90 protein-coding genes, 3 pseudogenes and 1 riboswitch (2 of these 94 running past the window's edge) are annotated in these 115,343 nt (G+C 60.8%); of the genes and pseudogenes, 43 read left to right on the top strand and 50 right to left on the bottom strand.

Annotated elements, in window-relative coordinates:
- The 5 genes from parE to AAEZ09_RS03115 form a co-directional block, all read right to left on the bottom strand.
- On the bottom strand, positions 1–757 hold the start of the coding sequence (gene parE, locus AAEZ09_RS03135) for a DNA topoisomerase IV subunit B (protein ID WP_045061860.1). It extends 1,148 nt beyond the left edge of the window; only the first 757 of its 1,905 coding nucleotides appear in the window; the start codon lies at positions 755–757; its stop codon lies off the left edge, out of view.
- 48 nt (positions 758–805) lie between these two features.
- Positions 806–1,414, bottom strand: a complete 609-nt coding sequence (locus tag AAEZ09_RS03130; RefSeq protein WP_045061861.1) for a YqiA/YcfP family alpha/beta fold hydrolase — start codon at positions 1,412–1,414, stop codon at positions 806–808.
- A 175-nt stretch (positions 1,415–1,589) separates the two neighbouring features.
- Positions 1,590–2,405 (bottom strand): 3',5'-cyclic-AMP phosphodiesterase, encoded by an 816-nt coding sequence (gene cpdA / locus AAEZ09_RS03125; protein ID WP_350598098.1) that lies wholly within the window; start codon positions 2,403–2,405, stop codon positions 1,590–1,592.
- A 99-nt stretch (positions 2,406–2,504) separates the two neighbouring features.
- Positions 2,505–2,957, bottom strand: coding sequence for a DUF1249 domain-containing protein (locus tag AAEZ09_RS03120; RefSeq protein ID WP_045061863.1), 453 nt, complete (start codon positions 2,955–2,957; stop codon positions 2,505–2,507).
- A complete protein-coding gene (locus AAEZ09_RS03115) occupies positions 2,948–3,565 on the bottom strand; it encodes an NUDIX domain-containing protein (RefSeq protein WP_045061864.1) in 618 nt (205 codons plus the stop codon). The genes AAEZ09_RS03120 and AAEZ09_RS03115 overlap by 10 nt, the downstream gene beginning before the upstream one ends.
- Positions 3,566–3,770: 205 nt before the next feature.
- Between AAEZ09_RS03115 and AAEZ09_RS03110 the strand changes: the two genes are divergently transcribed.
- A complete protein-coding gene (locus AAEZ09_RS03110) occupies positions 3,771–4,517 on the top strand; it encodes an RsiV family protein (RefSeq protein ID WP_045061866.1) in 747 nt (248 codons plus the stop codon).
- Here the strand turns inward: AAEZ09_RS03110 and cytX are convergent.
- On the bottom strand, positions 4,486–5,778 hold the full coding sequence (gene cytX / locus AAEZ09_RS03105; protein WP_045061867.1) for a putative hydroxymethylpyrimidine transporter CytX: 1,293 nt from the start codon (positions 5,776–5,778) through the stop codon (positions 4,486–4,488). The genes AAEZ09_RS03110 and cytX overlap by 32 nt on opposite strands.
- Positions 5,779–5,929: 151 nt before the next feature.
- Positions 5,930–7,819, bottom strand: coding sequence for a phosphomethylpyrimidine synthase ThiC (gene thiC / locus AAEZ09_RS03100; protein WP_350598095.1), 1,890 nt, complete (start codon positions 7,817–7,819; stop codon positions 5,930–5,932).
- Positions 7,820–7,987: 168 nt separating this feature from the next.
- A riboswitch (TPP riboswitch) is annotated at positions 7,988–8,093 on the bottom strand.
- Between the two features lie 202 nt (positions 8,094–8,295).
- On the opposite strand from thiC, the gene AAEZ09_RS03095 reads away from it, so the two are divergent.
- The gene (locus AAEZ09_RS03095; protein ID WP_045061869.1) at positions 8,296–9,729 is read left to right on the top strand and encodes a TolC family outer membrane protein; all 1,434 of its coding nucleotides are present in this window, start codon (positions 8,296–8,298) and stop codon (positions 9,727–9,729) included.
- A 64-nt stretch (positions 9,730–9,793) separates the two neighbouring features.
- Here AAEZ09_RS03095 and waaA read toward each other — a convergent pair whose 3' ends face one another.
- Both waaA and AAEZ09_RS03085 read right to left on the bottom strand, forming a co-directional pair.
- The gene (gene waaA / locus AAEZ09_RS03090; RefSeq protein WP_350598093.1) at positions 9,794–11,071 is read right to left on the bottom strand and encodes a lipid IV(A) 3-deoxy-D-manno-octulosonic acid transferase; all 1,278 of its coding nucleotides are present in this window, start codon (positions 11,069–11,071) and stop codon (positions 9,794–9,796) included.
- Positions 11,072–11,082: 11 nt separating this feature from the next.
- The gene (locus tag AAEZ09_RS03085; RefSeq protein WP_205892023.1) at positions 11,083–11,985 is read right to left on the bottom strand and encodes a LysR family transcriptional regulator; all 903 of its coding nucleotides are present in this window, start codon (positions 11,983–11,985) and stop codon (positions 11,083–11,085) included.
- A gap of 102 nt (positions 11,986–12,087) precedes the next feature.
- On the opposite strand from AAEZ09_RS03085, the gene AAEZ09_RS03080 reads away from it, so the two are divergent.
- The 4 genes from AAEZ09_RS03080 (at position 12,088) to AAEZ09_RS03065 (ending at position 15,583) form a co-directional block, all read left to right on the top strand.
- A complete protein-coding gene (locus AAEZ09_RS03080) occupies positions 12,088–12,420 on the top strand; it encodes a DMT family transporter (RefSeq protein ID WP_045061872.1) in 333 nt (110 codons plus the stop codon).
- A 177-nt stretch (positions 12,421–12,597) separates the two neighbouring features.
- Entirely contained in the window at positions 12,598–13,773 is a 1,176-nt protein-coding gene (locus tag AAEZ09_RS03075; protein ID WP_045061873.1) for an NAD(P)/FAD-dependent oxidoreductase, read from the top strand.
- Positions 13,770–14,582 (top strand): aldo/keto reductase, encoded by an 813-nt coding sequence (locus tag AAEZ09_RS03070; RefSeq protein WP_350598091.1) that lies wholly within the window; start codon positions 13,770–13,772, stop codon positions 14,580–14,582. The genes AAEZ09_RS03075 and AAEZ09_RS03070 overlap by 4 nt, the downstream gene beginning before the upstream one ends.
- Positions 14,583–14,614: 32 nt before the next feature.
- Positions 14,615–15,583 carry a hypothetical protein gene (locus AAEZ09_RS03065; protein WP_045061875.1) on the top strand — a complete coding sequence of 323 codons (969 nt, stop codon included), beginning with the start codon at positions 14,615–14,617 and terminating at the stop codon, positions 15,581–15,583.
- A gap of 97 nt (positions 15,584–15,680) precedes the next feature.
- Here the strand turns inward: AAEZ09_RS03065 and hldE are convergent, their stop codons facing one another.
- From hldE to AAEZ09_RS03050, 3 genes are all read right to left on the bottom strand, one after another.
- The gene (gene hldE, locus AAEZ09_RS03060) at positions 15,681–17,102 is read right to left on the bottom strand and encodes a bifunctional D-glycero-beta-D-manno-heptose-7-phosphate kinase/D-glycero-beta-D-manno-heptose 1-phosphate adenylyltransferase HldE (protein WP_045061876.1); all 1,422 of its coding nucleotides are present in this window, start codon (positions 17,100–17,102) and stop codon (positions 15,681–15,683) included.
- Between the two features lie 112 nt (positions 17,103–17,214).
- Positions 17,215–19,020, bottom strand: coding sequence for a lipid A export permease/ATP-binding protein MsbA (gene msbA / locus AAEZ09_RS03055; RefSeq protein WP_045061877.1), 1,806 nt, complete (start codon positions 19,018–19,020; stop codon positions 17,215–17,217).
- A 15-nt stretch (positions 19,021–19,035) separates the two neighbouring features.
- The gene (locus AAEZ09_RS03050) at positions 19,036–20,208 is read right to left on the bottom strand and encodes an O-antigen ligase family protein (RefSeq protein WP_045061878.1); all 1,173 of its coding nucleotides are present in this window, start codon (positions 20,206–20,208) and stop codon (positions 19,036–19,038) included.
- 111 nt (positions 20,209–20,319) lie between these two features.
- On the opposite strand from AAEZ09_RS03050, the gene AAEZ09_RS03045 reads away from it, so the two are divergent.
- Positions 20,320–20,925: a lipopolysaccharide kinase InaA family protein gene (locus AAEZ09_RS03045; RefSeq protein ID WP_045061879.1), complete on the top strand. Its 606-nt coding sequence runs from the start codon at positions 20,320–20,322 to the stop codon at positions 20,923–20,925.
- On the opposite strand, the gene AAEZ09_RS03040 is transcribed toward AAEZ09_RS03045, so the two are convergent.
- The 15 genes from AAEZ09_RS03040 to glnE form a co-directional block, all read right to left on the bottom strand.
- Positions 20,920–22,014 carry a glycosyltransferase gene (locus AAEZ09_RS03040; protein ID WP_045062025.1) on the bottom strand — a complete coding sequence of 365 codons (1,095 nt, stop codon included), beginning with the start codon at positions 22,012–22,014 and terminating at the stop codon, positions 20,920–20,922. The genes AAEZ09_RS03045 and AAEZ09_RS03040 overlap by 6 nt on opposite strands.
- Before the next feature lie 48 nt (positions 22,015–22,062).
- Complete coding sequence (locus AAEZ09_RS03035; RefSeq protein WP_045061880.1) at positions 22,063–22,824, bottom strand: hypothetical protein; 762 nt, start codon at positions 22,822–22,824, stop codon at positions 22,063–22,065.
- Positions 22,825–22,879: 55 nt separating this feature from the next.
- Complete coding sequence (locus AAEZ09_RS03030) at positions 22,880–23,836, bottom strand: glycosyltransferase family protein (RefSeq protein ID WP_350598088.1); 957 nt, start codon at positions 23,834–23,836, stop codon at positions 22,880–22,882.
- Positions 23,833–25,263, bottom strand: coding sequence for a PIG-L deacetylase family protein (locus AAEZ09_RS03025; protein ID WP_350598120.1), 1,431 nt, complete (start codon positions 25,261–25,263; stop codon positions 23,833–23,835). Before AAEZ09_RS03025 ends, AAEZ09_RS03030 begins: the two co-directional genes overlap by 4 nt.
- 8 nt (positions 25,264–25,271) lie before the next feature.
- Complete coding sequence (locus AAEZ09_RS03020) at positions 25,272–26,168, bottom strand: antimicrobial resistance protein Mig-14 (protein ID WP_045061882.1); 897 nt, start codon at positions 26,166–26,168, stop codon at positions 25,272–25,274.
- Positions 26,168–27,298: a glycosyltransferase gene (locus AAEZ09_RS03015; protein ID WP_045061883.1), complete on the bottom strand. Its 1,131-nt coding sequence runs from the start codon at positions 27,296–27,298 to the stop codon at positions 26,168–26,170. Before AAEZ09_RS03015 ends, AAEZ09_RS03020 begins: the two co-directional genes overlap by 1 nt.
- Positions 27,282–29,039 (bottom strand): carbamoyltransferase family protein, encoded by a 1,758-nt coding sequence (locus tag AAEZ09_RS03010; RefSeq protein ID WP_045061884.1) that lies wholly within the window; start codon positions 29,037–29,039, stop codon positions 27,282–27,284. Before AAEZ09_RS03010 ends, AAEZ09_RS03015 begins: the two co-directional genes overlap by 17 nt.
- 252 nt (positions 29,040–29,291) lie before the next feature.
- Positions 29,292–30,740 carry a lipopolysaccharide kinase InaA family protein gene (locus AAEZ09_RS03005; RefSeq protein WP_350598086.1) on the bottom strand — a complete coding sequence of 483 codons (1,449 nt, stop codon included), beginning with the start codon at positions 30,738–30,740 and terminating at the stop codon, positions 29,292–29,294.
- Positions 30,740–31,492, bottom strand: a complete 753-nt coding sequence (locus AAEZ09_RS03000; protein ID WP_045061886.1) for a lipopolysaccharide kinase InaA family protein — start codon at positions 31,490–31,492, stop codon at positions 30,740–30,742. Before AAEZ09_RS03000 ends, AAEZ09_RS03005 begins: the two co-directional genes overlap by 1 nt.
- A complete protein-coding gene (locus tag AAEZ09_RS02995; RefSeq protein WP_045061887.1) occupies positions 31,489–32,223 on the bottom strand; it encodes a lipopolysaccharide kinase InaA family protein in 735 nt (244 codons plus the stop codon). The genes AAEZ09_RS03000 and AAEZ09_RS02995 overlap by 4 nt, the downstream gene beginning before the upstream one ends.
- Positions 32,223–33,029 carry a lipopolysaccharide core heptose(I) kinase RfaP gene (rfaP, locus tag AAEZ09_RS02990; RefSeq protein WP_205892028.1) on the bottom strand — a complete coding sequence of 269 codons (807 nt, stop codon included), beginning with the start codon at positions 33,027–33,029 and terminating at the stop codon, positions 32,223–32,225. Before rfaP ends, AAEZ09_RS02995 begins: the two co-directional genes overlap by 1 nt.
- A complete protein-coding gene (locus AAEZ09_RS02985) occupies positions 33,026–34,150 on the bottom strand; it encodes a glycosyltransferase family 4 protein (RefSeq protein ID WP_350598083.1) in 1,125 nt (374 codons plus the stop codon). Before AAEZ09_RS02985 ends, rfaP begins: the two co-directional genes overlap by 4 nt.
- A complete protein-coding gene (gene waaC, locus AAEZ09_RS02980; RefSeq protein WP_350598081.1) occupies positions 34,150–35,211 on the bottom strand; it encodes a lipopolysaccharide heptosyltransferase I in 1,062 nt (353 codons plus the stop codon). Before waaC ends, AAEZ09_RS02985 begins: the two co-directional genes overlap by 1 nt.
- 1 nt (position 35,212) lies before the next feature.
- A complete protein-coding gene (gene waaF / locus AAEZ09_RS02975) occupies positions 35,213–36,247 on the bottom strand; it encodes a lipopolysaccharide heptosyltransferase II (RefSeq protein WP_045061891.1) in 1,035 nt (344 codons plus the stop codon).
- A gap of 50 nt (positions 36,248–36,297) precedes the next feature.
- Positions 36,298–39,237, bottom strand: a complete 2,940-nt coding sequence (glnE, locus tag AAEZ09_RS02970) for a bifunctional [glutamate--ammonia ligase]-adenylyl-L-tyrosine phosphorylase/[glutamate--ammonia-ligase] adenylyltransferase (RefSeq protein ID WP_205892030.1) — start codon at positions 39,235–39,237, stop codon at positions 36,298–36,300.
- Positions 39,238–39,621: 384 nt separating this feature from the next.
- Between glnE and aceE the strand changes: the two genes are divergently transcribed.
- The 4 genes from aceE (at position 39,622) to msrA (ending at position 48,162) form a co-directional block, all read left to right on the top strand.
- Positions 39,622–42,267: a pyruvate dehydrogenase (acetyl-transferring), homodimeric type gene (gene aceE, locus AAEZ09_RS02965; protein ID WP_350598079.1), complete on the top strand. Its 2,646-nt coding sequence runs from the start codon at positions 39,622–39,624 to the stop codon at positions 42,265–42,267.
- Between the two features lie 11 nt (positions 42,268–42,278).
- Complete coding sequence (gene aceF, locus AAEZ09_RS02960) at positions 42,279–44,246, top strand: dihydrolipoyllysine-residue acetyltransferase (RefSeq protein ID WP_350598077.1); 1,968 nt, start codon at positions 42,279–42,281, stop codon at positions 44,244–44,246.
- Positions 44,247–44,645: 399 nt separating this feature from the next.
- Positions 44,646–47,339, top strand: coding sequence for a sensor domain-containing phosphodiesterase (locus tag AAEZ09_RS02955; RefSeq protein ID WP_045061895.1), 2,694 nt, complete (start codon positions 44,646–44,648; stop codon positions 47,337–47,339).
- Between the two features lie 175 nt (positions 47,340–47,514).
- Positions 47,515–48,162 carry a peptide-methionine (S)-S-oxide reductase MsrA gene (gene msrA, locus AAEZ09_RS02950; protein ID WP_045061896.1) on the top strand — a complete coding sequence of 216 codons (648 nt, stop codon included), beginning with the start codon at positions 47,515–47,517 and terminating at the stop codon, positions 48,160–48,162.
- A gap of 138 nt (positions 48,163–48,300) precedes the next feature.
- Here the strand turns inward: msrA and AAEZ09_RS02945 are convergent, their stop codons facing one another.
- A complete protein-coding gene (locus tag AAEZ09_RS02945; RefSeq protein ID WP_045061897.1) occupies positions 48,301–49,137 on the bottom strand; it encodes a 23S rRNA (adenine(2030)-N(6))-methyltransferase RlmJ in 837 nt (278 codons plus the stop codon).
- 179 nt (positions 49,138–49,316) lie between these two features.
- The gene (gene putP, locus AAEZ09_RS02940) at positions 49,317–50,801 is read right to left on the bottom strand and encodes a sodium/proline symporter PutP (protein ID WP_045061898.1); all 1,485 of its coding nucleotides are present in this window, start codon (positions 50,799–50,801) and stop codon (positions 49,317–49,319) included.
- Between the two features lie 463 nt (positions 50,802–51,264).
- On the opposite strand from putP, the gene putA reads away from it, so the two are divergent.
- Positions 51,265–55,215, top strand: a complete 3,951-nt coding sequence (gene putA / locus AAEZ09_RS02935; protein ID WP_350598073.1) for a trifunctional transcriptional regulator/proline dehydrogenase/L-glutamate gamma-semialdehyde dehydrogenase — start codon at positions 51,265–51,267, stop codon at positions 55,213–55,215.
- A 213-nt stretch (positions 55,216–55,428) separates the two neighbouring features.
- Positions 55,429–57,231, top strand: coding sequence for an acyl-CoA dehydrogenase (locus AAEZ09_RS02930; RefSeq protein WP_045061900.1), 1,803 nt, complete (start codon positions 55,429–55,431; stop codon positions 57,229–57,231).
- 147 nt (positions 57,232–57,378) lie between these two features.
- Here the strand turns inward: AAEZ09_RS02930 and AAEZ09_RS29375 are convergent, their stop codons facing one another.
- The 4 genes and pseudogenes from AAEZ09_RS29375 to AAEZ09_RS02915 form a co-directional block, all read right to left on the bottom strand.
- Positions 57,379–58,110: a methyl-accepting chemotaxis protein gene (locus tag AAEZ09_RS29375; protein WP_412548481.1), complete on the bottom strand. Its 732-nt coding sequence runs from the start codon at positions 58,108–58,110 to the stop codon at positions 57,379–57,381.
- Between the two features lie 132 nt (positions 58,111–58,242).
- Positions 58,243–59,154: pseudogene (locus AAEZ09_RS29370) on the bottom strand (HAMP domain-containing protein); the annotation flags it as partial.
- A gap of 262 nt (positions 59,155–59,416) precedes the next feature.
- Positions 59,417–59,719 (bottom strand): cell division protein ZapA, encoded by a 303-nt coding sequence (locus tag AAEZ09_RS02920; RefSeq protein ID WP_045061902.1) that lies wholly within the window; start codon positions 59,717–59,719, stop codon positions 59,417–59,419.
- Complete coding sequence (locus AAEZ09_RS02915) at positions 59,716–59,946, bottom strand: hypothetical protein (RefSeq protein WP_045061903.1); 231 nt, start codon at positions 59,944–59,946, stop codon at positions 59,716–59,718. The genes AAEZ09_RS02920 and AAEZ09_RS02915 overlap by 4 nt, the downstream gene beginning before the upstream one ends.
- A gap of 324 nt (positions 59,947–60,270) precedes the next feature.
- Here AAEZ09_RS02915 and AAEZ09_RS29365 point away from each other — a divergent pair.
- From AAEZ09_RS29365 to selO, 5 genes and pseudogenes are all read left to right on the top strand, one after another.
- Positions 60,271–61,107, top strand: a pseudogene (locus tag AAEZ09_RS29365) (MCP four helix bundle domain-containing protein); the annotation flags it as partial.
- Positions 61,090–61,962 (top strand): methyl-accepting chemotaxis protein, encoded by an 873-nt coding sequence (locus AAEZ09_RS29360; RefSeq protein ID WP_502947560.1) that lies wholly within the window; start codon positions 61,090–61,092, stop codon positions 61,960–61,962. The pseudogene AAEZ09_RS29365 and the gene AAEZ09_RS29360, both read left to right, overlap by 18 nt.
- A 193-nt stretch (positions 61,963–62,155) precedes the next feature.
- Positions 62,156–63,898, top strand: coding sequence for a potassium/proton antiporter (locus AAEZ09_RS02905; RefSeq protein WP_045061905.1), 1,743 nt, complete (start codon positions 62,156–62,158; stop codon positions 63,896–63,898).
- A gap of 33 nt (positions 63,899–63,931) precedes the next feature.
- Positions 63,932–67,282, top strand: a complete 3,351-nt coding sequence (gene mscK / locus AAEZ09_RS02900) for a mechanosensitive channel MscK (protein ID WP_205893429.1) — start codon at positions 63,932–63,934, stop codon at positions 67,280–67,282.
- A 48-nt stretch (positions 67,283–67,330) separates the two neighbouring features.
- On the top strand, positions 67,331–68,794 hold the full coding sequence (selO, locus tag AAEZ09_RS02895) for a protein adenylyltransferase SelO (protein ID WP_350598069.1): 1,464 nt from the start codon (positions 67,331–67,333) through the stop codon (positions 68,792–68,794).
- Between the two features lie 6 nt (positions 68,795–68,800).
- Here selO and AAEZ09_RS02890 read toward each other — a convergent pair.
- Positions 68,801–68,959 (bottom strand): annotated as a pseudogene (locus tag AAEZ09_RS02890) (helix-turn-helix domain-containing protein); the annotation flags it as partial.
- Positions 68,960–69,071: 112 nt separating this feature from the next.
- Between AAEZ09_RS02890 and trxC the strand changes: the two are divergent.
- Positions 69,072–69,506: a thioredoxin TrxC gene (gene trxC, locus AAEZ09_RS02885; protein WP_045061908.1), complete on the top strand. Its 435-nt coding sequence runs from the start codon at positions 69,072–69,074 to the stop codon at positions 69,504–69,506.
- 97 nt (positions 69,507–69,603) lie between these two features.
- Here the strand turns inward: trxC and AAEZ09_RS02880 are convergent, their stop codons facing one another.
- Positions 69,604–70,374 carry a ParA family protein gene (locus AAEZ09_RS02880; protein WP_045061909.1) on the bottom strand — a complete coding sequence of 257 codons (771 nt, stop codon included), beginning with the start codon at positions 70,372–70,374 and terminating at the stop codon, positions 69,604–69,606.
- Positions 70,375–70,727: 353 nt separating this feature from the next.
- Here AAEZ09_RS02880 and AAEZ09_RS02875 point away from each other — a divergent pair, with 353 nt between their 5' ends.
- From AAEZ09_RS02875 to AAEZ09_RS02780, 20 genes are read left to right on the top strand one after another with little or no spacing between them, the layout of a single operon-like run.
- Positions 70,728–71,453, top strand: a complete 726-nt coding sequence (locus AAEZ09_RS02875; protein ID WP_045061910.1) for a beta-ketoacyl synthase chain length factor — start codon at positions 70,728–70,730, stop codon at positions 71,451–71,453.
- On the top strand, positions 71,429–72,238 hold the full coding sequence (locus AAEZ09_RS02870; RefSeq protein ID WP_350598067.1) for a lysophospholipid acyltransferase family protein: 810 nt from the start codon (positions 71,429–71,431) through the stop codon (positions 72,236–72,238). The genes AAEZ09_RS02875 and AAEZ09_RS02870 overlap by 25 nt, the downstream gene beginning before the upstream one ends.
- The gene (locus AAEZ09_RS02865) at positions 72,219–72,479 is read left to right on the top strand and encodes a phosphopantetheine-binding protein (RefSeq protein WP_045061912.1); all 261 of its coding nucleotides are present in this window, start codon (positions 72,219–72,221) and stop codon (positions 72,477–72,479) included. Before AAEZ09_RS02870 ends, AAEZ09_RS02865 begins: the two co-directional genes overlap by 20 nt.
- 9 nt (positions 72,480–72,488) lie before the next feature.
- Positions 72,489–72,743 (top strand): acyl carrier protein, encoded by a 255-nt coding sequence (locus tag AAEZ09_RS02860; RefSeq protein WP_045061913.1) that lies wholly within the window; start codon positions 72,489–72,491, stop codon positions 72,741–72,743.
- Positions 72,740–73,285: a COG4648 family protein gene (locus tag AAEZ09_RS02855; RefSeq protein ID WP_350598064.1), complete on the top strand. Its 546-nt coding sequence runs from the start codon at positions 72,740–72,742 to the stop codon at positions 73,283–73,285. The genes AAEZ09_RS02860 and AAEZ09_RS02855 overlap by 4 nt, the downstream gene beginning before the upstream one ends.
- Positions 73,282–74,964 (top strand): ApeI family dehydratase, encoded by a 1,683-nt coding sequence (locus AAEZ09_RS02850; protein ID WP_350598062.1) that lies wholly within the window; start codon positions 73,282–73,284, stop codon positions 74,962–74,964. Before AAEZ09_RS02855 ends, AAEZ09_RS02850 begins: the two co-directional genes overlap by 4 nt.
- Positions 74,965–75,008: 44 nt before the next feature.
- Positions 75,009–75,743 (top strand): glycosyltransferase family 2 protein, encoded by a 735-nt coding sequence (locus tag AAEZ09_RS02845; protein ID WP_350598060.1) that lies wholly within the window; start codon positions 75,009–75,011, stop codon positions 75,741–75,743.
- On the top strand, positions 75,740–76,687 hold the full coding sequence (locus AAEZ09_RS02840) for a lysophospholipid acyltransferase family protein (protein WP_350598058.1): 948 nt from the start codon (positions 75,740–75,742) through the stop codon (positions 76,685–76,687). Before AAEZ09_RS02845 ends, AAEZ09_RS02840 begins: the two co-directional genes overlap by 4 nt.
- Positions 76,668–78,212 (top strand): HAL/PAL/TAL family ammonia-lyase, encoded by a 1,545-nt coding sequence (locus AAEZ09_RS02835; RefSeq protein WP_045061918.1) that lies wholly within the window; start codon positions 76,668–76,670, stop codon positions 78,210–78,212. The genes AAEZ09_RS02840 and AAEZ09_RS02835 overlap by 20 nt, the downstream gene beginning before the upstream one ends.
- Positions 78,205–78,630, top strand: coding sequence for an acyl-CoA thioesterase (locus AAEZ09_RS02830; RefSeq protein WP_045061919.1), 426 nt, complete (start codon positions 78,205–78,207; stop codon positions 78,628–78,630). Before AAEZ09_RS02835 ends, AAEZ09_RS02830 begins: the two co-directional genes overlap by 8 nt.
- Positions 78,627–79,238 (top strand): outer membrane lipoprotein carrier protein LolA, encoded by a 612-nt coding sequence (locus tag AAEZ09_RS02825; protein WP_045061920.1) that lies wholly within the window; start codon positions 78,627–78,629, stop codon positions 79,236–79,238. The genes AAEZ09_RS02830 and AAEZ09_RS02825 overlap by 4 nt, the downstream gene beginning before the upstream one ends.
- Positions 79,222–81,564: an MMPL family transporter gene (locus AAEZ09_RS02820; protein WP_350598055.1), complete on the top strand. Its 2,343-nt coding sequence runs from the start codon at positions 79,222–79,224 to the stop codon at positions 81,562–81,564. Before AAEZ09_RS02825 ends, AAEZ09_RS02820 begins: the two co-directional genes overlap by 17 nt.
- A complete protein-coding gene (locus AAEZ09_RS02815) occupies positions 81,561–82,721 on the top strand; it encodes a cation:proton antiporter (protein WP_350598053.1) in 1,161 nt (386 codons plus the stop codon). The genes AAEZ09_RS02820 and AAEZ09_RS02815 overlap by 4 nt, the downstream gene beginning before the upstream one ends.
- Entirely contained in the window at positions 82,708–83,955 is a 1,248-nt protein-coding gene (locus AAEZ09_RS02810) for an NAD(P)/FAD-dependent oxidoreductase (RefSeq protein WP_205893436.1), read from the top strand. The genes AAEZ09_RS02815 and AAEZ09_RS02810 overlap by 14 nt, the downstream gene beginning before the upstream one ends.
- The gene (locus tag AAEZ09_RS02805) at positions 83,952–84,677 is read left to right on the top strand and encodes a class I SAM-dependent methyltransferase (RefSeq protein WP_122841498.1); all 726 of its coding nucleotides are present in this window, start codon (positions 83,952–83,954) and stop codon (positions 84,675–84,677) included. Before AAEZ09_RS02810 ends, AAEZ09_RS02805 begins: the two co-directional genes overlap by 4 nt.
- Entirely contained in the window at positions 84,677–85,264 is a 588-nt protein-coding gene (locus tag AAEZ09_RS02800; protein ID WP_082069244.1) for a hypothetical protein, read from the top strand. Before AAEZ09_RS02805 ends, AAEZ09_RS02800 begins: the two co-directional genes overlap by 1 nt.
- Positions 85,261–86,457: a beta-ketoacyl-[acyl-carrier-protein] synthase family protein gene (locus tag AAEZ09_RS02795; RefSeq protein WP_045061925.1), complete on the top strand. Its 1,197-nt coding sequence runs from the start codon at positions 85,261–85,263 to the stop codon at positions 86,455–86,457. Before AAEZ09_RS02800 ends, AAEZ09_RS02795 begins: the two co-directional genes overlap by 4 nt.
- The gene (locus AAEZ09_RS02790; RefSeq protein WP_045061926.1) at positions 86,454–86,918 is read left to right on the top strand and encodes a hotdog family protein; all 465 of its coding nucleotides are present in this window, start codon (positions 86,454–86,456) and stop codon (positions 86,916–86,918) included. The genes AAEZ09_RS02795 and AAEZ09_RS02790 overlap by 4 nt, the downstream gene beginning before the upstream one ends.
- Positions 86,911–87,639, top strand: a complete 729-nt coding sequence (fabG, locus tag AAEZ09_RS02785; protein WP_045061927.1) for a 3-oxoacyl-ACP reductase FabG — start codon at positions 86,911–86,913, stop codon at positions 87,637–87,639. The genes AAEZ09_RS02790 and fabG overlap by 8 nt, the downstream gene beginning before the upstream one ends.
- On the top strand, positions 87,639–88,865 hold the full coding sequence (locus AAEZ09_RS02780; RefSeq protein ID WP_350598048.1) for a beta-ketoacyl-ACP synthase: 1,227 nt from the start codon (positions 87,639–87,641) through the stop codon (positions 88,863–88,865). Before fabG ends, AAEZ09_RS02780 begins: the two co-directional genes overlap by 1 nt.
- Positions 88,866–88,931: 66 nt before the next feature.
- Here the strand turns inward: AAEZ09_RS02780 and AAEZ09_RS02775 are convergent, their stop codons facing one another.
- Positions 88,932–89,834: a LysR family transcriptional regulator gene (locus AAEZ09_RS02775; protein ID WP_201149584.1), complete on the bottom strand. Its 903-nt coding sequence runs from the start codon at positions 89,832–89,834 to the stop codon at positions 88,932–88,934.
- A 119-nt stretch (positions 89,835–89,953) separates the two neighbouring features.
- Between AAEZ09_RS02775 and AAEZ09_RS02770 the strand changes: the two genes are divergently transcribed.
- A complete protein-coding gene (locus AAEZ09_RS02770) occupies positions 89,954–91,228 on the top strand; it encodes an MFS transporter (protein WP_045061930.1) in 1,275 nt (424 codons plus the stop codon).
- Between the two features lie 123 nt (positions 91,229–91,351).
- On the opposite strand, the gene hemE is transcribed toward AAEZ09_RS02770, so the two are convergent.
- The 11 genes from hemE to AAEZ09_RS02715 form a co-directional block, all read right to left on the bottom strand.
- Positions 91,352–92,419, bottom strand: a complete 1,068-nt coding sequence (hemE, locus tag AAEZ09_RS02765; protein WP_045061931.1) for a uroporphyrinogen decarboxylase — start codon at positions 92,417–92,419, stop codon at positions 91,352–91,354.
- A gap of 251 nt (positions 92,420–92,670) precedes the next feature.
- Entirely contained in the window at positions 92,671–94,089 is a 1,419-nt protein-coding gene (locus AAEZ09_RS02760; RefSeq protein ID WP_045061932.1) for a glutamate synthase small subunit GltD family protein, read from the bottom strand.
- A gap of 33 nt (positions 94,090–94,122) precedes the next feature.
- The gene (gene gltB / locus AAEZ09_RS02755) at positions 94,123–98,571 is read right to left on the bottom strand and encodes a glutamate synthase large subunit (RefSeq protein WP_045061933.1); all 4,449 of its coding nucleotides are present in this window, start codon (positions 98,569–98,571) and stop codon (positions 94,123–94,125) included.
- 351 nt (positions 98,572–98,922) lie between these two features.
- Positions 98,923–100,518, bottom strand: a complete 1,596-nt coding sequence (locus AAEZ09_RS02750; protein WP_350598044.1) for an AAA family ATPase — start codon at positions 100,516–100,518, stop codon at positions 98,923–98,925.
- A 10-nt stretch (positions 100,519–100,528) separates the two neighbouring features.
- Entirely contained in the window at positions 100,529–101,629 is a 1,101-nt protein-coding gene (gene aroB, locus AAEZ09_RS02745; protein ID WP_350598042.1) for a 3-dehydroquinate synthase, read from the bottom strand.
- Between the two features lie 150 nt (positions 101,630–101,779).
- Positions 101,780–102,298, bottom strand: a complete 519-nt coding sequence (aroK, locus tag AAEZ09_RS02740) for a shikimate kinase AroK (RefSeq protein WP_045061936.1) — start codon at positions 102,296–102,298, stop codon at positions 101,780–101,782.
- 4 nt (positions 102,299–102,302) lie between these two features.
- Positions 102,303–104,375, bottom strand: a complete 2,073-nt coding sequence (locus AAEZ09_RS02735; protein WP_205893439.1) for a type IV pilus secretin PilQ — start codon at positions 104,373–104,375, stop codon at positions 102,303–102,305.
- A gap of 13 nt (positions 104,376–104,388) precedes the next feature.
- Positions 104,389–104,916, bottom strand: coding sequence for a pilus assembly protein PilP (locus tag AAEZ09_RS02730; RefSeq protein ID WP_045061938.1), 528 nt, complete (start codon positions 104,914–104,916; stop codon positions 104,389–104,391).
- Complete coding sequence (gene pilO / locus AAEZ09_RS02725) at positions 104,913–105,536, bottom strand: type 4a pilus biogenesis protein PilO (protein WP_045061939.1); 624 nt, start codon at positions 105,534–105,536, stop codon at positions 104,913–104,915. The genes AAEZ09_RS02730 and pilO overlap by 4 nt, the downstream gene beginning before the upstream one ends.
- Positions 105,533–106,099, bottom strand: a complete 567-nt coding sequence (locus AAEZ09_RS02720; RefSeq protein WP_045061940.1) for a PilN domain-containing protein — start codon at positions 106,097–106,099, stop codon at positions 105,533–105,535. Before AAEZ09_RS02720 ends, pilO begins: the two co-directional genes overlap by 4 nt.
- Complete coding sequence (locus tag AAEZ09_RS02715) at positions 106,099–107,163, bottom strand: pilus assembly protein PilM (RefSeq protein WP_045061941.1); 1,065 nt, start codon at positions 107,161–107,163, stop codon at positions 106,099–106,101. Before AAEZ09_RS02715 ends, AAEZ09_RS02720 begins: the two co-directional genes overlap by 1 nt.
- A gap of 219 nt (positions 107,164–107,382) precedes the next feature.
- Between AAEZ09_RS02715 and AAEZ09_RS02710 the strand changes: the two genes are divergently transcribed.
- Positions 107,383–109,818, top strand: coding sequence for a penicillin-binding protein 1A (locus AAEZ09_RS02710; protein WP_414704659.1), 2,436 nt, complete (start codon positions 107,383–107,385; stop codon positions 109,816–109,818).
- A 198-nt stretch (positions 109,819–110,016) separates the two neighbouring features.
- Here the strand turns inward: AAEZ09_RS02710 and AAEZ09_RS02705 are convergent, their stop codons facing one another.
- The 3 genes from AAEZ09_RS02705 to rpmE form a co-directional block, all read right to left on the bottom strand.
- The gene (locus AAEZ09_RS02705; RefSeq protein ID WP_045061943.1) at positions 110,017–111,285 is read right to left on the bottom strand and encodes a malic enzyme-like NAD(P)-binding protein; all 1,269 of its coding nucleotides are present in this window, start codon (positions 111,283–111,285) and stop codon (positions 110,017–110,019) included.
- Positions 111,286–111,467: 182 nt separating this feature from the next.
- Positions 111,468–112,256: a thermonuclease family protein gene (locus AAEZ09_RS02700; protein WP_350598118.1), complete on the bottom strand. Its 789-nt coding sequence runs from the start codon at positions 112,254–112,256 to the stop codon at positions 111,468–111,470.
- A gap of 26 nt (positions 112,257–112,282) precedes the next feature.
- Positions 112,283–112,513, bottom strand: coding sequence for a 50S ribosomal protein L31 (rpmE, locus tag AAEZ09_RS02695; RefSeq protein WP_045061944.1), 231 nt, complete (start codon positions 112,511–112,513; stop codon positions 112,283–112,285).
- Between the two features lie 289 nt (positions 112,514–112,802).
- On the opposite strand from rpmE, the gene AAEZ09_RS02690 reads away from it, so the two are divergent.
- Both AAEZ09_RS02690 and argS read left to right on the top strand, forming a co-directional pair.
- Complete coding sequence (locus tag AAEZ09_RS02690; RefSeq protein ID WP_045061945.1) at positions 112,803–115,022, top strand: primosomal protein N'; 2,220 nt, start codon at positions 112,803–112,805, stop codon at positions 115,020–115,022.
- 223 nt (positions 115,023–115,245) lie between these two features.
- Positions 115,246–115,343, top strand: the 5' portion of a protein-coding gene (argS, locus tag AAEZ09_RS02685) for an arginine--tRNA ligase (protein WP_045061947.1). It continues 1,639 nt past the right edge of the window; 98 of the gene's 1,737 nt are visible here — the first part of the coding sequence; its start codon is at positions 115,246–115,248; the stop codon falls past the right edge of the window.

Below are 115,343 nucleotides of genomic sequence, written 5' to 3'. Positions count from 1 at the left end.
CCGCTTCCTTGTTACCGGCCAGGCTTCCGCAGAACGGCTCGTCCGGCAGGCGTTCGAACTCGGTGACCGCATCGACCAGGTAGGAACGCAGGCCGTCTTCGTAATGCCATTCGACTTTCTCGCCGGAGGCCTTGTCTTCAAAACTGACCAGCAAGCCGGGGCACAGCACGGCCTTGGCTTTGAGTACGTGCTTGAGGCGGCTGACGGAAAATTTCGGCGAATCAAAGTATTTCGGATCCGGGGCGAAGAAAACACTGGTGCCTGTGTTGCGCTTGCCGACGGTACCCACGACTTCCAGCTCGGTTTTCTTGTAGCCATCGGCGAAAGTCATCTGGTATTCGTTGCCGTCACGCTTGACGCGCACCCGGACTTCGGTCGACAGGGCGTTGACCACGGAGATACCCACGCCGTGCAGACCGCCGGAAAACTGGTAGTTCTTGTTGGAGAACTTGCCACCCGCATGGAGCTTGGTGAGGATCAGCTCGACGCCTGAAACGCCCTCTTCCGGATGGATGTCCACCGGCATGCCACGGCCGTCATCGCTGACTTCCAGGGAGTGATCGGCGTGCAGGATGACCTGCACCGAGGTCGCGTGACCGGCCAGGGCTTCGTCGACGCTATTGTCGATGACTTCCTGGGCGAGGTGGTTCGGCCGACTGGTGTCAGTGTACATGCCAGGGCGTTTGCGCACCGGGTCGAGGCCCGAGAGGACTTCGATGGCGTCTGCGTTATAAGAGCTAGCGCCGGGAGTGGCCATGGGGTCTCGTCGTCCTTTGAAAAAAGTGTTCTGTAGAAAAGGGACCGGTCACAGTGCTTTGAAATCAATCGCTTGATACAAATCTGCGCCAATGCCGGCAAAACTCAACATGGCCGGCAGGTGCGCGGCAAAGCCCTGAAAGCTGTGATCGCCGCCGGCCTGGATGCGCAAGGCACAGGCCCGGTAGTAGTGCTGGGCGTGGCGATAGTCCAGGGTTTCATCACCGGTCTGCAACCACACCTGATAACGCTGGGGGTCCTGCGGTGCCGGCACTTCCAGCTCGGCCAGGGCCGTTACATGGTCGTGGGTCAGTTCCCAGGCCTCATCGGTGTACAGGTTTTTCTGCGTCCCCAGGTGCCCGTCGAACATCCGGTGCGGGCTTACGGCCGGGTTGACCAGCAGGGCCTTCAGGCCATGGCGCTCGGCCAGGTGAGTCGCATAGTAGCCGCCGAGTGAGCTGCCGACCAGCAGTGGCCGCCCCAGCTCGGCAATCGCCTGTTCAAGCTGACCGATGGCTTCGCGCGGATGATGATGCAGGGCGGGTACCCGCAGCTGATCGCTCAAACCCAGGCGGCCCATCACCGTCATCAGCTGCGTGGCCTTTTTCGAGGAGGGCGCGCTGTTGAAACCGTGGATATAGAGGATCGAGCCGGACATTTGAGCTCCCTGTTCGTCGGGTAAAGAAGGCGGAGTTTACAGGGTGTCAGGGGAAGCGGGGATATCCGTGGATATTTGGAGCGTCTGTGCGAACGCCTTCGCGGGCAAGCCCGCTCCCACAGGATATGCGCTGCGGGCTTGCCCGCGAAGGCCATCACGCGGTCCTCAGGAATGACTAATAACCGTCAGCGTCGTAATCGACCTTGAATTCGAACCCCGTAACCCGCTCAACGCCCGTCTCAATCCGCCCATCCGGCAGCAACCGCAACCATCGATACCCCGGCGCTTGATCCCCCACCTTGAAATCATCGCTCCCCGGTTCAAACTGGATGCAGGTCGAAGGCGAAGCGATCAACCGAACACCGTTGCGCTCACGGTCAATTTCCTGATGCACATGCCCCCAGAGCACCGCCCGCACTTGGGGAAAGCGATCCAGCACGGCAAACAGCGCCTCTGGATTGCGCAAGCCGATCGGCTCCATCCAGGCACACCCGATAGATACCGGATGATGATGGAAACACACCAGGTGATGGCGCTCCGGCGCTTCGCTCAGCGAACACGCAAGCAATTGCAGCTGTTCATCCTGCAAATAACCGGGCACCGAGCCCGGCACCGCCGAATCCAGCAGCGTCACTCGCCAGTTGCCGATATCCACCACCGGCTCCAGCAAAGCGCTTTGCACCGCCGCCTCGGCCATGATCTGCGGCTCATCGTGGTTACCGGGAATCCAGCGCGCCGGGGCATCGAGCTGGCGGGTCAGGTCGCGAAACAGCTGGTAAGACTCCAGTGTTCCGTCCTGGGACAGATCTCCACTGGCAATCACCAGGTCAATCAGGGGCTGCTGCAGGCGCACCAGCTCGAGGACTTTCACGAGGCTGTCCCGGGTATTCATGCCCAGCAACGTGCCATCCGCGGCAGCGAACAAGTGGCTGTCAGACAGCTGCACCAGCAACGCCGAATCGGCGGTGGTCAATGTGGATACGCTCGGCAAGGCGTTCTCCCAGGGCGAAAGCACGGGTATTGATGAGTGCCGCAATTATGCTGGGGGACAAGCGAAAGAGGAAAGTGGTGAACGCAACGCAGTTCACAACTAACGAACGACTTCGTATTCATGCCCCAACGCCAGGCAATGGCTCAACCACTCTCCCAGGAACATGTTCAGCTGGGCTTTTTCATCCGGTTGATGCATCGAGGCATTCGGATAAGGATAGATGCCGCGAAAGCGTCGTGCATGTTCGGCACTGACGACTTCAGCCATGCAGGCGTCGTGATACACCTGGACTTCCAATTGCGGCACCGGCAGCCAAGGCAGGCTGTGCTCCTGGCGCACTTGCAGGGTAGTGGTGTACGGGCAGACCTGCAGCACCTCGAGCGCCAGTACGCCGAGCATCTGGTCGCCATGAGTCACGGCAATGCGTCGCGCCGCCGGCTCGCTGCGCATGTCCGGCAACAGTCGCATAAGGCGCGCATAGTTGGCCTCACAGGAAGCTTGCAGCCCCGCAAGGTCGACTCGATAGCGATCGCGCAACTTGTTTACGACCATAACCCCCTCACTTCAGCGCGGTTTAAAGCTAGCCATTGCAAGGCAATGATGCTGGCCGCGTTGGCAATTCGTCCGTCGCGCACGGCTTGCAGGGCATCTTCGAACGCCCAGACCGTAACGCGGATATCTTCTGCTTCTTCTTCCAGCCCATGCAGACCACCGGCCCCGGTGGTCTCGCAACGTCCCAGGTACAAATGCACAAACTCATTGCTGCCGCCCGGCGATGGAAAATACTTGGTCATCGGCCAGAGCGCCCCAAACACAAGCCCAGCTTCCTCCTGCGCTTCGCGGTGAGCAACTTCTTCCGGCACTTCATCCTTGTCGATCAGACCGGCGACCAGTTCAATTAGCCACGGGTTGTCGGTCTTGCCCATGGCGCCGACGCGAAACTGCTCGATCAGTACCACTTCGTCACGCTGCGGGTCGTACGGCAGGACGCAGACGGCATCATGGCGAACGAACAGTTCTCGATTGATTTCGCGACTCATGCCGCCGGCGAACAATTCGTGGCGCAGGTGCACACGATCAAGCTTGTAAAAGCCCTCGTAGCACTTTTCGCGCCGAACGATCTCAACGGCGGTCGGAATGGCGTTGGCAAAATCAGTCATGACAATCCTCGTAGTTGCTCCGAGGCTCCAGCCTCGACTTCGCGCCATCCTAACGCGCCCGCGACCTTTGATGCAGCCCCTTTCCAGACAGCGGGATAGACGGTGAGGGCGAAACCAACTCTAATTAGCTTAGTGGCGAACTGATTACCGCGCTGGCAGTCGAAGCGGGTAACTTTCGCCTTTCCCTGTTTCATGAAGGACGCCCATGTCGCTTTTCAAAATCGCCTCCGTGGCCGCAATCGCGTTGACCCTGGCCGCTTGCCAGAGTCTGTTCCAGCCCAACTACCGGACGCCGCTGGAAACCACCCGTGACGCCTCCGAACAGCTGAAGCCGGGCTGCACGACGCCTGATTGCCCGCTGGTCAATATCGACACCCTGCACTTCCCTGCCGAGCCTGCGCTCGACGGCATCATCGAAAAGCGCTTGCTGCAAATGACCCGCACCTCGCCCGACGCCCCGGTGGCGCCGACGCTGGCGGCCTATCGCGATGAGTTTTTGCGCACCGCCGGCCCGCGCTACAGCAGCTACTTGCAGGCCAAGGTACGGGAGCAGCATGACGGCTTGGTGATCATCGAGTTTTCCAGTTACCTGGACACTGGCGGCGCCCATGGCACGCCGGGCCGCAGCTTCATCAACTATTCCCGCCAGCAACACAAGGTGCTGACGTTGTCTGACATGTTGCTGCCAGGCCAGGAAGACGCATTCTGGAAAGCCGCGCAGGTGGCCCACAACAGCTGGCTGATCAGCACCAAGCTCGATCAGGAGGCGGAGTTCGTGAAGAGCTGGCCCTTCCAGAAGACCCAGAACGTGGCGCTGACCTATGGCGGGGTGATCCTCAAGTACGAAACCAGCACCATCGCCCCCTACGCGCTGGGCCATGTCGAACTGAAGATCCCCTACCCACGCCTGAACGGCATTCTCAGACCCGAGCTGTTTCCTGGCCGTAACTGAAGGCTCGGCCCAGCACCAACTGCAGCAACCCTGCCAGAATCAGTGACGGCAGGGTTGCGCCGATGTCCGGGTACAGATTGGCCAGCAAATGATAAGTGCTCACCCCGCCCAACCAGGCGAGCAACGCCGGCCAGCGCAATGCGGCTGATGCGACTCGGGCACTGCGCTTGCGCAGGATGAAGTGATCCACCAGCACCACGCCGAACAGCGGCGCAAACACCGAGCCGATCAACAGCAGGAAGTTCTGGTACTGCGCCAAAGGCGCCAGCAAGGCGATCAGCGTGCAGACCAGGCCGATGGCCAACGCCAGGTACTCGACTTTGAAGCGCACCAGCACCGCGCTGGACACTGCCGCCGAGTGAATGTCGGCAAAGGCGTTCTCTGACTCGTCCAGCAGGATCAGCAGCAGCGGAATCCCCAGGCCAGCGCCAGCCAACGCCAACAGCAAGGCATTCACTTCACCGCTCGGGGCGAACGCCAGGGTGTAGGCCACGCCAAGGCTCATCAGCCAGAAGTTACCGATAAAAAAGCCCAGCGCGGTTCCGCCGAAGACGTTTTTCGCACGCTTGCCGAATCGCGAGTAGTCGGCAATCAGCGGCAGCCAGGACAATGGCATCGCAATGGCGATGTCGAAGCCCACGGCGAACGGCATCGAACCGTCGCCCGCCTGCGCCCACAGTGCGGCTAGGTCGGCTTTGGCGAACAGGTTCCAGGTCAGCCAGATGCACGCGGCCAGCAATAGCCAGATACCCCACTTGCGCAGGATCTGGCGCACGAACGTCAGTGGGCCGCTGACCGCCAGCAAAGTGGCCAGGCCACCGAAGAACAGGGTCCATAGCAGTGGGCTCGACAGCAGACTGCCTTCGCTGAAGGCGCGTGCGCCCAGCAGACTGGCGGCGTCGCGCATGACGATGATTTCGAACGAACCCCAACCGATCAGTTGCAGCAGGTTCAGCACCGCCGGCAGGCTTGCGCCCTTGATGCCGAGGCTCAGCTTGAGTGCGGCCATCGACGACAGGCCGGTGTCGCTGCCGATCACGCCGACGGCCGCCAGCAGCAGGACGCCGACCAAGGTGCCGAGGAAGATTGCCAGCAGTGAACCGGACAGGCCGAGGCCAGGCGCGAGCAAAGCGCCGGTCTGCAGCACCATCAGGCCGATGCCGAGGGAGAACCATAGGGAAAACAGATCGCGACCACCGAAGACACGCTTTTCAGCGGGCACCGCAATGTCGGGGGAGTAAGTGCTGGGTTGAATGCTCACGGGTGTTATCTCAGAGGGACATTTGTTGTTGTATTGATCGCTATCGCCAGCAGGCTGGCTCCCACAGGGGACTTGTGAACGCTACAGATCCAATGTGGGAGCCAGCCTGCTGGCGATGGGGCCTGTGCAGGCCCCACCTTTTCAGGTCAGATCAAACCTTCTTGTACAGCTGACTGCCTTCCTGCCTGAACCGCTCAGCCTGCTCCGCCAGTCCCTGGGCCACTTCGGCATCAATGGTTTCGATCCTCTGGTTGGCCGCATATTCACGGACTTCCTGAGTGATCTTCATCGAGCAGAATTTCGGTCCGCACATGGAGCAGAAATGCGCGACCTTGGCCGAATCCTTCGGCAACGTCTCATCGTGATACGAACGGGCGGTGTCCGGGTCAAGGCCCAGGTTAAACTGGTCTTCCCAACGGAATTCAAAACGCGCCTTGCTCAGGGCATTGTCGCGAATCTGTGCACCCGGATGGCCTTTCGCGAGATCGGCAGCATGCGCGGCGATCTTGTAAGTGATGATCCCGGTTTTCACGTCATCCTTGTTCGGCAGGCCCAGGTGCTCCTTGGGCGTCACGTAGCAGAGCATGGCGCAACCGAACCAGCCGATCATCGCCGCACCGATACCGGACGTGATGTGATCGTAGCCCGGCGCAATGTCGGTGGTCAGCGGGCCGAGGGTGTAGAACGGCGCCTCGTCGCAGCACTCGAGCTGCTTGTCCATGTTCTCCTTGATCAGCTGCATCGGCACATGGCCCGGGCCTTCGATCATGCACTGCACGTCGTGCTTCCAGGCAATTTTGGTCAGCTCGCCAAGGGTTTCCAGTTCACCGAACTGCGCGGCGTCGTTGGCGTCGGCAATCGAACCTGGGCGCAGGCCGTCACCCAGCGAGAAGCTGACGTCGTAGGCCTTCATGATTTCGCAGATGTCTTCGAAATGCGTGTAGAGGAAGTTTTCCTTGTGATGCGCCAGGCACCACTTGGCCATGATCGAACCGCCACGGGAAACGATGCCCGTCACGCGCTTGGCGGTCAGCGGCACGTAGCGCAGCAGCACACCGGCGTGGATGGTGAAGTAGTCCACGCCCTGCTCGGCCTGTTCGATCAGGGTGTCGCGGAACAGCTCCCAGGTCAGGTCCTCGGCCGCACCGCCGACTTTTTCCAGGGCCTGATAAATCGGCACTGTACCAATCGGCACTGGCGAGTTGCGGATGATCCACTCACGGGTTTCGTGAATGTGCTTGCCGGTGGACAGGTCCATGACCGTGTCCGAACCCCAGCGAATGCCCCAGGTCAGTTTCGCCACTTCTTCTTCGATGGACGAACCCAGGGCGCTGTTGCCGATGTTGCCGTTGATCTTCACCAGGAAGTTACGGCCGATGATCATCGGTTCCAGTTCGGTGTGGTTGATGTTGGCCGGAATGATCGCGCGGCCACGGGCGATCTCGTCACGGACGAATTCAGGGGTGATGATCTTCGGCACGCTGGCGCCGAAGCTGTGGCCGGCGTGTTGCTGGTCCAGCAGGCCGGCGGCACGGGCCACTTCGAGCTTCATGTTCTCGCGGATGGCAACGTATTCCATCTCGGCGGTGATGATGCCTTTGCGCGCGTAGTGCATCTGGCTGACGTTGGCCCCGGCCTTGGCGCGGCGCGGGTTGTTCACGTGGGCGAAGCGCAGCTTGGTCAGTTCGGCATCGGCCAGGCGTTCCTGGCCGAAATTGGAGCTCAGGCCGCTCAGGCGCTCGGTGTCGCCACGGGCTTCGATCCACGGCGAACGCACATCGCCCAGGCCTTTGCGCACGTCGATGATGACGTTGGGGTCGGTGTACGGGCCCGAGGTGTCGTACACAACGACAGGCGCGTTGATCTCACCGCCGAAATCGGTCGGGGTCACGTCTAGGCTGATTTCGCGCATCGGCACGAGGATGTCCGGGCGAGAACCCTGGACGTAGACTTTTTGCGAGCGGGTAAAGGGCTGAACCGACTGTTGATCGACTTGGGCCGAATCACTCAGGTTCGTCGTATTTTTTAGTTTTATCGTCATCACGGGCTCTCCAGACAGCATCCAGGCAGTGGATTTTTGTCGGAGCGAACCTGTAACGAATGGACGCGACCAATCAGCGATGACACTGCTGCTGGTGCTGTGCTCAGTGCTCGAGGGGTGTTCGATTGTCGAACAACATCCCGGACGAAGCACAAGAGGACTCGCCGGGTGACGAGAAATCTTGTTCCCTACGCAGGCGCTAACCTGATCAGGTTCAACGGGATCCGAAATTATTCGATCTCAGCCTCATAGCAAGGCACCCCGACAAGAACCCGGCCAGTCTAGACACAACTGACACGGAACGCCAACCCCGCAGTAAACACCTTGATGAATGGCGTAATTACAGGATTGTTGCCGAACGTGTGCGCAACTACACTCGCTACGCCGCATCGCGTCATGACGTTGTGCGTTGACGATCTACAACATCGCGCCGTACCTTGGCGCAAATTATCAGCGTAATTTTTAGGGATGGCCGCATGCTGCGCAAACTTTCACTGGCCCTTGCCGTGTCTTGTGCTTCGAATGGAATGGCCTGGGCAGCGGAAGCGCCCTTATCGACCAGGACTGACCTGGTGAGCGTCTATCAGGAAGCCGTGGATAACAACGCCGACCTGGCTGCTGCTCGCGCCCAATATGGCGCGCAGAAAGAGGTAGTGCCCCAGGCACGGGCCGGGTTGTTGCCGAATCTGTCCGGCGGAGCCCAGGTCGCCAATGTGCGCACCGACATCAATCAGCCGTCCGCCGTGGCCTCCCGCAGCGCCAACTCCTATCAGGCGACGCTGGCACAGCCACTGTTCCGCGCCGATCGCTGGTTCCAGTACCAGGCGGCCAAGGACGTCAACGAACAGGCGGCGCTGCAACTGTCCGCGACAGAGCAGAACCTGATCCTGCAGACCGCCGAAAACTATTTCAATGTGCTGCGCAGCCAGGACAACCTGGCCTCGACCAAGGCTGAGGAAGCGGCATTCAAACGCCAGCTGGACCAGTCCAACGAACGCTTCGATGTCGGCCTCTCGGACAAGACCGACGTGCTGCAATCGCAAGCCAGCTACGACACTGCACGGGCCAACCGCATCGTTGCGCAGCGCCAGGTGGATGATGCGTTCGAAGCGCTGATCACCCTGACCAACCGTCAGTACAACTCGATCCAGGGCATCGTCCATACCCTGCCGATCCTCCCGCCGGCACCGAATGACGCGAAGTCCTGGGTCGACACGGCCGCCCGGCAGAACCTCAATCTGCTGGCCAGCAACTACGCGGTCAGCGCGGCTGAAGAAACGCTCAAACAGCGCAAGGCCGGCCACGCTCCGACGGTGGATGCGGTGGCGAAGTATGAAAAAGGTGACAACGACGCTTTTGGCTTCAGTAATCCGAATGCTTTCAACCAGGCCTATGGCGGGCCGGTCGAACAACGCACCCTGGCCCTGCAGTTGAACATCCCGATCTACAGCGGCGGGCTGACCAGTTCCCAGGTCAGGGAGTCCTACTCGCGCCTGGACCAGACCGAACAACAGCGTGAAGGCCTGCGCCGGCAAGTCGTGGAGAACACGCGCAATCTGCACCGTGCGGTGAATACCGACGTCGAGCAGGTGCAGGCGCGCAAGCAGTCGATCATTTCCAACCAGAGCGCGGTGGAAGCGACTGAAATCGGCTATCAGGTTGGAACGCGCAACATCGTCGACGTGCTCGATGCCCAGCGCCAGCTGTACACCTCGGTGCGCAACTACAACAACACCCGGTACGACTACATCCTCGACAACCTGCGCCTGAAACAGGCAGCGGGCACGTTGAACCCGGGCGACCTGGAAGACCTCAAGCGCTACCTCAAGCCCGACTACAACCCCGACAAGGACTTCCTGCCGCCGGATTTGGCCAAGGCTGCGGCTGAGCAATTGAAAGCCCGGCCGTAAAAGCAAAAGATCGTCCGAAGGCTCGGGCCGCGTTCGGGCGATCTTTTATTTCAGGCGACGCAGTCTAACGGTCGATCAACCGCCCCAACCCATCCAGCAATCGTTGCAACGCGCCCTGATTGGCGCGCATCACGTTCAATCCGGCCTGGGCCATGCGCTGTGCGTCCCGGGGCAATTCGAACAATCGTCGCACCTCTACCGCCAACCCTTCGGCATCTTCCACCTCCTGCAGCGCGCCGGCATTGCGCAGTTGCGCGGCTATCTCGAGGAAGTTGAACAAGTGCGGGCCGCTCAGTACCGGCTTGGCCAGTGCTGCCGGCTCCAGCAGGTTGTGCCCGCCGTTCGGTACAAGGCTGCCACCGACGAATGCGGTATCAGCCAGGGCGTAAAGGAACAGCAATTCGCCCATGGTGTCGCCCAGCAGTACTGAAGTACCGGCGCTGACCGTTTCGCCGGTGGAGCGTCGAACCGTGGCGAAGTCCTGCCGGGCGCACAGCTCGAACACCGAATTGAACCGCTCCGGATGGCGCGGTACCAGGATCAGCAGCGCATCGGGATGATTGGCGAGCAACTGACGGTGAGCCGCCAGCACCACGTCGTCTTCGCCTTCATGGGTACTGGCGGCAATCCACACCGGACGCTCCTGTGCTTGCCATTGGCCGCGTAACTCGGTGGCACGCTGCAGCAGCTGCGGGTCGATGGTCAGATCGAATTTGATCGAGCCGGTGACTTCGACGGTTTCCGGGCGCGCACCCAGGTCGCGAAAGCGCGAGGCCTCGGCCTCGGTCTGCACTGCAAACAGGCTCATTTCGGCGAGCATCGGCTGGGTCAGTTTGGGCAAACGGCCGTAACCCCTGGCCGAGCGCTCGGACAGTCGGGCATTGGCCAGCGCCACGGGAATACCCCGTTTTGCACACTGGTGGATATGGTTGGGCCAAAGCTCGGTTTCCATGATCACTGCCAGTTTCGGCCGCACGCGATCCAGGAATCGCTTTGCCGCACAGGGCAGGTCATAGGGCAGGTAGCAGTGTTGAATTCGCGGTTCATTGGCGAACAGGGCCCGAATGCGCTCGGATCCGGTCGGGGTCATGCAGGTCACGGTGATCGGCAACTGTGGATAACGTTGCAACAGAGCGCGGATCATTGGCGCCGCCGCGATGCTCTCGCCAACTGACACCGCGTGTACCCAGATTCCGCCGGGCTGCAACACCGGCAGGCCATAGGAAAATCGCTCGCCGATGCGTTTGGCATACGCCGGCGCCTTGCGCGCCCGCAGCCAAAGCCGAATCGCTACCAATGGCAGCCCCAGGTAAAACAGCACGGTGTAGAGAGTTCTATTCATGGCGGCGGAGTTTATCGGCTTTTGTCGCCGATCGCCCGCAAGTGCACGGCAAAACGTTCCGCCAGCCAGCGCGCGGCGGGGCCCAGTGGCTCGTCGCGACGCCACACCAGCTCCACGACAAGGGCCGGAGGCGTCCATTCGCTGACCAGTTCGACCATCTGCCCCTGATAAGCAGGGTACTGCACCACGTGCCGGGGCAACCAGGCCCAGCCGAGGCCACGTACCAGCCATTCGGCCATTACGTAGAAACTGTCGGCCCGCCAGACCTGCGGACTGGCGGGTTCGCTACCGGGGTAGACACTGGATTGAGTGGACATGAGTAACTGGCGATGCTGCGCCAACTGCTGGCAATCAACTTCGTTTTTGCCGGCCAAGGGGTGGCCGGTGCCACACACTGTCACCATTTCGACGCTGCCCAATACCCGGCGCTCAAGGGATTCGGGAATCTGGTCGTGATAAAACAGCAGGCCGAGGTCGGCCCGGCGCTCCACCAATTTACGCGCCACATCGCCCTGGGCAGCACTGGTCAGTTGCACCTCAAGGCTGGGAAATTGTTGCGCCAGGGCTTCAAAGCTATCCACAACTGCCTGGTAGGGCATGGCCTCGTCCTGGGCCACCCGCAGACGGGCTTCCTGCCCGCGCATCATCGCCAATGCCCGGCCGTTCAAACGCTCGCACTGACGCAGGACTTCCCTTGCTTCTTCGAGCAAGGCATCGCCGGCTTCAGTCAATTTCGGCTGGCGCCCGCTACTGCGATCAAACAGGCTGACGCCGAGGTCTTCTTCCAACAGCGCAATCGAACTGCTCACGGCCGACTGGGCCTTGCGCTGAGCGCGCGCCACCGCCGAGAACGAGCGTTGTTCCGCTACGCTGACAAACAGACGAAGCTGTTCCAGACTCCATTGCATGCTCATGTGCAACCCATCTCCGTAACAGATAGGTAATGACTTTACCGCATCTGGCGAATCTCTAAAATGCAGGCTTGATAAAGCAACACATCACTTGAGGATGCACCCATGACCGCTTACTACTACCTGGCCATTGCCATCTGCGCCGAAGTGATCGCGACCGTTTCAATGAAAGCCGTCAAAGGTTTCAGCACGCCCCTGCCGTTGGTGCTGGTGATCGTCGGCTACGGCATCGCCTTCTGGATGCTGACGCTGGTGGTGCGCAGCGTACCGGTAGGCGTGGCTTATGCGGTATGGGCCGGCCTGGGCATCGTGCTGGTCAGTGTCGCCGCGCTGTTTATCTATGGGCAGAAGCTGGATGTGCCGGCGATGCTGGGCATGGCGCTGATTGTGCTGGGGGTGGTGGTTATCCAGTTGTTCTCCAAAACTGCAGGCCACTAACGCCTGCAATGCTGTCTAGTGTGGGAGTGAGCCTGCTCGCGATAGCGGTGCGCCAATCGACGCGTCGGTTGCCAGGTAAACCGCTATCGCGAGCAGGCTCACTCCCTCGGGTCTGTCGGCCGCTGCAATGTTTGAGTCTGTATACTGCGCCCTCGTCTTGAACACTGAGGTCGCTGCATGCCATCCGTTATTTCCACCGACGTTTTGATTGTCGGCGCTGGTGTCGCCGGCCTCTGGCTGAACGCGCGCCTGCGCCGCCAGGGTTTTTCGACCGTGCTGGTGGAAAGCGCCACCCTCGGTGGCGGGCAGAGCCTGAAGTCCCAAGGCATCATCCACGGCGGCGCCAAGTATGCGCTGCACGGTGCACTGACCGGCGCCTCGGAAGCCATCGCCGATATGCCACGACGCTGGCGTGAAGCGCTGGCCGGCGACGGCGAACTGGATCTGAGCGGCGTACGCCTGCTGTCCGAAGCCCACTATCTCTGGTCCCCCGGCACCATCGCTGGCAACCTCACCAGTTTCTTCGCCAGCAAAGCCGTGCGTGGCCGGGTCGACCAGGTCAAGGGCGAGCAACTGCCACCTGCCCTGCAAGACAAGCGTTTCAAGGGCAAGGTCTATCGCCTGGCCGAGCTGGTGATCGATGTACCGAGCCTGATCCAGCGCTTGGCCGACCTCGCGGGCGACGGCCTGCTGGCCGGGCATGAGATCGAACCGTTTCTGGAGGCTGGCCTGCTGGTCGGCCTTAGAGTCGACGGGCGCGATATTCGGGCGCAACGCATCGTTCTCAGCGCCGGGGCGGGTACCGCAGCGCTGCTCGAAGCACTGGGGTTGAGCCAGCCGGCCATGCAACGTCGACCGCTGCACATGATCATCGCCAAGGGCCCCGGCCTGAAGCCGTTGTACGCCCACTGCCTGGGTGGCGGGACCAAGCCGCGCATCACTGTCACCACGCACCCGGCGGCCGATGGCCAGTGGGTCTGGTACCTGGGTGGCGATATTGCCGAAGCCGAAGGCGTCGCCCGCGAGCCGGCCGAGCAGATTGCCACTGCGCAGAAAGAACTCGGCCAGCTCCTGCCCTGGATCGACCTCAGTACCGCCCGGTGGGCCACTTTGCGAGTGGATCGTGCAGAGCCTTTGCAGTCCGGCCTGACACGCCCGGACAATGCCTTCCTGGCTGAACAGGGCCGGCTGCTGGTCGGTTGGCCGACCAAGCTGGCACTGGCGCCGGACTTCGCTGACCGGGTCATCGCCTCTCTACAACGCGATGGCATCCAGCCCAGCCACAACGCTACGTTGCCTGAACTACCGAAACCACCCATGGGCATTCCTGCCTGGGAGCAACTGCTACCATGAGCCAACCAACCCTGCACGAACTGAACCGCCCGCTGGGCAGCACAGGCCTGATGGTTTCGCCACTTGGCCTGGGCACCGTGAAACTGGGCCGCGACCAGGGCGTCAAGTACCCGAACGGTTTCCAGATTCCGGGCGATGATGAAGCGCGCATGTTGCTCAAGCTCGCACGGGATATGGGGATCAACCTGATCGACACCGCCCCGGCGTATGGCCACAGCGAAGAGCGCCTCGGCCCGTTGCTGCGTGACCAGCGCCAGGAGTGGGTGATCGTCAGCAAGGTGGGCGAAGAGTTTGCCAATGGCCAGTCCAGTCACGACTTCAGCGCCGCCCACACCCGGTTGTCAGTGGAACGCAGCCTGAAACGTCTGGAAACTGATTTTATCGACCTGGTGCTGGTGCACTCCGACGGCAATGACCTGGCGATTCTCAACGACAGCGAGGTCTACGCAACCCTCGCCGAACTCAAGCAAGAGGGCAAGATCCGCGGATTCGGCTTCTCCGGAAAAACCGTCGAAGGTGGCTTGAAGGCTCTGGAACAGGGTGATTGCGCGATGGTCACCTACAATCTGAACGAATTGAATGAAAAAGCCGTCATTGACTATGCTGCTGCTCACGGCAAAGCCATTCTCGTCAAGAAAGCCCTGGCCAGCGGCCATGTGTGCCTGAGCCCTGGCGTCGATCCGGTGCGCGCCAGCTTCGAGTTGTTGTTTGAACATCCGGGCGTTGCCAGTGCTATTGTCGGGACCATCAATCCGCTGCACCTCGCCCACAATGTCGCGACCGTTGCCAAGGTCCTTCGTAGAAACTGACGCCGCCGACGCGGCCTTAAGCAGGAGCCGACATGCCGCGTACGCTCATAAGAAAGAACCCCAGCAACTTCAAGACCCTGCCGTTATTCGTCGAAGCGACTCCCGAAGGCCTGAGTTACCAGAGCGTCGGAATGCCGCTCAATTTCTCGCAAACCCTGCAGCGTCGCCGCCCCGTGGCCGTGGCCGATGCAGAGCGCTTCGCCGTGGAGCTGGCCAATCTCGGGGTTTCGGTGCGCCTTACATTGCACTGGCAGAACCGCGATTACTGGGTCTTGGTGCGCCAGCGCCGACAGGATCGCGGCGACGTGGTGCTCAAGCTGATCTCCGGTTATGTGCCGGCCCACGAGCTCAACCTGCCGCTGCACACGGCCATTCAGGAAATCGCCGAAGAATGCCTGCTGGAAACGCCCGAAGGCTGGCTTGGCGGACGCTTCAATGACACCTGGCTGCCTGCGCCCTACTCGTCCGCCCTGCATTATCGGGAAGCCTTGCCGTTTCGATTGACGCCCCTGTCGGGGTCGGCTCGACCGGTGCGCTGCGCGAACATGCAACTGATCGAACGTCCACGCGCTTACGTGCACCTGCCCACCGCCTCGTTGCAGCTGATCTACGACTTGCGCCTCGAGGTCCCCAAGGAAGCCAAGTCGCTCAGCCTGTTTCATGTCGACGAACGCCTGGAAGGCGACCAACTGGTGGCTAGGCTCGATCGCAAGCGGCCCGATCTGTACCTGATGCCTTTGCAGGACGGCCAGCCGATGGCTGAGCTCTACACCTTGAAGAAAGACCACCTGTATCCGGCGAGCACTCGCGGGTTGTACCTGGCAGAGAGTTTTGCCCAGCAGGAAGGCTGGCTGGTGCGCGATGAGCGGATCAAGTGGAAGGATTGGGTGAAGCAGCAGGGACTGAGCCTCCCGGGGAAGGACTCGGGTTTAGCGCGGTTGCGGGGCAAGGCCAAGCAATTGCTGAAGAGAATCGTGCCACGCAAGAAGCTCAGTTCCTGAACCAAAAGATCGCAGCGCCTACAGGGCAGGAGCTGCCGCTGGCTGCGATCTTTTAACGTTGCGATCAAAGAAATCTTCAAGGATCGCAGGCCAGCTCTTACGACTTGCGGATCTTCTCCACAATCGCCGTAGTCGAGCTGTTTTCCACCAGCCCCAGGACCTTCACCGTGCCGCCGTAGGCTGCCACGATGTCAGCACCCACCACCTGCTCAATGCCGTAATCGCCACCCTTGACCAGAACGTCGGGCTTGACTTCGCGCAGCAGGTTTTCCGGGGTCCCCTCCGAGAAGCTGATAACCCAGTCCACAGCGCCCAGGCCGGCCAGGACGGCCATGCGCCGGTCAACACTGTTGATCGGACGCCCAGGACCTTTCAGTCGGCTCACTGACGCATCGTCGTTGACTGCAACGATCAGACGATCGCCTTGGGCCCGCGCCTGCTCGAGGTAAGTCACGTGACCGGCATGCAATATGTCGAAGCAGCCGTTGGTGAACACGATCTTCTCTTTGTGCGCACGGGCATCGTCAACCGCCAGCAGCAGTTGCTCGAGCCCCAGCACACCGCGCTCGGAGCCTTCTTCGCGCTGAATGGCGCGCCGCAGTTCCGGTGCACTGATGGCAGCAGTACCCAGCTTGCCGACCACGATACCCGCAGCCAGGTTGGCCAGGGCCACTGCATGGGGCAATTCTTCACCGGCAGCAATCGCTGCTGCCAGGGTCGAAATCACCGTATCACCGGCACCCGTGACGTCGAACACTTCACGCGCCCGCGCGGGAAGGTGCAGCGCGGGATGACCGGGGCGCAACAAGGTCATGCCGTGCTCACCGCGAGTCACCAGCAAGGCGCCGAGGTCGAGCTCCTGCATCAGGGTCGCGCCCTTGGTCACCAGCTCGTGCTCATCGCTGCATTTACCGACGATGGTTTCGAACTCGCTGAGGTTCGGCGTGATCAGGCTTGCACCACGATAGATGGAGAAATCCTTGCCCTTGGGATCGGCCAATACCGGAATACCACGGGCGCGAGCAGCCTGGATCAGCACCTGATGGTTCTTCAGCGCGCCTTTGCCGTAGTCGGACAACACCAGCACCTTGATGCCTTCGAGCAATTCGTCGACTTGCTCGCCCAAGGCGAGGGCATCGGTAGCGAAAGGTTCTTCGAAGTCGATACGCAGCAATTGCTGGTGACGACTCATGACCCGCAACTTGACGATGGTCGGCTGGTGCGCAATGCGCTGGAACAATGCCCGCACGCCGGCGCCCTTGAGGCTGTTGGCGAGGCTGTCGGCGGCTTCATCGTCGCCGGTGACGCCAACCAGGGAAGCCGGCGCACCCAGAGCGGCAATGTTCAACGCAACGTTGGCGGCACCGCCTGGGCGGTCCTCGATTTGCTCGACCTTGACGACTGGTACCGGCGCCTCCGGGGAGATCCGTGAGGTACCACCATGCCAATAACGGTCGAGCATGACATCGCCGACCACCAAGACAGGGGCTTGATCGAATCGCGGCATGGACAACTTCATGGAGCAACCCACATACAAAATGAACAGGGGCGCGATATTAACACAGGGTTGCCGTGGGCTTGCGCCACGGCTGCAACCGAATGAAACATCGTTCTTCGCCCCCGGGCCTGGATCAGGCGATATTTTCCGTCGGTGCGTCGAGCCCCATGGCGTGCAGGCGCGAGTAGTAGCCATTTTGCGCCAGCAACTGCGCGTGGGTGCCACGCTCGACAATTTCACCATGGTCCATGACCAGAATGAGGTCGGCCTTTTCGATGGTCGACAAGCGGTGAGCGATCACCAGCGTGGTGCGGCCCTTCATGACCTGGTCCAGTGCCGCCTGGATATGGCGCTCGGATTCGGTGTCGAGTGCCGAAGTCGCCTCATCCAGGATCAGCAACGGAGCGTTCTTCAACAGGGCCCGGGCAATCGCCAGGCGCTGGCGTTGACCACCGGACAACAGCACGCCGTTTTCACCGACCTGGGTATCCAGGCCATCGGGCATCTGGGAAATGAAGTCCATCGCATAAGCATCGGTGGCGGCCTTCTCGATGTCGGCCCGCGGGGCGCCAGCCAGGTCGCCGTAGGCGATATTGTTGGCGATGGTGTCATTGAACAGCGTCACATGCTGGGTGACCTGTGCCACGTGCCGACGCAGGTTACGCAGGCGATAGTCTTCGATTTCGACATCATCGAGCAGGATCTCGCCGGTCTCGTGATGGTAGAAACGAGGGATCAGGCTGGCCAGGGTCGACTTGCCACTGCCTGAGCGACCCACCAGCGCGATCATCTGGCCGGGTGCCGCGGTGAAGCTGATGTTTTTCAACACTTCACGATCGGTGTCCGGGTAGGTGAAGCTCAGGTTGCGCACTTCCAGGTAACCGCTGACGCGATCACGCTCGACCGTGCCGCTATCAACCTCAGGCTCAACGTCCAGCTGTTCGAAAATGCTTTCGGCACCGGCCACGCCTTTCTGGATGGTCGAGCTGACTTCCGACAATTGACGGATTGGCTTGGGCAGCAGGCCCGCCGCCGTGATGTAGGCCACCAGGTCGCCCGCCGTAGCGTCGCCCCGCAGGAACAGTACCAGGAACATCAACACGGCCATGGCGGTATAGATGACCAGCTGCAACATCGGCGTATACACCGCGCCGGTCTTGGTCATGCGCAGCTGCTTGTCCGTGTTGCCCTGGCTGGCTTCGGCAAAGCGGCGCTCTTCATAGCTCTCGCCGCCGAAGCTGCGCACCACGCGATAACCCTGGATGGTTTCGGAGGCGACGTGGGTCACATCCCCCATCGCCACCTGGATTTTCTTGCTCTGCTTGCGGAATTTCTTGCTGGTGTTACCCACCATGAAGGCAATCACCGGCAGAATCGCCAGCATCACGATCGTCAACTGCCAGTTCATCCACAACAGATAGGCAAACAGGAACACCACGGTCAGGCCTTCACGAATCACGACCTTGATCGCGTCCGTGGCGGCGCCGGTGACCATTGTCACGTTGAAGGTGATGCGCGAAATCAGATGCCCCGAGTTATGGGTATCGAAGTAGCGGTTGGGCAATACCAGCAGCTTGTTGAACAGCTCGACGCGCAGGTCATGCACCAGCCCCAGCGAAACCTTCGCCAGGTAGTAGTTACCCAGGAACGAGCCCAAGCCCTGCCAAGCCGCGATCAGGATGATCAGCAGTGGCACCGCCATCAGCAACTGCAGGTCCTTGAGATAGGGAACATTGGGAAAGAGCACGGCTTCAGGGTTGCTCAGGCCGTCGACGAAATATTTGAGGATCCCCGCCAGCATTGGCTGGGTGGAAGCAAAGATCACGAAGCCCACGATACTCAGCAGGAAAAGGCCAACATAGGGTTTTACATACCCCAACAGCCGAAGATAGATTTTCAGGCTGGAGTCCTGTCCCGCTTTGGGCGGTGCGTCACTCATCGTAGAGCTCACTTGTTAGGAAGAACGCGAAATTTTATCACAGGCACCGGGGTTGGCCCGCGCCCATACCAAAACACTGGCCAATCCGATCGGTAGCCAGCTGATGAACCACTCAGCCCTGGGCGTGCCGGTCAGGCTGGCCGCATCAAATTGCATGGCCAGGGTGGAAAACAGCCAGATGCCGATAATGCCCCGGCCGTACAGCGACGTCCTGGCTTTCCAGGCCTCAAGCAGCACGCCAAACCAGACTGCACACCACAGCAGCAGGCCTGGCAGACCCAACTCGATTGCCACATGGCTGAACAGATTATGGGCATGGTCGAAATACATGTCTGCGGCGAACACCTTGTAGTCGCCGCCCAGCCCGAGGCCGCGCCATGGATGCTCGGCGATCATGTTGAGGCTGGCAACCAGGATCTCCGGGCGATAGGAGGCACCGCGGGCCAGCACCAGTGGTTCGAGCAACCAGAACGCCAGCAGCGCCACCGCCAGGGCACCGATTGCGACAACGCAGCTGCGCCGGTCCCGGCACCAGATGGGCATTGCGAGCAACGTGAAGAACAACGCCAGGGCCGCGCCCCGGCTTTGGCTCATCACCACGAACGCGCCAAGCAAGCCCAAGGCCACAGCCCAGAGGGCCTGCATCCAGCGCTCGCTGGGCACCCAAAGCACGAGCCACACGGCCGCGAGCCCGATGACGTAGCCGCCAAGGATCGGGTGAGACAGCTCCCCCAGGCCTTCAAGACGTGCAACCCAGGCATTGCCATTAACACCATAGAATTTTATGACAGCGGCCAGGGCTGTCAGCGCCAGGCCGAAACCTCCCCACTGCATGAGGCGAATCACGCGCTCCGGCCGACCGTTGGCCAATATCGGAAAAAACAGCAGGAACACGACTATGTACAACAGGCGCTTGGCCTCGCGAGCGGGTTCCTCGACGTTGGTCCACGACAGGCTGATCAAAGACCAGACCAGCAAACCAAGCAGCGGCAGGTAGATCCAGCGCTGTTCGTACAACAGCTCTTTGAGTCGAACCCGCGCAGGCCAGGCGAACACCAGGGCCGGGAGCCAGAGCAAAGCGACCAGGCCCTGTTGATAGGCTTTGTTGGTAGGCGCTACGGCAATGGCCAGTAAAAACCAGATCAGCCCTGCGGCCATCCATAGTTGCGCCCAGCGTGTTTCCTGCATCGATTTGCTCCTTGGATAGTTCACCCTGCCTCACCCGGCATGGTTAAAACTGAAACTTTTCGGCATCATTGCCCGCCACGGTGCTCCGCAATTCCGACAAGGCTTTCTACGATGCAATGTTCCCGACTTCCGCAAGACGCTTTAAATCAAATGATTGAAGGCGCCAGAGTATTGGAGGCTGATAGCTACGGTCCGAAAGTCTACCTGTTGCAGGATGGGAATATCCTCAAACTGTTCAGGCGCAAGCGACTATTTTCTTCCGCAATATTTCGCCCGTACTCGAAACGGTTCATCGATAACACCCTGGAGCTGCAAAAGCGCGGCGTGCCCACCCTTCAGGTGCTGCAGTTCTACTGCCTGCAAGGTCCAGGCATGACCGCCGTACTGTATGAGCCATTGCCGGGTGAAACCCTGCGCCAGGTTGCGGCAAAAGACGGCTTTGACTGGCAGCAGAACCTGCCGGCGCTCGCAGAATTGATCCGCAGCCTGCACAAATCGGGAATTTATTTTCGCTCGTTGCACCTGGGCAACATCGTGGTGACGCCAGATAACCGCATGGGTTTGATTGATGTCGCAGACATGCGCTTTGTGCGTGCCCCACTGCCGAAGCACCTGATCAAGCGCAACCTGCAACACTTCGCGCGCTATATTGCACGCGAGAACCTGAACGGCAGCTTTCCAATGCAAGCATTGGAGCAGGCCGTCATGGCGTCATGACAACAGTTCGCGGACCGCTTGGCTGAAGTCGAGCCAGGCCTGGTCAGGTGCCAGCTTGCGGTACTGGCCCGCTGCAATCGTTGATGCGCAGTCATTGAATGCACTCAGAATGGCCGCGCTCCAGGCGTTGACGTCGGCAGCGGCGACATACACACCCTTGTCATCCAGCTGTTCGCGAAACACCGGAAGTTCGCTGGACATCACCGGCACGTCCGCCATCACGGCCTCCTGCATGATCAGCCCCAGGCCCTCGCTCAACGAGGGGATCGCAACCCAGTCGAAAGCGCGGTAGAGTTGCGCGGCGTCGTTCAAATGCCCCGGCAACGAGACATTGCCGCCGAGCCCCAGGCTATCAATACGCGCCTGCAGCGCGGCACGATTCGAGCCCTCGCCGATAATGACCAGACGCAGATCTGCGCGCTGTTTCAGTGCTACCGCGAAGGCGTCGAGCAGGCACGCAAATCCTTTCTTGTCTTCCAGTCGACCGACCGCACCCAGCACCGGCGTCTCGTCGAGCGGCAGCCCCAGGCGAGCACGGGCATCCTCTCGCGAGAGCACCTCGGCGCGAAAGGCAACAGGGTCATATGCACTGCGCAGCGCCTGGATCGGGAGTTGAAGGTCCTGGCCCAGCTTGGTCGCCAGCGTGCCTGACACTGCGACCAGCGTCAGTTGGGTTGGCTTGAAGTGCTGGAACAGCACCCGGTCTTCGGGACGAAGTCGAGTGGACCCGTGGAAAATCACAATGGCACGCACGTGAGGCAGTTTCTTCAGCAGGGGCAACAAGGTGCGGGCAACGCCCAGGCCGTCGAGCAGCAAAAGATCTGCCTGGCTTTCCAGGAGCGCTTTCTTGAAACCGGCCTGCATCCAGGGCTTGGTCAGCCGCCAGAAATGCCGCCCTTTCAACTGCGCGGAGGACAGGTTCCACTCCCTGGCGCCAGCCACGTTCACGCCACAATCAGTTGCGCAGCCCTGTAACAGCCAGGTCTTGACCGGTGATGTCGAGGCCGCCTGGGACAGAATCTGTTGGTGAACCTTGTGTATCGACGCAAAAGGCGCACCGCCGGACCACATCACATTGAGAATGCTCATGGCGCCACGTGCCGCTTCAGGCATCTGCCGGGTTCTCTCCTGGTGCACTTAATTGATGAACCAGCCAATGCATACTCCCACCAGTAGAGACAATGCGAACTTGATCTGTTCGCGCCGACTGCGCCGCGCCTTGCGCTCACGCTCGACAGAAGTCTGGACGTGCAAACCAAACCCCGTATGCCGCACCGCATCACCCTCAAGCGTCACTGCAGTGAGGTTCAGCTGCGCGTAACGCTTGGACAGCGCCTTCTCCCCGTCGTGCGAGGCATAAGGGGCACACAGCCGATATTCCTTGATCCTGCGCAGCCCGGGGTTCAGCGAGAAACTCTGCCACTCGGGCTTGTCCGAGATCAGTGGATAGCAGGCCACACCACCAATGAACTCCCGAGCACCCAGGCGAATGTAAGGGCTGTGCACACTCAGATCGTAAATATAGCTGCGCATCCAGACCTGGAGGATTTCCGGACGCAATTCGAGGATTTTCAGCGAGTCTTCCACGAATCCTGGGCGATAGAATTCCCAGTCGTCTTCGCAATGAAAAATGTACGGAGTGCTGACATGTTCGTAAGCCAGGTCGATGGATGCCAACTGACCGAGCTTCGGGCGATTGACGAACACTGTGCAATGATCTTTCCAGCCCGCAGGGATGGCCGAATGCACAGCCTCGTCCCCGGCATCTTCAGTAATGAAGACTTCGCGGATGGGCGCTGTGTTGAACCGGTCAAAACTCTCGAGAGTGGTTTTGAGCAGGTCCAGGCGGCCACAGCTGGTGACCACCAAGGTGATGTTACTTTCGGTTGAAAACTGCACTTGATTCTCGTTTAAAGTCAAAGTGCCAGCAATATCAATGGCTGACCGGCCCTTGTCAAACGCCCAGTTTCAGGCGCACTTTTTCCAGCAGACTAAGTGGTGCACGGGTGCGCAGCGCCGGCTTGAGCGCCTCGACGATGCGTTCGCCGATACGCGCAAAGCTCAATTGCGCCACTACCAGTTCCCGGCCGTTATCGGCAATGCGCCGTGCCAGCTCAGGGTCGGCCCGCAGTTGCGCGAGTTTTTCCTGCAACTGGGCGATGGTCTGGTAGAACACGATGTTATGCATGTCCTGCAGACCCAACGCGCGGCTCTCGGCCTCGCCCTGGTCATACGCCAGCAACACGCAACCGCAGGCCATGGCTTCGAAGTTCTTGATCATGAACTCGCCCATGCCGACATCGGCACTGACGAAAAAACGGATACGGTTGAGGGTATCGCAGTATTCCTCGCCGGACTTGGTCCGGGTCACGACCAGCGGCTCAACGCGCCCCAGCTCATCGAGCAAGGCTTTGCGACCGCTGTAGGCAACGCTGTTGGTGCTGCCGACAAATGCCAACTCGATATCACGTTCGCGACCCTGGTCCTGCAGCAGGGTCTGGTCGTAGCCCTTGGGCACGAACACCGCATCAAACCCTTCCTCGCGCAGACGCTCGGCCACCACATATCCCGAGCTGATCACCCGCACCCACGGCAGCTTGCGGTAATGGGCGCTGAACTTGCCGGTGTACTTGCACGGGATGTAATTCTGGTAGGCATCGTGCTCCAGAAACACCAGGTTGGGCACGGTCTGGATAAAGCGAACCTGCCTGATTTCCTTCTTGAAGCGCAGGAAGAACACAATGCGGTCGTAGCGAGTTACATCGACGTGCTTGCGGAAATAGCCGCGCAGGTCGTCCTGCTCCTCGCTGGTCAACTCGCGCTTGTCGCAATCGCAATGGGCGGCGATTCCGTCGTAGAGGCGATCAAGGATCGCTCGCTGCTCTTTCTGCACCAGGAACAGAACTTTCAATTGGTTTCTCTCTTTCCAGACAGATCTTGCACCCAGAACAATTCATGGCGCCGGACGGTTTTGCGGAAAAACTCGTTTTCCCCGTAAGCCGGCCAGCGTCGAGCCGCCAGGCACCTCTGTATTGCCCGCCGCAGCAGGCGCTTCAATGGCAGCCTCGGTTGGAGGTCATGCATCATGCCCAGGGCCATTGCCTTGTGGCATTGTTGTTTGTCGGACAGGCCGAGCGCCCAGGGACGCATGGGCTCGTCGGCCGTCAGTTGCGGCGGCAACGCCACGCCAGTGCCTGCCTCACCCATGGGCCAGCGATCGTTATCGTGGAGGTGATTGGCGTAATACAACAAGGTTTCAGGCTGCCAGGCAGTGGCGCCCAGCGCCTGCATGACGGCTTGCTGCGAACACTGGTGGTCCGGATGGGGATCGAAGCGCGGATGCGGCAACACGATGACCTGGGGCTGAATGCGCTCGATCAGCTCATGCAGATCCCCCAGCAAGTTGTTCCAGGTAGGGGCACCGTCAGCATCACTGCGTAGGGCAAACGGGTTGAAGCGGCGGAAGTAGCGAGTATCGCCAAGCTGCGCTTCGCGGGAGGCCGCCGGACAGTCCGGTGCATCCTGCATCGCCGGCAATTGCAGACAGAAATACCCCAGCTGGATGCAGCGTTCCTGCGCGACACCGCCCCACAACGGCACGCCAATGCTGTCCCACGCACGCAGCGAGCCTTTGAGGCGCGCCGCCTCGACGCTATCAAGGCCCATTTGCTGGTAGTGCTCGGCTTCTATTTCACCGGCTGTCACGGTCACGATCCAGCTTTGCTCGGCGCTGCTGTACAAGCCGAACGCCGCCAGCTCGGCGTCGTCGGCGTGGGGGGCGATGACCAGCACCCGCTTGTCACGGTAGTCGGGGTATTCGAAGGCCCACAGCACGGGTTCGCCGAGCAACCGGCAGAACCGTCCGCGCAAGCGCAGTTGCCCCTGGGACAGCACCGACGCCTGCCCGGTCAGGTTGAGGTAGCGCAACCCGTCGACACCCCGCTCGAAAGCCTGACGGTCGGGATTACTGCCCCCCGTTAACTCGACCACGGGATCGAAAAAGCGCCCCAGCCAGGTGCTTTGTATGCGCAGCGCCAACACCAGCGTGGCGTCGTCGACCAGCATGACGCCCTCGTCCAGGCGCAACCGCTCGCCGTCCAGATGGACTTTGGGTTGCTGAGTGTAGGGTGGAAAGCTGTATTGGTAATCATCGCCAGGGGAATAGAACAGATGGTCAGCGAACCAGGCTTCATGGGCTACCCAGCCCAGCACCGCAATGACCAGCGGCAACCACCAGGTCACCAGCCAACCAACGACCACTAACACCAGCAACGCGATAAGCAGGCTCAAACGCTTGTTGCGTCGATGGCGCTTTAGCAGCAACTGTTTACGGCTGATGGGTTGATTCATACAGTGAATACCGGGACAGGGTTACACCAGCGATCCTTGTATTCCCGATCGGCTCGCCCGAAAGAGAATCGCAAGGGCTTGTCCAGCGCCCGGGCATGCTCCCAGGCACTTTGCGTATTGAGGAAACTCAGCACGCTGCCGGGACTGAATTCGCGGGTTTCAGGATCGACGCCACCGTTGATGTACTCGACGCTGATCCATTGCGGCGCTTCAACCCGGTAGACCAGTTGAATCGCGATCGGCGCATCATTGAGGAAAATGACCGAGCCAATCAGCAACTCACGCAACAGCTCGATGACCTCTGCCATGCGTTCGGCACCTGTGGCCGGGAAACCCCATCTGCGCTGGAACAGATCGCAGTAGATCGCTGCCAGTTCGCCGCTGGAAAACTCGGTGACTGGTCGCACGACGCCGCCGGCCTCTTCCAGAAGACGCAATTCACGGCGCTGGTTATAGCGGAACTTCTTCGACAATTCTTCAGGGGTGCGGGCCATGGCCAATTGCTCGGCTTGCAGCCTGATACCGGTGAACCTTCCTTCGCTCATCGCGCACAGGTAGCGTGCACGATGGCGCAGCGGCGCCTGGGCATCGGCGGCGGCCGGCAGGATCAGTTCTGCATTGCCCAGGTCGAACAGGCCTTTTTTACCCCGTCGCTTGAGCACATCCTTGGACAGCGCCAGGTCGCGACCCCAGGTCGGGATAGCAGCCTTGATTTCACCTTGCTGTTCCCATGCCAGATAACGCACCGGGATATCGGCCATGTGTGCCAGGCGTTCAACGACCATCGGATGGGTGGCGACACTGCCGCCATAACGGTGCCAGGCATCGGCATAGGTCGCGGCATCGATTACTGCCCAGCCACGTTCGCGCCAGCCTTGAAGTCGGTTGAGCATCAGCCCCTCTTTGCCAGTTCGGTAACACGCGGCAAACGCCAGAAAGCGTCACCCACCGCGCGATCGGAGAAGCGTTCGCGCAAGCGATCAGTCATCAGTTCCGCGCATTGGCGGCGCTGGTGATCGTCCATCGCGGCCAGGTGCTGCAGCCCTTGGGCCAGATGCTCGGCATCACCCAGGGGGAACAGGATACCGACACCTTCGACCACTTCCCTGGCGCCGCCCGCTGCAGTGGCGAGCAGCGGCACGCCGGCGGCCATGGCTTCAAGCAGCACCATGCCGAACGGCTCATGATCGGAACTCAGGGCAAACACATCGAAAGCACGGAAATAACGACGAGCCTCGGGCACCTGGCCCAGGAACAGTACCCGGTCACCGACTCCCAACTCGCGGGCGAGCGCCTTGAGGTCCTGCTCCAGGCGACCGGTACCGAGGATCACCATCTGGCTGTTCACCGGCAAGCCAGGCAAAGCCTTGGCAAAACCGTGCAACAAGGTGGCCTGGTCCTTGTCGGGATGCAGGCGCCCGACGTTACCGACGATCCACGCATCCATCGCCAGGCCAAGGGTCTCCCGGGCTACCTGCCGCGACAGCTGGCTGTCTTGCAATGCCTGCACGTCGATGCGGTTGTAGAGCGTCTGGATTCGGGAATCCGGCCATTTCGGCAGGCATTTGCGCATATCGTCGCGCACGGCATCGGACACCCCGAGCAGGCTCAGGCGCTTGCGAAAAATATGCGCAAAAAGTTTGCGGGTGCCGCGCTTGTAATCGCCAAAGGCATGGTGCACGCCAATCACCGGCAACGAGGTACCGAGCAAGGCGATATAGATCGGTTTGAAGCGGTGGGCGATGCAGAAGCTGAAGTTGCGCGACGCGGCGATCTTGCGCAGATCCCGGATCGCGCCCAACTTCAGGCCACGAATGGACTTTGAACTGTACTCCATGAATAACACTTCATCGGAAGCACAGCCCGCAGCGACTTCGGCATCGGCCGCCCCGGTAAGAAACACCGTGGTCACCCGATAACCGGTCCCCGCGAACAGGCTGGCGTACTGCCGGGCGCAGTCCAGAAACGGCCCGTCATAGCCGTGACAGAACTGCAGCACATGGCGTTCAGCCGAGCGTGTCATATGCGTCAGCGCCCTCTTTGACCACCAGAATGTCTTCCATGATCAGATACTGCAGGTCGGAACCGAAGAACATGTTCAAGGCGTCGGTCGGTGAGCAAATCATCGGCTCGCCACGACGGTTGAGCGAGGTGTTGAGCGAAACACCGTTGCCGGTCAGCACTTCCAGCGCCTTCATCATGTCGTAGTAACGCGGGTTGTATTCGCGCTTGAGCACTTGGGCCCGGGAAGTGCCGTCTTCGTGGACGACTTCCGGCACGCGGGTCTTCCACTCTTCAGCCACTTCAAAGGTGAAGGTCATGAACGGCGCCGGGTGATCGATCTTGATCATCTGCGGTGCAACGGTGTCGAGCATCGACGGGCAGAAAGGCCTCCAGCGCTCGCGGAACTTGATCTGGTGGTTGATGCGGTCAGCAACGCCAGTGGCACTCGGGCAGCCAATGATCGAACGACCGCCCAACGCACGCGGGCCGAATTCCATCCGCCCCTGGAACCAGGCAACCGGATTGCCATCGACCATGATCCTGGCGATATTTTCCGGCATGTTCTCGAGCTTGCGCCACACCGGCTTGCTCGGGTGACGGGCGCATGCTGCCAGCACGTCTTCGTTGGTGTAGGACGGGCCGAGGTAGACGTGTTCCATCTTCTCGACTGGCACACCACGGGCGTGCGACACATAAGCCGCGGCACCGACTGCGGTACCGGCGTCGCCCGATGCAGGCTGGACGAACAGTTCCTTGACGTCGTCGCGGGCGATAATCTTCTGGTTCAGCTTGACGTTCAACGCACAGCCGCCAGCAAAGGCCAGCTTGCCGGTTTCCTTGAGCACGTCGCCCAGATAATGGTCGATCATCTGCAGCGCCAGCTTCTCGAACAGCGCCTGCATGCTCGCGGCGTAGTGGATGTAAGGCTCGTCGGCAATGTCGCCTTCGCGCTTTGGACCCAGCCACTCGATGAGTTTCGGCGAGAAGTAGAAACCTTTGCCTTTCTCTTTGTAGCGGCGCAGGCCAATCACGTTGGCGTAATCGGTGTTGATCACCAACTCACCGTTCTCGAAGGACGCCAGGCGGGAAAAGTCATATTTGCTGGCATCGCCATAAGGCGCCATGCCCATGACCTTGAACTCACCGTCGAGCATCTCGAACCCGAGGAACTCGGTGATCGCGCCATACAGGCCGCCCAGGGAGTCAGGATCGAAGAACTCCTTGATCTTGTGGATCTTGCCGTTCTCGCCATAACCGAAGAAGGTCGTAGCGTACTCACCCTTGCCGTCGATCCCCAGGATCGCGGTTTTCTCCTTGAAACCGGAGCAGTGGTAGGCGCTGGAGGCGTGGGCCAGGTGATGCTCGACCGGCTCGATCTTGATTTTTTTCGGATCGAAGCCCAGTTGTTCGAGGCACCAGACAATTTTGTTGCGATAACGCTTGTAGCGACGGTTGCCCATCAGGATCGCATCAAGTGCACGATCCGGGGCGTACCAGTAACGCTTGGCGTAGTGCCAGCGAGCCTCGCCGAACAGGCTGATCGGGGCGAACGGAATCGCGACTACATCGACGTCGGACGGCTTGATGCCCGCCTGTTCGAGGCAGAACTTCGCCGATTCGTAGGGCATGCGGTTCTTTGCATGTTTATCGCGCACAAAGCGCTCTTCCTCAGCCGCCGCGACCAGCTTGCCGTCGATGTACAAGGCTGCGGAAGGATCATGGCTAAGGGCGCCGGACAGGCCAAGAATCGTCAATGCCACAGGGGTCTAGCCTCTTTAGTCTGCATGCAGGCGCAATGCGCCTCAAAAAATTGATGTGCCCTCGCAAGCGGCGAGAGACAGCTAAAGGGCGGGATTATAGCGTAAACAAGGCGGGAATGACCCAGCGCTTATTTGACTTGGACGATCAAGATCAAAAGATCGCAGCCTTCGGCAGCTCCTACCTCTGGGCGCGAAGGCGAGACCGGCACAATCCCCGTAGGAGCTGCCGCAGGCTTCGATCTTCGCGCCCTATCAGACGCGGGAGATGTCTTTGGGCAAACGCTGATCGATGATTTGGTAGAGGGCGCTGCTCTCTGGCCAATTGCGCATGAATCGCGCCCGATCCCGCGCATAGGCCGGGGCGAAGCTGCCTGGCGAACCGTGCTGGCACATGGAGTCCAGGTCGATCAATGCCCAGCGATCATGATGCCAGAACAGGTTATGGCCTTTGAAATCGCCATGACTGATGCGCTCGCTGATCAGTTCGGCGAACAGATGATCCAGCGCCAGCAGCTCGGCCTCGGGGGCGTCCCCGCTATCTACATAGGGGGCAAAACGTTCGATGATATCCGGACCTGGAAGGTACTCGGTGACCAGATACGCCCGACTGCGCAGCCAGAAAAAACGCTTCTCCAGCAAGGCCAGCGGCTTGGGCGTAGCAATGCCCAGGAAGGCCAGGCGATTGCCTTCGCGCCACGAATGCCAGGCACGACTTGGGCGCCAGAAACGCTTCAACCAATGGGCGAACCCCTTGATGTTGTAGCGCTTGATAACCAGCGTCCTACCTTCTACCTCCACTTTTCCTACACTCGCCGCGCCACCGGTCTTGTACAGATGGCCTCGATCAAGTAACTCGTCCGCCTGCTCCAGCACTGGCAGCATCGCCGCCTCTTCCTCGCGCCGAATAGCCCTCAAGGCAAACGCCCCGCGCTGGACGCTGAAGAGCGTGCACTCGCGCCCAACCTTGATCAGGAAGTCCTTGAGGCGCCAGGCGCGAACCTTGTTGATCTGCTTCTGCAATGCCTCCATGGGTAAGGCATGCTCGCCATTGCTCAACAGGTAATACACCAGCAGCTCTTCGGTGAAAGGCTCGAGGGATTTGGGCAGTTGGGCGAAAAAAACCCCGAGATTTTCCAGTACTTTCTGCCGCGACAGTGGCTGCCCCGGCGTTTCGGCGCAGATTCCCGCGCCATCAATCAAATACAGACGGCCGCGCTGGCGCAACAGGTTGTCCAGGTGCAGATCTTCCTGCCACAAGCCTTTGCGGTGCATCTGGCCGATCGCCCCCAGCGCAGCTGCCAGGACGGCCGACTGCTCGTCCGCGAGCATTGGCAAACTCTCGACCTGCTTCCACGCATCGCCCAGGCTCTCGGCGCCCTCGAGAAAATCGAACAGCAGCCAGCCGCCCTCGCCTTCCTTCAAGCCATCGGCCAGCAGCAACGGGGTGGTCAAGCCTTGATCGGCGAGCAAGCGCACGCCATTGAGTTCGCGCTGGAAGTGCCGCGACGCTTTAGCGCCGACCAGTAACTTGGCCAGCACCGGACGGCCGCGCCAAACGCCAGCACCGACGTATCGCTGCCCAGGCAGCACGCGCAGCAAGCTCAGCAACTGCAAGTTGGCAGGACCGGCGGCATCGGCCAGTGAAATGCTCAATGGCAGGCCCGGGTTACGCCCTGCATGCTTCAGTTCGGACAAACGCATCAGCGCGCCTCCTTGTAACCGCGCCGCGCACCCAGGCGCTGCAGCCAGCTGTCGATCAGTGAACTGGCCACTGGCTGATCCAGGTAAACCGCCAGCAACTCACGCACTTGTGCGTCGTTCCACTGCGGCGCACGACGCAGCAGAGGCTCGAGATCCTTCACCCGGTCGCGCTGCCCCAGCAGCAACGGCCGGGTCTTTTCCAGGTCAATCAGCTGGGCTTGATAGCCGCTGGCGGTGGCTTGCAGGAAAATGTGCTTGGGATAAAAACAGCCGTGAACCTGGCGTGCACCGTGCAGGCGCCGAGCCAGTTGACCACAGGCTGTAATGATCGCCGAATGTTCCACCTCGCCGAGTTGCGACCAGCGCTGCAACAGCGAGTCGAGGTCATCCCAACCATCCAGCGCACGAGTCAGCAGAATCGCCCGCACTTCGCCCTTGACCTTGCGCTCACCAAAGAACGCCGCTTTCAACGCCGGAATGCCCAGGCTTTCATAGCGACTGATATTGCGAAACTCCCGGGCGAAACTCGGTTCGCCAAAAGGCGCATGCAACGTACGCATTTGGTAATTGCACTGCCGCTTGAGGTAGTAGCCATGACCTTCCAGGTCCAGGCGAAACACGCTGCTCCAGCCACCGCGTGCGGTGTTCGGTTCGTCCACCGCTTCCAGCTGCCTGGCCCACAGCGCTTCGAAGGTGCCCAGACCATGGCGTTCAAGTAAAGCGCGGTCCTCAGCAGCGAGATAATCAGTCATTCGCGACCCTCGAAAAATCTGACAACGTGACGAATGCGCTTCTTGTCCGCCTCATTCAGGCGATCACGTTGGCGGTACTGCAAGTAGAACCGCAGGCGCTGAGTGGCCGACAGCTGGTACTTGGCGACCTTGTCCAGGCACGCCAGGTCTTTGGTGATTCGATACTTGAGCCAAAAGCCGCGCCAGAAGTCGCCGTTCGGGCAATCGATCAGGAACAGCCGGGCCTGATCGTCAATCAACAGGTTTCGCCACTTCAGGTCGTTGTGGGTGAACCGATGGTCGTGCATGGTCCGGGTATAGCCGGCCAACTGCCGGCTCACAACATCGACCCAGGCACGGTCATGGAGTTTCGGATCATGGCGCTCGGCCAGTGCCGACAAGTCTTCGGTGCGCGGCAGTTCCCGGGTGATCATTGCACCTCGATCATAGGCTGCCCCCCGCCGCTCCAGGCCCCACGCCACGACTTCGGCGGTGGGAATACCCCATTTGGCGAACCGTTTAAGGTTCTGCCATTCGGCCTTGACCCGTGGTTTGCCCAGGTAACGACGCAGGCCCTTGCCGGCGCCAACGTAACGCTTGACGTAGTAATTGACGCCGTTGCGTTCGACGCGGATGACTTCGGACAGCGGATCGCGGGTCAGGCGCTCGCCCTGAAGCGCAAACACTGCATCAAGAGTTCCGAAATCTTCTGCCAGCTCGCTGTACGCAGGCTCCAGCTTCCAACCCGACATCAGAGCGCATCTCCGTACCGCTGTTTACGATCGTAGAGTTTGTTCGCCTTGCCTTCGAGCCAGGCGAGCAAGGTTGCTTCCTGGCCCAGGACCTGCCGCAGCGGCTGCTGGAAGTAACCTTTGAGGAAGCGCAACTTGTCGCGACGGGTCAGGCCAATGTCCAGCGCCGAAAAGTACAGCGCGGCCAGGTCCTTGTTGCGCCAGCGCTGAGTGATTGCCGGGCGGGTCTGGGCCCGGTGCAGATCGATCACCGAAAGCTTGAAATCGTCAGCCTTTACCGGCTTGTCGGTGTGCAGCAGGAAATGGCAAATGTAGCAGTCGCGGTGGTTGACGCCGGCGCGGTGCATCATGCCGGTCATGCGCGCCACTTCGGCGATCAGCGCCCGCTTGAGTGTCGGTTCCGGTGGGTTCTTGACCCAATCGATACTGTAGTCTTCGAGGCTGACGGTAGGCGCCAGCTCTTCGGTGACAATGAACGAGTGCTGGTCGGCCGGGTTGCTGCCTTTTTCCCCGTAAGCCACCGCCGTCATGCTCGGCACCCCCACTTCCTTGAGGCGCTGGATGGCCTTCCACTCCTGGCCGGCGCCGAGCACCGGCAGCTTGGCGGTGAGCAGGTTCTTGAAGATCTCGCCCCAGCCAATGCCACGGTGGATTTTCACGAAAAAACCGTGGCCGTCCACTTCAGTGCGCAAGGTGCGGCGCGCCTCAAGCTCGCGATAAACCTCGCCCTCGAGGCGCTCGACTTCGGTAAACGGGTCGCGTCCAGCCCAAAGGCTCTTGAACGGTTCAGCCAACATCAATTTCATTTCGCCTGCTCCGCCAGAATCACGTCGGCCGCGTGCTGCGGCATGCTGTAGAGGTCGGCCGTGTCGGCGAAGGCCAGACCGTTGCGGCTCCAGGCCGCACGCGCCTGAGCGTCGTTCAGCATGTCGGCCAGGTAGTGGGTCAGTTGCGCCTGATCGAAAGGTTCGTCCAGCACCCGCCCTGCGTCCGCCTCGACGATGTAATGGGCGTAACCGCAGACCGCGCTCACCAGCACCGGCAGGCCAGCGACCAGGGCTTCAAGCAGAACGGTCCCGGTATTTTCGTTATAGGCCGGGTGGATCAACAGGTCAGCACCCAGCAGGAACCGCGGAATATCGCTGCGCCCCTTGAGGAAGGTCACGTTATCGCCGAGGCCCAATGTCGCACTCTGCATCTGGAATATCTTGGGGTCGTCCTGGCCAATTACAAACAGCCGGGTACGTTTTTTCAGATCGACAGGCAGTCCGGCCAGCGCCTTGAGGCTACGATCGACGCCCTTGGTCTTGAACCCGGAGCCGATCTGCACCAACAGCAGCTCATCGTCCTGCAAGTTGAACTCACGGCGGAATTCAGCCCGGATCTCGTCGGCATTTGCCGGTGCGCGACGATCCTGGGAAATGCCCGGCGGCAGCAGATGAAAGCGCTCCAACGCGGTGCCGTAATGCTTGATGAAAAGCGGTTGCTGGACTTCAGAAATCATCAGGACTTCGGTCTTGGCGTCCTTGGCGAACACGGCGCGCTCGTACTCGGCGAAGTGGCGGTAGCGACCCCAGCGACGGTAGAGCGAGTTGCGCAGGTTCTGCGCCTTGTCTTCAAAGCAACCATCGGCGGCGTAGTAGACGTCCAGGCCGGGCATCTTGTTGAAGCCGATCAGACGATCCACAGGACGCCTGGCCAGATCCGCGGCCATCCACTCGCTGAGTTTTTCGTTGCGACGATGATTGAAGAACGCCTTGACCGGTGCTACCAGCACCTCAAAGCCCGGCGGAATATCGCCTTCCCAGATCAGCGTATAGACGCGGATCTGGTGGCCACGCTGCTGGCATTCCAGGGCGATGCGCATGAAGTCGCGCTGCAGGCCCCCGAATGGAAAATATTTGTACAAGACGAATGCCAATTGCATCAGCGCAGCTCCTCAGCCAGTAACAACGTGCTCAGTCGGATCGCGACACGCTCGGGATTCAAACGCGTGAAGCACAGCGGCCACTCGCGTTTCAGGTCAAACCGGCTGGCATCTTCGGCCGTCGGTTGATAGGTGCATTTCTTTTGCAGGCAGGGTGCGCAGGGGAAGTCGCTGGCGATGTGAATCTGCGACTTTCCGTAAGCGCCAGTCAGGCCCGGGTTGGTCGGGCCGAACAGAGACAATGTCGGGACGTCCAGTGCTGCTGCCAGATGGCCAAGACCGGTATCCACCGCCACACAGGCCTGCGCCCCGGCCAACACTTTGCCAACGCCCGCCAGGTTCAGCTTGGGCAGGACTTCAACGTGGCGCATGTCCTTGGCGATGCGCTCGGCGCGCGCTTTTTCGGCCGGGTTGCCCCAAGCCAGCTTCACGCCGACACCCAGGTAGCCAACGCGCTCGGCCAGCTCTCGCCAATAGGCCTCGGGCCAGTGCTTGGTGTCCCAGGTGGTGCCGTGCAGGAACAAAACGTAGGGATTCTTGCGCGGCAGCTCGACCAGACGTTCGACGTTCAGGCCATAGTCACTCAGACCCTTGGGCAAGTCGTAGCCCAGGGCGATGGCGAACAATTGGCGTACTCGCTCCACGGCATGCTGGCCGCGGGCAACTGCCAGGCGCCGATCATAGAAACGTGCCGCGATCGGCTCTCGTGCCGAACCTTTATCGAGGCCTGCCACCGGCGCCTTGACATAACGAGTCAGCAAGGCACTTTTCAACAGGCCCTGGGCATCGATCACCAGATCATATTTTGTCGCGCGAATGCTTTGCTTGAAGCGCTTCCACTCGCCGCTCCTGATGGTCTGCCAGATGTTTTTGCGCCAGCGACGAATCGCGACCGGAATCACCTTGCCCACCGCCGGATGCCAGGTCGGGATCTCCGCGAAGCCCTCTTCCACCACCCAGTCGAATTGAATGCCGGGAATCGCCCGGGCCGCGTCCGTCAGCGCCGGCAACGCATGGATCACGTCACCGAGCGAAGACGTCTTGATCAACAGGACCCGCAAATTATTTGACCTCGACTACAGTGCCCTGCAACCGCTGCAAGGCTTCGTTCACCGCTTGCGGCATAAGCTGGCGCAGGCAGTTGTAATGACCGAAACGGCACGTACGGTCAAAGCAGGGGCTGCATTCGATGCCCAGGCGGACAATTTCGACGTGCTCGGCCAGGGGTGGTGTGAACCCTGGCGAGGTGGAGCCATACACGGCCACCAGCGGTCGGTTCAACGCAGCGGCCACGTGCATCAAGCCGGAATCGTTGGACACCACCGAGTCGGCACAGGACAGCAAATCGATGGCCTCGGCCAGGGACGTCCCGCCGCTGAGGTTCACCGACTCTTCACGCAAGCCCGGGATCAGACGGGCGCGGATGTCCTCGCCTACGGAGTGATCGTTTTTCGAACCGAACAGCCACACCTGCCAACCCTCGCGAATCCTGGCTTCGGCAACCTGGGCGTAATGCTCGGACGGCCAGCGCTTGGATTCGCCGAACTCGGCACCCGGGCACAGCGCCAGCACCGGACGGTCCAGGGTCAGGCCGAACTTGGCCAGCGCCGCTTCCCGGGACACCGGGTCGATCTGCAGCGTCGGGCGTGGATAAGGTTTTGGCAGCTCGACGCCAGGCTCGAAGGCCAGGGCCATGAACCGCTCGATCATCAGCGGATAACGTTCCTTATCCAGCGTGCGTACGTCATTGAGCAAGCCGTAGCGGAATTCGCCGCGCCAGCCGGTGCGTTTCGCGATGCCGGCAAAGAACGGCACCAGCGCCGACTTCAACGAGTTGGGCAGCAGGATCGCCTGGTCGTACTGGCCAGCCAGGGATTTTCCGATGCGCCGCCGTGTAGCCAATTCCAAGGCGCCGTGGCCGAGCGGAAAGCTCAAGGCCTGACGGACTTCGGGCATGCGCTCCAGGATCGGCCGGCTCCACTCGGGGGCCAGGACGTCGATTTCGCATTGCGGGTGGCGTTGCTTGAGACACTGAAAGAGTGTCTGCGCCATCACCATGTCACCGACCCAACTGGGCCCAACGATCAGAATTTTCATGTGGTTTCCAAAAACGAACCGGGGAGGCCTACGCCTCCCCGCCTCGTGAATCAGCTTAGCCCCAGCTCACGCCAGATCCGCGATACCTGCCGTCGTTCGTCCACGAACTGATCGCCCGGTATTACTCCTGCATCCTTCTGCAAAGCCTGCCGGTGGGCGGCGGAGCGGTAGGCTTTATAGGCCTCGCGCAACAGGCTGGCATCTGCGGCAGGCATCAAGCCTTCCTCTTCCAGCCCTTCCAGAATACGGATGTTGTCGGTCCAGCGTAGCAATGACGGGTGCGTCTGCGACCACGCCAGGGCCGCGTATTGCACCATAAATTCAATATCGACGATACCTCCGGCGTCCTGCTTGAGATCGAACGGCGCCGTGGCCTCGAAGGCATTTGCCGCCGTGCCGGCCGCCGTACTCTTGCTGCCAAGATTATCGCGCATCTTCGCACGCATCTCGCTGACCTCCTGGCGCAAGGTTGGCAAGTCCCTGGCCTTGCCCAGCACCGTGGCTCGCACCTTCTCAAATGCCTGACCGACGTCCTGGCTACCTACCAGCACCCGCGCCCGCACCAATGCCTGGTGTTCCCAGGTCCAGGCTTCGTTTTCCTGATAGCGCGAAAACGCGCCAAGCGAACTCACCAGCAACCCCGAGGCACCGGACGGTCGCAGGCGCATATCCACTTCATAGAGCTGGCCGGAGTTGGTCTGGGTCGTAAGCAAGTGAATGATGCGCTGCCCCAGCCGGGTGAAAAATTGCGCGCCATCGATGGATTTCGCCCCGTCGGTTTCCGCCTGCGGGTCGCCGTCATGAATAAACACCAGGTCCAGGTCCGAACCATGCCCGAGCTCCAGCCCGCCGACTTTGCCATAACCGACAATGATGAACCCGGGATCGCACAAGGTACCGTCGGTGCGCAGCGGAGTGCCATATTTGGCCACCGTCTGCCGCCAGGCCAGGGCCAGCACTTGCTCCAGAATGGCCTCGGCCAGCCAGGTCAGGTAGTCGCTGACCTTCATCAGCGGCAGGCTGCCGGCAATTTCCGATGCAGCCACCCGCAACCGGTGAGCCAGCTTGAAATGCCGCAGGGCTTCCATCTGCTGCTCAAGATCGTCCTCGGGAATGCGCGTCAGGCGCTCGCGCAATTCCGCCGCCAGCTCTGGCGCCAGGGGTGGTTTGAACAAGCGACCTTCATTGAGCAGCTCGTCGAGCAGCAGCGGAAACCGCGTGATCTGCTCGGCAATCCACGGGCTCGCGGCACACAAAGTCAACAGCCGACGCAGCGCCCCGGGGTTTTCGGTCAACAACACCAGGTAGGCCGAACGACGGGCGACAGCCTCCACCAAGGGCAGCACCCGCTCCAGGACCAGGTCCGGGTTGGCATGCTCCACCGCCTGGGCCAGCAACCGTGGAATAAAGGCATCAAGCCGCTCCCGACCGAGACGCTGCATGGCACGCAACTGCGGGCTGCCGCGCAAACTGGCGAGTGCCTTCAGGGCCTTGGTCGCATCAGCAAACCCGCCCTCCTCCAGCTGCCGACAGGCGGCCTCTTCATCCTGGGCTTCCTCCCACAGCGGCAACCATTCCCCGCCGACCACCACTTCGCTTTCGGTGCCTTCCTCTTCGTCCGGGTCGGCAATGACCTGGCCGAAGTGCCAGGCCACCCGATTGCGCCAGTACATCAATTGTTCATGGAACGCGGGCCAGTCGGCAAAACCCAGCATAAAGGCAATACGCGCCTGATCCTGCGCGCCATCGGGCAACATCTGGGTCTGGCGGTCGGCAATCGCCTGTATCGCATGTTCGGTGTACCGCAGGAACTCGTAACCTTCACGCAGTTCGCTGACCACGGCCGGCGGCAGGTAGCCCTGGCCTTCAAGAGTGCTCAGCACCTTCAACAGGGGACGCTGCTGCAGGCTCAAGTCCCGGCCGCCGTGGATCAGCTGGAAGGCCTGGGCGATAAACTCCACTTCACGGATCCCACCGGAGCCGAGCTTGATATTGTCAGCCATGCCCTTGCGCCGCACTTCCTGCTGGATCAGCTGCTTCATCGTGCGCAGCGCTTCGATAGCCGAAAAGTCCAGGTAGCGCCGGTAGACGAACGGGCGCAGCATCTCCTGCAGTTGCGCACCGGCGACTTGATCACCCGCCACCACCCGCGACTTGATCATGGCGTAGCGCTCCCAGTCGCGGCCCTGATCCTGGTAATACTGCTCCAGCGCGTTGAAGCTCAGCACCAATGCACCCGCCGAACCGTATGGCCGCAGGCGCATGTCGACGCGGAAGACAAAACCGTCGACCGTCATCGGGTCCAGCGCCTTGATCAGGCGCTGACCCAACCGAATGAAGAACTCCTGGTTATCCAGCGAGCGTTTGACGCCCACTGTTTCGCCGCCCTCGGGATAGGCGAAGATCAGGTCGATGTCCGAAGACAGGTTCAGCTCCACCGCACCGAGCTTTCCCATGCCAAGGATGACCATCTGCTGCGGCTCGCCACTGCGCCGCCCCGTGGGCACGCCGAACTGCTGGCAATGGCGTGCGTACAGCCATTGATAAGCCTGGTCGATGCTGGCGTCGGCCATGTCCGAAAGATCGCGACAGGTCTGCACCAGATCGGCCTGGCGCGTCAGGTCACGCCAGATGATTCGTACCTGATGCCGGGTGCGCTGGCGGCGCAAGGCTCGCCCGAGTTCGTCGTCGGTCTCGGCCTGGTTCACCGCTGCGGCAATCTGCGCGCACAACTCACCCGGGGCAAAGTTACGGTCCAGCTCCCCGGACCGCACCAGCTCCAGCAGCATCGACGGGTCACGCACCGACTGTTCAATCACAAAGTCGCTGGCGGCGCTCACCCGGGCAAATTGTGCCCATCGCTCGGGAGGCCATGCCGACAGACCATGATCATCCTCCAGCGCCTCGACGCCAGCACGGAACGACTGCTCGGCACGGGTGACCAATGGCAGGAGAATGGCGGGCAGTTCAGCAAGCGAAGGGAGGCTCATGGTCTATCCTTGATCGGCGTGGAACGGGCTGCATGTAGTGATTTTCGAAAAGGCACTACCTGATCGACTGTCGAACAAAGGTTAGAAATAGCTAAAATTGTTTTAATGTTGGCAGCGATCATCAAGCTTTCACCTTTTTCGGTTGGCAAAAGACCAACCTTAACGATTATTCTCACAACGCAGCCAGAGGCCACAAGCCGCTCATCTGTAGTTTTACTACTCGTATATACATGCGGAATGCTGAAATGCTCGATGATTTGTAGTAAAACTACACGCCGCCGGAACCTACCTCTCGGCAATCCAAGAATTTATATCGTCTGCCCACAAGGCCAGTCGCAAACTCAGGCAACCGATTCTGGAAGCCTTTCCGCCCTGGAGCAAGCCATGCAAGACCTCGATCCCGTCGAAACCCAGGAATGGCTGGACGCCCTGGAATCGGTTCTCGACAAAGAAGGCGAAGACCGTGCCCACTATCTGATGACCCGTATGGGCGAACTTGCAACCCGCAGCGGTTCGCAGTTGCCTTACGCCATCACCACGCCATACCGCAACACCATTCCCGTCACCCACGAAGCACGCATGCCTGGCGACCTGTTCATGGAACGCCGCATTCGCTCGTTGGTACGCTGGAACGCGATGGCAATGGTAATGCGTACGAATTTGAAAGATTCGGACCTGGGCGGACACATCTCCAGCTTCGCTTCCAGTGCGACTCTGTACGACATCGGCTTCAACTACTTTTTCCAGGCCCCGACCGACGAACACGGCGGCGACCTGATCTACTTCCAGGGCCACACCTCGCCAGGCGTTTACGCCCGTGCGTTCATGGAAGGCCGCATCACCGAAGACCAGATGAACAATTTCCGCCAGGAAGTGGACGGCCAGGGCCTGTCGTCCTACCCGCACCCTTGGCTGATGCCTGATTTCTGGCAGTTCCCGACTGTATCCATGGGTCTGGGCCCGATCCAGGCGATCTACCAGGCGCGTTTCATGAAGTACCTGGAAGCTCGTGGCTTTATTCCGGAAGGCAAGCAGAAAGTCTGGTGCTTCCTGGGCGACGGCGAGTGCGACGAGCCGGAATCCCTGGGCGCGATCTCGCTGGCTGGCCGCGAGAAGCTCGACAACCTGATCTTCGTCATCAACTGCAACCTGCAGCGCCTCGACGGCCCGGTTCGCGGCAACGGCAAGATCATCCAGGAACTCGAAGGCGTGTTCCGTGGTGCCCAGTGGAACGTGACCAAAGTCATTTGGGGCCGTTTCTGGGACCCGCTGCTGGCCAAGGACGTCGACGGTATCCTGCAACGTCGCATGGACGAAGTCATCGACGGCGAGTACCAGAACTACAAAGCCAAAGACGGCGCGTTCGTACGTGAACACTTCTTCAACTCGCCAGAACTCAAGGCGATGGTTGCTGATCTGTCCGACGACGAGATCTGGAAACTCAACCGTGGCGGCCACGATCCGTACAAGGTCTACGCGGCGTACCACGAAGCGGTCAACCACAAAGAACAGCCTACCGTCATCCTGGCCAAGACCATCAAGGGTTACGGCACCGGTGCTGGCGAAGCGAAGAACACTGCGCACAACACCAAGAAAGTCGATGTCGACAGCCTGAAGTTGTTCCGCGACCGCTTCGACATCCCGGTCAAGGACGAAGAACTGGAAAACCTGCCGTTCTTCAAACCAGAGCCAAACAGCGCCGAAGCCCGCTACCTGAGCGAGCGCCGCACTGCATTGGGCGGCTTCGTGCCACAGCGTCGCGCCAACAGCTTCAGCGTGCCGACCCCGTCGCTCGATACACTCAAGGCCATCCTCGACGGCTCGGGCGACCGTGAAATCTCCACCACCATGGCCTTCGTGCGGATCCTCGCGCAACTGGTCAAGGACAAGGAAATCGGCCCACGCATCGTTCCGATCATCCCGGACGAAGCCCGTACCTTCGGTATGGAAGGCATGTTCCGCCAATTGGGCATCTACTCCTCCGTCGGCCAGCTCTACGAGCCAGTCGATAAAGACCAGGTGATGTTCTACAAGGAAGACAAGAAGGGCCAGATCCTCGAAGAAGGCATCAACGAAGCGGGCGCCATGAGCTCCTTCATCGCTGCCGGTACTTCGTACTCCAGCCACAACCAGCCAATGTTGCCGTTCTACATCTTCTACTCGATGTTCGGCTTCCAGCGTATCGGCGACCTGGCCTGGGCTGCAGGCGACAGCCGTACCCGTGGCTTCCTGATCGGCGGCACCGCCGGGCGGACCACGCTGAACGGCGAAGGCCTGCAACACGAAGACGGTCACAGCCACATCCTGGCTGCCACCATCCCGAACTGCCGCACCTTTGATCCAACCTACGGCTACGAGCTGGCGGTGATCATCCAGGACGGCATGAAGAAGATGACCGAAGAGCAGCAGGACGTTTTCTACTACATCACCGTGATGAACGAGTCCTACCAGCAACCAGCCATGCCGGCTGGTGTCGAGGAAGGCATCATCAAGGGCATGTACCTGCTCGAAGAAGATACCCGCGAAGCGGCGCACCACGTTCAGCTGATGGGCTCCGGCACCATCCTGCGTGAAGTCCGTGAAGCAGCGAAGATCCTGCGTGAAGAGTTCAACATCGGCGCTGACGTCTGGAGCGTTACCAGCTTCAACGAACTGCGTCGCGATGGTCTGGCCGTAGAGCGCAGCAACCGCCTGCACCCGGGCCAGAAGCCGCAACTGAGCTACGTCGAGGAATGCCTGAACGGCCGTAAAGGTCCGGTCATCGCCTCTACCGACTACATGAAGCTGTTCGCTGAGCAAATCCGCCAATGGGTCCCGTCCAAGGAATTCAAAGTCCTGGGCACCGACGGTTTCGGCCGCAGTGACAGCCGCAAGAAGCTGCGTCACTTCTTCGAAGTCGATCGTCAATTCGTGGTGTTGGCAGCCCTGGAAGCATTGGCTGACCGTGGTGATATCGAACCTAAAGTGGTGGCTGAAGCCATCGCCAAGTTCGGCATCAACCCGGAAAAACGCAACCCACTGGACTGCTGAGGAGACACTCTGTGAGCGAACTCATTCGCGTACCTGACATCGGCAGCGGTGAAGGTGAAGTAATCGAACTATTTGTGAAGGTCGGCGACCGTATCGAAGCCGAACAGAGCATCCTGACGCTTGAGTCGGACAAGGCGAGCATGGAAGTTCCTGCTCCCAAGACCGGCATCGTCAAAAGCCTCAAGGTGAAGCTGGGCGACCGCCTGAAAGAAGGCGACGAACTGCTTGAGCTGGAAGTCGAGGGTGACGCTGCTGCGGCACCTGCGGCTGCCGCAGCGCCGGCGGCCAAGGCTGAAGAGAAACCGGCGGCAGCTCCTGCTGCAGCCGCTCCAGCTGCGGCGCCTGCTGCTGCCTCCGTACAGCAAGTGCATGTGCCGGACATCGGTTCGTCGGGCAAGGCCCAGATCATCGAGATCCAGGTCAAAGTCGGCGACACCGTCGAGGCTGATCAGTCGCTGATCACCCTGGAGTCCGACAAGGCGAGCATGGAAATCCCTTCGCCTGCCGCTGGCGTGGTCAAGAGCATCAGCGTCAAGCTCAATGACGAAGTGGGCACCGGCGACCTGATCCTGGATCTGGAAGTGGCAGGTGCTGCGGCGCCTGCTGCTGCCGCTCCGGCCCAGGCTGCTGCGCCTGCCGCCGCTGCTGCACCTGCTGCACCTGCTGCTGCCCCGGCCGCACCGGTTGCCGACAGTGTCCAGGACATTCATGTGCCGGACATTGGTTCGTCGGGCAAAGCCAAGATCATCGAAGTACTGGTCAAGGCCGGCGACACCGTCACCGCCGACCAGTCGCTGATCACCCTGGAATCCGACAAGGCAAGCATGGAAATCCCATCGCCTGCCGCCGGCGTGGTGGAAAGCATTTCCATCAAGCTGGATGACGAGGTTGGTACCGGCGACCTGATCCTCAAGCTCAAGGTCAAAGGCGCTGCGCCTGCTGCTGCCCCGGCAACCGCCGCTGCCGCACCGGCTCCTGCACCTGCGGCCGCCAAGGCTGACGCTGCTCCGGCTGCCACTGCGCCTGCCGCACCGGCTGTTGCCCCGGCCAAGCCGGGCGCCAAGGTTCACGCAGGCCCGGCTGTTCGCCAACTGGCCCGTGAATTCGGTGTCGAGCTGAACGCGGTCGGCGCCAGCGGTCCACACGGTCGCATCCTGAAAGAAGACGTTCAGGTTTACGTCAAAGCCATGATGCAGAAGGCCAAGGAAGCACCGGCCGCTGCTGGCGGCGCAACCGGTGGCGCGGGCATTCCACCGATTCCGGTCGTGGACTTCAGCCGCTTCGGTGAAACCGAAGAAGTGCCGATGACTCGCCTGATGCAGATCGGCGCTTCCAGCCTGCACCGCAGCTGGCTGAACATCCCGCACGTGACTCAGTTCGATTCGGCTGATATCACCGACCTGGAAGCGTTCCGTATCGCCCAGAAAGCCGTTGCAGAGAAAGCCGGCGTCAAGCTGACCATCCTGCCGCTGCTGCTCAAATCCTGCGCGCATCTGCTCAAGGAGCTGCCGGACTTCAACAGCTCGCTGGCGCCAAGCGGCAAGGCAATCATCCGCAAGAAGTACGTGAACATCGGCTTCGCGGTCGACACCCCTGAAGGCCTGCTGGTACCGGTCATCAAGAACGTTGACCAGAAGAGCCTGCTGCAGCTTGCCGCTGAAGCGGCTGCGCTGGCTGCCAAAGCCCGCGACAAGAAGCTCACCGCTGACGACATGCAAGGTGCCTGCTTCACCATTTCCAGCCTCGGGCACATTGGCGGTACCGGCTTCACGCCGATCGTCAACGCGCCGGAAGTGGCGATCCTCGGTGTCTCGAAGGCAACCATCCAGCCGGTCTGGGATGGCAAAGCCTTCCAGCCGAAACTGATGCTGCCACTGTCGCTGTCCTACGATCACCGTGTGATCAACGGCGCCGCTGCTGCACGCTTCACCAAGCGCCTGAGCGACCTGCTGGCCGATATCCGCACCATCCTGCTGTAACACCAACTGGCCCTCCCTCCCGGGAGGGCCAGTTGCGTTTCGCGTTTTCCGAGCGCCACGCTCGTACCTCAACCCCGCCAATTTGGCGGGGCTTTTTTTTGCCTGAATGTTTTAACCGCATTCCTGCAGCAGGGCAGAACAGGCAACCTGTTGCAGAGAATCGATATTCCGTTGCGCTGCCCCCCGGATCGCAGCCCTGGGTGCTGCGATTCTTTAGGGCCGAAATAATACTTTCGACCCGCAACTGCAGAATTCCCAATCCCTGCCGACATATTCTTATAGCACTTGGCCTCCATCTCTCTTGTCAGTCGGTGTCGCAATGATGCAACCTTGCGACACGCAACAGAAAAGAGGGCGCGAGCCCGGCGCGACCAGTACTTTCGCAGCGAGTCTCCCTTCATGAAAAGCCAACCCGATGCCGCCAGCCGTATGGCGGCCGAGGTAGTGACGCAATTGCCTGTGCCCTCGCGGCTCGGCATGCTGCGTTTCGAGCGGCTGAATGAAGCCAGCTGGGCGATGCTGTTTCTCGACCCCAACTGCGAACGACAATTTGGCCTGGCGGCGGTTGAGCTCTGCTCCCTGATCAGTTCGCCCTATGCCAGCCTGATGGAGCCGCAAGCGCGCCATCAGCTGCATGATGCGATTCAGCAGCAGCTCACCGAAGCCTCCAGTTACCTGATCCGCTATACCCTGCACACCCCCGCCGGCGCCTTGAAGCTGCTGGAGCTGGGCGAAGCATTCAAACAGCACAACCGACAGCTGTTGCGCGGCTACCTGCTGGTGGTGGACGAACTGTTCGAAGGCAACCCTCTACTGGCCGCATTGGACCTGGAAACCCAGAACTCGCGCCTGCAAATCGCCCTTGAACTCAACCAGCGCACCCAGCAGGAACAGCTGATGCACCTGGAACGAGTGCGTGCGCAGCAAGACTTGATCCTTCTGCTGACGCGTCAGCGCTACACCAGCATCAACTCCCTGCTGGAAGCCGCCGAGCTGATCACCCGCAGCGCCTGTGATATGTACGAGGTCGATTGCGCCAGCCTGTGGAACCTTGAGGGGGCGATGCTGGTACCGATCTCGGCCTATCACCGCGCGAGCCAGAAGCATCAACTGCCAGACCCGATCGATGTCAGTGGTTTCCCTGACTATCTGGAAGCCCTGCACACCGGCCGCGCCATCGACGCCCACAATGTCATGCGCGACCCGCGCACCCGCGAGCTGGTCGAATGCCTGCAACCACGGGATGTCATCGCCATGCTCGATGCCAGCGTTCGGGTCGACGGCCAAGTGGTCGGGGTGCTATGCCTGGAGCAGAATGCCACCGCCCGCGCCTGGCAGTCGGACGAAATAGCTTTTGCCGGCGAGCTGGCGGACCAGTTTGCCCAAGTGATCAGCAATCACAACCGCCGCACCGCCACCAGTGCCCTGCACCTGTTCCAGCGGGCAGTCGAGCAGAGCGCGAACGCCTTTCTGCTGGTCAATTGCGATGGCATCGTGGAGTACGTCAACCCCAGCTTTACCGCGATCACCCAGTACAGCACCGAGGAGGTTCACGGCCAGCAACTGTCCCAACTGCCGGCCCTGGAAAACCTCAGTGAATTGCTGTTTGACGCGACTTCAGCGCTGGCCAAGAGCAACAGCTGGCAGGGCGAATTCAAAAGCCGACGCAAGAACCTCGAACCCTACTGGGGCCAGTTGTCGATCTCCAAGGTGTACGGCGACAACCGCGAGCTGACGCATTACATTGGCATTTACGAAGACATCACCCAGAGCAAACTCGCCCAGCAGCGAATCGAACGTCTCGCCTACACCGACAACCTGACCAACCTGGGCAATCGACCCGCCTTCATCCGCAACCTCGACGAACGCTTCGCCCGGGATACCGATACGCCCATCAGCCTGCTGCTGGTGGACATCGACAACTTCAAGCGGATCAACGACAGCCTCGGCCACCAGACCGGCGACAAGCTGCTGATCAGCCTCGCCCGCCGCCTGCGCAACAGCCTGAGCCCCAGCGGCAGCCTGGCGCGCTTTGCCAGCAACGAATTCGCCGTGTTGCTGGACAACACCGACCTCTGCACCGGCCAACAGGTCGCCAACCAGCTGCTGGCGACGCTCGACAAGCCAATGTTCGTCGACAACCAGCTGATCAGCGTCACCGGCTCCGTGGGCCTGGCGTGCGCGCCACTGCATGGCCGCGACCCGCAGACGCTGATGCGCAACGCTGGCCTGGCGCTGCACAAGGCCAAGGCCAACGGCAAGCATCAGGTTCAGGTGTTCACCGAGGCATTGAATGCCGAGGCCAGCTACAAACTGTTCGTCGAGAACAACCTGCGTCGCGCCCTGACCCAGAATGAACTGGACGTGTTCTACCAGCCCAAGCTGTGCCTGCGCAGTGGGCGCCTGCTGGGCATGGAAGCGCTGCTGCGCTGGAACCATCCAGACAAGGGCATGATCCGCCCCGACCAGTTCATCAGCGTCGCCGAGGAAACCGGCCTGATCATCCCGATCGGCAAATGGATCGCACGCCAGGCCTGCCGCATGAGCAAAGACCTGACTGCCGCCGGCCTGGGCAATTTGCAGGTGGCGATCAACCTGTCGCCCAAACAGTTCTCCGACCCGGACCTGGTGGCATCCATCGCCAATATCCTCAAGGAAGAAGCGCTACCGCCCAACCTGCTGGAGCTGGAACTGACGGAAGGCCTGCTGCTCGAAGCGACCGAAGACACGCACTTGCAACTCGACCAGCTCAAGCGCCTGGGCCTGACCCTGGCCATGGATGACTTCGGCACCGGCTATTCGTCGCTCAGCTACCTGAAAAAATTCCCGATCGATATTATCAAGATCGATCGAAGCTTCATCCACGAAATCCCGGACAACCAGGACGACATGGAAATCACCTCCGCAGTGATCGCCATGGCCCACAACCTGAAGCTCAAAGTAGTAGCCGAAGGCATAGAGACCGCCGAGCAGCTGGCCTTCCTGCGCCGCCACCGCTGCGACGTCGGCCAGGGCTACCTGTTCGACCGGCCAATCCCGGGCAGCGAGCTGATCGAGAAGCTCAAACGCTATCCGCGCGGCCCGATTGCCTGAGACGCCCATGCGGGAGCCAGCCTGCTGGCGATAGCGTCGTGTCAGCCAGCATCCACGTCATTGACGTACCGTACTGCGAGCAGGCTCACTCCTACAGGGGTAGTGCGTTAACGGGCATCATTGGGCACACTGGTGGTCTACCTATTTACATCCAACCTGACTGAGAGGACTGATCATGGTTCTGCGCTCGGAAATACTGGTGAATAAAAACGTGCTCCCAACTAAAGAACAAGCTCTGCCTGGCCGCGAAACCCCTATGTCCCTGCCGGAGAAACATTTCGTCCACGACGCGCCGCTGCTGGGCCCGTTCGTCACCGACGTGGATTTCGCGATCTTCGGCCTGGGCTGCTTCTGGGGTGCGGAACGCAAATTCTGGCAGCGCGAAGGCGTGGTCAGTACGGTGGTCGGTTACGCCGGCGGCTTCACACCCAATCCGACGTACGAAGAGGTCTGCTCAGGCCTGACTGGCCACAGCGAAGTGGTTTTGGTGGTCTACGAGCCGGCGAAGGTCAGCTACGAAGCGCTGCTGAAAATGTTCTGGGAGCTGCACAACCCGACTCAAGGCATGCGCCAGGGCAACGACATCGGCACGCAGTATCGCTCGGTGATCTATGCCACCAACCCGACTCAACTGGAAGCGGCCAAGGCCAGCGCAAAAGTGTTCCAGGCTGAGCTGACCAAAGCCGGTAAAGGCACCATTACCACCGAAATCGAAGAAGCACCGACGGTCTATTTCGCCGAGGCGTATCACCAGCAGTACCTGGCGAAAAACCCTGAAGGGTATTGCGGGATCGGCGGCACTGGCGTGACTTGCCCGATCTGATCGGACACCGCTTCCCCCTGTAGGAGCCAGCTTGCTGGCGATGGTCGTCAACGATAACGCGGGAAACCTGATACCCCGCAGTGCTCACTGGCTTCTCGCGAGCAAGCTCGCTCCTACACGGGTGTTTGATCGCCGCTATTATTCGGCGATCAACCAATCCATCTGCCACCCGCCCTGGGTCTGCCCAAGCTTTTGCGACAACCACGGCAGCAACTCGCGCAACTCCTCCTCAAGCCCCCACGGCGGATTGGCAATCGCCAGCCCGGAGCCATTCAAGCTGTTCGGCGTATCCAGTGGATGCACCAGCAACTCTACCCGCAACAACTTCGGCGCGCCGGTGCCTGCGAGGTCTTGATAGAAGCGCCGCAACATGCGCTGGTCCTTGACCGGATACCAGATCGCAGCCACCGTCTGGCGCATCCGGCCAATAGCCTCTTTCAGCGACGCCGCACAGCGCTGCATCTCATCCAGCTGCTCGAACGGCGGGTCGATCAACATCACCGCACGCTTCTCCTGCACCGGCAACATCGCCCTAGGCACATGCCAGCCCTCGCCCAGGTGCACTTTGACCCGTCGATCGCCGGCCATGTTGTCCTTAAGCAACAGGCCATCCTCGGGGTGCTTCTCGTTGAGCATCACCCGATCCTGCGGTCGCGTAAGACGCCGCGCCAGTTCCGGCGATCCCGGGTAATAGCGCAACTGGCCATCCGGGTTCATGTCATGCAACACCTTCATGTAATCGGCGGTCAATGCCGGCAAGTCCGGTTGATCCCAAAGACGCGCAATGCCTTCAAGGTACTCGCCGGTTCGGCTGGCCTGATCACCCTGCAGGTCATACAGGCCGATACCGGCGTGGGTATCGAGATAGGCAAACGGCTGCTCCTTGCGCGACATCAGGGCGATGAGGCGGGTCAAGGTCAGGTGTTTGAACACGTCGGCGTGATTGCCGGCATGGAAGGCGTGACGATAATTCATGATTGCTCCTGCGCAGGCCGGCAAGTTTACCCTGTACCGAGCGTAACGTCAGGGCTTCGCGGCCGAGCGGGCTGAGCGCGACCACTTCGCGCCTCGGGGGCATAAAAAAACGGCCCACCTCCAGAGGAAGCGGGCCGTTTTTCGTGTTCGGCAAAAGCTCAGAGCATCAGCTCATCGCATTACTTGTTCAGGCGGAAATCTGCCTCGGCTGCGGCGAAGCGCTGCAGCATGCCTGCCGTCGGTGCGCCGAGCTTGCTGACGATGTAGATCGCCAGGCTGGCGAAGATAAAGCCCGGGATGATTTCGTACAGGCCCAGCAGTTCGAAGTGCTTCCACACGATCACAGTGATCGCGCCAACCAGGATACCGGCCAGCGCGCCGTTGCGGGTCATGTCTTTCCAGATCACGGAAATCAGCACAACCGGACCGAACGCAGCCCCAAAACCTGCCCAGGCGTAGCTCACCAGGCCCAGTACGCGGTTTTCCGGGTTGGCGGCCATCGCGATGGCGATCAGGGCAACCAGCAGCACCATGGCGCGGCCGACCCAGACCAGCTCGACCTGGGAAGCGGATTTACGCAGGAAGGTCTTGTAGAAGTCTTCGGTCAGGGCGCTCGAGCACACCAGCAGCTGGCAGCTCAGGGTGCTCATCACAGCCGCGAGAATGGCCGACAGCAGTACACCGGCGACCCATGGGTTGAAGAGGATTTTCGCCAGCTCGATGAACACGCGCTCTGGGTTTTCGGTCACGGGACCGGCCACTTCAGGGTGCGCAGCGAAGTACGCAATGCCGAAGAAACCGACAGCCACGGTGCCACCCAGGCACAGGATCATCCAGGCCATGGAGATGCGACGCGCCTTGGCGATCGACTTGACCGAATCCGCCGCCATGAAACGCGCGAGGATGTGCGGCTGGCCGAAGTAGCCCAGGCCCCAGCCCATCAGCGAGATGATGCCGATGAAGGTGGTGTTTTTCAGCATGTCGAAGTTGCTTGGATCTTGCGCTTCGATAGCCAGGAACGTGGTGTCGACGCCGCCGGTGGCCAGCAGCACGATGATTGGCGTCAGCAACAGGGCAAAGATCATCAACGTGGCTTGCACGGTGTCGGTCCAGCTCACTGCCAGGAAACCACCCACGAAAGTGTAGGCAATAGTCGCCGCAGCACCGGCCCACAGCGCAGTCTCGTAGGACATGCCGAAGGTGCTTTCGAACAGACGGGCGCCAGCCACGATGCCGGACGCGCAATAGATAGTGAAGAACACCAGGATCACAACCGCCGAGATAATCCGCAGCAGGCCGCTTTTGTCTTCAAAACGGCTGGAGAAGTAATCCGGCAGGGTCAGCGCATCGCCGTTGTGCTCGGTCTGCACACGCAGACGGCCGGCGACGAACAGCCAGTTCAGGTAGGCACCGATGATCAGCCCGATGGCGATCCAGCTTTCGGAGAGACCGGACATGTAGATAGCGCCCGGCAGGCCCATCAGCAACCAACCGCTCATATCGGAGGCGCCGGCGGACAATGCGGTTACCACGCTGCCCAGACTACGACCGCCCAGAATGTAGTCGGAAAGGTTGTTGGTGGAGCGATAGGCCATTAAGCCGATCAGCACCATTGCTGCGATGTAGATCACGAACGTGATCAGGGTTGGATTGCTAACGCTCATTAAGTTACGCCCTGGCTTTGTTTTTATGTAGCGGCGGTTTTGGCTAACCGCTCGCAAACGACGACGTTTGACAGACGATTGTGTATCCCGCGCATTTATGACTGATGTTTCCCCAGGAAAGCCATCAGCCGGCACACCTGACTTTGGAGCCGGTTGCACCTTCGCCGCGAATGCTATTCAACAAAGCAAATAAGGTGCAACCTGTTTCTAGCGAATAAGTTGCACCTAGTCGGAATTATTTGCCAAATGCCGTTTCTTGCTCCCTTTTAGGGCGGTTTTCAACGATTGCTATAAGTAAAAGCACCAAGCAGGAGCAGTACCTTCGTACCGGAATTTATTTCCTGACGAACTGCCTGTAATTCCGACAAAAAAAGGGTTGCACCCGGTTGCACCTCGATCAGCGCAGGGCTAATCTTGCCGCCAGCTGATGCCACGCAGTTGTGGCAAACATGAGGATAAAAATATGGCTACCACCACTCTTGGGGTCAAACTTGACGACCCGACCCGCGATCGCCTGAAGGCTGCCGCGACCTCGATTGATCGCACGCCGCACTGGCTGATCAAGCAGGCCATCTTCAATTACCTGGAGAAACTCGAGGGTGGTGCAACCCTGACCGAACTGAACGGCTTGACCAAGGATTCCGACGACTCTGTCGATGCGCCTCTGGATCATGCTCATCAGTGCTTCCTGGAATTTGCTGAAAGCATCCTGCCGCAATCGGTACTGCGCGCCTCGATCACTGCCGCCTACCGCCGCCCTGAGCCAGAAGTCGTGCCGATGCTGATCGAGCAGGCTCGCCTGCCAGCGAGCATGGCCGAAGCCACCAACAAACTCGCCGCCTCGATTGCGGAAAAACTGCGCAACCAGAAGAGCGCCGGCGGCCGGGCCGGGATTGTCCAGGGCCTGCTGCAGGAATTTTCCCTGTCTTCCCAGGAAGGCGTGGCACTGATGTGCCTGGCCGAAGCGCTACTGCGTATCCCGGACAAAGGCACACGCGACGCACTGATCCGCGACAAGATCAGCACTGGCAACTGGCACCCGCACCTTGGCAACAGCCCTTCGCTGTTCGTTAACGCTGCCACCTGGGGCTTGCTGCTGACCGGCAAACTGGTCTCCACCCATAATGAAGCCGGCCTGACTTCGTCCCTGAGCCGCATCATCGGCAAGAGCGGCGAGCCGATGATCCGCAAGGGCGTCGACATGGCCATGCGCCTGATGGGCGAGCAGTTCGTCACCGGCGAAACCATTGCTGAAGCCCTGGCCAATGCGAGCAAGTTCGAAGCCAAGGGCTTCCGCTACTCCTACGACATGCTCGGTGAAGCCGCGCTCACCGAGCACGACGCGCAGAAATACCTGGCGTCGTACGAACAAGCCATCCACTCGATCGGCAAAACATCCCACGGTCGTGGGATTTATGAAGGTCCGGGCATCTCCATCAAGCTCTCGGCACTGCACCCGCGTTACAGCCGTGCACAGTACGAGCGCGTAATGGAAGAGCTGTACCCGCGCCTGCTTTCGCTGACCTTGCTGGCCAAGCAGTACGACATCGGCCTGAACATCGATGCCGAAGAAGCCGACCGCCTCGAGCTGTCGCTGGACCTGCTGGAGCGCCTGTGCTTCGAGCCGCAACTGACCGGCTGGAACGGCATCGGCTTCGTGATCCAGGCTTACCAGAAACGTTGCCCTTACGTGATCGACTACGTGATCGACCTGGCTCGTCGCAGCCGTCATCGCCTGATGATCCGCCTGGTGAAAGGCGCGTACTGGGACAGCGAAATCAAGCGCGCACAGGTCGAAGGCCTGGAAGGCTACCCGGTCTACACCCGCAAGGTGTACACCGACGTGTCCTACATCGCTTGCGCCCGCAAATTGCTGTCGGTGCCAGAAGTCATCTACCCGCAATTCGCCACGCACAACGCCCACACCTTGTCGGCCATTTACCACATCGCCGGGCAGAACTATTACCCGGGTCAATACGAATTCCAGTGCCTGCACGGCATGGGCGAACCGCTGTATGAGCAGGTTGTGGGCAAGGTTTCCGAAGGCAAGCTGAACCGTCCGTGCCGTGTGTATGCACCGGTCGGCACCCACGAAACACTGTTGGCGTACCTGGTACGTCGCCTGCTGGAAAACGGCGCGAACACCTCGTTCGTCAACCGCATCGCCGACCAGTCAATCTCGATCCAGGAGCTGGTGGCCGATCCGGTAGCCAGCATCGAGCAGATGGCTACGCTGGAAGGCGGTTTCGGCCTGCCACACCCGCGTATCCCGCTGCCGCGTGACCTGTATGGTGCCGAGCGCGCCAACTCCAGCGGCATCGACATGGCCAACGAACATCGCCTGGCCTCGCTGTCCTGTGCACTGCTGGCCACCGCTCACAACAACTGGAAAGCCGCGCCGATGCTCGGTTGCGCGTCCAGCACTGAAACCCCTGCGCCTGTCCTGAACCCTTCGGATCTGCGTGACGTGGTCGGCCATGTGCAGGAAGCGACGGTCGAAGACGTCGATAACGCGATCCAGTGCGCCCTGAACGCCGCACCGATCTGGCAGGCCACCCCGCCCGCCGAACGTGCGGCCATTCTGGAACGTGCCGCCGACTTGATGGAAGGCGAGATCCAGCCGCTGATGGGCCTGCTGGCCCGCGAAGCGGGCAAGACTTTCGCCAACGCCATCGCCGAAGTGCGTGAAGCCGTGGACTTCCTGCGTTACTACGCGGTACAGGCGCGCAACGATTTCACCAACGACGCACATCGCCCACTGGGTCCTGTGGTCTGCATCAGCCCCTGGAACTTCCCGCTGGCGATCTTCAGCGGCCAGGTCGCTGCAGCACTGGCGGCCGGCAACCCGGTGTTGGCCAAGCCTGCAGAGCAAACTCCGCTGGTGGCCGCCCAGGCCGTGCGCCTGATGTTGGAGGCCGGCATTCCTGAAGGCGTTCTGCAGTTGCTGCCAGGCCGTGGCGAAACCGTGGGTGCCCGCCTGGTCGGCGACGATCGGGTCAAAGGCGTGATGTTCACCGGTTCCACCGAAGTCGCACGCTTGCTGCAGCGCAACGTCGCGGGTCGCCTGGATGCCCAGGGCCGTCCGATCCCGCTGATCGCCGAAACCGGCGGCCAGAACGCGATGATCGTCGACTCCTCGGCACTGACCGAACAGGTGGTCATAGACGTCGTTTCCTCGGCCTTCGACAGCGCCGGTCAACGTTGCTCTGCTCTGCGCGTACTGTGCCTGCAGGAAGACTCCGCCGACCGCGTGATCGAAATGCTCAAGGGCGCCATGGCGGAATGCCGTCTTGGTAACCCGGAGCGCCTGTCCGTGGACATCGGCCCGGTGATCGACGCCGAAGCCAAGGCTGGCATCGAGAAGCACATCCAGGGCATGCGCGACAAAGGGCGCAATGTTTACCAAGTGGCGATCGCCAACAGCGAAGAAGTCAAACGCGGCACCTTCGTGATGCCGACCCTGATCGAGCTGGAAAGCTTCGACGAGCTGCAACGGGAGATCTTCGGCCCGGTATTGCATGTGGTCCGTTACAAGCGCAAGGACATCGACCAGTTGATCGGGCAGATCAATGCGTCCGGCTACGGCCTGACCCTGGGCGTGCACACGCGCATCGACGAGACCATCGCCAAAGTGATCGACAACGTCAACGCCGGTAACGTCTACGTCAACCGCAACATTGTCGGCGCAGTAGTGGGTGTTCAACCGTTCGGCGGCGAAGGCCTGTCGGGCACTGGCCCGAAAGCCGGTGGTCCGCTGTACCTGTACCGCCTGCTGTCGACTCGTCCTACCGACGCGATTGAACAATCCTTCGCTCGGGGCGATGCTCTCGCAGCACCGGACGTTCGTCTGCGTGACGCCATGAGCAAGCCGCTGACCGCCCTGAAAGCCTGGGCCGACAGCAACAAGTTCGCCGACCTGGCAACCTTGTGCGTGCAGTTCGCGAAGCAATCGCAGAGCGGTATTACCCGTGTTCTGGCGGGCCCGACCGGCGAACGCAACAGCTACGCCATCCTGCCGCGCGAACACGTATTGTGCCTGGCGGAAGTCGAAGGCGACCTGCTGACTCAACTGGCTGCTGTGCTGGCAGTCGGTGGTTCGGCCGTGTGGCCGGAAGCCGAATTGACCAAAGCGGTGTTCGCACGTCTGCCGAAGGACGTACAGGCTCGCATCAAACTGGTTTCCGACTGGAGCAAGGACGAGGTGGTGTTTGATGCGGTTCTGCATCACGGCCATTCAGACCAGCTGCGTGCGGTCTGCCAGCAGGTGGCCAAGCGTGCAGGTGCGATTGTCGGCGTTCATGGGTTGTCCCAGGGCGAAACCAGCATTGCCCTGGAGCGTCTGGTGATCGAGCGGGCGTTGAGCGTCAACACCGCTGCGGCAGGTGGTAACGCCAGCCTGATGACGATCGGTTAAACCGAGAAGCCGGGCACCCTTTGGGGGTGCCTGGTGTTTAGAAGCAAGATCAAAAGATCGCAGCCTTCGGCAGCTCCTGCAGAGAAATTCGATCCCCTGTAGGAGCTGCCGAAGGCTGCGATCTTTTACTTGTCCATCACCAGAATCAATCTTCCTGTTCACCCCGCCCTCCCCACGTCTAGACTCGGCCCATTCCAAAAAAGGTAGGCCGCCATGTCCGAGACGTTGCTCAGTTCCCGCAATCTGGCTTTCGAGCTGTACGAAGTCCTCGATGCCGAAGGCCTGACCCAGCGCGAGCGATTCGCCGAGCACAATCGTGAGACCTTCGATGCCGCCCTGGGCACCGCTCGCAGTATTGCCGAAAAATTCTTCGCGCCGCACAACCGCAAGGGCGACGAGAACGAACCCCGTTACGAGGACGGCCAGGCGATTCTGATCCCGGAAGTGAAGCCCGCAGTGGACGCTTTTCTCGAAGCCGGTTTCCTCAATGCCGCGCGCAGTTTCGAAGCCGGTGGCATGCAATTGCCCACGCTGTTGTCCCAGGCCTGCTTCGCGCACTTCCAGTCGGCAAACGCGGCCTCAACCTCTTACCCGTTCCTGACCATGGGCGCAGCCAACCTGATCGAAAGCTTCGGCACCGAGGAGCAAAAGCGGCGTTTCCTGCAGCCGATGATCGACGGCCGTTTCTTCGGCACCATGGCGTTGACCGAACCCCATGCCGGTTCCTCGCTGTCGGATATTCGCACCCGCGCCGAACCTGCATCCGATGGCACTTATCGGCTCAAGGGCAACAAGATCTTCATTTCCGGCGGCGATCACCCGCTATCGGAAAACATCGTGCACATGGTGTTGGCCAAACTGCCGGACGCGCCGGCCGGGGTGAAGGGTATTTCGCTGTTCATCGTCCCCAAATTCATGGTCAACGACGACGGCAGCCTGGGCAAGCGCAACGATGTATTGCTGGCCGGTCTCTTCCACAAGATGGGCTGGCGCGGCACTACGTCCACGGCGCTCAACTTCGGCGATAACGGCGACTGCGTGGGATATCTGGTGGGCAAACCGCACCACGGCCTGAGCTACATGTTCCAGATGATGAACGAAGCGCGGATCGGCGTCGGCATGGGCGCCGTCATGCTCGGCTACGCCGGCTATCTGTACTCGCTGGAATATGCGCGCGAGCGGCCACAGGGCCGGGTGCCCGACAGCAAGGATCCAAATACCGCACCCGTGGCGATCATCCAGCACGCCGACGTCAAGCGCATGTTGCTGACGCAGAAGGCCTATGTGGAAGGCTCTTTCGACCTCGGGTTGTACGCGGCGCGGTTGTTTGATGACACCACCACGCTTGAGACTGAAAGCGAGCGCAAGCAGGCTCATGAACTGCTGGACCTGCTGACGCCAATCGTCAAATCCTGGCCGTCGGAGTTCTGCCTCAAGGCCAATGAACTGGCGATCCAGATCCTCGGCGGTCACGGTTACACCCGCGAATACCCGGTGGAGCAGTACTACCGCGATAACCGTTTGAATCCGATCCACGAAGGCACTCATGGTATTCAGTCGCTGGATCTACTGGGGCGCAAGCTGGGGCAGAACGGTGGTGCGGGGCTCAAGCAATTGATCCGCCTGATCGCCAACACGGCCGAGCGTGCTCAGGCATACGAGTCGTTAACGCCGCTGCGTGAACCGCTGGAGAAGCTGGTGGCGCGCCTGCAAACCGTGACCATTGGCCTGCTGACCGACCTGGGTCAAGGCAGGGTCAACAGCAGCCTGGCCAACTCTGCCCTGTACCTGAAAGTGTTCGGGCACACGGTGATCGGCTGGCGCTGGCTGGAACAGGCGATTCGCGCCGAGGAAGGGTTGGCCAGGGGCGATGCGGCGGATGTCAGCTTCTATAAAGGCAAGTTGCAGGCGGCGCGGTATTTCCTCACTTGGGAAGTGCCGGGCTGCCACCATGAGCTGGCGATTCTTGAGACCCGGGATGATGTTTGTCTTGGGATGCAGGATGAGTGGTTTTAACCAAAGCCGAAGTAGTGCTGCTCAAATCCAATCGCGGGCAAGCCCGCTCCCATGGGATCTGTGTGTTGAACACACTCTCCGTGAACAACACAGATTCCTGTGGGAGCGGGCTTGCCCGCGATGGCGTCGACCCAGTCACCGCCTTAATCAGCTCAGCTTGAAACTGCCCATCTGCCGCGCCAGATCATCCGCCAACCGCTGCAACGTCTGGCAATCCTCACGGCAAGCCCTGACCTCCCCCGCTGTCGCCCGCGCCAGGTCGGAAATGCCCTGTACGTTGCGGTTGATCTCTTCAGTCACCGCCGACTGCTCTTCGGTCGCCGTCGCCACCTGATGGTTCATGTCGCTGATTCGTTCTACCTGACCAGTAATGGCGGTCAGTGAGGCCCCGGTACGCTGGCTGGACTCAACGCCGGTACCGGTGGCCGCCTGTCCGGAATGCATCGAAGACACCGCATTCTCCGCGCCTTGCTTGAGGCTGCCGATCATCTGCTGGATCTCATCGGTGGACGTCTGCGTGCGTCGGGCCAACGTGCGCACCTCATCCGCCACCACCGCAAACCCTCGCCCCATATCGCCAGCGCGAGCCGCTTCAATCGCCGCATTGAGCGCCAACAGATTAGTTTGCTCGGAAATCCCGCGAATCACCGCCAACACCTGATCGATAGACCCTACCTGATGCGCCAGCTCACCCACAGCTGCCGCGGCGAGGCCAATTTCGTCGGACATGCTCTCGATATGACGAATGGACCCGCCCACCACTTCCCGCGCCTGCATCGCCTCGTCCCGTGCACTTTGCGACGCAACGGCAGCGTTACCGGCGTTCTGCGCGATTTCCTGTACGGTCAGGCCCATCTCATGCACGGCAGTGGCGACCATGTCGGTCATTTCCTGCTGGCGGCCGGAACGCTCGGCGGTATTGTCCACGACCCTGGCAACCTGACCTACAGCTGTGCGCAGGCGCTCGCTGGTCGTCAGCACCTCGCCGATCATGTCGCGCTGGCTGTCCAGGAAGCGATTGAAGCCCCGCGCCAGATCACCGAGCTCATCGGCCCGGCTGGAGTCCAGACGGTGAGTCAAATCTCCACCACCGCTACCGATGGCAACCAGCGCCGCTGTTACCTGGCGGATCGGCCGCACCAGGCCACGGGCCAGCAATACCACCAACAGCAGGCATACCAGGGCGACGGCGAGACCAATGCCGCCACTCATCCACATGGCACGGCGGGCTTCAGCGTAGATCTGCGACTGTGGCACTTCGGCCACCAGCGTCCAGCCCAAATCCCTCAAGGGCAGGCTCAGTGCCAGAAAATCTTCGTCTTCGCGCATGAAGTTAGTGCTGGTGGCAGTTGTTTGACCCATGACGGACCGGGCGGCTGCCTCACCCATCTGCTCGGACAGTGTGCGTTTGCCACTGAACCGAGCTTCGGGATGGACCTGGATCAAGCCGTCAGAACGCACCAGGTAGACCTTGCCGCGCGCACCAAAGCTGTAGTTGTGGATCAGCCCGGAAAGCTCCTTCATGCTCAGGCCAAGCCCTGCAACGCCCACGACTTTACCGGCCTGCTCGACCTTGAGGTCGATGAACAGCGCCAGCTCTCCTGTCGCGGTGTCATTGTCGATATTGAGCGTGCGCGGCTGATCGCTGTCCAGAAATGAGTAGAACCAGGCGTCCTTGGGGTTGGCACGGCTGAGCGTGCGGTCCAGGCCCTTCTCGGTGTAGTAGTGGCTGGACCCGGTGCCCACTATCAATGCAGTGAAGGCCTTGTGCTCGGCGCGAATACCTTCCAGGTAGCTGACAAAACCCGGCGCCTGGGCACTGTTTTCGCCCCCCGCCAGCCAGTCGCGCACCATGCTGTTGCTGGCGATGTCCTTGGCGGCAGTGAGCGGTTGAACAAGGATGCGTTCGATGTCGTTGCGCATCGCTTCGATGCTGGACGGCAGCGCCTGTTCGACCAGATAACTCTGGGCCAGACGATTGACCACGAGGGTATAAATGCCAACCACGATCAGCACGCTGACCAGCAGGGCGGTACCCATGCTCAGGATCAGTTGCCATTGAATACTGCGACGCCAGAACTGCATGGAGCACCCCCAAAGAATAAGAGGCTGGAACACTGCAACAGCCGTGCCGATTGTATACAAGCTAATCGACAATTTATTCTTTGGTTGTGCGCAAAGCCGATCAGGCTTGATTGATGGTCTTGGCGATCACTTCAACCGTGGCGCTGACTTGCTCTTGATAACGGTCGAGTTCGAGCTGATGTTGCTTGCGCATCTCGATCTGCTGAGAGCACAGGTTCATCGCCGCCAGCACGAGCAGCCGGTCACCGATCAGCGTCGGGTACCTCTTCTTCGTGTCAGCCAGTGCAGCCTTCAACATCATGGCGGCGTCCAGCAGGGTTTGCTCCTCCCCGGCCGGCGCCCTGATCGAATAGTCCTCCCCCAGGATGGAGACGACTTTTACCCCTGCGGCGCCCTGACTCATGCGCTGACAGGGCCGGCGCTGACACGCTCAACCAGGGCCTGGATACGCGCTGCGGTAGCGCCGTGTTTCTCTTCCTGTTCCATCAGGTTCAGTTGCAGGTTTTCGTTTTCATCTTTGGCCTGGGCCAATTCTGCGCTCAGGGTCTGGTTCGTGGCGAGCAGGGCCTGGTTCTGTTGTACCAGGTCGCTGACCAGCTGTTCCAATTGGCTAAGGGAGGCTTCCAACATTTTGATTTTCCAAGCATTTTCAAAGGGCGCGTACGATAAAGAAAAGTCACCACGGATGCCAGGGTTATTCAGGCGCAAGGCCTTGATTTTCCTGGCGGGCGACCCTTCTCGCGAGCTTTAAAGACTGTGATTGGCGAATCTGGTTCCTGCACTTCGTCGATAACCCTTGTTGCAGGCTCGAGCTTGCTCGCGACGAACGAAAGACCACCGCACATACCTGGATGCTCGCGTCATCATTCACGACCATCGCGAGCGAGCTCGCTCCTACAGGGAGTGTGCTGTGGATGCGACAAAAAAAGCACAGGCACTCAAGACTTTAGTCTTATGACCGATAAGCCCTCCATACGACAGTCTCAGCGCCGCATGGATGCGCCTTTCCCGGTACACACCATGTCTCTTCGTAATATGAATATCGCTCCGCGGGCCTTCCTCGGTTTCGCCCTGATTGGCGGTTTGATGCTGGTTCTGGGGGTGTTTGCCTTGAACCAGATGAGCAAGATCCGCGCGGCGGGCGAAGACATCGCCTCCGCCAGCGTGCCCAGCGTGAAAAGCCTCGACGAGTTCACGCAATTGACGCTGCGCCTGCGGGTCCTGTCCTACCGCTTGCTGACTAACCGCGAACCCGACGTGCAGCAGAAAACCTATGAGCTGTTCGAGTTGCGTCATCAGCAGATCCGCGCGACGCAGAAGGTTTATGAACCGCTGATCGACGGGCCGGTCGAGCGGGCGGCCTATGACCAGTATCTGCAACTGCTGGGTCAATACCGTCAGCTTGAGGAGCAGATGAAGAGCCTGTCGCGCAACAATCAGGTCGAAGACCTGCGCAAAATGCTCAACACCGAATTGCTGGCCAATTCCGAGGCGGTCAACACGGCACTCGCCAGGTTGCTGGAGATCAATACCCAGCAGATCGCCGAAACCAGCCAGGAGGCAGCCGACCAGTACTCCTCGGCATTTAACCTGGTTGTCGGGCTGCTGGTCCTGGCCTCAGGCCTGACGCTGCTGTTCGCCTGGTTGTTGACCAACAGCATTACCAAGCCGATCGCCAATGCCCTGGAAGCCGCCGAAGCCATCGCCGAGGGCAACCTGACTCGCCCGATCACCGTCGATGGCGAAGATGAAGCCGGCCGCCTGTTGCTGGCCATGTCGAAGATGCAGGAAAAACTGCGCGACACGTTGCAGCGAATTTCCGGTTCGGCGACTCAACTGGCCTCCGCCGCTGAAGAGCTCAACTGCGTCACCGATGAAAGCGCCCGCGGCCTGACCCAGCAGAACAACGAAATCGAACAGGCCGCCACTGCCGTGAACGAAATGACCAGCGCCGTTGAAGAAGTCGCGCGCAACGCGGTCAGCACCTCCGAAGCGTCGAAAAACGCCACGACCTCTGCCGGCGACGGCCGCGACCTGGTCCAGGAAACCGTCAGCGCCATTGAACGCATGAGCGCCGACGTGCAGAGCACCGCAAGCCTGATCGGCGACCTGGCCAACGAGTCCCGGGATATCGGCAAAGTCCTGGATGTGATTCGTGGGCTGGCTGACCAGACCAACCTGCTGGCGCTGAACGCCGCGATCGAAGCGGCCCGTGCCGGCGAGGCCGGTCGCGGTTTTGCCGTGGTGGCGGACGAAGTTCGTGCACTGGCCCATCGCACCCAGCAATCGACCAGCGAAATCGAACGCATGATCGGCAGCATCCAGAGCGGTACCGAGCATGCGGTGAATTCGATGCGCAACAGCACCGAGCGTGCCGAATCGACCCTGAACATTGCCCGCGGAGCCGGACTGTCCCTGGAGACGATCAACAATGCCATTGTCGAGATCAACGAGCGCAACCTGGTGATCGCCAGCGCGGCGGAAGAACAGGCGCAGGTGGCGCGGGAAGTGGATCGCAACCTGGTGAACATCCGGGACCTGTCGGTGCAGTCGGCAACCGGGGCGAGCCAGACCAGCGCGGCCAGTAATGAGCTATCGCGCCTGGCGGTGGATCTGAATGGAATGGTGGGACGCTTCCACCTTTAACACGCAAACGCAGCCCCCCGTGGGAGCTGGCTTCCCAGCTCCCACGGGGGGCTGCGCCAAGGCGGATTCAGCTGTTGGGCATTGATCCGCAAAAGCTTTTTGACAGCATCACATTTCAACAGGTTAGAATCGCTGGCACGCAGACTGCATGGTCAGTTTGTGCCCGCCTTTCAGCTTTCCTGGAGTACTGCCTTTGAATGCGACGACCATCAACAGCCTGTTCTTGATCGGCGCGTTGCTGGTAGGTGCGAGCATTCTGGTGAGTTCACTTTCGTCGCGCCTGGGCATCCCTATCCTGGTGATCATCCTGGCCGTGGGCATGGCGGCCGGTGTCGACGGCGCCGGTATCATTTTCGATAACTACCCTACAGCCTATCTGGTCGGCAACCTGGCACTGGCCGTCATCCTGCTCGACGGTGGCCTGCGAACAAGGGTGTCCAGTTTCCGCGTGGCCTTATGGCCAGCACTGTCCCTGGCCACGGTCGGGGTGTTGATCACCACTGGCTTGACTGGCATGGCGGCCGCCTGGCTGTTCGACCTGAACATGATCCAGGGCTTGCTGATTGGCGCCATCGTCGGTTCCACCGATGCGGCGGCGGTGTTCTCGCTGCTGGGCGGCAAGGGCCTGAACGAGCGGGTCAGTGCCAGCCTCGAGATCGAATCCGGCAGCAACGACCCGATGGCGGTGTTCCTCACCGTCACCCTGATCGACATGCTTGCCAGCGGCGAGACCGGGCTGCACTGGAACCTGCTGGGGCATCTGGTGCGCGAGTTCGGCATTGGCGGCGTCATTGGCCTGGGTGGCGGCTGGGTCATGTTGCAGCTGGTCAACCGAATCAACCTGGCCAACGGCCTGTACCCGATCCTGGTGATCGCTGGCGGGCTTGCGGTGTTCGCGCTGACCAACGCGCTGCACGGCAGCGGCTTCCTCGCGGTGTACCTGTGTGGCCTGGTGATTGGCAACCGTCCGGTGCGCAGCCGTCACGGCATCCTGCACATGCTCGACGGCATGGCGTGGCTGGCGCAGATCGGGATGTTCCTGGTGCTGGGCCTGCTGGTAACGCCACACGACTTGCTGCCGATCGCCTTGCCCGCCCTGGGCCTGGCGCTGTGGATGATCCTGTTCGCACGGCCGCTGTCGGTGATGGTTGGCTTGCTGCCATTCAAGGCCTTCCACGGCCGCGAAAAAGCTTTTATCTCCTGGGTGGGGCTGCGCGGCGCGGTGCCGATCATCCTGGCGGTGTTCCCGCTGATGGCCGGCCTGCCCAACGCCCAGCTCTACTTCAACCTCGCATTCTTTATCGTGCTGGTGTCGCTGCTGGTGCAGGGCACGAGCCTGCCCTGGGTGGCGAAGTTGCTCAAGGTCACCGTTCCGCCTGAGCCGTTGCCGATTTCCCGGGCCGCGCTGGAAGTGCATGTAACCAGCGAATGGGAGCTGTTCGTTTATCGCCTTGGGGCCGAGAAATGGTGCATCGGTTCGCCCCTTCGCGAGTTGAAAATGCCCGAAGGCACGCGTATTGCGGCCCTGTTCCGTGGCCAGCAACTGCTCCATCCGTCGGGTAGTACGGTGCTCGAAGTCGATGATTTACTCTGTGTTATCGGCCACGAACACAACCTCCCGGCCCTTGGAAAACTCTTCAGCCAGGCCCCGCAACGGGGGCTTGATTTGCGCTTTTTCGGCGACTTCGTACTCGAAGGAGATGCCCAGCTGGCTGCGGTTGCTGCCCTGTACGGGTTGAAGGTAGAAGGCATCGATCCGGACATGTCCCTGGGCCGCTTCATCGCGCAAAAAGTTGGCGGTGCGCCAGTAGTGGGTGACCAGGTGGAGTGGAACAACACCATCTGGACCGTCGCGGTCATGGACGGGAACAAGATTGGCAAAGTCGGCGTCAGATTTCCCGAAGGAAGTCGCCCGGGTCCGGGACTCTTCCTCTAAACTCCACACTTCGCCAGCTTTCGATCGGTCTCTATGTCAACCCTGCGCACCTATTTCTTCATGGCCCTGCTGGGCTTGAGCCTCTCTATCGGTACGCTGCAAGCCGCCGAACCGCCCACCAGCGAAGCTGTGCAGGCGAGCCTGGACAAGATTGCCGACCGCAAGCTGCCGGAAGCCGATCAGAAAGCCCTGCAGAGCATCCTGCAAAACACCCTGACACAGCTGGGTAATCAGCGCGATTACGAGCAGAAACTGGCAGCGCTCAAGCAGCAGCTGGCTACCGCGCCCAAGCAGAACATAGAAAACCAGCGCGAACTGGTGCGTCTCAAGGGCACCAAGGTCCTGCCGGTGGAGCAGCGCTTCGCCAACCTGTCGATCCAGCAGCTGGAGCAGATGCTCACCGAGCGCTCTACCCAACAGAGCGATCTGCAAAAAGCCCTGGCCGATGCCAACAGCCTGGTCATCACCGCCCAGACCCGGCCCGAGCGTGCCCAGGCAGAAATCTCCGCCAGCCAGACCCGCATCCAGCAGATCAACAACATCCTGAAGGCCGGCAAGGACGCGGGTAAAACCTTGAGCGGCGAACAGCGCGACCAGCTCAACGCCGAACTTGCGGCACTCAACGCGCTGATCCCCCTGCGTCGCCAGGAATTGGCGGGAAACAGCCAGTTGCAGGACCTGGGCAACAGCCAACATGACTTGCTTACCGAGAAATCGGATCGCCTGGATCAGGAAATCCAGGAGCTGCAAAACCTAATCAACCAGAAGCGCCTGGCACAGTCCCAGGAGACCGTGACGCAACAGTCCATCGAGGCACAGAAAGCCGGGGGCAGCAGTTTGCTGGCCACGGAAAGCTCGATCAACCTGAAGCTGTCCGACTACCTGCTCAAAACCACCGACCGCCTCAACATCGTCACCCAGCAGAACCTGCAGACCAAACAGCAACTCGACAGCGTCACCCAGAGCGACTCGGCCCTGGACGAGCAAATCAACGTGCTCAAGGGCAGCCTGCTGCTGTCGAAAATCCTCTACAAGCAGAAACAGGCTTTGCCGCGGCTCAAGCTGGACCGCGATCTTGCGGACCAGATCGCCGACATCCGTCTGTATCAGTTTGATGTCAGCCAGCAACGGGAGCTGCTGAGCAACCCGACCATCTATGTCGACAACCTGCTGTCCACCCAACAGCCGGAACAGGTTACCCCGCAGTTGCGCAAGAGCCTGCTGGAACTGGCCAATACCCGGGCGGACCTGCTGGAGCGGCTGAACCGCGAACTGAGCGCCGTACTCAACGAATCCATTACCCTGCAACTCAACCAGAAACAACTGCTGAGTACCGCGCAAAACCTGCGCGCCACCCTCGACGAGCAGATGTTCTGGATCCCAAGCAACAAGCCGCTGGACTTCGAATGGATGCACGACGTGCCGGAGCGCCTGCAGCGCCAGGTCACCACCCTGCCATGGGCTTCGAGCCTGAGCGAACTGTCCGACGGGCTGACCCAGCGACCATTGCTGTTCCTGCCCCTGGCGTTGCTGATCGGCGCGCTGCTGTGGCGCCGCAAGAGCCTGTATGCCCGTTTGAACAAGGTTCACCAGGACATCGGCCACTTCAAGCGTGACAGCCAGTGGCACACGCCGCAGGCCATTTTGATCAACATCCTGCTGGCGATGCCGGTGTCACTGGGCCTGGCCCTTTGCGGCCTGGCGCTGCAGATCGACGCACGCGGGCAGAACGCCAATATGGGCGCGGCGCTGTTGCAGATGGCGCAAGCCTGGCTGGTGTTCTACACCGCCTACCGCATATTGGCCCCGGGTGGCGTGGCGGAACTGCATTTCCGCTGGGAGAAGCCACAGGTCGAATTCCTGCAGGGCTGGGTGCGTCGACTTGGTTTGGTCGTGATGGCCCTGGTTGCCGTGGTGGCAGTCGCAGAGCTGCAACCGGCCGCCCTGGCCGATGATGTGCTGGGCATGCCGGTGGTGCTGACCTGTTATGCGCTGATGGCCTGGCTGCTCAGCCGCCTGCTGATCAGCAGCCCGACTCACCAGAACGCCTCGCTGTTCCGCAAGGCCGTGGGCATCCTGTTTACCGCGCTGCCCATCGCGCTGTTCGTCGCGGTGTGCTTTGGCTATTACTACACGGCGCTCAAACTCAGTGATCGGCTGATCAACACGTTGTACCTGCTGATGTTCTGGCTGGTCATTGAAGCCACGTTCGTGCGCGGCCTCAGCGTTGCCGCCCGACGCCTGGCCTATCAGCGCGCCCTGGCCAAGCGCCAGGCCGCCAGGGAAGCGGGTGATGGCGAAGCGGTGATCGAAGAGCCAACACTGGACATCGAAAAGGTCAACGAACAGTCGCTGCGCCTGATCCGCCTGGCGTTGCTGGGCGGGTTCATGGCAGCGCTGTACTGGGTCTGGTCGGACCTGATCACCGTGTTCTCGTATCTGGACAACATTACCCTCTACGAATACACCAGCGGCACCGGCGCCAACATGAGCATGGTGCCGATCAGCATCGGCGACATGCTCGGCGCACTGATCATCATCGGTATTACCTTCGCCCTCGCCCGCAACTTGCCAGGGCTGCTGGAAGTGCTGGTGTTGTCCAAGCTGAACCTGGCGCAGGGCAGTGCCTACGCTACGACCACGCTATTGTCCTATGTGATTGCAGGCGTCGGTTTCGTCTCGACCCTATCGACCCTTGGCGTGAGCTGGGACAAATTGCAATGGCTGGTGGCAGCGCTATCGGTCGGCCTGGGTTTTGGTATGCAGGAGATCTTCGCCAACTTCATCTCCGGCATCATGATCCTGTTCGAACGTCCCGTGCGGATTGGCGACACCATCACCATCGGCAACCTGTCGGGTACGGTGAGCAAGATCCGCATCCGCGCCACAACCATCACCGACTTCGACCGCAAGGACATCATCGTCCCGAACAAGACGTTCATTACCGGCCAACTGATCAACTGGTCCCTGACGGACACCATCACCCGGGTGACGCTCAAGCTTGGCGTCGACTACGGTTCGGACCTGGACCTGGTCAAAGAGCTGCTGCTCAAGGCTGCCCGGGAAAACCCGCGGGTCCTGAAGGATCCCGAACCCCATGTGTACTTCCTCAACTTCGGCGAGAGCACCCTCGACCATGAGTTGCGCATGCATGTGCGTGACCTTGGCGACCGCAACCCGGTGCTCGACGAGGTCAACCGCTTCATCAATCGCGAGTTCAAGAAGCAGCACATCAACATTTCGTTCCGGCAGATGGAGGTCTACCTCAAGAACCTCCAAGGCCAGGAATACAAGATGGTGCCGATTGAACCGGAAGCCAAAACCATTGTGCCGCCGGTCGATGGCAAACCACCGCAGGAACCTCCTGCAGCCAAGCTCGACTAACCCGTCTATCCCTAGCAGAATGCTCGGACATTCTGCTGGAGATGGCCGGTGAAAGCCCTCGACGAACTGACCTTCGATAATCGCTTCGCCCGCTTGGGCGACGCGTTTTCTGCCCATGTGTTGCCCGAGCCGATCGACAATCCACGCCTGGTGGTGGCCAGCCCTTCTGCCATGGCGCTGCTCGACCTCGACCCGGCCGAAGCTCAGACCCGGGAGTTTGCCGAGCTGTTCAGTGGCCACAAGCTCTGGGCCGACGCAGTGCCCAGGGCGATGGTGTATTCCGGCCATCAATTCGGCTCCTACAACCCCCAGCTGGGCGACGGTCGCGGTCTATTGCTCGGCGAGGTCTATAACCAGGCCGGCGAGCACTGGGACCTGCACCTCAAGGGCGCCGGCCAGACGCCGTTTTCGCGCATGGGTGATGGTCGCGCAGTCCTGCGTTCCTCGATCCGCGAATTCCTCGCCTCGGAAGCCCTGCACGCCCTGAACATTCCCACGACCCGCGCGTTGTGCGTGATCGGCTCGGACACCCCGGTCTGGCGCGAAAAGCAGGAACGCGCGGCCATGGTCCTGCGCCTGTCACCCAGCCACATCCGCTTCGGGCATTTCGAGTATTTCTACTACACCAAGCGTCCCGAACAGCAGGACGAGCTGGGCCAGCATGTACTCTCCATGCACTTTCCCGAATGCCTGGAACAGCCCGAACCCTACCTGGCGATGTTTCGCGAGATCGTCGAACGCAATGCCGAGCTGATCGCCAAGTGGCAGGCCTACGGCTTCTGCCATGGGGTGATGAACACCGATAACATGTCGATCCTGGGCATCACCTTCGACTTCGGGCCTTTCGCATTCCTGGATGACTTCGATGCCAACTTCATCTGCAACCACTCCGATGATCAGGGCCGTTATTCCTTCAGCAACCAGGTGCCGATCGGGCAGTGGAACCTCAGCGCGCTGGCCCAGGCGCTGACGCCGTTCATCAGCGTCGAGGCCCTGCGCGAAACCCTCGGCCTGTACCTGCCGCTGTACCAGGCCCATTACCTGGACCTGATGCGCCGCCGGCTCGGCCTGACCACCGCCGAGGACGATGACCAGAAACTGCTCGAGCACCTGCTGCAACTGATGCAGAACAGCGCAGTCGACTACACCCTGTTCTTCCGCCGCCTCGGCGATGAATCACCGGCGCTGGCCGTTGCCCGATTGCGCGATGACTTTGTCGACATCAAGGGCTTCGATGCCTGGGCCGAGCTGTATGTTGCGCGGGTTGCTCGCGAAGGTACGGTCGATCTGGAACAACGCCGCGAACGGATGCATGCGGTGAACCCGCTGTATATCCTGCGCAACTATCTGGCCCAGAAAGCCATCGATGCTGCCGAGAGCGGGGACTATTCAGAAGTCCGCCGACTGCATGCGGTGCTGAGCAATCCATTCGAGCAGCAGCCAGGGATGGAGGCCTACGCCGAACGGCCGCCAGAGTGGGGCAAGCATCTGGAGATCAGTTGTTCTTCGTGATGGTTGTCAGATAAACGTCTCGACCGACACTGCGAAGCGTTCAGCCAGCCAGCGGACCTGCCGCAGGTTGAGCTGACGCTTGCCGCTAAGGATTTCCGACACGACCGACTGCGCTCCTACACCCGGCAGTTCGCTCTGACTCAGGCCGTGCTCGCGCATCAAATAAGTCTGCTCCGGTTTGAATCAGCCTGGTTTCACCAAAATACGCTGCACGATTGAAAACATGAGTAAACGTCTCCAAATCAGTCAAATCGGCTTCTTATCAGGATCCTTGCTCATGACCGAACCACTGCTCATCCCCTGCCCCCATTGCAACGGGCTCAATCGGATCCCAGCCGGGCGCCTGGCTGATCAGCCGAAATGCGGTCGCTGCAAAGCGCCAGTGCTGTTGAAGAGTCCTTTTGAACTGAAGCAAGGTGATTACGCCAGCCAGATCAAGGGGGATTTGCCATTGTTGGTAGACGTCTGGGCTGACTGGTGTGGCCCGTGCAAGTCATTTGCGCCGGTGTTCGAACAGGCGGCCGCGCAGTTGGCAGGCAAATGCCGGCTGGCCAAGCTGGACAGCGAGGCCAACCAGCCGTTGTCGGCTCAACTGGGGATTCGCTCGATTCCCAGCTTGATTCTGTTTAAGAACGGGCGGGAAGTGGCGCGCCAGAGCGGTGCGTTTGCGTTGCCACAGTTGATGAGCTGGTTGCGTAGCCAGGGGATCTGACCACCGCCTAAAAGATCGCAGCCTTCGGCAGCTCCTACAGAATTATGGTCCATCTCGGACCCTGCAGGAGCTGCCGAAGGCTGCGATTTTTTGATCGTCAGGCGTTTTCCAGCAGGTTATGCAGCTCCACAAACTGCTGGGTCAACTTATGCCGTGGGTCCAGATGAATCAGCGGCGTATTGGCCTGGTGCGACTCACGCATCCGCACCGACGTGCCCAGGTATACCGGCAGCACCGGCAACCCTTCAGCGATCAGTTCGTCAAGAATTTGCTGGGGCAGACTCGCGCGGGCCTGGAACTGGTTGACCACAATGCCTTCTACTTCCAGGCCCTCGTTGTGGTCTTCCTTCAACTCTTCGATCTCCGCCAATAACCCATAAAGCGCCTGACGCGAGAAGCTGTCACAATCGAAGGGTATTAACACGCGATCGGCGGCAATCAGCGCCGATACCGCATAGAAGTTAAGAGCCGGGGGCGTATCCAGGTAGATCCTGTCGTAATCCTCGGATAACTCGTCCAGCAGCTTGCGCAGCTTGTTGATCTTGTGCTTCGCCTCGAGCTTGGGCTGCAAGTCCGCCAATTCTGCCGTGGCGGTAATGACATGGAGGTTATCGAAGGGTGTTTCGTAGATATCGACCTGGTTTTTCTTGGAAAACGGCCCGGAGGACAGGGTTTGCTTGAAAAAATCGGCAATGCCCATCGGGATGTCATTGCCGGTAAGTCCGGTCAGGTACTGAGTGGAGTTGGCCTGGGCATCGAGATCCACCAATAGGGTGCGATAGCCCTCGCTGGCGCTGACCGCCGCCAGATTGCAGGCAATGCTGGATTTGCCTACGCCACCTTTTTGATTAAATACCACGCGCCGCATGTCGAAACCTCCGTGTATCAAAGAATGACCGAGTGTAGTGGTCCCTTGCGTCGCTTCGCTACCTCGTTGGGAATTGGACTACAGGGTCATGCGAAAACTCTGAATAAAAAAGGGCCAAGATCAGACAGGATGATCGGATCGAGCCGACATACACGCTGGCCCCGATATGGATAATGCCAAATGATATTTACCAAGGAACCAGCCGGTCCATTTTCCTTGAGCAAAATGTAACCAGCATTTGCTACCCGCTGGCTGCACCGGGATAATGCGCGCCACCTGGCGCTTGACGCCGCGCCATGCTTGTCGCTGGTTCCGTGACTCACCGCGTCAAAAAAGCCCTCAGGGCGGGATGAATGTCTGTGATCAATTTCAACATCGCCCAATGGCGCGCATGGGCCCCTGGGCTCGAAAGCGTGGACGATTGGCAGGCCTGGAGTCGCCAACCGGTGGTCCTGCAGGCCAGCGATGCAGCCCCGGACGTCTCATTTCTGCCCGCCATGCAGCGACGCCGGCTCAGCCGCCTGGCGCGAATGGCCTTCAGTGTCGGCTGGCCGCTGGCCGATGGTCGCAAAGACCTGCCGCTGGTCTTTGTTTCCCGCCATGGTGAAACACCGCGCACGTTCGACATCCTTAGCGACCTGGCCGCCGATCAACCGCTGTCACCGACCCAGTTCAGCCTGTCCGTGCACAACGCGATCATTGGGCTGTGGTCGATCATGCGCGCAGAGACCAGCGAGATGACCGCCCTGGCTGCTGCCGGCGACGGGCTTGAACACGGCATGCTGGAAGCCGTGGCGTTGATCGGCGAAGGCGCGCCGGCCGTGTTGCTGGTGATCACCGAAGAACAGCCGCCGCAGGCCTACTCGCGGTGGATCGACGACGTGCCGTTCCCTTACGCACTGGGCCTTCTGATCACACCCGGCAACGATTGGCAGCTGTCCCTGAACAGTGCTACGGATACAGTGTCAAAAGCTCACTGGCCCCATGCCCTGAATCTCTTGCATACCCTGTTCGGCCAGCAGACTACCTGCCAACATGCCTGGAAAAATCGTGTATGGACCTGGCAACGCAACCTTTGACCGAAAAGAGCCGCGACGCCTATTACTGGCGACTGCTGGCGACCGCCGCAAGCTTCGCCCTGTTCGGGCTGGGCGGGCTGTGCCTGCGTCTGGTGATTTTCCCCGTACTTAATTGCCTGCCCGGGGATCCGCAGACCCACCGAATGCGTGCGCGGCGAACCGTGAGTCGGTGCTTCTGGTTTTTTGTGCGGTTCATGGCTCGGGCCGGCGTGTTGACCTACGATATCCAGGGCGCGGAAAAACTCGGCAGGCCGGGGCAAATGATTATTGCCAACCACCCGTCGCTGATCGATGTGGTGTTCCTGATTGGCCTGGTGCGCCACACCAACTGCGTGGTCAAACAAGGCCTGTGGGAAAACCCTTTCACTCGCGGCCCGCTGCGCAGCACCGAATACATCAGCAACGACGGCAGCATGGATATGCTAGACGCCGCCGCCGACGCGTTGAAAAGCGGCCAGACGCTGATCATCTTCCCCGAAGGCACCCGCACCCAGCCTGGCCAATCGCCGGCCTTTCATCGGGGCGCCGCTTCCATTGCCCTGCGCGGTGCGAAAATCCTCACCCCGGTCACCATCAAGGTCAATCCCAGCACCTTGACCAAAGCCGAAGCCTGGTATCGCATCCCCAAACGCCGCGTGCACTTCAGTTTCCATGTCGGGGCCGACATAGACCCACAGGCCTTCGCCGCCTGCGGCCCTGCACCGCAAGCCTCGCGCAAGCTCAACGATTATTTGCATTCCTACTACATCAAGGAGCTCGCCGAAGATGAGCGATCTACACCGTGAAATCAAACAACTGATCATCGACGCCCTGGGCCTTGAAGACATCAGTGCGCAAGAGATCGGCGACGACCAGACCCTGTTCGGCGAAGGCCTGGGCCTGGATTCGGTCGATGCACTGGAGCTCGGCCTGGCCATCCAGAAAAAATACGGCATCAAGATCGACGCCGACGCCAAAGACACACGCAATCATTTCAGCAATGTGGCGAGCCTTGCGGCGTTCGTTACTGCAAAACAGGCAGCTTGAGACCGGACCATGCAAACTCGTGACGACATTTTCAACACCCTGCGCGATGCCTTGGTCGAACTCTTCGAACTGGACCCTGAACGCGTGAAGCTCGAATCCAATCTTTATCAGGATCTGGAGATCGACAGTATTGACGCCGTGGACCTGATCGATCACATCAAACGTCAGACCGGCAAGAAAATCGCCGCCGAGGAGTTCAAAACGGTACGTACCGTCAGTGACGTGGTCGAAGCGGTCTACCGCCTGGTTCAACCGGCCGCATGAGGCGACTGATCGGCCTCGGCCTGCTGCTGGCGGGCCTGCTGTACCCCTTCGCGGTGTATTTCGGCATGGAACACTTTGCCCCTTGGCAGTTTGGCCTGCTGTTGGGAAGCCTCTGGCTGGGGCGAGCGCTGCTCGGCCCGCGCAAACCCGGCAGCTTGTGGATGGCCGTGACCGCGATCATTTTTTGCCTGCTGCTGGCATTGTTCGACAGCCCAGTGTTGTTGCGCTGGTATCCGGTGCTCATCAGCGGGTTCATGCTCGGTTTGTTTGGCCTGAGCCTGAAATACGGTCCGCCTGTAGTCGAGCGCCTGGCACGGTTGCGTGAGCCGCAACTGCCGCCCCGGGCCATTGTTTATACCCGCCAGGTGACGATCGCCTGGAGTGTGTTTTTTCTCTGTAACGGCTTGCTGGCGACAGCCCTGACCCTTTGGGCGCCGCTGAGCTGGTGGATGTTGTACACCGGCCTGATCTCCTATGGATTGATGGGCCTGATGTTTGCCATTGAATGGCTGATACGACAACGGGTACGAGGCCACCCATGAACTGGATAAAACTTGAGCAACTGCTGCTCAAGGCTCAACCGGAGCGCGCCGTGACGGCCGGGCCGGTGCTGACCCACGCCCAGCTGTGCGAACGCGCACTGCGCCTGGCTGCCGGCCTCGAAAGCCAGGGCATACGGCGCGTTGCCGTGCACCTGGAAGACGCCGCCGACCTGGCCGTCGCCCTGCTTGGCGCCTGGCGCGCCGGCGCCAGCGTGCTACTTCCGGCCGACCTGCAACCCGTTACCCGGCAACGCTGGTCCGCGGAAGTCGACCTGTGGTTGACCGACCTGGCCGACGACGCACATCTGGAGGATTACCGGGGCGCGCCCCTGGGCGCAGTCGAGCTCGACCTGGACCAATGCCAACTCAGCCTGTGCACGTCAGGCTCCAGTGGCGAGCCCAAGCGCATCGACAAAACCCTGGGCCAGCTGGCCAATGAAGTGCAGGCCCTGGAGGCCCTGTGGGGTGCCGACCTTGGCCAGGCCCGCATCATCGGCAGCGTCGCCACCCAGCACATCTATGGGTTGCTTTTCCGAGTGCTGTGGCCGCTGTGCGCCGGTCGGCCGTTCGTGCGCAAACAGCTGGCGTTTCCCGAAGATCTGCAGCGCGCCAGCCGCGAGTGCCCGACATTCGCCTGGGTCGCCAGCCCGGCGCTGCTCAAGCGCATGGGCGACAACCTTGACTGGCCCGCCCTGAGTGCAGTTCGCCGGGTGTTTTCTTCTGGTGGCGCCTTGCCGGCCGAAGCGGCGCGAAGCCTGCACCAGCGCCTGCAACAATGGCCGACGGAAATCCTCGGCAGCTCGGAAACCGGCGGTATTGCCTGGCGCCAGGCCGATGAGCCCTGGCAGCCATTTGCCGACGTTGAACTGGCGCTGGACAGTGACGGTGCGTTGCTTGTCAGCTCTCCGTACATGCCCCCAGGCCATGTTGAACATACCGCCGATGCCGCGCAAATTGCCGCCGACGGCCGTTTTGAGCTACAGGGGCGGCTGGACCGAATCGTCAAACTGGAAGAAAAACGTATCTCGCTTCCAATGCTCGAACAGGCGTTGAGCACCCATGAGTGGGTGGCTGAAGCACGCATGGGTGTGGTGCAGGAAAACCGCGCGTCGCTGGGCGCGCTGCTGGTCTTGAGCGAGTCAGGCATGCACGCGTTGCGCAATCAGGGCCGGCGCACCGTTACCGAGGAGCTGCGCCAGCACCTGGGCCAGCACTGCGAAACCCTGGCTTTGCCGCGACGCTGGCGTTTTCTGCGACAACTGCCGTTCAACAGCCAGGGCAAGCTTGCGCAAGCGGATGTCGAGGGGTTATTGCTGGCTGCTCGGCCGAAATTGCCGGAAGTACTGCAACAGATCGAAAACGATGGCGAGTGGAGCCTGCAATTGGCGGTGCCACCGGACCTGGCGTTCTTCAGCGGCCATTTCCCCAAGGCGCCGGTGTTGCCCGGTGTGGTGCAGGTCGATTGGGCCCTCGCCCTGGGCCAACGATTGATCAACCTGCCGGAAAAATTCGCCGGTATGGAAGTCCTGAAATTCCAGCAATTGGTGCGCCCGGGGGATCAGGTCCAGTTGCACCTGCGTTTTGATCCGGTGCGCGGCAAGCTGTATTTCGCTTATCGCAATGAAACCGCGACCTGTTCCAGTGGGCGGATTCTGCTGGAGGCGGCGAGCGATGCTTGATTCTGGCAAGTGCTGCGCACTCAATCGCCCAGGGGGATGTGCTCATGCATAAACCTTGCGCCGTCATCCCGGTCTACAACCACGAAACCGCGATTACCACCGTGGTCGAGGCGGTACTTGGCAGCGGTCTTCCCTGCATCCTGGTGGACGATGCCAGCGCCCCGTCCTGTGCAAAAGTGCTCGATCGCCTGGCGCTGCGCGAAAAGGTATTCCTGATTCGCCTCGCCGCCAACCAGGGCAAGGGCGGTGCGGTCATGACCGGTCTGCGCGAAGCCGCGCGCCTGGGGTTCACTCACGCATTGCAGGTGGATGCCGACGGCCAGCACGACCTGCAGGACATCGGCACCTTCATCGAGCAGTCTCGCGCCCACCCCGAAGCGATTATCTGCGGGTACCCGCAATACGACGCAAGCGTCCCCAAGGGCCGCCTGTATGCCCGCTACCTGACCCACGTGATGGTCTGGATCAACACACTGTCGCTGCAGATTCGCGACTCGATGTGCGGCTTTCGCGTGTATCCGTTGCCGCCCGTACTGGACTTGATCGACTCGGCGAAAATCGGCAAGCGCATGGATTTCGACTCGGACATCCTGGTGCGCCTGGCCTGGCGCAATCAACCGATGCTGTGGCGGCCTACACGGGTTCATTATCCGCTGGATGGCGTTTCACACTTTCGCCTGCTCCACGACAACGTACTGATTTCGAGCATGCACACGCGGCTGTTTTTCGGCATGTTGTTGCGCGCGCCGGCGATGCTCTGGCAGCGGTGGCGCACATGAGCAGCAACTCCAACAAGGCGCACTGGGCCGACCGTGAGGAGCGCGGCAGTTTCTGGCTGATGAAGCTCACGGCATTCGGTGCCCGGGTGCTGGGTCGGCGCCTGTTGAGCCCACTGTTGTATGGCATCGTCCTGTACTTTTTCCTCTTTGGTCGAAGCGCTCGCCGCAGCGCCTGGCAATACCAGCAACGGCTTGCCGACTGGAGCGGGCGCAGCGACTTGCGCCCTACCCACTGGCGCGTCTTCGGCCAATTCATGGCATTTGCCGACTCGATGCTCGACAAACTCGACGTCTGGAACGGCAAGCTGAGCATCGAGCAGATCGAAATCATCGACCCCGCCCTGCTGCGCGATCAATTGCGTGGCTCCCGCGGCCAGATGCTGGTGGGTGCGCACCTGGGCAATCTCGAGGTGTGCCGCGCCTTGGCGGAGATCGGCGAAAAGGTCACCATGAACGTGCTGGTGCACACCAAGCATGCCGAGCAGTTCAACCGACTGCTGGGCGAAGCCGGCGCGACCAACTTGCGCCTGATTCAGGTGAGCGAGCTGGACCCGGTGATCATGCTGCAACTGCACGAGCGTCTGGAACGTGGCGAGTGGCTGGCAATTGCCGGCGATCGTGTCCCACTGCATGGCGGGCGTAGCGTCACGGTGGACTTTCTCGGCCATCAGGCCGCATTTCCGCAGGGCCCATGGCTGCTGGCTGGCCTGCTCAAATGCCCGGTAAACCTGTTGTTGTGCCTGAAGAAGCCAACGGGCGATTATCGACTGACACTCGAGCCGTTCACCGATGCCGTGACCTGGAAACGCAGCGAGCGCGAACAGGTCATTCATCAGTGGGCGAGCCGCTACGCCGAACGCTTGGGTCACTATTGCCTCGAAGCACCACAACAATGGTTCAACTTTTACCCTTTCTGGAAGACCGATGACGACGCCAACGCTTGAGCCGGTAACCTTCGGCGAACTCCCCCTGCGTATTGAAGATGTGCGGGCCCTGGCCAACCGCCAGGTGCCTGTGCAGTTGCAAGGCGACGCCCTGTTTCGCCAGCGCATCGCCAAAGGCCCGCAGTTCCTGGATTCTCTGCTGGACAAGGAAGGGGTGATTTACGGCGTGACTACCGGCTATGGCGACTCCTGCGTAGTCGCGGTGCCGCTGCATCACGTCGAGGCGCTGCCTCGTCACCTGTACACATTCCACGGTTGCGGCCTGGGCAAGTTACTCGACGCCCAGGCGACCCGCGCCGTGCTCGCTGCACGCCTGCAGTCGCTGTGCCAGGGTGTGTCGGGGGTTCGCGTGGAACTGCTGGAGCGCCTCCAGGCCTTCCTTGCACACGACATCCTGCCGCTGATACCGGAGGAAGGCTCGGTGGGCGCCAGCGGCGACCTGACACCGTTGTCGTATGTCGCCGCGACGTTGTCCGGCGAGCGCGAAGTCATGTTTGGTGGCGAACGCCGGCCAGCGGCCGACGTCCATCGCGAACTGGGCTGGGAACCCCTGGTGCTCAGGCCCAAGGAAGCCCTGGCATTGATGAACGGTACCGCCGTCATGACGGGCCTCGCCTGCCTGGCCTACGCGCGAGCCGATTACCTGCTGCAACTGGCCACCCGCATCACCGCAATGAACGTGGTGGCGCTGCAAGGCAATCCGGAACACTTCGACGAACGCCTGTTCGCCGCGAAACCCCATCCGGGGCAGACGCAGGTCGCTGCATGGCTGCGCAAGGACCTGGCTATCGACGCTCCCACCGCACCGCTGCATCGCCTGCAGGATCGCTATTCCCTGCGGTGTGCGCCCCACGTGCTAGGCGTATTGGCCGATAGCCTGAACTGGTTGCGCTCGTTCATCGAAATAGAACTCAACAGCGCCAACGACAATCCGATCATCGACGCTGAAGCCGAGCGGGTACTGCACGGCGGTCATTTCTACGGCGGCCACATCGCCTTTGCGATGGATAGCCTGAAGACCCTGGTTGCCAACGTCGCCGACCTGCTCGATCGTCAGCTCGCACTGTTGGTCGACGAGCGCTACAACCATGGCTTGCCGAGCAATCTGTCGGGTGCCACGGCTGATCGGGCGATGCTCAATCACGGCTTCAAGGCGGTGCAGATCGGTACGAGCGCGTGGACTGCGGAAGCCCTGAAGAACACCATGCCGGCCAGCGTCTTTTCCCGCTCCACCGAGTGCCACAATCAGGACAAGGTGAGCATGGGCACCATCGCTGCACGGGATGCGATTCGCGTGCTGGAGCTGACCGAACAAGTGGCTGCCGCGACGCTGCTGGCCGCCAACCAGGGCGTCTGGTTACGCAGTAAAGCCGAGGACGCGCGTACATTGCCGCCGGCACTTGCCGCCATGCACGCGCAGCTGGCTGAAGATTTCCCGCCGGTCATCGAAGACCGGGCCCTGGAGAGCGAGTTGCGCCTGTGCCTGCAGCGTATCGCCGAACAACACTGGAGGCTGCATGCGTAGCAAGGGTGTGCTTCACATCGATACGCAAATCCTCGTGCCGTTCTTCGACGTCGACACCATGCACGTCGTCTGGCACGGCCATTACATCAAATACCTGGAAGTCGCCCGCTGTGCGTTGCTGGACCGAATCGGCCACAACTACAGCGCCATGGTCGAGTCGGGCTACGCCTGGCCGGTGATCGACCTGCAGCTGCGGTATGTACGTGGCGCGGTGTTCGGTCAGAAGCTCAACGTCCGGGCGAACCTGGTGGAATGGGAGAACCGGTTGAAGATCAACTACCTGATCACCGACCTGGAAACCGGCGAACGCCTGACCCGCGCTGTATCCGTGCAGGTCGCCGTCGATATGAGCAATCGCGAAATGCAACTGGCTTCACCCAAGATCTTTACCGATGCAGTGGAAAAGGTGCTCGAATGAACTGGCGGACAACCTGCTGCAAATTTCTGGTGGCAGGCGTCATGCTGCTGGGTACTTCACTGGCCCAGGCTTTTGATCTGCAGCAGCTCAGCGATCAACTGGGCAAACCTGACGTGATCCACGGCAGTTTCATCCAGGAAAAACACCTGCGCGCCCTGCCCCAGCCGCTGACCAGCAAGGGCACATTCGTCCTGGCGAAAAACCACGGCCTGCTCTGGCTGCTCAGAACACCGCTGCAGCAGGATTATCGGATCACCGCCAAGGGCATCGCCCGGCGCGAAGGTAACGGCTGGCAAATGCTGCCGGGCAAAAGCGCCGGAGCCGAGCAGAACCGTTTGTTCCTCGCGGTGCTGCAAGGTGACAGCAGCGGGCTGCAACGAGACTTCGACCTGTCGCTCAGTGGCGATGCACAGGACTGGAAGTTGACCCTGATCCCGCGTTCGCTGCTGTTAAAGCAGGTGTTCAACCAGATCAACATTGCCGGGGCCGAGTTGGTGCACAGTATCGAACTGCTTGAAACCCAGGGCGACAGCACCCTTTTACGCATGCAGGACAGTACCGCCGCGCAACCGTTGAGCGACTCGGAGCAACATGACTTTGCCGAGTGAACGCAGGCTCCCGCAGATTTTCCTGATCCTGCTACTGGTGGTACTGGCGCTGGCCGGTTGGCAATGGCGTAACGGCCCACCGCTGTCGGCCAACCTGATGGAGCTGGTACCAGGCACGGCACCGGATGCACTGGAGTCACGCGCCGAGCAGCGCATGCAGGAACCGTTGAACCGCGAGATGCTGGTGCTGGTCGGCCACGCTGATCGCCTACAGGCCGTGGCCATGGCGCAGCAACTCGGCGAGCAATGGCAAGCCAGCGGCCTGTTCGAAAAGGTCCAGTGGAACCTGCAAGCCGACTTGCCGGCGCTGCGCACCCAGCTGCTGGAGGGTCGCCTGGCGATGCTCTCGGTCGAAGATCGCCAGCAGTTGATCGAGCACCCCGAAGCGTTCATCCAGCAGCGCGTGCAAGGCCTCTTCGACCCCTTCACCGGTTTCAGTCTGGTACCCAGCCAGGAAGACTGGCTAGGGTTAACCGGACGCATCCAGAACAGCCAGCCCCAACACGGCGCCGTACAACTGGACATCGGCAGCGGTGCGCTGGTGGCTGATACTGACGGCATAAGCTGGGTGCTGCTGCGCGCGCGCACCACCGGCAATGCATTCGACATGAAGCTGCCCCTGCAGGTCGCCGAACTGCTCCAAAGCAGCCGTGCCGAAGCCGCCCAGGCCAAGGTACAACTGTTGGCGGCCAGCGGCCTGCTCTATGCCGCAAACGGCCAGCAGCAAGCCACCCGCGAAATGACCTGGGTCGGCGGCGGCGCCACGATCGGCATTCTATTATTGCTACTGCTGGCCTTCCGGCGCTGGCGCGTCTTGCTCGCCTTTGTCCCGGTGCTGGTGGGCATGCTCTTCGGTGCGGTGGCCTGCGTCGCCCTGTTCGGCCATATGCATGTGATGACGCTGGTGCTCGGTTCGAGCCTGATCGGCGTGGCGGTCGACTACCCGCTGCATTACCTGTCCAAAAGCTGGAGCCTGAACCCCTGGCGCAGCTGGCCAGCCCTGCGCCTGACCTTGCCCGGCCTGACCCTGAGCCTGATCACCAGTTGCATCGGTTACCTCGCCCTGGCCTGGACTCCGTTTCCAGCGCTGACCCAGATCGCGGTGTTCTCCGCAGCGGGTCTGATCGGCGCCTACTTGTGCGCGGTATGCCTGCTACCGGCATTGCTGAAGGGTGTGCAATTGCGCCCTGCACAATGGCCGTTAAGGGTTTGCGAAAGCTTGCTGCTGTGCCGCGAAGCACTGATCAAGCGGGCAAGCACCCCGGTATTGCTGGCAGTGCTGGTCGCCTTCTGCGTCGCCGGCCTGCTGCAGCTCGACAGCAAGAACGATATCCGCCAATGGGTCGGCGCGCCCCAGCAGCTGACGGACGAAGCCCAGACCATTGCCCGGATCACCGGCTATCAGCCCACCAGCCAGTTCTTCCTGGTGCGCGCGGCCGATCAGCAGCAATTGCTCGAACGCCAGAACGCGCTGAGCGAGCGACTCGATCAACTGGTCAACCTGGAGAAACTCCAGGGTTACCTGTCCCTCAATCAACTGGTCAGCCCGCCCAGCGAACAGGTACAGGTTCGCGAAGCGCTGAACAAACTGGCGCAACACTGGCAGCCGTTGCTTGATCTCGGCGTGCCGGTGGCAGCACTGCAAGCCGAACTCGAGAGCTTGCGCGCGTTGCCGATCCAGGATGTCGACACGGCGCTACGCGGCCCGCTGGCAGAGCCCTATCGTGCCCTGTGGCTGGGTTCGACCGATGACGGAGGCGTAGCGGCGATGGTCAGCCTGCAAGGCTTGAATAACCCCGCGCTGCTGCAGGTTCAGGCCCTGGACCTGCCGGGTGTGGAGCTGGTCGATCGCCTGGGTGAATTGAACAGCGTCTTCGCCGCGACCCAGATCAACGCCGCCGAGTTGAAACTGGCCTCCTGCGTGCTGATCGTGCTGGTGCTGATCCTGCCGTTCGGCCTTGGCGGCGCCTTGCGCATTGTCACTCTGCCGCTGCTGGCCGCGCTGTGCAGCCTGGCCGGTCTGGGCTGGCTGGGGCAGCCGCTGACATTGTTCAGCCTGTTTGGCCTGCTATTGGTCACCGCCATCAGCGTCGACTACGCGATCCTCATGCGCGAGCAGGTCGGGGGGGCGGCAGTGAGCCTGCTGGGCACCTTGCTGGCGGCGCTGACCACTTGGCTGTCATTCGGTCTGCTGGCCGTGTCGAGCACGCCTGCGGTGAGCAACTTCGGCCTGTCCGTGAGCCTGGGGCTGGTGTTCAGTTTCATGCTGGCGCCGTGGGCTGGCCGCCAGAGTCATGCGGTTGAAACGGCGGAGTCGGTGGCATGATGATCGCCCTGTTCTGGATTCTGGCCCTGAGTCTGTTTGCCCTGGCGACCTACGTCGGGCGCCGCTTTGGCCTGATCCCTATTGTCAGCCAGTTGCTGCTGGCCACCATCGGTTTGCCGCTGTTGATGTACTTCTGGATCGAGCCCGGCTGGCAATTGAGTGGCGCCCAGCTTATCTCGCCGGCCTGGCTGAAAAACCTCTACAGCCTGAGTTTTGCCCTGTTACTGGGGCATATCCTCAGTGACGTCATCGACCTGCGTCTGGACCGCCAGAGCCTGAAAATTGCCCTGCCGAGTTTCTGCATTCCCTTCGCTTGCGGACTGGCTACTGCGGTATGGCTGTTGCCCGCGCAGCCCTGGATCAGCTCGCTGGCAGTCGGCCTGCTGTTCGCCATCACCGCAATTCCCGTGTTGTACCTGTACTTGCGACACATCAACTACCCGAGCGCTGCGACGCGACGCCTGGTGCAGACCGCCATCCTGATCGACCTCACGTGCTGGACCCTGTTCGCCATCGCCCAGGGCAGCCTGCACTTGAGCAGTCTGCTGCTGCCATTGGCAGGAGCCTGCCTGCCGTTACTGCTGAGCCTGCTCGGCATGCGCCAACCGTTGTTGCACAGCGGCTGTTTCTTCGCGCTGCTGGTGGTTGCCGAACACTTCAAGCTCAATGCACTGATTCTCGGCATCGGCTACCTGCTGTGCATGGCGGCCTTGAAAGTGCCATTAGTCCTGCCGCTGCCGGCGGCCTGGATGAGTCGGTTGCAGACGAACATCGCGATCCCGCTCATTCTCACGTTCGGCATCGTGCAAATCGACGTCCATAGCGCCATGGCCAGCCTTGGCTGGGGGCAGCTGGCAGCGTTGCTGGTGTTGCCGATAGCCAGCAAATTGCTGGGCAACTGGCTGGGCCTGGGCTGGGCCGGTGCTTCGTTTGAAGGCGCCAGTCGCTGGCGGGAAAGTGTTCTGCTGAATATTCGCGGTTTGAGCGAGATCGTCTTTCTCAACCTGCTGCTGCAACAACATCTCATCAGCCCGGCGCTGTATTTTGCGCTGATGCTGATGGGACTGATCGCGACATTGCTGCCGGCACTGGTCGGCATGCACCGAATCCCCATGAACATCGCCGCCCCGGCAAGGAACCCCCATGCCAACAGTTGAAACGGAACGTCGCCAGGTGGTTGTCATCGGCGCAGGCCCTTCGGGTGCCATCGCCGCCGCTTTGCTTAAACGCAAAGGGCATGATGTGCTGATGATCGAGCGTCAGCATTTCCCGAGGTTTTCCATTGGCGAAAGCCTGCTGTCCCACTGTCTGGACTTCGTCGAGGAAGCGGGCATGCTCGATGCAGTAAACGCCGCCGGTTTCCAACTGAAAACCGGGGCGGCCTTCGCCTGGGGCGAGCAGTACAGCGCGTTCGACTTTGGCGACACCTTCAGCAACGGCAAACCGACCACCTTCCAGGTGCTGCGCGCCGATTTCGACAAGCTGCTGGCGGACCAGGCAGCGCTGCAAGGCGTCGAAATCCGCTACGGTGAAACCATCGTCAGCGTGGTGGCCGACCCGGCAAAACCTCAGCTCGGCGTGCTGCGCGAAGATGGCAGCGAGTACCGCATAGAAGCCCAATTCATACTCGATGCCAGCGGCTACGGGCGGGTCCTGCCGCGCCTGCTCGACCTCGAAGCGCCGTCGAACTTTCCGGTGCGCCAGGCCGTGTTCACCCATGTCGAAGACCATATCGACAATCCGGCCTTCGATCGCAGCAAAATCCTCGTCACCACCCATCCAACCCAGCGCGATATCTGGTTCTGGACCATCCCGTTCAGCAATGGCCGGTGCTCTGTGGGCGTGGTCGCGGCGGCGGAACATTTCGCGGGGCGCGCAGACAATCTGGACGACTGCCTGCGTGGTTTTATCGCCGAAACCCCAAGCCTGTCGGCCGTGCTCGACAACGCAGTCTGGGACACCCCCGCGCGCACCATCGGTGGTTATTCGGCCAACGTCAAATCCCTGCACGGGCCCGGCTTCGCGCTGCTGGGTAACGCCGCCGAATTCCTGGACCCGGTGTTTTCCTCCGGCGTGACCATTGCCATGCGCTCGGCGAGCATGGCCGCTGCGGTACTGCATCGCCAACTGCAGGGTGAAAATGTCGACTGGGAAAGCGACTTTGCCGTCCCGCTCAAGCGTGGCGTCGATACGTTTCGCTGCTACGTGGAAGGCTGGTACGCCGGAACCTTCCAGGACGTGATCTACCATCCGGGCAGTTCACCGGACATTCGCCGCATGATCAGCGCGATCCTCGCCGGTTATGCCTGGGACGAACGCAACCCGTTCGTGGCCGAACCCAAACGCCGGCTGCGGATGCTCTCGGAACTGTGCGCAAGGGACGCCACATGAGTTTCCTGAGCGACAATTACGTCGAGGAAACCCGCTTCGGTTTCTGGTTCCTGCGCAGCCACACCTGGCAGCACCACGTGTTGCGGGTGGCGATCAATGACCTGCGAAGCCTGTTCAGCGAACCACCACCCGCTCATCCCGTGCTGCTCGATGCCGGTTGTGGCCAGGGTAAGTCGTTCCAGCTGTTGCACCAGACCTTTGCACCGCAACGCCTTACAGGACTGGATGCCGACCCTCACAGTCTCGAACTCAGCCGTGAAGAAGCCGCTCGCCAGTGCATAGAAGTGGAATTGATCGGCAGTGACTGCGCGAGCATTCAACTGCCGGACGCCAGTGTCGACCTGTTGTTCTGTCACCAGACGTTCCATCACCTGGTAGAGCAGGACCTGGCCCTGGCCGAGTTCTATCGAGTATTGAAACCTGGAGGGTACCTGCTGTTCGCCGAATCCACCGAGGCTTACATTGATACCTGGGTGATTCGCTGGTTGTTTCGCCATCCCATGCATGTGCAAAAAAGTGCCGCCGGGTATCTGCAGATGATTCGCCAACAGGGTTTCGAGTTCGGCCCGCAGAACGTGTCCTACCCATACCTGTGGTGGAGTCGCGCCAGGGATTTCGGCCTGCTGGAGCGCCTGGGCCTGCAACGGCCAAAAGCCGTTGGTGAGCGGGAAGAAACCCTGGTCAATGTGGTGGCGCGCAAACCGCTTGAAGGTGCCGTTTGATGAGTATTTTCAACGCCGCGCAATCCTGCAGGAGTGAGCCTGCTCGCGATAGCGAGGGGTCAGGCAACTGGATTGTTGATTACTTCGCCGCCATCGCGAGCAGGCTCGTTCCCGCATTTTTGCTGCTCGGTACAGTGCTGCTGAGCGCCTGCACCAGCCGCGCGCCGCTGCCCGAGCAAACGCCTGACCTGCCGCTGCCCATGCAACTGCATATCCAGCGCCTGCAAGCCGACCAGCGCCTGGACTGGGTACTGGTGATCCAGCGCGAAGGGCCGGGCATTCGCTGGTCGCTGATGGACCTGCTGGGCATTCCCCAAGCCCGGCAGAAACTGGTCGACGGCGCATGGCACGCCGACGGCCTGCTGCCACCCAATGCCGAAGCGCGGGAACTGTTCGCCGCGTTGCTGTTTGCGCTGACCCCCAGGGATCAATTGCAAGGCAACTATCCGACCGCCTGGCAACACGGTACGCAACGGTCATTGCCCGAGCGTTGGGACGTGCGCTACAGGCAATCGCAAAACTTCGATCTGACCCTACCCAAAGGTCCGAAATACCAGGTCACGCCCCTGAGCGGGGACACGCCATGACGGCCTATTTAAACGCCCTGGGGGTGATTTGCGCCCTGGGCCGGGGCAAGGAGGAGGTCAGCCGCAACCTGTTTGCCGGCGACTGCTCCGGAATGCGCGACGAAGCCGGCTGGATTGTCGATCGTACGGTGCCGGTGGCGGCTGTGCGCGGCGACCTCGTGGCCATCCCTGTCGAACTGTCGGAGCAAGCCAGCCGCAACAATCAGCTGCTGCTGGAAGCCGCCCTGCAGATTCGCGAGGACATTGACCAGGCGATTGCGACCTACGGCCGCCATCGCATTGGCGTGGTCCTGGGCACCAGCACTTCAGGCATAGACGAAGCCAGCCGCGGCCTGGCCCATTACATTCGCGAGGAGGTGTTTCCCGCTGACTACAACTACCAGCAACAGGAACTCGGGGCGCCGGCGAATTTCCTCGCCGACTGGCTGCAAACCAGCGGTCCGGCCTATGTCATCTCTACCGCGTGCACCTCAAGTGCCCGGGCGCTGATGAGCGCCCAGCGCCTGTTGAACATGGGGTTGTGCGATGCGGTGCTGTGCGGCGGAGTCGACAGCCTGTGCAAACTGACCCTCAACGGTTTCTCGGCGCTGGAGGCCGTGTCCGGTCAGCGCTGCAACCCGTTTTCAGTCAATCGCAACGGCATCAACATCGGCGAAGCGGCCGTACTGTTCCTGATGACCAGACAGCCCGGCGGCAGCCCGTCGATTGCGCTGCTGGGCAGCGGTGCGAGTTCCGATGCACACCATATTTCCGCGCCGGAACCGGCTGGCCGCGGCGCCCTGCAGGCCATGCGCAAGGCCCTGGATCGTGCGAATCTGCAACCGTCCCAGATTGCCTACCTGAACCTGCACGGCACGGCCACACAACATAATGATTCGATGGAAAGCCTGGCGGTGACAACCCTGTTCCCGGATGGGGTGCCCTGCTCGTCGACCAAACCGCTGACCGGCCACACCCTCGGCGCAGCGGGCGCCCTGGAAGCTGCGTTCTGCTGGCTGAGCCTGTGCAAGGACAATCTGCAGCACGCCATGGCGCCGCATGTCTGGGATGGTCAACCCGACCCTGACCTGCCACCTCTGAACTGGGTGACCAGGACGGATCGCCTGTCGTCCATTGCACCGCGCTACCTGATGAGCAATTCCTTCGCTTTCGGTGGCAATAACGTCAGCCTGATAATAGGAGACGCACCATGATCGACTGGCCGCTCGCCGAACTGCTGCCGCACGCTGGCGACATGATCCTGATCGAACAGATCCTGTCGTTCGATGATGAGCAGATCCACACCCGCCTGGAGGTCAGGCCTGAAGGCCTGTTCAGCCGCCCCGACGGCAGCTTGCCGGCCTGGGTCGGCATCGAGCTGATGGCCCAGAGCGTCGCCGCCTATGCCGGCTGTCACGCCCGCCAGCGCGGCGACGCGGTCGCGCTGGGTTTCCTGCTCGGCACCCGCAAGTTCGAATGCAATGTGGAACACTTCCCGGTCGGCACCGAGCTGACCATACACGGGCTGCGCTCACTGGAAGATGAGAACGGCATGGGTGTATTCGAATGTCATATCAATGCCCCCGGCATCCACGCCACCGCTCGTCTGAACGTGTTCCGCCCGCCTCAGGCCGCGCAATATCTTGATGAATCAAAGGAGTCCAGTCATGACTGAATCCATACTGGTCACCGGTTCCAGCCGTGGTATCGGGCGCGCCATTGCCCTGCGTCTGGCCCAGGCCGGCCATGACATCGTGCTGCATTGCCGCAGTGGCCTGGCGGAAGCTGGCGCGGTCAAGAAAGAGGTCGAAGCCTTGGGGCGAAAAGCCCGCATACTGCAATTCGATGTGTCCGACCGCGCCAGCTGCAGGGTCATCCTTGAAGCGGACGTAGAAACCCACGGTGCCTATTACGGCGTGGTGCTCAACGCCGGACTGACCCGCGACGGTGCTTTTCCGGCGCTGAGCGAGGATGATTGGGATGTGGTGATGCGTACCAACCTGGACGGTTTCTACAATGTGCTGCACCCGGTGATGATGCCAATGATCCGCCGCCGTGCGGCCGGGCGCATTGTGTGCATTACCTCGGTATCGGGACTGATCGGCAACCGTGGCCAGGTCAACTACAGCGCTTCCAAGGCGGGTTTGATCGGCGCGGCGAAAGCCCTGGCGATCGAGCTGGGCAAACGCAAGATCACCGTCAACTGTGTCGCACCCGGTCTGATCGACACGGCGATGCTCGATGAAAACGTGCCGGTGGAAGAACTGATGAAGATGATCCCCGCACAGCGCATGGGCACCCCAGAAGAGGTGGCCGGCGCGGTGAATTTCCTGATGTCGGCGGAAGCGTCGTACATCACCCGCCAGGTTCTGGCCGTCAATGGAGGCCTGTGCTGATGAAGCGCGTCGTCGTCACCGGCATGGCCGGTATCACCTCATTGGGCAGCGACTGGGAAACCATAGCCGGCAACTTCGCGGCCAACCGCAGCGGCATCCGCCGGATGGACGAGTGGGACCGGTTTACCGAGCTCAACACCCGTCTGGCCGGGCCCATCGATGACTTCAAGGTGCCCGCCCACTGGACCCGCAAGCAACTGCGCAGCATGGGCCGGGTATCGCGCCTGGCGGTAGGTGCCGCGGAGCAGGCTCTGGCCGATGCCGGGTTGCTGGGCGATGCATCGATCAAGGACGGACGCATGGGCGTGGCGTGCGGCTCGTCCACTGGCAGCACCGACGAAATCAAAGCGTTCGGCAATATGCTGCTCAACTCGGTGGCCGAGGGGCTCAACGCCAATTCCTACGTGCGCATGATGCCGCACACCACGGCGGCGAACATCAGCATCTTCTTCGGCCTCACAGGACGCCTGATCCCCACGTCCAGCGCCTGCACCAGCGGCAGCCAGGGCATTGGCTACGCCTACGAATCGATCAAGTTCGGCCGCCTGCCGCTGATGCTTGCCGGCGGTGCCGAAGAGCTGTGCCCCACCGAAGCCATGGTCTTCGACGCGCTCTACGCCACCAGCCTGAAAAACGACGCCCCGCAGACCACGCCGCGCCCTTACGACAAGGGCCGCGACGGCCTGGTGATTGGTGAAGGCAGCGGCATGCTGGTGCTCGAAGAACTGGAACACGCACTGGCCCGCGGCGCGCGCATTCACGCCGAACTGGTCGGCTTTGGCAGCAACGCAGACGGTCAGCACACCACCCGTCCGGAGCAGGTCACCATGCGCCGGGCCATGGAACTGGCGTTGGAAGACGCGGGCCTGCAGCCTTCCAACATCGGCTACGTGAACGGCCACGGCACTGCCACGGAACAAGGCGACATCGCCGAGACCCTGGCGACCAGCGCGCTGTTTGGCGAGCACATGCCTATCAGTTCGCAGAAGAGTTTCCTTGGCCACACCCTCGGCGCCTGTGGCGCACTGGAGTCGTGGTTCAGCATCGAAATGATGAACAGCGACCTGTATGCCCACACCTTCAATCTGGACGACATCGACCCGCACTGCGGCAAGCTCGATTACCTGCGCGGCGAATTTCGGCAGATGAGTAATCAGTATGTGATGAACAATAATTTTGCGTTTGGCGGGGTGAATACTTCGCTGATTTTTCGGCGCTGGTCTTGAAACACATAAAGATCAAAAAATCGCAGCCTTCGGCAGCTCCTACGGGGTGAACACGAGCCAAAGCAGTCACGCTTGCAGCGGCTCGACTTTCCTCGTCAACAACTCCACAAACGCCCGCGCCATCGGCGATTTCTGGTCCTTGCGCTGCACCAGCCACACCGCCGACACCGCCGCCGGATCGAGCAAGGGCCGGTACACGACTCCGTCAATCCGCATCCGCTGATAAGACGCCGGCAGCACCGAAACGCCCAACCCTGCGGCCACCAACCCGATAATGGTCATCGCCTCGCCGGCCTCCTGGGCGAAGTGCGGACTGAAACCGGAGTCGCGGGCCAGGCTCAGCAGTTGCGCGTAAAGGCCGCTGCCATAGCTGCGCGGGAAAAACACGAAAGGTTCGAGGGCCAAGGCTGACAGGAACAACCCCTCCTCGCTGCCGTTCACCAGCGGATGTTTGGAGCTGAGTACCGCTACCAGCGGTTCACTCATCAGCTCGACCACGCTGAGGGAATCCGGCAGCCCCAGCGGGCGCATGATGCCGACTTCAATCGACTCATCAACCAGCGCATCGGCCACCTGGGTACTGCTCATTTCCCGAAGGTTCAAATGCACCGCCGGGAAGCGCTGGCGGAACGCGAAAATTGCCTGGGGGATGGTCGAGTTGAATGGCGCCGATGAGGTAAAGCCGATTTTCAGCTCCCCCAGTTCGCCCAGTTGCGCCCGACGGGCAACGTCGGCGGCTTTGTCGACCTGCGCCAGCACCAGCCGCGCTTCCTGCAGGAACAGCCGGCCCGCCTCGCTAAGCTCGACCCGACGATTGGTACGCTCAAACAACCGCGCCCCTACCTCTTGCTCCAGTGCCTGAATCTGCTGGCTCAAGGGCGGTTGCGAGATGCCCAGCACCTGTGCGGCGCGGCCGAAGTGCAGTTCTTCAGCGACGGCAATGAAGTAACGAAGGTGACGCAATTCCATGAAAACCTCATTAGGTCGCAAAAGCTCTTAAACAGGTCGAATAATATATTGGATTGAATCATTAGGCAGCTATATGCTTTTTTCATTGCCTGACCGGCTGCCCGCTCCCGAGGTCCGAAGTGAAAACTGTTGTTGCGCCACTCGCCCATGAAGTCCCACCTTGCGCAGTGGATGATGTCGCTGCCGAGCTCAAGGAGATTTACATCGAGAAAGGCACGCCGATGTTCATTCGCACAGTGCTGGCGTTGTTCTGCGGTGGCTTTGCGACGTTCGCCCTGCTGTATTGCGTGCAACCGATGATGCCGCTGCTGTCCCATGAATATTCGATCAATGCAGCCCAGAGCAGCCTGATTCTCTCGGTGGCCACTGGCATGCTCGCCATCGGCCTGCTGATCACCGGGCCCATTTCCGATCGGGTCGGACGCAAGCCGGTGATGGTCGCCGCGCTATTGGCAGCGGCGCTGTGCACCATCGCCAGCTCGATGATGCCAAGCTGGCACGGCGTGTTGCTGATGCGCGCGCTGATCGGCTTGTCATTGAGTGGCCTGGCCGCGGTGGCCATGACTTATCTGAGCGAAGAGATCCACCCGCAGCACATCGGACTCGCCATGGGGCTGTACATCGGCGGCAATGCGATTGGCGGGATGAGCGGACGCCTGATCACCGGGGTGTTGATCGACTTCGTCAGCTGGCATACCGCAATGCTGGTCATCGGGGGCCTGGCGCTGATTGCAGCGGCAGTGTTCTGGAAAATACTTCCGGAATCACGCAACTTCCGTCCACGCTCGCTGCACCCACGCAGCCTGGTCGACGGTTTCACCATGCATTTTCGTGACGCCGGTTTGCCGCTGCTGTTTCTTGAGGCCTTTGTGCTGATGGGGGCCTTTGTCACCTTGTTCAACTACATCGGCTATCGGCTGCTGGCCGAGCCGTACCACATGGAACAAGCCTTCGTCGGGCTGCTGTCGGTGGTGTACCTGTCGGGGATCTACAGTTCGGCAAAAATAGGTTCGCTGGCCGACAAACTGGGGCGCCGCAAAGTGCTCTGGTCGACCATCGTATTGATGATCGGCGGCCTCGCCCTGACGATGTTCACGTCACTGCCGGTGGTGATCATCGGCATGCTGATCTTCACCTTCGGCTTCTTCGGCGCGCATTCGGTCGCGAGCAGCTGGATTGGCCGACGCGCAACCAGGGCCAAGGGCCAGGCGTCGTCGCTGTACCTGTTCAGCTATTACGCCGGGTCGAGCATTGCCGGGACGGCGGGCGGTGTGTTCTGGCACCTGGGTGGCTGGAACGGGATCGGGTTGTTCGTGGGTACCTTGCTGGTGATTGCGCTGCTGGTGGCATTGAAGTTGGCGAAATTGCCGCCGCTGGGTGGTGTTAAAGCTTAAAAGCAGAAGATCGCAGCCTTCGGCAGCTCCTACAGTATGGGAGCTGCCGCAGGCTGCGATCTTTTGATCGTGTTCCAAACAAAAACGCCCGGCACGAGCCGGGCGTTTTCTATTGGGCGACGACTACTCGTGATACTGCGCCGACAACTCATGCACCGCGCGCAGGAACGCGCCGGCGTGTTCCGGATTGACCTCCGGTGTAATGCCATGGCCGAGATTGAATACGTGCCCGCTGCCCTTGCCGTAGCTGGCGAGAATCCGCCCGACTTCGGTACGAATGGCTTCAGGATTGGCGTAGAGCACGGTAGGGTCCATGTTGCCCTGCAGCGCAACTTTGCCGCCGACACGATCACGGGCACTGCCGATGTCACAGGTCCAGTCCAGACCCAACGCATCAGCGCCGGCATCGGCGATGCTTTCAAGCCACAGCCCCCCGCCCTTGGTGAACAGGATGACTGGCACCTTGCGACCTTCGTGTTCGCGGATCAGGCCGCTGACGATCTTGCGCATGTAGGCCAGGGAGAACTCCTGGTAAGCCGCCGCCGAGAGGTTCCCGCCCCAGCTATCGAAGATCTGCACCGCCTGGGCACCGGCCATGATCTGGCCGTTGAGGTAGCTGGTGACCGACTGAGCCAGCTTGTCCAGTAACAGGTGCAAGGCTTGCGGATTGTCGTAGAGCATGGTTTTGGTCTTGCGGTAGTCTTTCGACGAGCCGCCTTCGACCATGTAGGTGGCCAGGGTCCATGGGCTGCCAGAGAAACCGATCAGCGGCACACGACCGTTCAGTTCGCGGCGGATGGTGCTGACCGCATCCATGACGTAGCCGAGGTCTTTATGCGGATCAGGAATCGGCAGGGCTTCGATGTCGGCCAGGGTGCTGACGACTTTCTTGAAGCGCGGACCTTCGCCCGTCTCGAAGTACAGGCCCTGGCCCATGGCGTCAGGAATGGTCAGGATGTCGGAGAACAGGATCGCCGCGTCCAGTTGCGGATAGCGGTCGAGCGGCTGCATGGTGACTTCGCAAGCGAACTCCGGGTTCATGCACAGGCTCATGAAATCACCGGCCTTGGCACGGCTGGCGCGGTATTCCGGCAAGTAGCGACCGGCCTGACGCATCATCCACACAGGCGTGACGTCTACGGGTTGCTTGAGCAGGGCGCGAAGGAAACGGTCGTTCTTCAGGGCAGTCATGTCGGCATCCGGAAAAAAAGTGCGGGCATTTTCTCAGAGCGCGAGGCAAAAGGCACGGTTGCAGGTCAGCCTTTTGTCTATCGGGTCAATTTGTCGCGCTGGAACACGGCTTTCGCAACACCACAAAACCAATGTGGGAGCTGGCCTGCCAGCGATGCGGACACCTCGGTGTGTCAGTCGGTCCGAGGTGATGCTATCGCTGGCAGGCCAGCTCCCACAGGGTTATTGCATGTCAGGTCTGGATCGGAGGGCTAGACCCCCAGGTAATCCAGGATCCCTTCGGCGGCGTTGCGGCCTTCGAAGATCGCCGTCACCACCAGGTCAGAGCCGCGAACCATATCGCCACCGGCGAAGATTTTCGGGTTGCTGGTCTGGTGTTTGTACTGACCCTGCTCCGGGGCCACAACGCGGCCCTGGCTGTCCGTCTGGATGCTGTGCTGTTCAAACCACGACGCCGGGCTAGGGCGGAAACCGAAGGCGATAACCACGGCGTCGGCCGGGATGATTTCTTCGGAGCCCGGGATCGGCTCGGGGCTGCGACGGCCACGGGCGTCCGGTTCGCCGAGACGGGTCTCGACCACTTTCACGCCTTCGACGCGGTCTTCACCGACAATGGCGATCGGCTGGCGGTTGTAGAGGAATTTCACCCCCTCTTCCTTGGCGTTCTTCACCTCTTTGCGCGAGCCCGGCATGTTGGCTTCGTCGCGACGATAGGCACAGGTCACCGATTTGGCACCCTGGCGAATCGACGTACGGTTGCAGTCCATGGCCGTGTCGCCGCCGCCCAGGACCACAACCTTCTTGCCTTTCATGTCGACGAAATCTTCCGGCGACTTTTCAAAGCCCAGGTTGCGATTAACGTTGGCGATCAGGAAGTCGAGCGCGTCATGCACGCCCGGCAGGTCCTCACCGGCAAAGCCGCCCTTCATGTAGGTGTAGGTGCCCATGCCCATGAACACGGCATCGTATTCTTCGAGCAGTTGCTCGACGGTCACGTCCTTGCCCACTTCGGTGTTCAGGCGGAACTCGATGCCCATGCCGGTGAAGACTTCGCGACGATTGCTCAACACGGTCTTTTCCAGCTTGAACTCGGGAATGCCGAAGGTCAGCAGGCCGCCGATTTCCGGGTTCTTGTCGAACACTACCGGGGTCACGCCGCCACGCACCAGTACGTCGGCACAGCCCAGACCGGCCGGGCCCGCGCCGATAATCGCAACACGCTTGCCGGTCGGCTTGACCTTGGACATGTCCGGGCGCCAGCCCATGGCGAACGCGGTATCGGTGATGTATTTCTCGACCGAACCGATGGTCACTGCGCCGAAGCCGTCGTTGAGGGTGCACGCCCCCTCGCACAGACGATCCTGCGGGCACACTCGCCCGCACACTTCCGGCAGTGTGTTGGTCTGGTGCGACAGTTCGGCGGCCTGGAGGATGTTGCCCTCGGCCACCAGCTTCAGCCAGTTCGGAATGAAGTTGTGCACCGGGCACTTCCATTCGCAATACGGGTTACCGCAACCCAGGCAGCGGTGGGCCTGATCGGCCGAATGCTGGGGTTTGAAAGGTTCGTAGATCTCCACGAACTCTTTCTTGCGTTGACGCAACAGTTTCTTCTTCGGATCCTTGCGCCCGACCTCGATGAACTGGAAGTCATTATTCAGACGTTCAGCCATTGTTAAAACCTCATCAAACTCTTCAGGCGCATATCACTGCGGGTTGGCACGGGTGCTGGAAAGCAACGATTTCAAGTTGGCAGCCTTGGGCTTGACCAGCCAGAAACGACGCAGATAGTCATCGAGGTTTTCAGCGAGGTTACGACCCCATTCGCTGTCGGTTTCCGCGACGTATTCGTCGAGCACGCGCTGCAGGTGGCTGCGATAGGCTTCCATCGCTTCGCCGCTGATGCGCTGGATTTCCACCAGTTCGTGGTTGACCCGGTCAACGAAGCTGTTGTCCTGGTCGAGCACGTAGGCGAAACCGCCGGTCATGCCTGAACCGAAGTTGTAGCCGGTCTTGCCCAGGACGCAGACGAAACCGCCGGTCATGTACTCGCAGCAGTGATCGCCCGTGCCTTCGACTACGGTATGAGCACCGGAGTTACGCACGGCAAAACGCTCGCCCGCAGTACCGGCGGCGAACAGTTTGCCACCGGTGGCGCCATACAGGCAGGTGTTGCCGATGATGGCACTGTCCTGAGTCTTGTAGATGCTGCCCTTGGGCGGCACGATGACCAGTTTGCCGCCGGTCATGCCCTTGCCGACGTAGTCGTTGGCATCGCCTTCCAGGTACATGTTCAAGCCGCCCGCGTTCCAAACGCCGAAGCTCTGACCGGCCGTTCCTTTGAAGCGGAAGGTGATCGGCGCGTTCGCCATGCCTTGGTTGCCGTGCTTGCGCGCGATTTCGCCGGAGATCCGTGCGCCGATCGAACGGTCGCAGTTGCAGATGTCCAGGGCAAAATCGGCGCCGCTCTTGTCGTTGATGGCAGAGGTGGCCATGTCGACCATTTTCTCGGCCAGCAAACCTTTGTCGAACGGCGGGTTGCGCTCTACCTGGCAGAACTGAGGCTTGTCTGCCGGGATGTGATCGCTGCCGAGCAACGGGGTCAGGTCCAGGTGCCGCTGCTTGGCGGTCTGGCCTTCGAGGATGTCCAGCAGATCGGTACGACCGATCAGCTCTTCGAGGGAGCGCACGCCCAGCTTGGCCAGCCACTCACGGGTTTCTTCGGCGACGTAGGTGAAGAAGTTCACTACCATGTCGACGGTGCCGATGTAGTGATCCTTGCGCAGCTTCTCGTTCTGGGTCGCGACGCCGGTGGCGCAGTTGTTCAGGTGGCAGATGCGCAGGTATTTGCAGCCCAGGGCGATCATTGGCGCGGTACCGAAGCCAAAGCTTTCAGCGCCGAGGATCGCAGCCTTGATCACGTCGAGGCCGGTTTTCAGGCCGCCGTCGGTTTGTACCCGGACTTTACCGCGCAGGTCGTTGCCGCGCAGGGTCTGGTGGGTTTCGGCCAGGCCGAGTTCCCACGGTGCGCCCGCGTACTTGATCGAGGTCAGCGGCGATGCGCCGGTGCCGCCGTCGTAGCCGGAGATAGTGATCAAGTCCGCGTAGGCCTTGGCCACACCGGCAGCAATGGTGCCGACGCCGGCTTCTGCTACCAGCTTCACCGAGACCAGCGCCTTCGGATTGACTTGCTTGAGGTCGAAAATCAGCTGCGACAAATCTTCGATCGAATAGATGTCGTGGTGCGGCGGCGGCGAGATCAGGGTCACGCCCGGCACTGCGTAACGCAGCTTGGCGATCAGGCCGTTGACCTTGCCACCTGGCAGTTGACCGCCTTCACCGGGCTTGGCGCCTTGGGCGACCTTGATCTGCAGCACTTCAGCGTTGACCAGGTATTCCGGGGTCACACCAAAACGGCCAGTCGCCACCTGCTTGATTTTCGAGCTCTTGATGGTGCCGTAGCGCGCCGGGTCTTCGCCGCCTTCGCCGGAGTTGGAACGCGCACCAAGGCGGTTCATCGCTTCAGCCAGGGCTTCGTGAGCTTCCGGCGACAATGCACCGAGGGAGATGCCCGCGGAATCGAAGCGCTTGAGCACCGATTCCAGCGGTTCGATCTCGCTGATGTCCAGCGGCGTGTCCAGGGTCTTGACCTTGAACATGTCGCGGATCATCGACACCGGACGGTTGTCCACCAGCGCCGTGTATTCCTTGAACTTGCTGTAGTCGCCCTGCTGCACAGCGGCTTGCAGGGTGTTGACCACGTCCGGGTTGTACGCGTGATATTCGCCACCGTGGACGAACTTCAGCAAACCGCCCTGCTGGATTGGCTTGCGCGGGCTCCAGGCTTCGGCAGCCAGGGCTTTCTGCTCGGCTTCGATGTCAACGAAACGCGCACCCTTGATGCGACTTGGCACGCCACGGAAGCTCAGCTCGCACACTTCTTCGGACAGGCCGATGGCCTCGAACAGCTGCGCACCACGGTACGAGGTAATGGTGGAGATACCCATCTTCGACAGGATCTTCAACAGACCTTTGGTGATGCCTTTGCGGTAGTTCTTGAACACCTCATAGAGGTCGCCCAGGACTTCACCGGTACGGATCAGGTCGCCCAGCACTTCGTAGGCCAGGAACGGATAGACCGCCGAGGCGCCGAAACCGATCAACACCGCGAAGTGGTGCGGATCGCGCGCAGTCGCGGTCTCCACCAGGATGTTGGAGTCGCAACGCAGGCCTTTCTCGGTCAGGCGGTGGTGTACCGCGCCGGTGGCGAGCGAAGCGTGGATCGGCAACTTGCCCGGAGCAATGTGCCGGTCACTCAGCACAACCTGGGTACGACCGGCGCGCACAGCTTCTTCAGCCTGGTCGGCAACGTTGCGGATCGCCGCTTCGAGGCCGACGCTTTCGTCGTAGTTAAGGTCGATGATCTGGCGTTCGAAGCCCGGACGATCGAGGTTCATCAGCGAACGCCACTTGGCCGGGGAAATGACCGGCGAGCTGAGGATCACGCGCGAAGCGTGTTCCGGCGACTCCTGGAAAATGTTGCGCTCGGCACCGAGGCAGATTTCCAGCGACATGACGATGGCTTCACGCAGCGGATCGATCGGCGGGTTGGTGACCTGTGCAAATTGCTGGCGGAAATAGTCGTACGGTGTGCGCACGCGCTGGGACAGCACGGCCATCGGCGTGTCGTCGCCCATCGAGCCGACGGCTTCATAACCTTGCTCGCCAAGCGGTCGCAGCACCTGGTCGCGCTCTTCGAACGTGACCTGATACATCTTCATGTACTGCTTGAGCTGGTCAACGTCGTAGAACGCCGAGCCGTGGTCGTTATCTTCCATGGTTGCCTGGATGCGCAGGGCATTCTTGCGCAGCCATTGCTTGTACGGATGACGCGACTTCAAGCGGTTGTCGATGGCGTCGGTGTCGAGGATCTGCCCGGTTTCGGTGTCCACGGCGAAGATCTGGCCCGGACCAACGCGGCCCTTGGCAATTACGTCTTCAGGCTGGTAGTTCCAGACGCCGATTTCCGAGGCCAGGGTGATGAAACCGTTCTTGGTGGTCACCCAACGCGCCGGACGCAGACCGTTACGGTCGAGCAGGCACACCGCGTAACGACCGTCGGTCATTACCACGCCGGCCGGGCCGTCCCACGGTTCCATGTGCATCGAGTTGTATTCGTAGAACGCACGCAGATCCGGGTCCATGGTCTCGACGTTCTGCCACGCAGGCGGAATGATCATCCGCACGCCACGGAACAGGTCGATGCCCCCGGTCACCATCAGTTCAAGCATGTTGTCCATGCTGGAAGAGTCGGAACCGACGCGGTTGACCAGCGGGCCGAGTTCTTCCAGATCGGGCATCAGGTCGTTGGCAAACTTTGTACGACGTGCCACGGCCCAGTTGCGGTTGCCGGTGATGGTGTTGATTTCGCCGTTGTGCGCCAGGAAGCGGAACGGTTGCGCCAGCGGCCATTTCGGCAGGGTGTTGGTGGAGAAGCGCTGGTGAAACACGCAAATCGCGGTTTGCAGGCGCTGGTCGCTCAGGTCTGGATAGAAGGCGGTGAGGTCCGCCGGCATCATCAAGCCTTTGTAGATAATGGTCTTGTGGGAAAAGCTGCAGATGTAGTGATCGGTGTCGGCGGCGTTGGCCACGGACGAACGACGACGGGAACTGAACAGCTTGATCGCCATGTCCTGATCGCTCAGGCCTTCACCGCCGATGAACACTTGCTCGATCTGCGGCAGGCGCTCAAGGGCCAGGCGGCCGAGGACGCTGGTGTCGATCGGCACTTTGCGCCAGCCGACGAGCTGCAGGCCGGCCGCCAGGATCTCGCGGTTCATGTTCTCGCGAGCGGCTTCGGCTTTGACCGGGTCCTGATTGAAGAAGACCATGCCCACCGCATATTGCTTGGGCAGTTCGACGCCGAATGCTTCCTGGGCGATCGCTCGCAGGAACACGTCCGGCTTTTGAATCAGCAGACCGCAACCGTCACCGGTCTTGCCGTCGGCGTTGATCCCACCGCGGTGGGTCATGCAGGTCAGGGCCTCAATGGCCGTTTGCAAAAGGGTATGACTGGGCTCGCCCTGCATATGGGCTATCAGGCCGAAACCGCAGTTATCCTTGAATTCATCTGGTTGGTACAGACCTGCTTTCATAGACACTTTCTCACCAGGCTGCCCCTTATCGAGGCAAATTTCTTTTCAATTCAACCACTTGCAACCCGCACCGAACGTACGCCAGCTTTGCGGGAGCAAAAGGGAGGTCATTGTACACACCGACACAGAGGCTCACAAATTTGACGACGAACTGTCGCAAATCTATGTCGCATTTGTGAAAGGTTTAAAGCGATATGCTGTGCTAGTCAAAACTTTTTTGATTTTTGACCGCAACCACTCAAAGACTACTGTGACGCAGACACCACAAGGCACGCGATCTGTAGAGAAGGCGCGCACATGCGGAAATATTGAGGTGCCGGGAGAGGCGGCCTGGGTAAGGCCGCCGAATCTTCAGCGAGTTGTTGCCAGTTCCTGTTGGACGCTGGCGACAGTGCGAGGCCAAGGTTTACCAGCCTGAACCTTCGCTGGCAAGGCCTTGATGGCGCTAAGGGCTGCATCACGGTTGGCGAAGTTACCGTAGGTGATGACGTAAAGAGGCTTGCCGTTGAGCACTTTCTTGAAATAACGGTACTCGCCGCCCTGCTCTTTCACGAAGTTTTGCGCAGACGCTTCGGAGCTGGTGCCAAGGATCTGCACCACGTAGTTGCTAGTCGGTTGCCCGGCGTACCAGGTACCACCACCGCCTTTGGCAGCGGCAGCGGCCGGTTTCTCGGCAGGCTTGGCGGTCGCCACGGCGGCAGGTTTGGCCGGCACAGGCGCGGGTTTGGCGACAGGTGCGGGAGCCGGCTTGGCAGTGGCCACCTGGGTCGGTGCTGGCGCAGGCTTGGCGGCCGGCGTCGGCGCTGGGCCAGGCTGGATTCCGGCCGGTGGCGCAGAAGTGGTCACGGTCGGCGGTGTGGCGCTGGAGCCTTCAACCGGCACGCCATCGTCACCTTCAGTGATGCCACCCGCTGCTTCGGCCAGCGGGCCACGCATGACCGGTTGCGAGTTGCCGACAAGCGGCAACGGCATTGGCTGCGAATTACCGGCGAACTCCACGGCTGGAGCACCGTTGCTGTTAGGTTGCGGAGCACCCTCGCCGAGCGGCAATTGCGCCTGCTCGTTGGCAGGAGCGCCAGTGGTCGGTGCTTTGCTGCGACCTGGCATCAACCAGGCGGCGGCTACCGCGACCACGACTACGGCGGAAATCGCCAATACGTGTTTCTTCGGCATGTTGAACCCCATACTTGGACGCTTGACCGCTGAGCGGCTGGCAATCATGGCTTCGATCATCGCATCGCGGGCGACCTGGTTGATATTGCCAGGCCAACCGTCGGAGCTTTCATGAATATCAGAGATCTGATTAGCGGTGAAAAGTTCGATACCCCGGCCAGCGCCTTCGAGCCGCTGATCCAGATACTCGCGGGTTTCCTCTTCGGTGTAAGGCTGCAATTCGATGACGTGAAAGCGCTCTTCTTCAAGGCTCAACGCATCGAGTTGGGCAATCAACGACGACTCGCCGAACAGGAACACATGCGGACGGCCTTCGGGAGCACCCGCGGCCAGTGCCAACAAGGCTTCCAGCGCGGACTCGTCAAGCTGCTCGGCGTCATCCACCAGCAGATAGACTTCCTGCCCGGTCAAGGCCAGCTGTACGACCTGTGACAGGATCGAGCCGATTTCCGGCTGGGCGACATTCAGCGCCTGGGCCACCTGGCGCAGCACGCCGGCGGCATCACCGGCACCGCGGGCGGAAACCACCACACTCTGCACCGATTGCTTGTTGGTACTGGCCACCAGGGCCTGGCGCAACAGGGTCTTGCCGCTGCCTTGCGGGCCGGTGACCACCAGCAGCAACTGGCTATAGCGCGCCAGGTGATGCAGTTGTCCCAGCACCGGCTTGCGCTGGGCAGGGAAAAATTTGAAGCCAGGTACCCGCGGAGCGAAAGGGTCGTGACTCAACTGGTAATGGCCGAGGAAAGCCTCGTCGGCGTGCAAACTAGTCATCGGGATCTTATTAACCTTTAAGCTGAGCCAGGGCGCGGTAATCCGCTCCCAGCGTGGCCTGTAGAACCTCTTTCGGATAATCGTCGGTCACCACCGCTTCGCCCATGTGGCGCAGCAGCACCAGGCGCAAACGACCGTCGATCACTTTCTTGTCAATTGCCATGTGTTCGAGAAAATCAGCTTCAGTCATCTCTTCAGGCGGGACAACCGGCAGGCCGGCGCGCAGGAACAGACGGATGCCACGATCACGCTCCTGCTCGCTGATCCAGCCCAGGCGTGTGGACATTTCCAGCGCCATTACAGTGCCAGCAGCGACCGCCTCACCATGTAGCCACACACCATAGCCCATATGCGTTTCGATGGCGTGGCCGAAGGTATGCCCCAGGTTCAACGTAGCGCGTACACCTGTTTCCTTCTCGTCGGCCCCCACCACGGCAGCCTTGGCTGCGCAGGAGCGCTGGATGGCATAAGTCAGGGCAGTCTGGTCCAGGGCGCGCAGGCGATCGACGTTCTCTTCGAGCCAGGTGAGGAATGGCTCGTCGCAGATCAGTCCGTATTTGATCACTTCGGCCAACCCGGCAGAGAGTTCGCGGGCCGGCAAAGTGTTCAGGGACGTCGTGTCTATCAGCACCACGTTCGGCTGATAGAAGGCGCCGACCATGTTCTTGCCCAACGGATGGTTGATACCGGTCTTGCCGCCCACCGAGGAGTCGACTTGCGACAGCAGCGTGGTCGGGACCTGAATGAAATCGACACCACGCTGATAACAGGCGGCGGCAAAACCGGCCATGTCACCAATCACACCGCCGCCCAAGGCAATCACGGTGGTGCGGCGGTCGTGACGCGCGGTCAGCAGCCCGTCGAAGATCAGTTGCAGGGTTTCCCAGGTCTTGAAGGCTTCGCCGTCGGGCAGCACCACGGAAATGACCGAGAATTGCCCCAGGCTGCGGGTCAGACGTTCGAGATACAGAGGCGCGACGGTCTCGTTGGAAATGATCGCCACTTGCCGTCCGCGAATATGCGGGGCCAGCAGCTCAGGCTGATCCAACAAACCTTCGCCAATATGAATCGGGTAGCTGCGCTCGCCTAGATCGACCTTGAGTGTCTGCATGTGTCCCCACAGTGAAGATGGAATCAGGCATCGTGCCTTGAATTATCGATGTCCGCGGCCTCTGTTGGTGTGACGCCGTTCGGTAGCCATTCGCCACAGTCCAGAGCGGCGGCGACTGGAGGCCGAGGATAGCGCATTTCACGCCGCGCTTTAACGGGGAGGCAGTTGCTGCAAGCGTTCGAGAATATCCAGCACCACCATCCGCGGCGGCCGCTCATCGGTTTCCACCACCAGATCGGCGATTTCCCGATAGAGCGGATCGCGAATCGCCAGCAGATCCCGAAGGGTCTTGGCCGGATCTGCCGTGCGCAATAGCGGCCGATTGCGGTCGCGGGACGTTCGCCCCACCTGCTGCTCGACGGAAGCATGCAGGTACACGACCCGACCACCGGCATGGAGCGCCCGACGATTGGCTTCGCGCATGACTGCACCGCCCCCGGTCGCCAACACCACGCCATCGCACGCGCACAGCTCGGCAATCATCGCCTGCTCGCGATCACGGAAGCCTGGCTCGCCTTCCTTATCGAAAATCCATGGGATATTGGCGCCCGTGCGCAATTCAATTTCCTTGTCGGAATCTTTGAACGGCAGGCGCAGCTCTTTGGCCAGTAACCGGCCGATGGTGCTTTTTCCAGCCCCCATCGGTCCTACAAGAATCAAATTTCGCACAGAATCAACGACTCACAGCAATCGCCTGGTTATTCATGATACGCGGTGTGAGAAACACCAACAGCTCGGATTTTTTCTCCGAAACCACGTCACGCCGGAAAAGGCGGCCAAGATACGGCACATCGCCGAGAAATGGCACCTTATCTACAACCTTGCTTTGAGTATTTGAGAAAACGCCACCAATGACGATGGTCTCGCCATCGTTGACCAACACCTTGGCATTGACCTCGTTTTTCTTGATCGGCGGTACGTCCTGCACCTTGTTCAGGTAATCCGGCTCATCCTTGGTGACCTTGACCTCCATGATGATCCGGTTGTCCGGGGTGATCTGCGGGGTCACTTCCAGCGACAGCGATGCCTCCTTGAAGGACACCGATGTGGCACCGCTGGAACTGGCTTCCTGATACGGAATCTCGGTGCCCTTGAGGATCTTCGCGGTTTCCTTGTCGGAGGTGACGACCTTGGGTTGCGAGACGATTTCGCCGTTGCCGGTTTTTTCCATCGCCGTCAGTTCCAGGTCGAGCAACACGTTATCGGTAATGAACGCGATGCCGATTCCCGAGGTATTAGCCGAGGTGCCCAGGTCGACGAAAGGCGAATTGGTGCCCGTGCTGCCCGGTGTACCGATGGTGGTGGACGAGCCGTTGACCCCCGAGGAGTTCCAGTTGCCCTTCTGCACCGAACCACCCCAGCGCACGCCGAGACTCTTGTCGTAATCGACGTTGGCCTCGACAATTCGCGCCTCGATCATCACCTGACGCACCGGAATATCCAGCTGCGCCACGATGCGACGCAGTTCGTCGAGACGATTCTGGGTCTGGTAGGCAATGATGTTGTTGGTGCGCTCATCGACGGTGATCGAACCACGCTCGTCGACTTTCGCTTCGGCACTGGTGACCGACTGGAACAACTTGGCGATGTCGGCAGCCTTGGCGTAGTTGACCTGCAGCAGCTCGCGACGCAGGGGGGCCAGTTCGGCGATCTGCTTTTGTGACTCCAGCTCCTGGCGCTCGCGAGCGGCAATTTCCTCCGCCGGCGCAACCAGCAAGACGTTGCCGACCATGCGCTTGTCCAGGCCCTTGGTCTTCAGCACCAGGTCCAGCGCCTGGTCCCACGGCACATTTTGCAGGCGCAGGGTAATGCCGCCCTGGACCGTGTCACTGGCCACCAGATTGAGGTTGGTGAAGTCGGCAATCAACTGCAGCACCGAGCGCACATCGATGTCCTGGAAATTCAGCGAAAGCTTCTCGCCGCTATAGGCGAAGCGCTCCGCATTGCGTTTTTGCAGGTCGTCGACCGTCATCGCCCGAATGCTGACGGTGAGCTTGTTGTCCGTCTGATAGGTCGAGTAGTCGAACGCGCCACTGGGTTCGATGCTGATGGTCGCACGGTCCCCGGTGGCACTGGCATTGACGAATTGCACCGGCGTGGCGAAATCCTTCACGTCCAGGCGGACTCGCAGGGACTCTGGCAGCTGGGTTCGGGCGAAGCCAAGGATGATCTTGCCCTCGCGCTCTTGAATGTCCGGGGCGATGGATGGATCGGACAGGTCGATGACCACATTGCCCTCGCCCTGGGTGCCACGCTGGAAGTCAACGCTGCGGATAGCCTTGGCTACCGGCGCGTACGCTTTCGCCGGGGCCGGCGAAGTAACGGCACGCGGCGCGCTGGCGACCGGTCGCGATGCAGCCTTGCTGGCGCCCTGGCCGACAACCACAAACAGGGTGTTGCCTTCGACCCGCGAGGTATAGGGGGACAACTGCGTCAGGTTGATGATCAGCCGCGTCCGGTCCTTGGCTTCCACCACCGTGGCACTGCGGGCATTGCCGCCACCCAGGTCGCGGGTCTTGCTGGCCAGCTGGCTGACCACCCCGGGCAGGTCGAGTGCGATCCGCGCCGGTGACTCGGTGGTGTAGCCCTTGGGCGTGGGAGGCGTGCCATCGAACGACAGCTTCAACTCGATGCGGTCCCCAGGCAGTGCGGCAACGTCCAGCGTCTTCAGATTGGCCGCTTGTGCCATCGGCGAAAGCAGCGCTATCCATAGCGAAATACCGAGGGCTGAGAAAATCCTGTTCATGATTCGAGTCCCACTATGAATGCTCTTTCAAAGGTATGGTTCGCGGCCGTTCCAGCCAGGCTCCCTGGCCGTCGGGGACGATTTCGATCACGTCGACCTGCGAGCCGCTGATGGCGACAATGCGCCCATCGTTGCGCCCAAGATAGTCACCGACTTTCAGTCGATGCACGCCGCCAGCCCCGCGCAGCAGCGCAAAGGAGCCGGTTGCATTGGAAATCGTGCCGACCATCTCAAACTGCTCTATGTTGAAACCTTCCAGGTACTGCTTGGCCCGGGCAGGATCAGGCTTGACGTTACGCGAGCCGTGCTTCTGGCCAGCCAGGTCCACCCTGACCTGCCGGGAAAACGGGCTTCGCAGGTTGGCGGCGCTGTAGGTGAACGTCGGGTAGGAGCGGAACGTCGGCGTTGGCTCTATCTTCCCCGGTGGGCGCAGGCGAACTTCGTTCATGTAGGCATCGAGGTCGCTGACGTCGTCGCCCTTGCCACAGCCAGCCAACCCGAGCACCACGAGCACCATGGCCAAACAACGGATCGGGCTCATTTCGGCGCCCCCTTGTCGTTATAGCGGTAGGTCTTGGCGAGGATACTCATGCGTAACTTCGTCCCGCCATCCGGGTCGGCCCCAGCAATGTCGAAGTCATGCAGCGTGACGATCCGGGGCAAGCCGGCCACTCCGCTGACGAAGGTGGCCAGGTCGTGATAGGCCCCGGTCACGGTGATCTGGATCGGTAGTTCAATGTAGAACTGCTGGGTAACTTCCGGCAGCAACTTGATCTCTTCAAACTCCAGCCCACTTCCGAGCCCGGTGCGAGTAATGTCCTCCAGCAGGCCCGGCACCTCGGTGTCGCTGGGCAGTTGGCGCAGCAGCACGCCAAAGGAGTTTTCCATCTCTTTCATCTGCTGGGTGTACAGCTCGAGATTCGCGGCCATACGGGCCTTGGAGGTGAATTGCTCCTTGAGTGTCAGCTCCTCCTCACGCTTGCTGTCCAGCTGGGTTTCCAGGTCGCTGAGGTAAAAGTGATACCCCAGGGCCAGCACCAGCACCATCAGCAGCCCACCCGCGATCGCCTTGATCGCCGGCGGCCATGAGCCGATGTTGTTGGTGTCCAGGTCATTGATATCAACGTTGCGCAGTCCGGCAAACCATTGCGATGGACTCATTGACCGTCCTCCACAGCGGCGGGCTGGGTCTGTCGAACCGTCAACTGGAAGACGTTCGCCTGGTCGAGCTGACCCGCCGTAGTGGCCTTGACCTCGGTCAGGCTGGGGGCATCGAACCAGTCGGAGCCGTCAAGATTGCGCATCAGGTCAGACACGCGATTATTGGACTCGGCAGCACCGGTAATGGACAAGGTAGTGCCGACCATTTTGACTTCGGTGAAATACACACCGTCCGGCAACGTGCGCGCCAGCTGGTCGAATATCCGCCCGCTGATTGGCCGATTGCCCTGCAGGTCCTGGATGATGCGCATGCGCTCGATGAGCTGCTGGCGGCGTGCCTTCAAGTCGCTGATCTGCTTTATCCGCTCATCGACAACGGCAATCTGTTTGCCGATGTAATCGTTGCGCGCGAGCTGGCGGTCAACGGCAGCTGTGATGACCTGGTCCGCAATCAGCACCGCCCCCACGGAGCCCACCAGGACCCCAACGAGGGTCACCAGGAAGCGTTTGCGGCGTTCCTCGCGCAGTTCCTCGCGCCAGGGTAGAAGATTGATCCGCGCCATCAGTCAAAACTCCTGAGTGCCAGCCCGCAAGCGATCATCAGTGCCGGCGCATCACTGGCCAGGGCACCGGCGTTGACCTTGCTGCTCAGGGTCATGTCGGAAAATGGATTGGCCACCTGGGTCGGCGTATTCAGGCGCTGCTCGATCAAGCGGTCCAGCCCCGGAACTGACGCCGTGCCGCCGGCCAGCAGGATGTGGTCGACCGCATTGTATTGGCCCGACGCGAAGAAAAACTGCAACGAACGGGAGACCTGTTGCACCAGCGCCTCGCGAAACGGTTGCAACACCTCACTGACGTAATCGTCCGGCAGGCCACCCTGTTTTTTCGCCAGCCCTGCCTGCTCAAGGGTCAGGCCGTAGCGACGCTGGATTTCTTCGGTCAACTGACGCCCCCCGAACAACTGCTCGCGGGTGTAGATAATTCGCCCTTTGTGCAAAACACTGAGGGTGGTCATGGTTGCACCGATGTCGACCACGGCCACGGTCAACTGCCCCTGGGGGCTGGCCAGATGGCCAGTCAGCAGGCCGAACGAGCGCTCCAGTGCATAGGCCTCGACATCGACCACCCGCGCGGTAAGGCCGGCCAGTGCCAGGGCAGCCTCACGGACTTCGACATTTTCCTTGCGGCAGGCGGCCAGCAGCACATTGACTCGTGCCGGGTTTCGCACCGAAGGTCCCTGGACTTCGAAGTCGATGGCGACTTCGTCCAGGGGATAGGGAATGTATTGATCGGCCTCGATCTTCAGCTGGTTTTCCAGCTCGTCGTCGGAGAGGCCGGCATCCATCTCGATTGTCTTGGTGATGACCGCCGAGCCGGCCACCGCCACCGCCACATTCCTGAGATTGGTCCTGGCCTTGATCAGCACGCGCGACAACGCCTGCCCGACACCTTCGAGTTCAGCGATATTTTTTTCGATGACTGCATTGGCCGGCAGCGGCTCGACTGCATAGGCCTCAACCCGGTAGCGCTCGCCTTGACGACTTAACTCCAGAAGCTTCACCGACGTGGAGCTGATGTCGATCCCCAGAAGCGTATTGGCCTTTTTATTGAAGAGTCCTAGCACTACCCATTCCCTATGACTATCCGTGAGTTACGGACTCTATAATGTCCATTGCGTTCAACCCGCCCGTCTTGACAGCAGCGCAAATGACGCCCTGCGACGGAAAAATGCTTATAATGCCCAGCGATTTTTTACCAGTTTTTACTTCAAGCTCGGGACATTACTCTTTTCACCAGTCCCTGGTGCCAAATTCATTCTTTTCCTGGATATCCAAACGCCTTGATTCGTCTGCTGAAATTTTTCGGTTGGTCCGTCGTCGCCGTTTTCTGCGGACTGCTCCTGAGTCTGAGTGGCGCCTATCTTTACCTTAGCCCCGGATTGCCGTCTGTGGAGGCACTGAGAAGCATTCAGTTGCAGATTCCGCTACGGGTATACAGCAGTGACGACAAGTTGATTGCAGAATTTGGCGAAATGCGCCGGACTCCGATCCGTTTTGCAGACATTCCGCCGAATTTCATTAACGCATTACTGAGTGCTGAAGACGATAATTTCGCCAACCACTATGGCGTCGATCCGAGCAGCCTGATGCGTGCCGCCACCCAACTGGTGAAAAGCGGCCATATCCAGTCCGGCGGCAGCACCATCACCATGCAGGTGGCAAAGAACTTCTTCCTGACCAGCGAGCGCAGCTTCTCACGCAAGACCACCGAAATTCTCCTGGCCCTGCAAATTGAACGCCAGCTGACCAAGGACGAGATCCTCGAGCTGTACGTTAACAAAATCTACCTGGGCAACCGCGCCTACGGCATTGAAGCCGCTGCGCAGGTGTACTACGGCAAGTCGATCCGTGACGTCAGCCTGGCGCAGATGGCGATGATTGCGGGCCTGCCCAAGGCCCCTTCGCGCTTCAATCCGCTGGCCAACCCGGCGCGCAGCAAAGAGCGGCGTGACTGGATCCTGGGGCGCATGTACAAGCTGGGCAAGATCACCGAAGCCGACTACACCGCCGCGATCAACGAGCCGCTCAACGCCAGTTATCACGTCCCGACACCGGAAGTGAACGCCCCCTATATTGCTGAGATGGCCCGCGCCGAAATGGTCGGCCGCTATGGCAGCGACGCTTATACCGAAGGGTTCCGGGTGACCACCACGGTGCCAAGCAACCTGCAGGAAATGGCCAACACTGCGCTTCACGAAGGCCTGATCACCTACGATCAGCGCCACGGTTATCGCGGCCCTGAATCGCGCCTGCCAGGCAAAACCCGCGAAGCCTGGGCAACCGAACTGACCAAGCAACGCACCATCAGCAGTCTTGAACCGGCCATCGTCATCCAGGTCGACAAGAACGGCCTGCAGGTGCTGACCCGCACCGGCGAGGAGCACGTCAGCTGGGACACGATGAAATGGGCACGACCGTTCCTCAACACCAACAGCATGGGCGCCAATCCGAAGCAGCCAGCTGATGTAGCCCAGGTCGGCGACCTGGTGCGCGTGCAGCGCCAGCCTGACAACTCGCTGAAGTTCAGCCAGATTCCCCAGGCCCAGGGCGCACTGGTGTCCCTCGACCCGCAAAACGGCGCCATTCGCTCGCTGGTCGGTGGTTTTGCTTTCGAACAGAGCAATTACAACCGCGCCATGCAAGCCAAGCGTCAGCCGGGCTCGAGCTTCAAGCCGTTCGTCTACAGCGCCGCGCTGGATAATGGCTACACCGCCGCCAGCCTGGTGAACGATGCACCGATCGTGTTCGTTGACGAATACCTGGACAAGGTCTGGCGCCCGAAGAACGACACCAATACGTTCCTCGGCCCGATTCGCCTGCGTGAAGGCCTGTACAAGTCGCGCAACCTGGTGTCGATCCGCCTGGTGCAGGCATTGGGTATCGACCGCACCATCGACTACATCAGCAAGTTCGGCTTCAAGAAAGAAGACTTGCCGCGCAACCTGTCCCTGGCCCTGGGCACCGCGACCCTGACGCCAATGGAAATTGCCACCGGCTGGAGCACCTTTGCCAACGGCGGCTACAAAGTGAGCCCGTACCTGATCGAAAAGGTAGAGAGCCGTAACGGTGACCTGCTGTTCGCTGCCAACCCGCCAAGCGTGCCCAAGGGCGAAGTCGTCAGCGATGGCATCGCGGCACCAGCGGCCAGCGCTTTCACGGTCAATGCAACGCCTGCGGACGCCTCAAGTACCCAGCCTGCGCAGTCGCCTGCAGTGGCTGAACGCATCGTCGATGGCCGCACCACCTATATCCTCAACAGCATGCTCGAAGACGTGATCAAGCGCGGCACCGGTCGCCGCGCACTGGCTTTGGGCCGCAGTGACATTGCAGGCAAAACCGGTACCACCAACGAATCCAAGGACGCCTGGTTCTCCGGCTACAACGCCGACTACGTGACCACCGTCTGGACCGGCTTCGACCAGCCTGAGAGCCTGGGTCGCAAGGAATTCGGCGGCACCGTAGCACTGCCGATCTGGATGAACTACATGGCCGCCGCGTTGAAGGACAAGCCGCCGCACACTCAACCTGAACCGGAAGGCATCCTGAGCCTGCGGGTTGATCCGGTCAGCGGCCGCGCAGCCTCCCCCGGCACGCCTGGCGCCTACTTCGAGCTCTTCAAGGCCGAAGACACGCCACCGACTGGCAGCGAGCTGGGAAGCGGCTCTGCGCCAGGCAGCCCGCTGCCTGCGGATGAAGGTGCGCCGATCGATTTGTTCTGATCAGGTAGCGCAAACCAAAAGCCCCGCCTTAGAGAGAAGCGCGGGGCTTTTTTACAGCCAGGATCAAGAGATCGCAGCCTTCGGCAGCGCCTACAGGGGAACGTGATCTCCTGCAGGCGCTGCCGAAGGCTGCGATCTTTAGAATGTCCGGGCAATAAAAAACCCGGCCACTGACCGGGTTTTCCTGAGCGCTACGGCTTAGCCGTTGAACACATCATCCACGCTTTTCAGCGGGTAGTTCTTCGGATACGGCAGGGTCGCTACGCCGGTCTCGATCGCGGCCTTGGCCACGGCATCGGAGATGACGGTGATCAGGCGAGCATCCATTGGTTTCGGGATGATGTACTCACGACCGAATTCCAGCTTGATGCCGCCATAGGCGTCACACACTTCCTGAGGCACCGGCAATTTGGCCAGTTCACGCAGGGCATTGGCCGCCGCCACTTTCATTTCTTCGTTGATGCGCTTGGCGCGAACGTCCAGGGCACCGCGGAAGATGAACGGGAAGCCCAGTACGTTGTTGACCTGGTTCGGGTAGTCCGAACGGCCGGTGGCCATGATCACGTCGTCACGGGTAGCGTGCGCCAGTTCCGGGGAGATTTCCGGATCAGGGTTCGAGCACGCGAACACGATCGGGTTGGCCGCCATGGACTTCAGGCCTTCAGCGCTCAACAGGTTCGGACCAGACAGACCCACGAACACATCAGCACCGGCCAGGGCGTCAGCCAAGGTGCGTTTTTCGGTAGCGTGGGCAAACACGGCCTTGTACTGGTTCAGGTCGTCACGGCCGGAGTGGATTACACCGGTACGGTCAACCATATAGATGTTTTCGATGTTGGCGCCCATGCTCACAAGCAATTTCATGCAGGAGATGGCGGCCGCACCGGCGCCCAGGCAGACGATCTTGGCTTCTGCCAGGGTCTTGCCGGCGATTTCCAGTGCGTTGATCATGCCGGCCGCGGTAACGATCGCGGTGCCGTGCTGGTCATCGTGGAATACTGGAATGTCGCACTGTTCGATCAGCGCGCGCTCGATCTCAAAGCATTCAGGTGCCTTGATGTCTTCCAGGTTGATGCCACCGAAAGTGATGGAGATGCGCTTGACGGTGTCGATGAAGGCTTGCGGGCTTTCGGAGTCGACTTCGATGTCGAAAACGTCGATGCCGGCGAAGCGCTTGAACAGTACACCCTTGCCTTCCATCACTGGCTTGGAAGCCAATGGGCCGAGGTTACCCAGGCCCAGAATCGCGGTGCCATCGGAAATCACTGCAACCAGGTTGCCCTTGCCGGTGTATTTGTAGGCCAGTTCAGGATCGCGGGCGATTTCGCGCACTGGTTCGGCTACGCCGGGGCTGTAGGCCAGCGACAGGTCGCGGGCGGTAGCGGTGGCCTTGGTGAGCTCGACACTCAGCTTACCTGGACGAGGATGGGCGTGATATTCGAGAGCGGCAGTTTTCAGATCAGACATGGGGGCATTCCGCTTTTTACTGTTGGACAGACTGGTCAGCGAGGATACGCGCCTCGTAAAGTCCCCACAAGACTGACCAGTCACCCCTGTCAAGCGCTGCGGCTTACGACTTTGGGCCAAGAGCCACGGAACACAAGGGATAGACTGTTCACAATCGACTGAAAAAATGTCTACAATTTTTTTCAGGGCGACGTCTTAAGCATCACCGGATCGGTCAATGGCAATAACCAGCGCGCCTGTCCGTTTTTCAATCCGCCACGTCGCGACCTGTCAACCACCCAACCTCGAGCCTCGACCTGCCTGCCCTGCAGTTGCTCCAGCGTCGACATGTCAAAGCGCTTCAGCAGATTGGGCGCAACCCGCAGCACAACTGAATCCTGCAACTCGATCCAGATTCCGCCGCCGTTGCGCTGAACCTTACTCACAACGCCACCCACAACGGCAAACCCGGAACCTCTGATTTGCCCTGCTTCAATCACAGGGGACTGGCGCCATAACCCGAGTCTGGCCTGGCGAGCACTTTGCTCGGCGGCTTGCTGGCAGGCCGCCAGCTCGACATTAGGCGCCACCGCCACCTGAAAACCCAGGCCCTCGGCAAGCATTTGCGCTTCAAGATTGGCACCATCGGCACCGTAGACATGGGCCAGGGTTCGGCCATAGCGGTCTTTACGCTCTTTTCCGGGAAGCAGACCGACCCGCCCGGCGCTCGCCGCTACCAGGGCCTCCAGACGCTTGCGCGCCGCGACAGCGAAGGGCTCGTCAGCGCGGCCTTTCTTGCCAAGCTCTGGAGTGTTCAAGCCGATCATCCGCACATTGCGGCCATCGGTCAGCCGCAACGTGTCGCCGTCGACTACTCGCTGCACCTGGGCCGGTGCCAGGCTGCTGGGTGCAGGGCAGGAGGCCTGGGCGCCGGAAAGCCAAATCGCGGACACAAAAAAGGCGCCCGCGAGGGACGCCTTTTTCAACAGCAAGGAAAGGCCCAAAGGGCGTTTCAACCTTACTCTGCAGCAGCAGGAGCTTTCTTGCCGAAAGCGCCGAAACGGTCTGCGAAGCGCTGTACACGGCCGCCAGTATCCAGAGTCTTCTGCTTACCGGTGTAGAACGGGTGGCACTCGTTGCATACGTCAGTGCCCAGTGGCTTGCACAGGTTCGAACGAGTTTCGAACTTGTTACCGCAGCTGCAAGTTACCAGGATGGTTTCGTATGCTGGATGGATATCGGCTTTCATGGTGTATTCCTCAGGCTAGCGTGCCGCCACTCAACACTATTGTTGAATACCGCACGTAATTAGGCCGCGGATTCTACCAGACAATCCCGATCACGCAAGCTGTCCCTTCTACCGACCGTCTGCTAGGCTCGCGACTTAAAGCACCCTCCCTGCAGGAGCGGGCTTGCTCGCGAAAGCGCTGTATCCGTTAGCACCATGGCGTCCGAGTCAACGCTTTCGCGAGCAAGCCCGCCCACACAGGTTTCATGCCCAGCCTGCATTTATTGCTCGCCCACAGAGACTCCCCCGCGTGCCCGACGCCATTTTGCGCCTAGCCCTGCCTTCGCCCCTGCGCCGCCTGTTCGATTACCGTGCTCCCGCCGGGGTCTTGCGTGCCCAGTTGCAACCGGGCATGCGCCTGCGGGTGCCGTTTGGCCGCCGGGAGATGATCGGGATCCTGGTAGAAGTCACCGACACCAGCGAAGTGCCTGTCGACAAGCTCAAGCCGGCCCTGGCCCTGCTCGACGTCACCGCGCCTTTGCCGCCGGCACTGTTCAAGCTGTGCCTGTGGACCTCCCAGTACTACCAGCACAGCCTCGGCGACACCTTGAGCTGGGCGCTGCCCGTGTTGCTGCGCCAGGGTGAGCTGGCCGAAGCGCGCCAGGAGCGCTTCTGGTCGGCCGCACCCGGGGCCAGCCTCGATGACCCGCGTATCGCTCGCGCCCCGCGACAGCGCGAGGCCCTGGCTACCCTGGCCCAGCATCCCCACGGCGTGGCCCACCAGCTGCTGAGCAAGTTGATGCTGAGCAAGGACAGCCTGGATCTGCTGCTGGCCAAGGACCTGGTGCAGGTGGAAATCCGCAAGCATGCCCCGGGTGCCCGTCACGAACACTGGCTGGCCCAGCCGGAGCTGCCGCTCAACCCCGAGCAACGTGCGGCCTATGAAGCCATTCGCGCAGGCTTCGACAGTTATCACGCGTTCCTGCTGGCGGGCGTTACAGGCAGCGGCAAAACCGAAGTCTATCTGCAACTCATCCGCGAAACCCTTGAAGCCGGAAAGCAGGCATTGGTGCTGATCCCGGAAATCAACCTGGGACCGCAAACCCTCGCGCGCTTCGAGCAACGTTTCAATGCACGCATCGCGCTGATTCACTCGGGGATCAACGACCGCGAACGCCTCGAAGCCTGGCTCGCCGCCCGGGATGGCGATGCCGACATTATTATCGGCACCCGCTCGGCACTGTTCACTCCGATGAAAAACCCCGGGCTGATCATCATCGACGAAGAGCACGACGGCTCCTATAAACAGCAGGAAGGTCTGCGTTATCACGCTCGCGACCTGGCGCTGGTGCGCGCCCGCCAGGAAAACATCCCGATCGTCCTCGGCTCGGCCACGCCTTCGCTGGAGAGCCTGCACAATGCCTACACCGGCCGTTACGGGCTGCTGCGCCTGAACGAGCGCGCCGGTGGCGCCAAGCAACCGCGCTTCCTGCGCCTGGACGTAAAGAGCCGTCCGCTGGACAGTGGTATTTCCGGCCCCATGCAGCAGGCAATCGGCCAGACCCTGGCTGCCGGGCAACAGGTATTGGTATTTCTCAACCGTCGGGGTTTTGCCCCGACTCTGCTGTGCCACGACTGCGGCTGGATGTCTGAATGCCAACGCTGTGATGCGCGAATGACCGTGCACCAACGCTCCGGCGAACTGCGCTGCCACCATTGCGGCTATGTCGAACGCGTGCCTCGGCATTGCCCGAAATGCGCCAAAGTGGATTTGCGCCCGGTAGGGGCTGGCACCGAGCGCGCCGAAGAGCGACTGGCGATTCTGTTTCCAGAGGTGCCGGTGCTGCGTGTAGACCGCGACAGCACCTCGCGCAAGGACGCCATGAACCAGTTGTTCGCGACCATCCAGAAAGGCCAGCCGTGCATTCTGGTGGGCACGCAGATGCTTGCCAAAGGTCATCACTTTCCCAGGGTGACCCTGGTGTCGATCCTGGATGCCGACGGCGGCCTGTTTTCCGGCGACTTCCGCGCCAGCGAACGCATGGCCCAGCTGATAGTGCAGGTCGCCGGGCGCGCCGGGCGTGCCGAGGAACCTGGCAGAGTGATCATCCAGACTCACCTGGCCGATCATCCGCTGCTGGTGCAACTGACCGAGCAGGGTTATTTCGCTTTTGCCGAGCAAGCATTGAGCGAGCGGCGTTCGGCGGGCTTGCCACCCTTTGCCCACCTGGCGCTGTTGCGCGCAGAGGCACACAAACCGGGGCAGGCCGAAGGCTTTCTTGACGAAGCATGCAGCGAGGCCGAGCGTTTGCTGGCTGAGCAGAATTTGACCGGCATTGAGCTGCTCGGGCCGGTGCCCGCACCCATGGAGCGACGCGCGGGCCGGTATCGCGCTCAGCTATTGTTGCAGGCGACAGCCCGCGCGCCGCTGCATCGGCTGCTGAGCAGCTGGTTGTTGGCGCTGGAGCAGATGCCGAGTGGGCGAGCGGTGCGCTGGTCGCTGGATGTCGATCCCGTCGATTTGTATTGAAGGTCAAAAGATCGTCCGAACGCGGCCCGAGCCTTCGGCAGCTCCTACCCCGGTCGCGCTTATCTGTAGGAGCTGCCGAAGGCTGCGATCTTTGCCGCTTTTGTCACCGCATATCCATAACCTGCCCGCTATAGTTGGCAAGCCCGTCTCCGCCACGGATAATGCCCAGTTTTTCCACCCGCGCATCCAGGCGCTGCCGCGCTTGCGGTCGAAAGAGAGCATCATGAAAGACACCATTCGCCAGCTGATCCAACAAGCCATCACCCAACTCGTCAACGAAGGTGTGTTGCCTGAAGGCCTGTCGCCGGCGATCCAGGTGGA

It is taken from the genome of Pseudomonas sp. 65/3-MNA-CIBAN-0223, assembly GCF_040310425.1.
Classification (GTDB): domain Bacteria; phylum Pseudomonadota; class Gammaproteobacteria; order Pseudomonadales; family Pseudomonadaceae; genus Aquipseudomonas; species Aquipseudomonas gregormendelii.
Note: the sequence above shows the minus strand (reverse complement) of the source record. Positions and strands in the feature narration are given on the sequence as shown.

Bases quoted from the DNA above. Each gene is read 5' to 3' on its own strand.
- AAEZ09_RS03130 (WP_045061861.1), bottom strand. From the start codon at position 1,414: ATGTCCGGCTCGATCCTCTATATCCACGGTTTCAACAGCGCGCCCTCC.
- AAEZ09_RS03120 (WP_045061863.1), bottom strand. From the start codon at position 2,957: ATGGTCGTAAACAAGTTGCGCGATCGCTATCGAGTCGACCTTGCGGGG.
- AAEZ09_RS03115 (WP_045061864.1), bottom strand. From the start codon at position 3,565: ATGACTGATTTTGCCAACGCCATTCCGACCGCCGTTGAGATCGTTCGG.
- AAEZ09_RS03110 (WP_045061866.1), top strand. From the start codon at position 3,771: ATGTCGCTTTTCAAAATCGCCTCCGTGGCCGCAATCGCGTTGACCCTG.
- thiC (WP_350598095.1), bottom strand. From the start codon at position 7,819: ATGACGATAAAACTAAAAAATACGACGAACCTGAGTGATTCGGCCCAA.
- AAEZ09_RS03095 (WP_045061869.1), top strand. From the start codon at position 8,296: ATGCTGCGCAAACTTTCACTGGCCCTTGCCGTGTCTTGTGCTTCGAAT.
- waaA (WP_350598093.1), bottom strand. From the start codon at position 11,071: ATGAATAGAACTCTCTACACCGTGCTGTTTTACCTGGGGCTGCCATTG.
- AAEZ09_RS03085 (WP_205892023.1), bottom strand. From the start codon at position 11,985: ATGAGCATGCAATGGAGTCTGGAACAGCTTCGTCTGTTTGTCAGCGTA.
- AAEZ09_RS03080 (WP_045061872.1), top strand. From the start codon at position 12,088: ATGACCGCTTACTACTACCTGGCCATTGCCATCTGCGCCGAAGTGATC.
- AAEZ09_RS03075 (WP_045061873.1), top strand. From the start codon at position 12,598: ATGCCATCCGTTATTTCCACCGACGTTTTGATTGTCGGCGCTGGTGTC.
- AAEZ09_RS03070 (WP_350598091.1), top strand. From the start codon at position 13,770: ATGAGCCAACCAACCCTGCACGAACTGAACCGCCCGCTGGGCAGCACA.
- AAEZ09_RS03065 (WP_045061875.1), top strand. From the start codon at position 14,615: ATGCCGCGTACGCTCATAAGAAAGAACCCCAGCAACTTCAAGACCCTG.
- hldE (WP_045061876.1), bottom strand. From the start codon at position 17,102: ATGAAGTTGTCCATGCCGCGATTCGATCAAGCCCCTGTCTTGGTGGTC.
- msbA (WP_045061877.1), bottom strand. From the start codon at position 19,020: ATGAGTGACGCACCGCCCAAAGCGGGACAGGACTCCAGCCTGAAAATC.
- AAEZ09_RS03050 (WP_045061878.1), bottom strand. From the start codon at position 20,208: ATGCAGGAAACACGCTGGGCGCAACTATGGATGGCCGCAGGGCTGATC.
- AAEZ09_RS03045 (WP_045061879.1), top strand. From the start codon at position 20,320: ATGCAATGTTCCCGACTTCCGCAAGACGCTTTAAATCAAATGATTGAA.
- AAEZ09_RS03040 (WP_045062025.1), bottom strand. From the start codon at position 22,014: ATGAGCATTCTCAATGTGATGTGGTCCGGCGGTGCGCCTTTTGCGTCG.
- AAEZ09_RS03020 (WP_045061882.1), bottom strand. From the start codon at position 26,168: ATGCTCAACCGACTTCAAGGCTGGCGCGAACGTGGCTGGGCAGTAATC.
- AAEZ09_RS03015 (WP_045061883.1), bottom strand. From the start codon at position 27,298: ATGACACGCTCGGCTGAACGCCATGTGCTGCAGTTCTGTCACGGCTAT.
- AAEZ09_RS03005 (WP_350598086.1), bottom strand. From the start codon at position 30,740: ATGCGTTTGTCCGAACTGAAGCATGCAGGGCGTAACCCGGGCCTGCCA.
- AAEZ09_RS03000 (WP_045061886.1), bottom strand. From the start codon at position 31,492: ATGACTGATTATCTCGCTGCTGAGGACCGCGCTTTACTTGAACGCCAT.
- AAEZ09_RS02995 (WP_045061887.1), bottom strand. From the start codon at position 32,223: ATGTCGGGTTGGAAGCTGGAGCCTGCGTACAGCGAGCTGGCAGAAGAT.
- rfaP (WP_205892028.1), bottom strand. From the start codon at position 33,029: ATGAAATTGATGTTGGCTGAACCGTTCAAGAGCCTTTGGGCTGGACGC.
- AAEZ09_RS02985 (WP_350598083.1), bottom strand. From the start codon at position 34,150: ATGCAATTGGCATTCGTCTTGTACAAATATTTTCCATTCGGGGGCCTG.
- waaF (WP_045061891.1), bottom strand. From the start codon at position 36,247: ATGAAAATTCTGATCGTTGGGCCCAGTTGGGTCGGTGACATGGTGATG.
- glnE (WP_205892030.1), bottom strand. From the start codon at position 39,237: ATGAGCCTCCCTTCGCTTGCTGAACTGCCCGCCATTCTCCTGCCATTG.
- aceE (WP_350598079.1), top strand. From the start codon at position 39,622: ATGCAAGACCTCGATCCCGTCGAAACCCAGGAATGGCTGGACGCCCTG.
- AAEZ09_RS02955 (WP_045061895.1), top strand. From the start codon at position 44,646: ATGAAAAGCCAACCCGATGCCGCCAGCCGTATGGCGGCCGAGGTAGTG.
- msrA (WP_045061896.1), top strand. From the start codon at position 47,515: ATGGTTCTGCGCTCGGAAATACTGGTGAATAAAAACGTGCTCCCAACT.
- AAEZ09_RS02945 (WP_045061897.1), bottom strand. From the start codon at position 49,137: ATGAATTATCGTCACGCCTTCCATGCCGGCAATCACGCCGACGTGTTC.
- putP (WP_045061898.1), bottom strand. From the start codon at position 50,801: ATGAGCGTTAGCAATCCAACCCTGATCACGTTCGTGATCTACATCGCA.
- putA (WP_350598073.1), top strand. From the start codon at position 51,265: ATGGCTACCACCACTCTTGGGGTCAAACTTGACGACCCGACCCGCGAT.
- AAEZ09_RS02930 (WP_045061900.1), top strand. From the start codon at position 55,429: ATGTCCGAGACGTTGCTCAGTTCCCGCAATCTGGCTTTCGAGCTGTAC.
- AAEZ09_RS29375 (WP_412548481.1), bottom strand. From the start codon at position 58,110: ATGGTCGCCACTGCCGTGCATGAGATGGGCCTGACCGTACAGGAAATC.
- AAEZ09_RS02920 (WP_045061902.1), bottom strand. From the start codon at position 59,719: ATGAGTCAGGGCGCCGCAGGGGTAAAAGTCGTCTCCATCCTGGGGGAG.
- AAEZ09_RS02915 (WP_045061903.1), bottom strand. From the start codon at position 59,946: ATGTTGGAAGCCTCCCTTAGCCAATTGGAACAGCTGGTCAGCGACCTG.
- AAEZ09_RS29360 (WP_502947560.1), top strand. From the start codon at position 61,090: ATGTCGAAGATGCAGGAAAAACTGCGCGACACGTTGCAGCGAATTTCC.
- mscK (WP_205893429.1), top strand. From the start codon at position 63,932: ATGTCAACCCTGCGCACCTATTTCTTCATGGCCCTGCTGGGCTTGAGC.
- trxC (WP_045061908.1), top strand. From the start codon at position 69,072: ATGACCGAACCACTGCTCATCCCCTGCCCCCATTGCAACGGGCTCAAT.
- AAEZ09_RS02880 (WP_045061909.1), bottom strand. From the start codon at position 70,374: ATGCGGCGCGTGGTATTTAATCAAAAAGGTGGCGTAGGCAAATCCAGC.
- AAEZ09_RS02875 (WP_045061910.1), top strand. From the start codon at position 70,728: ATGTCTGTGATCAATTTCAACATCGCCCAATGGCGCGCATGGGCCCCT.
- AAEZ09_RS02870 (WP_350598067.1), top strand. From the start codon at position 71,429: ATGGACCTGGCAACGCAACCTTTGACCGAAAAGAGCCGCGACGCCTAT.
- AAEZ09_RS02865 (WP_045061912.1), top strand. From the start codon at position 72,219: ATGAGCGATCTACACCGTGAAATCAAACAACTGATCATCGACGCCCTG.
- AAEZ09_RS02860 (WP_045061913.1), top strand. From the start codon at position 72,489: ATGCAAACTCGTGACGACATTTTCAACACCCTGCGCGATGCCTTGGTC.
- AAEZ09_RS02855 (WP_350598064.1), top strand. From the start codon at position 72,740: ATGAGGCGACTGATCGGCCTCGGCCTGCTGCTGGCGGGCCTGCTGTAC.
- AAEZ09_RS02850 (WP_350598062.1), top strand. From the start codon at position 73,282: ATGAACTGGATAAAACTTGAGCAACTGCTGCTCAAGGCTCAACCGGAG.
- AAEZ09_RS02845 (WP_350598060.1), top strand. From the start codon at position 75,009: ATGCATAAACCTTGCGCCGTCATCCCGGTCTACAACCACGAAACCGCG.
- AAEZ09_RS02840 (WP_350598058.1), top strand. From the start codon at position 75,740: ATGAGCAGCAACTCCAACAAGGCGCACTGGGCCGACCGTGAGGAGCGC.
- AAEZ09_RS02835 (WP_045061918.1), top strand. From the start codon at position 76,668: ATGACGACGCCAACGCTTGAGCCGGTAACCTTCGGCGAACTCCCCCTG.
- AAEZ09_RS02830 (WP_045061919.1), top strand. From the start codon at position 78,205: ATGCGTAGCAAGGGTGTGCTTCACATCGATACGCAAATCCTCGTGCCG.
- AAEZ09_RS02825 (WP_045061920.1), top strand. From the start codon at position 78,627: ATGAACTGGCGGACAACCTGCTGCAAATTTCTGGTGGCAGGCGTCATG.
- AAEZ09_RS02820 (WP_350598055.1), top strand. From the start codon at position 79,222: ATGACTTTGCCGAGTGAACGCAGGCTCCCGCAGATTTTCCTGATCCTG.
- AAEZ09_RS02815 (WP_350598053.1), top strand. From the start codon at position 81,561: ATGATGATCGCCCTGTTCTGGATTCTGGCCCTGAGTCTGTTTGCCCTG.
- AAEZ09_RS02810 (WP_205893436.1), top strand. From the start codon at position 82,708: ATGCCAACAGTTGAAACGGAACGTCGCCAGGTGGTTGTCATCGGCGCA.
- AAEZ09_RS02805 (WP_122841498.1), top strand. From the start codon at position 83,952: ATGAGTTTCCTGAGCGACAATTACGTCGAGGAAACCCGCTTCGGTTTC.
- AAEZ09_RS02800 (WP_082069244.1), top strand. From the start codon at position 84,677: ATGAGTATTTTCAACGCCGCGCAATCCTGCAGGAGTGAGCCTGCTCGC.
- AAEZ09_RS02795 (WP_045061925.1), top strand. From the start codon at position 85,261: ATGACGGCCTATTTAAACGCCCTGGGGGTGATTTGCGCCCTGGGCCGG.
- AAEZ09_RS02790 (WP_045061926.1), top strand. From the start codon at position 86,454: ATGATCGACTGGCCGCTCGCCGAACTGCTGCCGCACGCTGGCGACATG.
- fabG (WP_045061927.1), top strand. From the start codon at position 86,911: ATGACTGAATCCATACTGGTCACCGGTTCCAGCCGTGGTATCGGGCGC.
- AAEZ09_RS02780 (WP_350598048.1), top strand. From the start codon at position 87,639: ATGAAGCGCGTCGTCGTCACCGGCATGGCCGGTATCACCTCATTGGGC.
- AAEZ09_RS02775 (WP_201149584.1), bottom strand. From the start codon at position 89,834: ATGGAATTGCGTCACCTTCGTTACTTCATTGCCGTCGCTGAAGAACTG.
- hemE (WP_045061931.1), bottom strand. From the start codon at position 92,419: ATGACTGCCCTGAAGAACGACCGTTTCCTTCGCGCCCTGCTCAAGCAA.
- AAEZ09_RS02760 (WP_045061932.1), bottom strand. From the start codon at position 94,089: ATGGCTGAACGTCTGAATAATGACTTCCAGTTCATCGAGGTCGGGCGC.
- gltB (WP_045061933.1), bottom strand. From the start codon at position 98,571: ATGAAAGCAGGTCTGTACCAACCAGATGAATTCAAGGATAACTGCGGT.
- AAEZ09_RS02750 (WP_350598044.1), bottom strand. From the start codon at position 100,518: ATGACTAGTTTGCACGCCGACGAGGCTTTCCTCGGCCATTACCAGTTG.
- aroB (WP_350598042.1), bottom strand. From the start codon at position 101,629: ATGCAGACACTCAAGGTCGATCTAGGCGAGCGCAGCTACCCGATTCAT.
- AAEZ09_RS02735 (WP_205893439.1), bottom strand. From the start codon at position 104,375: ATGAACAGGATTTTCTCAGCCCTCGGTATTTCGCTATGGATAGCGCTG.
- AAEZ09_RS02730 (WP_045061938.1), bottom strand. From the start codon at position 104,916: ATGAGCCCGATCCGTTGTTTGGCCATGGTGCTCGTGGTGCTCGGGTTG.
- pilO (WP_045061939.1), bottom strand. From the start codon at position 105,536: ATGAGTCCATCGCAATGGTTTGCCGGACTGCGCAACGTTGATATCAAT.
- AAEZ09_RS02720 (WP_045061940.1), bottom strand. From the start codon at position 106,099: ATGGCGCGGATCAATCTTCTACCCTGGCGCGAGGAACTGCGCGAGGAA.
- AAEZ09_RS02705 (WP_045061943.1), bottom strand. From the start codon at position 111,285: ATGTCTGATCTGAAAACTGCCGCTCTCGAATATCACGCCCATCCTCGT.
- rpmE (WP_045061944.1), bottom strand. From the start codon at position 112,513: ATGAAAGCCGATATCCATCCAGCATACGAAACCATCCTGGTAACTTGC.